This is a genomic window from Algoriphagus sp. AGSA1 (assembly GCF_021390545.1).
Classification (GTDB): Bacteria; Bacteroidota; Bacteroidia; order Cytophagales; family Cyclobacteriaceae; genus Algoriphagus.
The window spans coordinates 1-115,343 of record NZ_JAJUWR010000006.1; the positions used below are offsets into that span (position 1 = coordinate 1).

Annotated in this window: 96 protein-coding genes (1 of these 96 running past the window's edge); 68 read left to right on the forward strand and 28 right to left on the reverse strand. The window is 41.4% G+C overall.

What is annotated here, in order from left to right:
* Positions 1-240: 240 nt before the first annotated feature.
* The 17 genes from LZF95_RS05485 to LZF95_RS05565 all read left to right on the forward strand — a co-directional run bounded on the left by LZF95_RS05485 (position 241) and on the right by LZF95_RS05565 (position 19,218).
* Positions 241-747 (forward strand): ArsR family transcriptional regulator, encoded by a 507-nt coding sequence (locus LZF95_RS05485; protein ID WP_233753972.1) that lies wholly within the window; start codon positions 241-243, stop codon positions 745-747.
* Between the two features lie 244 nt (positions 748-991).
* A complete protein-coding gene (locus tag LZF95_RS05490) occupies positions 992-2,419 on the forward strand; it encodes a hypothetical protein (RefSeq protein ID WP_233753973.1) in 1,428 nt (475 codons plus the stop codon).
* Between the two features lie 566 nt (positions 2,420-2,985).
* The gene (locus LZF95_RS05495; protein ID WP_233753974.1) at positions 2,986-4,548 is read left to right on the forward strand and encodes an MBOAT family protein; all 1,563 of its coding nucleotides are present in this window, start codon (positions 2,986-2,988) and stop codon (positions 4,546-4,548) included.
* 2 nt (positions 4,549-4,550) lie between these two features.
* On the forward strand, positions 4,551-5,504 hold the full coding sequence (locus tag LZF95_RS05500; protein ID WP_233753975.1) for a hypothetical protein: 954 nt from the start codon (positions 4,551-4,553) through the stop codon (positions 5,502-5,504).
* Positions 5,501-7,282, forward strand: a complete 1,782-nt coding sequence (locus tag LZF95_RS05505) for an ABC transporter ATP-binding protein (RefSeq protein ID WP_233753976.1) — start codon at positions 5,501-5,503, stop codon at positions 7,280-7,282. The genes LZF95_RS05500 and LZF95_RS05505 overlap by 4 nt, the downstream gene beginning before the upstream one ends.
* A gap of 138 nt (positions 7,283-7,420) precedes the next feature.
* Entirely contained in the window at positions 7,421-8,287 is an 867-nt protein-coding gene (locus tag LZF95_RS05510) for a glycosyltransferase family 2 protein (protein ID WP_233753977.1), read from the forward strand.
* 9 nt (positions 8,288-8,296) lie between these two features.
* A complete protein-coding gene (locus LZF95_RS05515) occupies positions 8,297-9,016 on the forward strand; it encodes a bifunctional 2-polyprenyl-6-hydroxyphenol methylase/3-demethylubiquinol 3-O-methyltransferase UbiG (RefSeq protein WP_233753978.1) in 720 nt (239 codons plus the stop codon).
* Positions 9,013-9,900: an FkbM family methyltransferase gene (locus LZF95_RS05520; RefSeq protein WP_233753979.1), complete on the forward strand. Its 888-nt coding sequence runs from the start codon at positions 9,013-9,015 to the stop codon at positions 9,898-9,900. The genes LZF95_RS05515 and LZF95_RS05520 overlap by 4 nt, the downstream gene beginning before the upstream one ends.
* Positions 9,901-9,944: 44 nt before the next feature.
* Positions 9,945-10,799, forward strand: coding sequence for an ATP-grasp fold amidoligase family protein (locus LZF95_RS05525; protein ID WP_233753980.1), 855 nt, complete (start codon positions 9,945-9,947; stop codon positions 10,797-10,799).
* A 302-nt stretch (positions 10,800-11,101) separates the two neighbouring features.
* The gene (locus LZF95_RS05530) at positions 11,102-11,977 is read left to right on the forward strand and encodes a glycosyltransferase family 4 protein (protein WP_368670764.1); all 876 of its coding nucleotides are present in this window, start codon (positions 11,102-11,104) and stop codon (positions 11,975-11,977) included.
* Between the two features lie 2 nt (positions 11,978-11,979).
* Positions 11,980-12,900, forward strand: a complete 921-nt coding sequence (locus LZF95_RS05535) for a glycosyltransferase family 2 protein (protein WP_233753982.1) — start codon at positions 11,980-11,982, stop codon at positions 12,898-12,900.
* Positions 12,900-13,769 carry a glycosyltransferase family 2 protein gene (locus LZF95_RS05540; protein ID WP_233753983.1) on the forward strand — a complete coding sequence of 290 codons (870 nt, stop codon included), beginning with the start codon at positions 12,900-12,902 and terminating at the stop codon, positions 13,767-13,769. The genes LZF95_RS05535 and LZF95_RS05540 overlap by 1 nt, the downstream gene beginning before the upstream one ends.
* Positions 13,770-14,741 (forward strand): glycosyltransferase family A protein, encoded by a 972-nt coding sequence (locus LZF95_RS05545; protein WP_233753984.1) that lies wholly within the window; start codon positions 13,770-13,772, stop codon positions 14,739-14,741.
* Between the two features lie 33 nt (positions 14,742-14,774).
* Positions 14,775-15,719 (forward strand): glycosyltransferase family A protein, encoded by a 945-nt coding sequence (locus LZF95_RS05550; protein WP_233753985.1) that lies wholly within the window; start codon positions 14,775-14,777, stop codon positions 15,717-15,719.
* Complete coding sequence (locus LZF95_RS05555; protein WP_233753986.1) at positions 15,716-16,825, forward strand: glycosyltransferase; 1,110 nt, start codon at positions 15,716-15,718, stop codon at positions 16,823-16,825. The genes LZF95_RS05550 and LZF95_RS05555 overlap by 4 nt, the downstream gene beginning before the upstream one ends.
* On the forward strand, positions 16,822-17,973 hold the full coding sequence (locus LZF95_RS05560; protein WP_233753987.1) for a glycosyltransferase: 1,152 nt from the start codon (positions 16,822-16,824) through the stop codon (positions 17,971-17,973). Before LZF95_RS05555 ends, LZF95_RS05560 begins: the two co-directional genes overlap by 4 nt.
* Positions 17,974-17,976: 3 nt before the next feature.
* Positions 17,977-19,218: a hypothetical protein gene (locus LZF95_RS05565; protein WP_233753988.1), complete on the forward strand. Its 1,242-nt coding sequence runs from the start codon at positions 17,977-17,979 to the stop codon at positions 19,216-19,218.
* A gap of 229 nt (positions 19,219-19,447) precedes the next feature.
* Here LZF95_RS05565 and LZF95_RS05570 read toward each other — a convergent pair whose 3' ends face one another.
* Positions 19,448-19,630, reverse strand: a complete 183-nt coding sequence (locus LZF95_RS05570) for a hypothetical protein (protein ID WP_233753989.1) — start codon at positions 19,628-19,630, stop codon at positions 19,448-19,450.
* Between the two features lie 1,355 nt (positions 19,631-20,985).
* On the opposite strand from LZF95_RS05570, the gene LZF95_RS05575 reads away from it, so the two are divergent.
* The 5 genes from LZF95_RS05575 (at position 20,986) to LZF95_RS05595 (ending at position 25,942) form a co-directional block, all read left to right on the forward strand.
* On the forward strand, positions 20,986-21,366 hold the full coding sequence (locus tag LZF95_RS05575; RefSeq protein ID WP_233753990.1) for a hypothetical protein: 381 nt from the start codon (positions 20,986-20,988) through the stop codon (positions 21,364-21,366).
* Between the two features lie 1,247 nt (positions 21,367-22,613).
* Positions 22,614-23,516: a hypothetical protein gene (locus LZF95_RS05580; protein WP_233753991.1), complete on the forward strand. Its 903-nt coding sequence runs from the start codon at positions 22,614-22,616 to the stop codon at positions 23,514-23,516.
* Positions 23,517-23,534: 18 nt separating this feature from the next.
* A complete protein-coding gene (locus tag LZF95_RS05585; protein WP_233753992.1) occupies positions 23,535-23,744 on the forward strand; it encodes a hypothetical protein in 210 nt (69 codons plus the stop codon).
* Positions 23,745-24,653: 909 nt separating this feature from the next.
* The gene (locus LZF95_RS05590) at positions 24,654-25,217 is read left to right on the forward strand and encodes a DUF305 domain-containing protein (protein ID WP_233753993.1); all 564 of its coding nucleotides are present in this window, start codon (positions 24,654-24,656) and stop codon (positions 25,215-25,217) included.
* Between the two features lie 617 nt (positions 25,218-25,834).
* Positions 25,835-25,942: a tyrosine-type recombinase/integrase gene (locus tag LZF95_RS05595; protein ID WP_306422283.1), complete on the forward strand. Its 108-nt coding sequence runs from the start codon at positions 25,835-25,837 to the stop codon at positions 25,940-25,942.
* Positions 25,943-26,425: 483 nt separating this feature from the next.
* Here LZF95_RS05595 and LZF95_RS05600 read toward each other — a convergent pair whose 3' ends face one another.
* The 5 genes from LZF95_RS05600 to LZF95_RS05620 form a co-directional block, all read right to left on the reverse strand.
* Entirely contained in the window at positions 26,426-26,713 is a 288-nt protein-coding gene (locus LZF95_RS05600; RefSeq protein WP_233753994.1) for a hypothetical protein, read from the reverse strand.
* A complete protein-coding gene (locus tag LZF95_RS05605; RefSeq protein ID WP_233753995.1) occupies positions 26,700-26,945 on the reverse strand; it encodes an Ada metal-binding domain-containing protein in 246 nt (81 codons plus the stop codon). Before LZF95_RS05605 ends, LZF95_RS05600 begins: the two co-directional genes overlap by 14 nt.
* 2 nt (positions 26,946-26,947) lie before the next feature.
* Positions 26,948-27,652 carry a 2OG-Fe(II) oxygenase gene (locus tag LZF95_RS05610; protein ID WP_233753996.1) on the reverse strand — a complete coding sequence of 235 codons (705 nt, stop codon included), beginning with the start codon at positions 27,650-27,652 and terminating at the stop codon, positions 26,948-26,950.
* Positions 27,652-28,404, reverse strand: coding sequence for an SDR family oxidoreductase (locus tag LZF95_RS05615; protein ID WP_233753997.1), 753 nt, complete (start codon positions 28,402-28,404; stop codon positions 27,652-27,654). The genes LZF95_RS05610 and LZF95_RS05615 overlap by 1 nt, the downstream gene beginning before the upstream one ends.
* 159 nt (positions 28,405-28,563) lie before the next feature.
* Entirely contained in the window at positions 28,564-29,052 is a 489-nt protein-coding gene (locus tag LZF95_RS05620; RefSeq protein ID WP_233753998.1) for a dihydrofolate reductase family protein, read from the reverse strand.
* Between the two features lie 29 nt (positions 29,053-29,081).
* Between LZF95_RS05620 and LZF95_RS05625 the strand changes: the two genes are divergently transcribed.
* The 4 genes from LZF95_RS05625 to LZF95_RS05640 all read left to right on the forward strand — a co-directional run bounded on the left by LZF95_RS05625 (position 29,082) and on the right by LZF95_RS05640 (position 32,852).
* Positions 29,082-29,531, forward strand: coding sequence for a helix-turn-helix domain-containing protein (locus LZF95_RS05625; RefSeq protein WP_233753999.1), 450 nt, complete (start codon positions 29,082-29,084; stop codon positions 29,529-29,531).
* Positions 29,532-29,570: 39 nt separating this feature from the next.
* Positions 29,571-30,233 (forward strand): class I SAM-dependent methyltransferase, encoded by a 663-nt coding sequence (locus LZF95_RS05630; RefSeq protein ID WP_233754000.1) that lies wholly within the window; start codon positions 29,571-29,573, stop codon positions 30,231-30,233.
* A 188-nt stretch (positions 30,234-30,421) separates the two neighbouring features.
* Positions 30,422-32,569, forward strand: a complete 2,148-nt coding sequence (locus tag LZF95_RS05635) for a cation:proton antiporter (RefSeq protein WP_233754001.1) — start codon at positions 30,422-30,424, stop codon at positions 32,567-32,569.
* 85 nt (positions 32,570-32,654) lie between these two features.
* Positions 32,655-32,852 carry a hypothetical protein gene (locus LZF95_RS05640; protein ID WP_233754002.1) on the forward strand — a complete coding sequence of 66 codons (198 nt, stop codon included), beginning with the start codon at positions 32,655-32,657 and terminating at the stop codon, positions 32,850-32,852.
* 322 nt (positions 32,853-33,174) lie between these two features.
* Here the strand turns inward: LZF95_RS05640 and LZF95_RS05645 are convergent, their stop codons facing one another.
* Together LZF95_RS05645 and LZF95_RS05650 are read right to left on the reverse strand one after the other, a co-directional pair.
* Positions 33,175-34,092: an AraC family transcriptional regulator gene (locus tag LZF95_RS05645; protein WP_233754003.1), complete on the reverse strand. Its 918-nt coding sequence runs from the start codon at positions 34,090-34,092 to the stop codon at positions 33,175-33,177.
* A 533-nt stretch (positions 34,093-34,625) separates the two neighbouring features.
* Positions 34,626-35,384, reverse strand: coding sequence for an SDR family NAD(P)-dependent oxidoreductase (locus LZF95_RS05650; RefSeq protein ID WP_233754004.1), 759 nt, complete (start codon positions 35,382-35,384; stop codon positions 34,626-34,628).
* 621 nt (positions 35,385-36,005) lie between these two features.
* Here LZF95_RS05650 and LZF95_RS05655 point away from each other — a divergent pair.
* Positions 36,006-37,067, forward strand: a complete 1,062-nt coding sequence (locus tag LZF95_RS05655; protein WP_233754005.1) for a glycosyltransferase family 4 protein — start codon at positions 36,006-36,008, stop codon at positions 37,065-37,067.
* A gap of 8 nt (positions 37,068-37,075) precedes the next feature.
* Here LZF95_RS05655 and LZF95_RS05660 read toward each other — a convergent pair whose 3' ends face one another.
* Together LZF95_RS05660 and LZF95_RS05665 are read right to left on the reverse strand one after the other, a co-directional pair.
* Positions 37,076-37,669, reverse strand: a complete 594-nt coding sequence (locus LZF95_RS05660; protein ID WP_233754006.1) for a hypothetical protein — start codon at positions 37,667-37,669, stop codon at positions 37,076-37,078.
* The gene (locus tag LZF95_RS05665; RefSeq protein WP_233754007.1) at positions 37,666-38,229 is read right to left on the reverse strand and encodes a hypothetical protein; all 564 of its coding nucleotides are present in this window, start codon (positions 38,227-38,229) and stop codon (positions 37,666-37,668) included. The genes LZF95_RS05660 and LZF95_RS05665 overlap by 4 nt, the downstream gene beginning before the upstream one ends.
* 637 nt (positions 38,230-38,866) lie before the next feature.
* On the opposite strand from LZF95_RS05665, the gene LZF95_RS05670 reads away from it, so the two are divergent.
* The 4 genes from LZF95_RS05670 (at position 38,867) to LZF95_RS05685 (ending at position 43,959) form a co-directional block, all read left to right on the forward strand.
* On the forward strand, positions 38,867-39,217 hold the full coding sequence (locus tag LZF95_RS05670; protein WP_233754008.1) for a PadR family transcriptional regulator: 351 nt from the start codon (positions 38,867-38,869) through the stop codon (positions 39,215-39,217).
* Positions 39,214-41,838 carry an ABC transporter permease gene (locus LZF95_RS05675; RefSeq protein ID WP_233754009.1) on the forward strand — a complete coding sequence of 875 codons (2,625 nt, stop codon included), beginning with the start codon at positions 39,214-39,216 and terminating at the stop codon, positions 41,836-41,838. The genes LZF95_RS05670 and LZF95_RS05675 overlap by 4 nt, the downstream gene beginning before the upstream one ends.
* Before the next feature lie 489 nt (positions 41,839-42,327).
* Positions 42,328-43,221, forward strand: a complete 894-nt coding sequence (locus tag LZF95_RS05680) for a tetratricopeptide repeat protein (protein ID WP_233754010.1) — start codon at positions 42,328-42,330, stop codon at positions 43,219-43,221.
* A gap of 87 nt (positions 43,222-43,308) precedes the next feature.
* On the forward strand, positions 43,309-43,959 hold the full coding sequence (locus tag LZF95_RS05685; RefSeq protein ID WP_233754011.1) for a hypothetical protein: 651 nt from the start codon (positions 43,309-43,311) through the stop codon (positions 43,957-43,959).
* An 828-nt stretch (positions 43,960-44,787) separates the two neighbouring features.
* On the opposite strand, the gene LZF95_RS05690 is transcribed toward LZF95_RS05685, so the two are convergent.
* Positions 44,788-45,000, reverse strand: a complete 213-nt coding sequence (locus tag LZF95_RS05690) for a hypothetical protein (RefSeq protein ID WP_233754012.1) — start codon at positions 44,998-45,000, stop codon at positions 44,788-44,790.
* 85 nt (positions 45,001-45,085) lie between these two features.
* Here LZF95_RS05690 and LZF95_RS27555 point away from each other — a divergent pair, with 85 nt between their 5' ends.
* The gene (locus LZF95_RS27555) at positions 45,086-45,214 is read left to right on the forward strand and encodes a hypothetical protein (RefSeq protein WP_262912220.1); all 129 of its coding nucleotides are present in this window, start codon (positions 45,086-45,088) and stop codon (positions 45,212-45,214) included.
* A gap of 71 nt (positions 45,215-45,285) precedes the next feature.
* Here the strand turns inward: LZF95_RS27555 and LZF95_RS05695 are convergent, their stop codons facing one another.
* The 5 genes from LZF95_RS05695 to LZF95_RS05715 all read right to left on the reverse strand — a co-directional run bounded on the left by LZF95_RS05695 (position 45,286) and on the right by LZF95_RS05715 (position 51,353).
* Positions 45,286-45,972 (reverse strand): LytTR family DNA-binding domain-containing protein, encoded by a 687-nt coding sequence (locus tag LZF95_RS05695; protein WP_233754013.1) that lies wholly within the window; start codon positions 45,970-45,972, stop codon positions 45,286-45,288.
* Entirely contained in the window at positions 45,965-47,008 is a 1,044-nt protein-coding gene (locus LZF95_RS05700) for a sensor histidine kinase (RefSeq protein WP_233754014.1), read from the reverse strand. The genes LZF95_RS05695 and LZF95_RS05700 overlap by 8 nt, the downstream gene beginning before the upstream one ends.
* 19 nt (positions 47,009-47,027) lie before the next feature.
* Positions 47,028-47,699, reverse strand: a complete 672-nt coding sequence (locus tag LZF95_RS05705) for a hypothetical protein (protein ID WP_233754015.1) — start codon at positions 47,697-47,699, stop codon at positions 47,028-47,030.
* A gap of 5 nt (positions 47,700-47,704) precedes the next feature.
* On the reverse strand, positions 47,705-48,433 hold the full coding sequence (locus LZF95_RS05710; RefSeq protein WP_233754016.1) for an intradiol ring-cleavage dioxygenase: 729 nt from the start codon (positions 48,431-48,433) through the stop codon (positions 47,705-47,707).
* Positions 48,434-48,992: 559 nt separating this feature from the next.
* Positions 48,993-51,353: an ABC transporter permease gene (locus tag LZF95_RS05715; RefSeq protein WP_233754017.1), complete on the reverse strand. Its 2,361-nt coding sequence runs from the start codon at positions 51,351-51,353 to the stop codon at positions 48,993-48,995.
* A 550-nt stretch (positions 51,354-51,903) separates the two neighbouring features.
* Between LZF95_RS05715 and LZF95_RS05720 the strand changes: the two genes are divergently transcribed.
* On the forward strand, positions 51,904-52,317 hold the full coding sequence (locus LZF95_RS05720) for a hypothetical protein (RefSeq protein WP_233754018.1): 414 nt from the start codon (positions 51,904-51,906) through the stop codon (positions 52,315-52,317).
* Between the two features lie 415 nt (positions 52,318-52,732).
* On the opposite strand, the gene LZF95_RS05725 is transcribed toward LZF95_RS05720, so the two are convergent.
* The 4 genes from LZF95_RS05725 to LZF95_RS05740 all read right to left on the reverse strand — a co-directional run bounded on the left by LZF95_RS05725 (position 52,733) and on the right by LZF95_RS05740 (position 58,332).
* On the reverse strand, positions 52,733-54,622 hold the full coding sequence (locus tag LZF95_RS05725) for a PQQ-binding-like beta-propeller repeat protein (RefSeq protein ID WP_233754019.1): 1,890 nt from the start codon (positions 54,620-54,622) through the stop codon (positions 52,733-52,735).
* 214 nt (positions 54,623-54,836) lie between these two features.
* Positions 54,837-55,349 carry a DUF6252 family protein gene (locus LZF95_RS05730; protein WP_233754020.1) on the reverse strand — a complete coding sequence of 171 codons (513 nt, stop codon included), beginning with the start codon at positions 55,347-55,349 and terminating at the stop codon, positions 54,837-54,839.
* Between the two features lie 441 nt (positions 55,350-55,790).
* Entirely contained in the window at positions 55,791-56,435 is a 645-nt protein-coding gene (locus LZF95_RS05735; protein ID WP_233754021.1) for a response regulator transcription factor, read from the reverse strand.
* A gap of 118 nt (positions 56,436-56,553) precedes the next feature.
* Positions 56,554-58,332 (reverse strand): sensor histidine kinase, encoded by a 1,779-nt coding sequence (locus LZF95_RS05740; protein WP_233754022.1) that lies wholly within the window; start codon positions 58,330-58,332, stop codon positions 56,554-56,556.
* A gap of 308 nt (positions 58,333-58,640) precedes the next feature.
* Between LZF95_RS05740 and LZF95_RS05745 the strand changes: the two genes are divergently transcribed.
* Entirely contained in the window at positions 58,641-64,196 is a 5,556-nt protein-coding gene (locus LZF95_RS05745; RefSeq protein WP_233754023.1) for an alpha-2-macroglobulin, read from the forward strand.
* The gene (gene pbpC / locus LZF95_RS05750; RefSeq protein WP_233754024.1) at positions 64,197-66,566 is read left to right on the forward strand and encodes a penicillin-binding protein 1C; all 2,370 of its coding nucleotides are present in this window, start codon (positions 64,197-64,199) and stop codon (positions 66,564-66,566) included. It abuts the gene before it with no gap.
* A gap of 155 nt (positions 66,567-66,721) precedes the next feature.
* Here the strand turns inward: pbpC and LZF95_RS05755 are convergent, their stop codons facing one another.
* Entirely contained in the window at positions 66,722-67,111 is a 390-nt protein-coding gene (locus LZF95_RS05755; protein ID WP_233754025.1) for a RidA family protein, read from the reverse strand.
* 227 nt (positions 67,112-67,338) lie between these two features.
* The gene (locus LZF95_RS05760; RefSeq protein WP_233754026.1) at positions 67,339-67,899 is read right to left on the reverse strand and encodes a Crp/Fnr family transcriptional regulator; all 561 of its coding nucleotides are present in this window, start codon (positions 67,897-67,899) and stop codon (positions 67,339-67,341) included.
* Between the two features lie 315 nt (positions 67,900-68,214).
* Here LZF95_RS05760 and LZF95_RS05765 point away from each other — a divergent pair, with 315 nt between their 5' ends.
* From LZF95_RS05765 to LZF95_RS05775, 3 genes are all read left to right on the forward strand, one after another.
* A complete protein-coding gene (locus LZF95_RS05765; RefSeq protein WP_233754027.1) occupies positions 68,215-68,970 on the forward strand; it encodes an SDR family oxidoreductase in 756 nt (251 codons plus the stop codon).
* Positions 68,971-69,053: 83 nt separating this feature from the next.
* Positions 69,054-69,638: a TetR/AcrR family transcriptional regulator gene (locus LZF95_RS05770; RefSeq protein WP_233754028.1), complete on the forward strand. Its 585-nt coding sequence runs from the start codon at positions 69,054-69,056 to the stop codon at positions 69,636-69,638.
* A gap of 383 nt (positions 69,639-70,021) precedes the next feature.
* Positions 70,022-70,603: a Crp/Fnr family transcriptional regulator gene (locus tag LZF95_RS05775; RefSeq protein ID WP_233754029.1), complete on the forward strand. Its 582-nt coding sequence runs from the start codon at positions 70,022-70,024 to the stop codon at positions 70,601-70,603.
* Positions 70,604-71,013: 410 nt separating this feature from the next.
* Here the strand turns inward: LZF95_RS05775 and LZF95_RS05780 are convergent, their stop codons facing one another.
* The gene (locus tag LZF95_RS05780; protein WP_233754030.1) at positions 71,014-71,883 is read right to left on the reverse strand and encodes a LysR family transcriptional regulator; all 870 of its coding nucleotides are present in this window, start codon (positions 71,881-71,883) and stop codon (positions 71,014-71,016) included.
* Between the two features lie 149 nt (positions 71,884-72,032).
* Between LZF95_RS05780 and LZF95_RS05785 the strand changes: the two genes are divergently transcribed.
* Positions 72,033-72,941 (forward strand): alpha/beta fold hydrolase, encoded by a 909-nt coding sequence (locus LZF95_RS05785; protein ID WP_233754031.1) that lies wholly within the window; start codon positions 72,033-72,035, stop codon positions 72,939-72,941.
* Between the two features lie 120 nt (positions 72,942-73,061).
* The gene (locus LZF95_RS05790; RefSeq protein ID WP_233754032.1) at positions 73,062-73,643 is read left to right on the forward strand and encodes a Crp/Fnr family transcriptional regulator; all 582 of its coding nucleotides are present in this window, start codon (positions 73,062-73,064) and stop codon (positions 73,641-73,643) included.
* Between the two features lie 704 nt (positions 73,644-74,347).
* Here LZF95_RS05790 and LZF95_RS05795 read toward each other — a convergent pair.
* Positions 74,348-74,524, reverse strand: coding sequence for a hypothetical protein (locus tag LZF95_RS05795; RefSeq protein ID WP_233754033.1), 177 nt, complete (start codon positions 74,522-74,524; stop codon positions 74,348-74,350).
* 75 nt (positions 74,525-74,599) lie between these two features.
* Between LZF95_RS05795 and LZF95_RS05800 the strand changes: the two genes are divergently transcribed.
* On the forward strand, positions 74,600-76,738 hold the full coding sequence (locus tag LZF95_RS05800) for a sigma 54-interacting transcriptional regulator (RefSeq protein ID WP_233754034.1): 2,139 nt from the start codon (positions 74,600-74,602) through the stop codon (positions 76,736-76,738).
* A gap of 165 nt (positions 76,739-76,903) precedes the next feature.
* On the opposite strand, the gene LZF95_RS05805 is transcribed toward LZF95_RS05800, so the two are convergent.
* The 4 genes from LZF95_RS05805 to LZF95_RS05820 all read right to left on the reverse strand — a co-directional run bounded on the left by LZF95_RS05805 (position 76,904) and on the right by LZF95_RS05820 (position 85,130).
* Entirely contained in the window at positions 76,904-78,892 is a 1,989-nt protein-coding gene (locus tag LZF95_RS05805) for a sigma 54-interacting transcriptional regulator (RefSeq protein ID WP_233754035.1), read from the reverse strand.
* Positions 78,882-81,317, reverse strand: coding sequence for a histidine kinase dimerization/phosphoacceptor domain -containing protein (locus LZF95_RS05810; protein WP_233754036.1), 2,436 nt, complete (start codon positions 81,315-81,317; stop codon positions 78,882-78,884). The genes LZF95_RS05805 and LZF95_RS05810 overlap by 11 nt, the downstream gene beginning before the upstream one ends.
* A 544-nt stretch (positions 81,318-81,861) precedes the next feature.
* Positions 81,862-82,500 carry a sensor histidine kinase gene (locus LZF95_RS05815; RefSeq protein ID WP_233754037.1) on the reverse strand — a complete coding sequence of 213 codons (639 nt, stop codon included), beginning with the start codon at positions 82,498-82,500 and terminating at the stop codon, positions 81,862-81,864.
* Between the two features lie 56 nt (positions 82,501-82,556).
* Entirely contained in the window at positions 82,557-85,130 is a 2,574-nt protein-coding gene (locus LZF95_RS05820; RefSeq protein WP_233754038.1) for a histidine kinase dimerization/phosphoacceptor domain -containing protein, read from the reverse strand.
* Positions 85,131-86,100: 970 nt separating this feature from the next.
* Between LZF95_RS05820 and LZF95_RS05825 the strand changes: the two genes are divergently transcribed.
* From LZF95_RS05825 to LZF95_RS05955, 27 genes are all read left to right on the forward strand, one after another.
* Positions 86,101-86,550 carry a cupin domain-containing protein gene (locus tag LZF95_RS05825; RefSeq protein ID WP_233754039.1) on the forward strand — a complete coding sequence of 150 codons (450 nt, stop codon included), beginning with the start codon at positions 86,101-86,103 and terminating at the stop codon, positions 86,548-86,550.
* 872 nt (positions 86,551-87,422) lie between these two features.
* On the forward strand, positions 87,423-89,552 hold the full coding sequence (locus LZF95_RS05830; protein ID WP_233754040.1) for a sigma 54-interacting transcriptional regulator: 2,130 nt from the start codon (positions 87,423-87,425) through the stop codon (positions 89,550-89,552).
* 1,055 nt (positions 89,553-90,607) lie between these two features.
* The gene (locus LZF95_RS05835) at positions 90,608-91,288 is read left to right on the forward strand and encodes a hypothetical protein (protein ID WP_233754041.1); all 681 of its coding nucleotides are present in this window, start codon (positions 90,608-90,610) and stop codon (positions 91,286-91,288) included.
* Positions 91,289-91,534: 246 nt separating this feature from the next.
* Positions 91,535-92,479, forward strand: a complete 945-nt coding sequence (locus LZF95_RS05840) for a bestrophin family protein (RefSeq protein ID WP_233754042.1) — start codon at positions 91,535-91,537, stop codon at positions 92,477-92,479.
* Positions 92,480-93,201: 722 nt separating this feature from the next.
* Positions 93,202-94,143 carry an NADP-dependent oxidoreductase gene (locus LZF95_RS05845; RefSeq protein WP_233754043.1) on the forward strand — a complete coding sequence of 314 codons (942 nt, stop codon included), beginning with the start codon at positions 93,202-93,204 and terminating at the stop codon, positions 94,141-94,143.
* A gap of 19 nt (positions 94,144-94,162) precedes the next feature.
* On the forward strand, positions 94,163-94,456 hold the full coding sequence (locus LZF95_RS05850; RefSeq protein ID WP_233754044.1) for a putative quinol monooxygenase: 294 nt from the start codon (positions 94,163-94,165) through the stop codon (positions 94,454-94,456).
* 237 nt (positions 94,457-94,693) lie between these two features.
* A complete protein-coding gene (locus tag LZF95_RS05855; protein ID WP_233754045.1) occupies positions 94,694-95,155 on the forward strand; it encodes an RpiB/LacA/LacB family sugar-phosphate isomerase in 462 nt (153 codons plus the stop codon).
* 864 nt (positions 95,156-96,019) lie between these two features.
* A complete protein-coding gene (locus LZF95_RS05860) occupies positions 96,020-96,673 on the forward strand; it encodes a hydrolase (protein WP_233754046.1) in 654 nt (217 codons plus the stop codon).
* Positions 96,674-96,788: 115 nt separating this feature from the next.
* Positions 96,789-97,289 carry a hypothetical protein gene (locus LZF95_RS05865; RefSeq protein WP_233754047.1) on the forward strand — a complete coding sequence of 167 codons (501 nt, stop codon included), beginning with the start codon at positions 96,789-96,791 and terminating at the stop codon, positions 97,287-97,289.
* Between the two features lie 99 nt (positions 97,290-97,388).
* The gene (locus LZF95_RS05870; RefSeq protein WP_233754048.1) at positions 97,389-99,194 is read left to right on the forward strand and encodes an amidohydrolase; all 1,806 of its coding nucleotides are present in this window, start codon (positions 97,389-97,391) and stop codon (positions 99,192-99,194) included.
* Positions 99,195-99,298: 104 nt separating this feature from the next.
* Positions 99,299-100,165: a pirin family protein gene (locus LZF95_RS05875; protein WP_233754049.1), complete on the forward strand. Its 867-nt coding sequence runs from the start codon at positions 99,299-99,301 to the stop codon at positions 100,163-100,165.
* Positions 100,166-100,412: 247 nt separating this feature from the next.
* Positions 100,413-101,393: a hypothetical protein gene (locus LZF95_RS05880; protein WP_233754050.1), complete on the forward strand. Its 981-nt coding sequence runs from the start codon at positions 100,413-100,415 to the stop codon at positions 101,391-101,393.
* A gap of 45 nt (positions 101,394-101,438) precedes the next feature.
* The gene (locus tag LZF95_RS05885; RefSeq protein WP_233754051.1) at positions 101,439-102,398 is read left to right on the forward strand and encodes a hypothetical protein; all 960 of its coding nucleotides are present in this window, start codon (positions 101,439-101,441) and stop codon (positions 102,396-102,398) included.
* 147 nt (positions 102,399-102,545) lie between these two features.
* The gene (locus tag LZF95_RS05890) at positions 102,546-102,956 is read left to right on the forward strand and encodes an OsmC family protein (protein WP_233754052.1); all 411 of its coding nucleotides are present in this window, start codon (positions 102,546-102,548) and stop codon (positions 102,954-102,956) included.
* 13 nt (positions 102,957-102,969) lie between these two features.
* Complete coding sequence (locus LZF95_RS05895) at positions 102,970-103,158, forward strand: hypothetical protein (RefSeq protein WP_233754053.1); 189 nt, start codon at positions 102,970-102,972, stop codon at positions 103,156-103,158.
* 70 nt (positions 103,159-103,228) lie between these two features.
* Positions 103,229-103,597 (forward strand): nuclear transport factor 2 family protein, encoded by a 369-nt coding sequence (locus tag LZF95_RS05900; RefSeq protein WP_233754054.1) that lies wholly within the window; start codon positions 103,229-103,231, stop codon positions 103,595-103,597.
* A gap of 457 nt (positions 103,598-104,054) precedes the next feature.
* Positions 104,055-104,456, forward strand: coding sequence for a nuclear transport factor 2 family protein (locus tag LZF95_RS05905; protein WP_233754055.1), 402 nt, complete (start codon positions 104,055-104,057; stop codon positions 104,454-104,456).
* A gap of 56 nt (positions 104,457-104,512) precedes the next feature.
* Positions 104,513-106,006, forward strand: a complete 1,494-nt coding sequence (locus LZF95_RS05910; protein ID WP_233754056.1) for a hypothetical protein — start codon at positions 104,513-104,515, stop codon at positions 106,004-106,006.
* A gap of 86 nt (positions 106,007-106,092) precedes the next feature.
* Positions 106,093-106,407 carry a hypothetical protein gene (locus LZF95_RS05915; protein ID WP_233754057.1) on the forward strand — a complete coding sequence of 105 codons (315 nt, stop codon included), beginning with the start codon at positions 106,093-106,095 and terminating at the stop codon, positions 106,405-106,407.
* A gap of 17 nt (positions 106,408-106,424) precedes the next feature.
* Positions 106,425-107,054, forward strand: a complete 630-nt coding sequence (locus tag LZF95_RS05920) for a nitroreductase family protein (protein WP_233754058.1) — start codon at positions 106,425-106,427, stop codon at positions 107,052-107,054.
* 211 nt (positions 107,055-107,265) lie between these two features.
* Positions 107,266-108,024 (forward strand): SDR family NAD(P)-dependent oxidoreductase, encoded by a 759-nt coding sequence (locus LZF95_RS05925; protein ID WP_233754059.1) that lies wholly within the window; start codon positions 107,266-107,268, stop codon positions 108,022-108,024.
* Between the two features lie 22 nt (positions 108,025-108,046).
* On the forward strand, positions 108,047-108,886 hold the full coding sequence (locus tag LZF95_RS05930) for a pirin family protein (protein WP_233754060.1): 840 nt from the start codon (positions 108,047-108,049) through the stop codon (positions 108,884-108,886).
* 142 nt (positions 108,887-109,028) lie between these two features.
* Positions 109,029-109,943 (forward strand): pirin family protein, encoded by a 915-nt coding sequence (locus tag LZF95_RS05935; protein ID WP_233754061.1) that lies wholly within the window; start codon positions 109,029-109,031, stop codon positions 109,941-109,943.
* Between the two features lie 283 nt (positions 109,944-110,226).
* The gene (locus LZF95_RS05940; protein WP_233754062.1) at positions 110,227-111,249 is read left to right on the forward strand and encodes an LLM class flavin-dependent oxidoreductase; all 1,023 of its coding nucleotides are present in this window, start codon (positions 110,227-110,229) and stop codon (positions 111,247-111,249) included.
* Positions 111,250-111,263: 14 nt separating this feature from the next.
* On the forward strand, positions 111,264-112,619 hold the full coding sequence (locus tag LZF95_RS05945; RefSeq protein ID WP_233754063.1) for an alginate export family protein: 1,356 nt from the start codon (positions 111,264-111,266) through the stop codon (positions 112,617-112,619).
* An 884-nt stretch (positions 112,620-113,503) separates the two neighbouring features.
* Complete coding sequence (locus LZF95_RS05950) at positions 113,504-114,190, forward strand: hydrolase (protein WP_233754064.1); 687 nt, start codon at positions 113,504-113,506, stop codon at positions 114,188-114,190.
* Positions 114,190-115,343, forward strand: partial view of an amidohydrolase gene (locus LZF95_RS05955; protein ID WP_233754065.1) — the 5' portion only. Its footprint extends 697 nt past the window's final position; only the first 1,154 of its 1,851 coding nucleotides appear in the window; it begins with the start codon at positions 114,190-114,192; the stop codon falls past the right edge of the window. Before LZF95_RS05950 ends, LZF95_RS05955 begins: the two co-directional genes overlap by 1 nt.

The window sequence follows — 115,343 nt, forward strand, 5'->3', positions numbered from 1 at the left end:
TCTTTGCGCTCGATTTGACCCACAATCTGTTTGCGTAACCCTTCACTAAAGGAACGCTTTTGCTTAATTTGATAATCATTTTTCATCCTCATTGGAGTTGTGAACAACAACAAATTGTGACAACTTTATTCAGGTACTATCACTTTAACTTTTAACCACTAACCGCTTCCAACCTCCGACACCCGACACCCGACACCGGACACCGGACATCAAACACCCAACACCCCACTCCCCCCTCCCTTGCTCGATTCCCTAGTCACTTCCAAAACACGCATCAAACTTCTCCTGAAGTTCTTCTCCCATACCAACACCGGGTACCTGAGATCACTGGCCAAGGAATTTGATGAGTCCACCAACTCGGTAAGGGTGGAACTGAACCGACTCACCGAAGCAGGCCTGCTGGTCTCGGAAGACGAGGGCAAGACCAAGATGTACAAGGCAAATACCGGGCACCCCTTCTTTGGCGAGATCAAGGGCATGGTGTCCAAATTTCTGGGGCTGGATGACCTGATGGAGCGCATCGTCAACAGGATGGGAGAGGTGCAGATGGCCTATATAGTGGGGGATTATGCCAGGGGCATAGACTCTGGAACTATTCAGATGATCCTTATCGGCAAAGAACTGGACAAGGAATACCTGGAATTCCTCAAGGAAAAAACCTACGAGAAAGTACAGCGGAAAGTGGAAGTATCCATCCTCGAAGAAGATCCCGGCGATATCCAGGGAATTCTGGTCTTTGGGAGTTGAGAAGACTGAAAAGCGATTGTTAAGCAATGAGCAGTCGCGGATATCAGTATCAAGTATCAAGTAGCTAGAATCAAGATGTTAGAGCCAAGACCTTAGAGCCAAGATAGTAGGAGGTGAAAAAAGTAAGAAGTATCCCAGTTGAAGTTATCAGCACTGTATTTAACCTTTAACATTTAACCTTTAACCACTTTAACTTTTAACCACTAACCACTAACCACTAACCACTGAACCCTGAACTCCAGACTTGAGAAAAACCCTCCTCATATCCCTCATCGCACTGATCGCCTTAGTCCAGATCAACGGAGAAAAAGTACCCGTAAATGAAGGTGCCTTCGGTGATGGGGTCTTCTACAGGGAAGTGGGCAGGTTCTTTCTCGATAACATAGAAAACGCCAGCTATAACCTGGTCCAGCTTACCCGGATCCTGCCTTTTGCCTTGCTCAACCTGTCCTTCTCGGCATTCCACATCGTCAAAAACGACGAGGCCCTGAGAAACGGCATGATCATCTGGCAGGTGATCTACCTGACCCTGGCGATCTACTGGTACTTTAGAACCAGCAAAAAACTACGCCTGAACACCGCCCAGATGAGCATAGGCTTTATCCTGATGTTCTTCAACTTTGCCTGGCTGAAAGCGGCTTGGTACCAGCCATTCACCCCGGATCTGATGGCCTTCGCCCTAGGCATGGGACAGATGAATTACTTCCTGCGCTATGAGAAATTCAAACTGGGAATGGTCTCTCTCCTCGGCATGTTCGTGTCACCCTTGCTGCTGATCTCCGGTATGCTGATGCTCTTTTTGCCGGGCGATAAACTCCAATACTACGAAGGGGAAAGACCAAAATCCCTTATTCCCGCCTTACTTTGTCTGGTGATTCCCTTGGTAACCGCACTATTGGGCTGGGGACTCTGGGGCTGGGGAGGGCAGCCCTGGGACGCACAACTCTTTCATGGCATGGCCCTGATCGCTATTCCTGTCCTGATAGTACTAGGGGCCAGGCAGAACCCGGTCAACTGGGACTTGGCCATTGCCCAACTGAAAAAAAGGACCAAAACCGACAGACTGAGCAAGGGGATAATGGGACTTGCGGGGATACTGCTGCTGCTGGTCTTACTCTCCGGGGAAAATGAAGGCCTGGGCATAGCGCGTTTTCTTCGGGAAAGTGGAAACGGTTCCCTGCGTTTCCCCTGGGATTTTGTGATCAGCACCGGACTGCACTGGGGGCTCCCGGCCATACTCACGCTGGTATTTCTGCACAGGTTTTACCGGGAACTCGCAGGTTTAGGCTGGGCCATTGTCATCATCCTGGTTCTGGGGCTGATATTCGCGGTTTTCTTCAAAATCTCCGCTTTGGCACCCTGGATCCCGATCTGGGCGGTGGTTCTGATCAAGGCACTGAAGAAATACAGTTGGACTACTAAGGAACTGGTGCTGCTCGGCTTTTTTGCCTTGCTGGTGTCCTTGGCCTGGCTGCCCATCAATTCCCCGGGCCTGCAGGATTTCCTGGAAAACAGGGGCAGTGCTGCAGCCAATTCCTTTTCCATACAGAAGTGGGCCATCCATTACCCCGAATACATTTCCCTAACTGCCTATGCGGTGCTGGCTGTGGTATGGGGAGCTATAGCTTTCTTCTTCTATGGCAGAAGGAAAAAGTACTTGAGGGAGTATTGAGAGTCAAGCTTGAGGCTATCTCAAAAAGTAAGTTTTCTTGTCAGGCTGAGCAGCCAGTCTGCCGAAGGCATGAAAGTCGAAGCCTTTTATGCGCTAATTAAGCCCATTTCGACTTCTTGCCATGCGGGAGGCGGCACCTTGCAATAAGAACCAAGAGTCAAGCTTGCCTACCGGAGGTAGGGAAGTAAAAGGTGAAAAGTAAGAAGTATATCAGTAGCCGTGATCAGTACAGTACCGCACCTTTAACCTTTAACCTTTAACCTTTAACTTACAGCACCGGGCACCCGGCACCGGACATCCAACACCTAACATTGGACATCGGACATCGAACATCAAACACTCCGCCCCCGTTCGTGTCTCACGAACGGTTAAGTGCCATCCTATTGATCCTGGGTCATAATCTTTCCGCCGCGGCGGAGGAGAAATCTCAACCTTTAACCTTACAAATTCCAACAGCTAAACCCCATCAAGTGCCTGTTTTTGAGTTTGTGGTGGAGACAGATTGAGAATTACATTCTTGTCTAACGATACTTTACTTATTCTGATAAAAAGTAGATAAAGGAGCAATGCTGTTTAACTCCTACGAATACCTGATCTTCTTACCCGTAGTATTTCTACTCTACTGGTCTGTTTTTCAAAAAAATCTTAAAGCCCAAAACGCCTTTATCCTCCTTGCCAGTTATATCTTCTATGGCTGGTGGGATTGGCGGTTTTTAGGATTGATTGCGTTCAGTTCGCTGGTGGATTATTGGTGTGGGCTTCGTTTGGGAGCCACGTCATCGCGAACGGACGAAGGGAGTGCGGCGATCTCATCAGTTGATAAGGAGAGTATTTATAAGACTGCTTCGGCTGCTTATAAATCAGAAAAGGAAAGTAGTGGACCTGGAAGCAGCCTCGCAGTGACGAAAAACCCCAAGTTCTATCTTGGACTTAGCCTAACCGTCAACCTGGGCCTACTCGGTTTCTTCAAATACTTCAACTTTTTTATAGACTCTACGGTGCAAATGATCAATACCATGGGTTTTCAAGCCAATTCTTACTCCCTGCAATTGATCCTTCCAGTGGGTATCAGCTTCTATACGTTTCAGACGATGAGCTATACCATCGATATCTACCGAGGAAAAATAAAGCCAACTAGTGATCCGGTGGCCTTCTTTGCTTATGTAAGCTTCTTCCCCCAATTGGTAGCGGGCCCTATAGAAAGGGCTGCGAACCTTTTGCCACAGTTCTTCAAGAAAAGAGTTTTTGATTATAGTCTTGCCATGGATGGCATGCGTCAAATTCTATGGGGATTGTTTATGAAGGTGGTCATTGCGGACAACTGTGCGGTATTTGTCAATCAGGCTTTTATTCATCCTGAGAATCAACCTGCTTCCAATATTCTGATCGGGGCGGTGTTTTTCAGTTTTCAGATTTATGGTGATTTTGGGGGGTATTCCAATATTGCCATTGGAACAGGGAAATTGATGGGGTTTAATCTGATGCAAAACTTTGCCTTTCCTTACTTCTCCAGAGACATTGCGGAGTTTTGGCGCAGGTGGCATATTTCACTTTCTACCTGGTTTAGAGATTACCTTTATATCCCACTCGGAGGTTCCAAGGGAAGTAAATACCAAAGCCTCAGGAATATCTTTATCATCTTCTTAGTTTCAGGCTTCTGGCACGGAGCCAACTGGACTTTTATCATCTGGGGTGGGATTCATGCGGCTTTGTTTATTCCGCTTTATTTGTTTGGGAAGAATAGGATAAATATTGGAATAGTAGCTCAAAATAAAACCTTACCAAGCTTATATGAATTGGGACAAATACTGGTGACTTTTACCTTGGTAACCTTAGGTTGGATATTCTTTAGATCACCTGACATCAATTCGGCTGTTGAATATCTACATAACTTATTTGACGCAAGTATTATCCAGAAGCCGCAAATGGATATACGGGTATATCTCTTTATGATCTGGGTTTTGATCTTTATGTTGTTAGAGTGGGTTGGAAGACGGGAGGAGTTTGCCATTCAGAAAATGGCTTTCAGCAAGCATGCTTTGATTAGGTATGGCTTGTACTATGGTTTGGTGATGGCTGTATTTCTATTTGCCAGAAAGGAACAGGAGTTTATATATTTTCAGTTTTAGGGATGGATCGATTTATAATTAAATTTTTATTTTTTTCTATTTTCCCAGTATCGACACTTTATGGAGTATTTTTATTAGAAAATGGTACCGCAGATCCTTTCTACCAGCGGTTTACAACCCCGAAACAAGAGGCTTTAATCTTGGGTAATTCAAAGGCGGCACAAGGAATTATACCTTCTATTTTGAATGAAGAATTGAAAGGTATCTATGATGGAAAACTTTATAATTATTCGTTTACTGTTTATAACTCACCATTTGGTCCTGCATACTTAGAAAGTGTAAAAAGAAAGCTGATAGATTATGAAGGGAAAAAGTGCTTTATCATCACAGTAGACCCGTGGAGTATATCAAGTGATATCAATGATCCTAATAATCCAGAGAAGTTTGAGGAAAACAAAAGGTTTATTTCGGATATTAACAATGTATCTACAAAGCCTAACCTTAAGTATATGTTAAAATGGTTTTTAAAATCGTATTATGAAATCATTTTAATGAGGCTAAAAAACCATCTTTCTTTTTTAAACAAAGATGGTTGGTTCAAAACAGGTGAACAAGCATCATTTGAAGTGAGAAACAAGCAAAGAAATATCATGATAGATTTTTATAATGGTTATTTAAACAGATATAGTCACTCATCGAAAAGGTTTAAATATTTAGATAATACTATTGAGTATTTAAATAGGAATGGAACTGTTTTTTTGATTAGAATGCCTTTACATGAAGATATTCTAAAAATTGAAGAAAAAGTTGATCCCAATTTTGGTTTTCGAATGCAATTTTTATCACAAAAACACAATGTTATTTTTATTGATTTTAACCAAATAGAGAAAGAATATACTTTTAAAGATGGACTACATTTTGATGTCGAATCAGCAGTAAATTTCACTCTTGAATTGTCTTGTTTAATAACTAATTATCAGAAAAATAGCCGTGAATATGCAAATTCAAAGAAATGAAAAAACACATTAATTCATTTAGATTTTTTTATGACTATTTGAAGTCTAAGATATTTATCAATATGGGATTGAATGTCTCAGTTGGATTATTGGATGGTTTTGGATTGGTGATGTTTTTACCTCTTCTTCAATTGGTAGATGACAGTACAAAAGTAGAGAATCCGGTTGATATAGGTAGCTTGGGCTTTCTTGTAAAGGGTATTGAAAATGTTGGTTTGGCATTAAATCTCAAAACAGTTTTAGTCATTATGCTTGTCTTTTTTATTCTCAAAGGATTTGCCAGGTTTTTTGAGGCTTACTACCGAAATATGGTTCAGCAATTCTTCATTAAAAAATTGAGACTTAAAAGTATTGGTCTATTGAGCGAGTTTCAATATAAGGCATTTGTTAAATCAGATTCGGGTATGATTCAGAATACATTGTCCGGTGAGGTAGGAAGGGTTGCAGCGGCTTCAAATTCTTATTTTATGGCTTTGCAGAGTGCTATTATGGTTTTGGTATATTCTGTATTGGCATTTATGGCAAATCCGCAATTTGCAGTAATGGTAATTTTTGGAGGCCTGCTCTCGAACGGCATATTCAATTTGATCAATAAAAAAACTATTGAGGCTTCCAGAAAAATAACAAAAGATGGTCATGATTTTCAGGGGCTTTTGATTCAGAAAGTGGCTTTATTCAAATACCTCAAAGCCACAGGGCTTATTGGAGTATATAGGAAAAAACTAGAAGAGATTGTAATTAAAATACATGATACAAATATTAAAATTGGTTATTATAGTGCTATTCTTTTTGCTAGTAAAGAACCCTTAGTAATGGTTGTAGTTGTGGTTGTGATTCTTGTTCAAGCATTACTTTTATCCCAAAGTTTAGGCGTGATTATATTGAGCCTTTTGTTTTTTTATAGAGGATTAACATTTTTATTGAGTTTACAATCTTTTTATAATGGTTTTTTGGTTAATTCCGGAGCTTTGGAAAATATTACTGATTTCTTTATTGAATTGGATTCAGAGAAGGATGTTATTCAAAAAGAGGAAAAAATTAGAAGTTTTAATAATGAAATAAAATTTGAAAATGTTTCATTTTCTTACAATGATACACCAATTATAAATCAGGTAAATCTGACAATTAAAAAAAATGAGTCCATAGCATTTGTTGGGGAAAGTGGTAGCGGAAAAACAACATTAGTGAATTTGATTTCAGGGTTAATCCTTGTTGACAATGGAGAAATATTGGTAGATGGAGTATCATTAAGCCAAATAGATGTTCAATCCTACCAAAGAAGGATTGGATATATTACACAAGAACCAGTTGTTTTTTCAGATACAGTTTTTAATAACGTCACTTTTTGGTCAGAACCTAATTTTGAAAATATCAAGCGTTTTTGGGAGGTGATGGAAAAGGCTCATATTGCTGATTTTATTATGCAATTACCTGAAAAAGAAAATTCATTTTTGGGAACTAATGGTATTTTGGTAAGTGGTGGACAAAAACAAAGAATCTCTATTGCGAGGGAATTATACAAGGATATTGATATTTTGATAATGGATGAGGCAACATCTTCGTTAGACTCAGAGTCCGAAAAAATCATTCAAGACAATATAGATAGTTTAAAAGGAGAAGTTACATTAATTATTGTAGCCCATAGACTTGCCACTATTAAAAGTGTTGATAGGGTAGTGCTTTTATCAAATCAGAGTATTTTGGCCATTGATGATTTTGAAAGTTTAGCAAAAAGAATACCTGAGTTTAAACGAATGGTTGAGCTCCAAACTTTCTAATTGCCCAGATAATTGGAGAAAAATTGATTGTCATTTGGTAATATCATCAATTAGCAAGATTTAAATATTTCAAAATTGTAGTTGAATGTAATTTAAAAGTTATTGACTTTTTATTAAACTAGATTGTAAAGAATAGAATTGCAGACAGTATCTATAATTATTCCTGTTTATAATGGTGAAGTTTTCTTGGAGCGTGCTGTTCAATCTGCATTGGTTCAAGTTAATGTTAAAGAAATCATAATTGTTGATGATGGATCTACAGACAACTCTTTATTGATTGGACAACAATTGGCTCAGCTTTCCCCTAAAATCCAAGTTTATACTCATCCTGAAAAAATTAACAAGGGCTTGGCTGCAACAAGGAATCGGGCATTGGAATTTTGTACAGGCGCTTGGATACAATTGCTTGATGCAGATGATGAGTTGATGCTAGGGAAAATATCTTCTCAATTGGAATACGCAAAACCCGATACTCCTTTTATTGTAGGAAATGCAATTGATCAATTTTCTGATGGCAGGACTTACCAGAGAAAGTTTAAAAAATCTGCGTGGATAGCATTGATGAGCGGGAAATTAGGTATTAGTTCAGCAAATTTATTTAACAGAAAATATATTGATTTAGTAGGAGGGTTTGATTCAAGTTTAAGAACAAGCGAGGAATATGATTTAATGTTTCGGATAATGAAGAATGGTTGGCTACCAGTTTATGATTCTAAATTTTTGACAAGAATTCACGTGGTAAATAGTTCACTCAGTAGGGGAAAAAGAAACAATCATTTAATGGTCAAAAATTGGATTGACTTAAGGAAAAAGATTAGGGGATTTCTAATTTCAAAAGGTGAATTTGGTTTACTTCATTCCTATCATTATTCAGGAGCAGTGGGTAGTTTTATGGATAGGTATAAGCTTCCTTTCGACGGCACAATTAATCCAACATTATTTAAGGTTTATTCTTTAGAAAAGAATATTAAATCTAAGATCTTTAAAAGATTATACTTCAAATAATTAGCTAGCATGGCCTATAATCATAAATCTTTTCATCATCAATTAGACCAACCATCCATAATTGTCCCATTTATTTTTGATTTAGTTGATCCAAAATCAGTACTAGACGTTGGCTGTGGTTATGGCCAATGGTTGAAAGTTTTCAAAAATCATGGTGTAAAACAGGTTTTTGGAGTTGATGGGGAGTGGGTGGATATGAGCGAAAGGAATAAATTTTTGGGAAATAATGAGTTTCTTTCTTTTGACCTTACCAAAGAACTAAATTTAAATCGAAAATTTGATTTAGTAATTTCTCTCGAAGTAGCTGAGCATCTCCCCGAATCTTCTACGGATCAATTTGTAAAATCACTAGTCAATCACGGTGACTTGATTATTTTTTCCGCAGCAATTCCATTTCAGGGTGGGCAAAATCATATTAATGAAAAACCACTTTCCTATTGGATTGAAAAGTTTCAACAACACGGGTTTCATTTTTATGATCCGTTCAGAAAAAAAATATGGCACATCGAGAAGCTGTTTTTTTGGTATAAGCAAAATATGGTTCTTTTTTCAAAGGATAAATTAAGCTTGCCAGATTCCCAAGATTTAATTGATGTTGCTCACCCTGATTTAGTTAGAGAGAAACATACTTTTAATGTGGCATATAAAGAACTGGTTTCTGGAAATGCAGGTTTAACGAAGTCATTTAAAGTGTTTATTAAATCTTTACTGAAAACTTTTCGACTATGAATTCTTTTATGAGATATTTTCGCTATCACTTAGCGAGACCAATTTATCAATTTATCAGGCCTCTACAACCAATTTTCAATCTGAAAAAAAGAACCTTCTTTGATAAGTTCAGGGTAAAAACAAAAGATGGGGTAAGTTTTTGGCTATATAACAATGCCTTTTATTGGGAGACAGAAATGTTTTGGGCGGGATTTGAGAACTTTAATTATGAAGGAAAGACGAGGTCGTTATGGTGTGAATTGGCGAAGAAATCACAAGTAATTTTAGATATTGGTGCAAATTCGGGTTGGTTTTCTGTTATGGCAAAAGCATATAATCCATCGGCGACAGTTCACGCATTTGAACCTCAACCTAATATTTTTAATGTTTTGAAAAAGAATAACGAAATCAATTCCTTTGATATCCATTGTCATCAATTAGCACTTTCAAATCAAAAAGATGAACTTCCATTTTATAACACTGGTGAATCAACATTTGAAAGCATAAATACAACTCACGGAAGTTTAAACAAAGAATGGAGGACTGAGAAACAATTTTCTATAAAAGTTAATGTCGAGAGATTAGATGATTTTATAAAATCACACCAAATAAAAAATATTGATTTGATAAAAATTGATGTCGAAACTTTAGAACCAGAAGTTTTGGAAGGGTATGGAAGTTTTCTTCAAGTTCATAAACCAATAATTATCCTAGAAGTTCAAAATGAATTAATAGGAGAAAAAGTTAAAAAACTAACTAGGGAATCAGATTATAATTTCTATTTCATTGAAGAGGTCAGGGGAATACAAAAGGTTTCAAATTTAGGGTTAAATAATAAAAGAGATTCTAGAAATTATTTGCTTATTCCTAAAAGTAATAACCAAAGAATTATATTAAATATTTAAGTATGAACTTTCAAATCTTTTTTAAATCATATTTAATTAGAACTATGTTTTTTGATATTTGTCAAAGGATTTTTAATTACCCTTATGAAAAGAAAATTTTTTTTAAAGAAAATGGATATGATTTAGATTTATCTGCTCCAAGAACTATCAATCAAATCATTGTAAAAAAGAAATTATTTGATAGGAATAAATTAATTCCAATAACTGCCGATAAAATTGAAGTTAAGAATTATTTGCTCAACAAATATGGTAAATCATTTGAAAAATATATAATCCCAACAATTGCAGAGATAAATTCAACTTCGGTCAAGAAGATTCCATATCATAAACTACCATCGAGTTTTATTGTTAAGGGAGCTCATTTATGTGGTTTAAATCTAATCATAAGAGATTTTAAAGCTAATGAACATCAGGAGTTATTTGAAAATCACTGCTATAAAATTTTAAACAGCAAAATTCCAAATTATAAAAATGAATGGGGATATTCCAAAATTAAACCTAGAGTTTTAATCGAACCTCTTCTTTTAGATAAAAATAAATCGATACCAAAGGATTATAAATTTTATTGTTTTAATGGTGTGTGTGAATATTTTTACATTGACTTTGAAAGATTTGGCAATCATTCAAGATCAATATTTGATCGAGAAGGGAATTATCTTAGTGCAGAAATATTATATCCATCAATACAACAAAAACATGATTTAGATAATTTAAAGGATTTAATTGCATTAGTTGATTCTCTGTCAAAAGGGTTTGATTTCATTAGGATTGATTTATACCTATTTGATGGAAATGTATTTATAGGAGAGTTTACTCATTATCCTGGTTCAGGACACGTTAAGATTGAACCCTATGAGTTTGATAAGAAATTAGGGGATCTATATTATATTCATAATTGAAAAGGAAAGTCTTAATATTACCCTCTTGGTACCCTACATTGAAAAAGAAAAATTTAGGAAACTATTTTCAAGAGCAGGCAAAGTTTCTTCAAGGCAAAGAGGGGTTGGAATTCAAAGTGCTATATGGTGATAAAAAATCCTATCCATTGATTCGCTGGTTTTGGGTGTTTTTTCAATTATGGTTGAAGCAAACCTGGACTTTATCAATGGATAAGGTTCAACAAGACCCGCCTGCATACGGATTTGACATTCCGGCCAACAGGAGAATTCCTGACAATTTGCAAATTCAACTGGAACAGCGGATGTATTTAAAAGCATACCGTGAATTGATCCTTTCGGATTGGATACCTGATTTGATACATGCCCAAAGTGGAATGGATACAGGAATATATGCCCACCATATCAGTAATAAAACAAAAGTGCCTTTTGTAATCAATGAACATCAGGTTTTTGTATTTCATAATTATTCCAGGTTGCGTTCAAAGCTTATTTTGGAGGCTTTCCAAGTGGCTAAAAAGACTGGGGCAGTAAGTTATGATGAACGTAGGCAGGTATTGATGAATCAGCCGAATTGTAATCCGATAATTATTCCAAATTTGGTGGATGAGTCCAAATTGGAATTGAAAAAAAGAAGTCAGGGTAAAAATTTACGACTTGTTACGTTTATGTATGCCAATCAAATTAAAGGATACGATACTTTTTTTCAGGCGATTTATGAGTTACAAAAATTGACAGATGACTTTAATTTTACGGTGGTTGGTAATGGGATAGTTAAAGGAAGAAATATTTTTCAGGAAAGATGTCAAGATTTAGGGATACTGGAAAAGGCTAATTTAGTACCAAGGTTAGAAAGAGCGGAAATATCAGATTTTTTTCAAGACTTTGATTTATATGTTTGTTCCTCAGATTTTGAAACTTTTGGAATTGCCCCAAGAGAGGCGATGATGTGTGGATTGCCAGTGGTTACCACAGCCAATGGAGGGGTAGAAGGTAGCATCACTCCAGATACTGGACTTACCGTACCAGTGAAAAATCCTGTTGCCCTAGCCGAAGCTATCCTTAGAATCAAGGAAAACCGACATACATATGCCCCATCAAAAATAAGGGAATTGGCCATTCAGCAATGTGGGAGGGACGTGTTTCTGAAAAGGATGATAGATTTTTATCAGTTAGATTGATTTTGTTTCAGATTTCTGTCATTATACCAGTATACAATGCCGCTGATTTTGTAAAGGTAGCGGTTGATTCTGCCTTAAGTCAACCTCAGGTAGAAGAAGTAATTTTAATTGAAGATGGCTCTATGGACGATTCATTTAACGAATGTAAAAGGGTTGCTGCTTCTAATCCAAAAGTCAGGCTATTTTGTCATGACAATCACCACAATAGAGGAGTATCAGCTAGTAGGAATTTAGGAATTTCCAAGGCTTCTTTTGAATTTATTGCATTTCTGGATGCGGATGATTGGTATAATGAAGGCAGGTTCAAAAAAGATGAGCAAATGTTTCAAGATGCAAATGTGATGGCGTCTTATAGTATGTCCTCTATTTCCTTAAACACTAGGGAGGTAATGTTTGGATATCGAAGCGATATTTTACAAGAAACTCAAGTCAGGGAGCAAAGTAAATTTTATCATTATGTCATATCCAATAACATCATCTTAGGTCATACGAATTGCAACACTTTCCGAAAAGTTGTTTTTCATAAAGCAGGCTTCTTTGATGAAAGATTAAACCTACACCAAGATACAGAAATGTGGAATCGAATAGCCCGTCATTACTTATGGGATGCAGGGGAATTATCAAGGTCAATATCAGTGGCCAGAAGGCATAGTGGTAACAGAATAGCTAACAGGTCTAAAAGATCTGAAATTATCCACCAATTAGTATGGATGGACAATATCGGGATTAAGAACTTGCATGGATTTGAAAAGAAAGCCGTAATTTATCATTTGGCCAGAGCGCTATCAAATCCAATAAAAAACCATTTTTTGAGAAAATCTGTCCTTCATGGTTTTCAGTGTTTGGCCAATGCCACAAGGCCTGTTTTTATTTTGGTTTTTTACCGTTGGGGGATGCGGAAATATAACTTGTACAAGACCTGATGTATTTTTCAGTAATTGTCCCAACATATCAGGATGGGGATAAATTATATACTCTTTTGGAGGCAATCTCAAGGCAATCTTTCAAGACTTCTCCTTGGGAAGTGATCATTGTCAATAATGATCCTGAACCTGACCTGAGCATTTCCCGGAAATTTTCTTTTCCATTCAGAATTCTACACGAGTTGAAACCAGGTTCTTATGCGGCCAGAAACAATGGGCTGGAACATGCAAAAGGTAAAATAATTGCCTTTACCGATGCTGATATGTTACCTGATCGGAATTGGCTTGAAATTGCCTATCATAATTTCGATAAAGACTTAAATAACGAAATAGGAATTCTGACAGGTCCTGTTCCTTTGTTCTATAAAAAACCGGCTCAATTGACCGATGCTGAAATCTATGAAAAGTACACGGGATTTGACTTTGAAGGATACACCAAAGAAGGTGCCTGTGGAGCAGGGAATTGGTTTTCCTATAAATCGGTGTTGGAAGAATTTGGAGGTTTTAGGGAAGACTTGAAGTCAAACGGGGATACAGAACTTTCTCTGAGAATATCCCAAAAATACAAAGTGGTCTATGTTTCCGAATTGGTCAATCAACATCCTGCCAGATATCATACGGCAGAGTTGGTATCCAGATACCAAAGGATTTTGGGAGGGACTTTCCAGAGAAAATACCAAGACAATAAATCAGGTTTTCTTGGCCATACTTTGAGTTTTATTTTCAGAAGATACAGGTTTTCTTTGAAGAAGTTTTTTACGGTTCCAATCCATGAATCCTGGGCTATTTTTAAAGTTTGTAATGCCATCAATTGGGGGGCGGTTCAGGAGTATTTAAGCTTGGTAAGGGGAGGAGAAACGAAGAGATAGATGCAAGAGACAAGAGCTAAGAATCAAGACTCTCTGGTTTCCATTATCATACCTGTTTACAATAAAGCTTCCTTTATTAAAGAAACTTTAGAATCGGCTTTAGGTCAGACTTATCCCAATACAGAAATCATTTTGGTAGATGATGGATCTACGGATGGCTCTTTTGATATTCTGAAGGATTATTATAAAAATTATCCCGACAAAATCATTCTGATCGATCAGGAAAGCCAAGGTGTATCAGTTGCTACAAATAAAGGAATTCAAGCTGCTAAAGGAGAATATATTCAATTTCTAGATGCAGATGATCTCTTGTCTTCCAATAAGATAGTCAATCAGTTAGCCTTACTGGAAGGTCAATCTGAATCAGTGATAGCAACTTGTGAATGGAGAATGTTTCAAGATGACTCGAATCAATTCTATTCCATTCCTTATGATGTATTTCAGGGCTTTGAGTCAGGCATGGATTTGTTATTAAGATTTTGGAACCATCAGGAAATGATGGCAATATCTTCCTATTTGACTCATAGATCCCTGATAGAGAAGGCAGGCCCATGGAATGAGTTCTTGACCATCAATCAGGATGGAGAGTTTTTCGCCAGAGTCTTAATGCATGCAGGCCAGGTGCTTTACGAACCAAAAGGTAAAGTCTTTTACAGAACTCCCGGTGAAAGCAATGTTAGTCAGCAAAAGTCTGAAAAGGCCATGTATTCCCTACTGCATTCCTATCGATGCTATGAGCGGGAAGTGTTGAAGGTCGAAGATTCTGAAAGAGTAAGGATTGGATTGAAAAAGGTTTACCAGAAGTTTATTTATGATGTTTTTCCCCAATATCCTCATCTGATTAAGGAAGCTGAAGACCAGATAAAGAATTTAGGCATTACCCCAAAGACTTATATCATGGGTCCCAAATTTCAGCAGCTTTCTCGTCTGTTTGGATTTAAAAATGCATTGCGCTTAAAACGTCTTATTTAAACTTTCTGATTTTAGATTTTATAATTTAGTTCCTTGTTTTCAGTAATCATCCCTCTCTATAACAAAGCTCCTTACATCCAAAGAGCTCTGGATTCAGTCTTGAACCAAAGCTTCAAGGATTATGAAATCATTGTGGTCAACGATGGCTCTACAGATGGGGGAGAGGAGATTGTTTCCAAAGTATATGGGGATAAGGTCAAACTGATTCATCAAAATAACCAAGGTGTTTCTGCTGCAAGAAATACAGGAATCACCGTGGCGCATTTTGACTATATCGCATTTTTGGACGCAGATGATTCTTGGCACCCGGATTATCTTCTTTTTGTGTCAACTGTCATCAAACGAAACAGGGATGTAGGAATAATAGGCTGCCATTATGATCCCTATCAGCTAGAAATCAACCCGGTGTTGAATTACTTTAGTTTGGATCAGTATTTCAAAAGAGCAAAAAGGAATGTGGGGTTCTTTACCTCTGCTACAGTTATCAAGAAGGTCTTTTTTGATACAAATCCCGGATTTGATCCCCAACTCAAACTAGGGGAGGATATTGATGTCTGGCTACGGGCATCTTTGTTTTTTGGTGATGGGATTTACATCCAAAACACATTGGTATTCTACGGACAGGAAGATGATTACCGAGCTACCCAGAAAAATCATCACATCGAAAACTCCCTGATTTTCAAAATAATAAATCCAGATTATTATAGTTCTGCTATAAAAGATTCTGATTGTACTGAAAGTGAATTTATAAACTTCAGGGATGCTTGGGTTTACATGAGCTTGTATCAATATTATCCTTTGGATAGCAATCTGGATTCTATTCAGGATATGTTAAAGCAAATGCAATCGAGGTATATGCTGGTCAGAGCGTGCTATCAACTACCATTTTTTACATTACAATGGTTTTTCAGAAATAAGAATTTTTCCAACCTATTTAGAAACTATATGAAATTCTGCTTCAGGTACATCTACAGATGAGGATTGCCAGAATTGTTTCAGAGTTGGATTTTGGAGGAGTGGAGCAGGTTATGGCCAATTCTCTTCCCGAATTGAATAAGAAAGGGCAGATTGAGCTGACAGTACTCGTTTTAGGCAGAGGGGGGAGGGTTTCGGAGCAATTGAAATCTCAGGGGATTAAAGTAGTGATATGGAACAAAAATCCCCGGATTCCGAATTTTCAACTCCTTTTTCAGCTTCGGAAATACTTGAAAAAATTGAATCCTGATGTGGTACATACCCAAGGTGCTGAAGCCAATTTTCATGGGATTTTGGCGGGGGAATGGGCAGGTGTTTCTAACATTATCGGAGAGGAAATTGGATTGCCAAACCATCATTCTTTTTGGAGGTATATTTTTAAATATGTCTATGCAAAAGCCAATCATGTTATTGCTATTTCCAAGGCGGTAGAGAAGGCGATTGTTGGGTTGGGCGAGGTGGATCCAAATAAGGTTAAGGTTTTATATAATCCAGTTAAGACTAGGCAGTGTTCAGTGATCAGTTCTCAGGTATCAGAGAAAAATAGATTTGTTTTCGTTACCACCTGTCGATTGGTTCGGATCAAGAATCTGGAGCGGTTGATTCAGGCATTTGAGGGTTTGGTCAAAGAAAATCAGGAGAGGGGTCTTTTCCTTAGGATTGTTGGAGATGGCCCTGAAAGAGAAAAGTTGGAAGTTCAAAGCAAAAAGTTAGGGCTTAGTAGTAAAGTCAGGTTTTTAGGTTTTCAGCAGGACGTATGGCCTTTTTTACAAGAAGCTAATGCTTTTATTCTTCCTTCTCTTAGGGAAGGTTCATCGGTTTCTCTGGCTGAGGCTATGGCCGCAAGACTGCCTAGTATTATCACCCAAGTAGGAGGGGCTTCTGAAGTCCTGGGAGACTCCAAGTCGGGTTATTTGATCGATCCATTGAGTTCTGATAGTATTCAATACGCTATGAAGCAATTGATTGATCTTTCTCATGAAGAACGCCATGCCATGGGTGAAAGGGCAAGGAAAGAAGCAAAGCGTTTTACCGTAGAGAATTACATACAATCTTTGATGTCAATTTATACTCTTTCAGATTTCATACCTAAGCCTTCAGCCTTTTGATCAGGGTTCTCCATTGCATAGAAACGATCGCTACTGGCGGAGTGGAGCAAGTACGGTTGACCTTGGTTCGAGGACTTCCTAAGTCCCATTTCGAACATAAGATTATCTGTACCTGGGAAGGGGGAGAAGTTGCTGATGCACTGAAAGCAGAGGGTGTAGAGCTGATTCCAATAGGTGGATTTAAAAACCCTCTGGAATGGGGAAAGCACAACAAAGTGTTGCAGGTAATCAGGGAATTCAAACCACATATTATCCATGGGGCTATTTTCGAAGGGATGGCCATGGCAGCGATAGGTGGTACACTTGGTAAGGTGCCAGTAGTGATTTTGGAAGAGACATCCCATCCAATAAGCAGGTCAAAAAAAGCAATCTACTTGCAAAGATTTTTTGCCAAGGCAGCTGATGCGGTAGTTGGTATAGCTCCTACAGTCGTCACTTACCTCAAGCAAACGGTCAGATTGCCTGAATTACAAGTCAAATTGATTAACAATGGCGTGAATCTTCCCAGAGAAGTTCCTGCGGTAGAAAAGTCTCAGTTGAAAACAGCTCTTGGGATTCAAGAAGGAGATCTGATCATAGGTTCAGCAGGAAGATTTTACAATGATGTCAAACGTTTTGCTGACATTTTGGAAGCTATCAAAATTCTAAAAAATCCCAAGATCAAATTCCTTTTGCTGGGAGAGGGACAAGATCGGGAGCTAATACTCCATAAAGCCAATGAACTGGGCTTGGAAGGTCAATTGATTCTTGCCGGGTTTCAGATGGATACGGCTCCTTTCTATCAGGTTATGGACATTTTTTGCATAGCCTCAGCTCATGAAGGATTCGGACTGGTAGCAGCAGAGGCTATGCTACACAGATTACCAGTTATTGCAACAAAGGTAGGAGGTTTGAAGGATATCGTAGTGGAAGGGGAAACCGGTTTTTTGGTACCTCCATTCTCTCCAGAGGCTATTGCGGAAAAAATCAAAGCCCTACTCCAAAACCCCGATCTTAGAAGTGCAATGGGACACAGAGGATATCTGCGGGCAAAAGAAAACTATACAGCTGCCCGCTATTGCAAAGAAATAGAAAACCTTTATTGGGATCTTTTGAAGAAAAAGAAAGTACTCCTTTCAGACTTTACAAGTAAGAGTTCTGACTTATAAGTAATGCTTGATCTACTAGTCATACTTGTGGTAATCCTTGTCCTTGTTAATTCCAATTCGAGTATGGCGAAGCGTTTTGGTTTGCCTCATAAATATGAGCTACATCTTCACTATTTATTGGCTTACCATATCTTTTTCAGCTTTTTCTTTACCTGGTATATTATGAATTACGGTGGGGATTCTCAAGGGTACTGGAGACTTGGAATGGAACAGGCATTAGTAAGAGGAGAAGTGACCTGGATGTCGTATTTTGGGGATTCTACCTGGTTTATTTTATGGCTATGCTATATTCCCAGCAAGGTTTTTGGGTTGAGTTATATTACAGGAAATATCCTCTTTGGAGCTCTGGGCTTTGTTGGGATCAGATACATTTTTATCCTTACAGCTGAGCATTTTCCCCGCAACTATGAGGTTTTTGGTGTTCCTCTCTTTCCCACGGTCTTTTATTTTCTCAACCTACATTTTTGGACAGCCGGAGTAGGTAAGGATGCGATATGCTTCTGGGGAATAGCCTGGTTTCTTTTTGCATTGCAAAAGTACAAGAGCAGGTGGTGGCAAGGGTTAATTGCGTTGTTTTTTGTCTATATGGCCAGGCCCCACATGGGGCAGGCACTCCTCGGAGGTGCGGCAATGGCAATTATGATGGGCAGTGAACTGAAAATACATTTTAAGATAGCCATGGGCTTGGCTGCAGGTGTAGGTACTTATTTTCTTTTAGGATCCACCGCCGAATTCCTAAAAGTGGAAGAGTTGAATTTAGAGTCCTTAACTCAGTTATCCGAAACTACCGCCGGTAACCTGAGTAGGGGCAACGTCGGCTCCGCAGTGGATATCTCTTCCTATTCCTTACCCATGCGGCTTTTTACCTACATGTTCCGGCCTTTGTTTTTTGATGCCCATAATTTCGTGGCGCTCTTTAGCTCAGTCGAAAACCTGGTCTATTTATACCTGAGCTTTTTTATCTATCGCAACTGGACACCAGAGGCGATCCGGGATATGCCCTTGTTCCTAAAGGCAGGAATAATCACTTTTATACCGGTTACTTTGGCCTTTATGAATGCGCTTAGTAACCTAGGGGTAGTCATGCGTATGAAAAACATGACCATGATCTACTTCCTGTTGTTCTGTTTTTTCCTGATCTCCTACAATAAGCAGCTGCGAATCCAGAAAGTAGAGGAGAAAATGCGCTACTATAAGCAGCGGGAGGAGATTAAGGCCAGGAAGAGTAGGAGGAACGTGGGGTGATTTAGTAGTTGGCAGTGGGCAGTCGCAGTGTTCAGTATGTCATTTCGACGAGCGGAACGCATTATTTCAGGTAACAAAGTCATTAGTGCGAGGAGAAATCTCAGCCCTAGCACATAAACAGGATTTCTCAGTTCCCGAATAACCGGGACAGGCAGTCCCTCCTTCGAAATGACCAGGATACCATCGAGCGATCAATATTAACCTGGACATGTTGGAAATCCCACACAACTTATTCTCTGTCCTCTTTCCCCTCAAAGTAATTTGTGGCGTAGATGGTCCTGCTATGGGTTCCCATATTATAGTTGATGCTTTCCGCAAGCTCCAGTAGATGCCTGAGGTTGATATCATATAGATCTCCCAGCTTGGCAGCCTGTAGTATATCCAATCTCCTGATACCGTTCTCCAAATCCATGTACTCAGTTGGGGAAACACCAGCTGTGCGACATTTGTAATGTCGGACAAAAAACCGTAGGATTTTTAATCCGACCAACCGCCAATCGCCAAACTGTGCCCTCCAATCCCAGTTCTATTTCATTAATTATTAGCGCAAGCCTTCCTTTGCCCCCGTGAGGGTCTCACTAACGGCCTCTCTGGTCGGGTTTATGTTGTTCAGGATTTCTAATCCGATAATTGATTCACAAACGCTGTACATCTCCTCGGGACAATATTTTGTCTTATCACAATGCATCATGTCCGAGGGCAATGGCCTTTGGTCTTTGTTGACCTAGGGTTACGCCCTTCGTCCCTCAGGTCTCCACCCTTGGCTACCGACCAGGCCTACCTACGGCAGGCTTTCCCTACGGAAAATGCAGTCTGCTTATTGCCCTGCCGACTGAGACTGAAAACTGCGACTTCACTCTACTCCAGTCTCCGTCTTGCTGGCACAAAGCTCCCGTCTCCGAATGATGTCCCTAGGCCAGTTGACGAAATTCTGTATCACTTGCCCAGGGTTGCGTCGTGCCTCCTTACCCTGGGCTACTATAAAGCCGCCCTTTCAGGGCAGGATTATCCATTTAACCGGAATTTGTAATCATAATCCGAAACTCATGGGATTTCAAATCCGGCTTAATTCTCAATTATTTACCAACTTGACGCAAAGTGCTCCCTGGCCTGACCGGGCGACAGGTCTATGGCATTGATTTGTTTCTACTGCGTATAGTGCTTAATTGAGCTTCGAATCTATTACCAACACAAAACAGCTCAGATTCAGTACCTTGGTCTATTGTATAGAGATGCCCTTGGAAGCAGCCGGTTTATTGGAGAAATAGGAAGGCGTTAAAAAAGCAAACTAGCTCGTGAGTGGGCGAACGAGATCCGTTTGTTTTTAGCCTGACTATGAGCCAATATATGAATTGTCCGAAGGCAATTCAAGGCTGATTTCGGGCAAAGAGTTTTGCCCGTCCGCCGGAGGAGGAGATACTTTTGCTCTTCAAAAGTATCGAAGAGAATTACCTTCACTTATCGATATGGGTCAATAGGGAGATTGAAGCTAGGTTTGCCAGTTTCAATTTCTCCGTTTGGACTTAGTGCTACTCCTCGGACCACACCCTCTTTTCCAAAAAATCCCCCTGCTCCGAGGACATTGACCTAGGGTTACGCCCTTCGTCCCTCAGGTCTCCACCCTAGGCTACCCGCCAGGCCTACCTACGGCAGGCACCGTCCTGATTAGCATCTCCCAGCTCACCGTAGATGGGCAGAAGCTGAACGGACAGCTGATGGCTGTAAAGTAACTACTATGATTCATAACCTTAAACCCGGGCAGTACTCTTGTCCGGTTTTTTTTTAACCTTTGAGGTTTACAAAACCTCAAAGGTTTATGCCCCAAGCCAAGAGAACGGAAGAAAATACCTGTCCTATACGGCTGCAGGTGAAATAGAGGAACTGACAAGGTTTCCCTTGCCAAGGGCAAGGCCTGTAAATGCCCAGAATGCAATTCTGGGTCAGCGAAGTCTATTATGTATCCAGAGTGCCAACGGCACGATCAGTGGGGAAAAGACCGGCTGGCAGGCCTGGGCAATATTAGTTTTAGTCCGGAGGCTTATCCGTTATAGAGGCCGGTTCAATTCAAGATATTGCGTGCCTGTGGCTTTGCCTGATCATATAGCCAGGTCCAGAAAAACCTGCCAGGTTCACCTCTTCGGGTCTTGATGAAACCGCTGTTTGTCTTCACTCCCAACAGGAAAACCTGGCAGGTTTGGAGCAGTGGTGGCAATTTAAAATTACGGGATAGGAACCTTCGGTAGAGACCATTTCCTTTTCAACTATTAAAGGGCTTTTACAAGCTCGGTTTCCTCGCTGATCTGGATTTGTAATCCCGATCCCCTATCCTAGGATTTGAAATCCGGGAAGAGGTGCGGAATACCGCGACTTCCCCAAATTCCTGCCTGTCCGACGTGGCGGGGTTCTTTTGCGTTAAGGCAAAAAAATACTTGTCCTTAGCTATTCGGTTAAATAGGGAGATTGAAGTTTAATTTTCTCTACATGGATTTTGGTGCTACTCCTCGGACTGCACCCTCTTTTCCAAAAAATAATCCTGCTCCGAGGACAATCGGAATGACCATTAGTTACCCCGGGTTTCGCCCGCTCACTTCGTATCACTCCCTTACCCGGGGCTATTAAGAGTTTTACCCTTTCAGGGTAACTTTCCATTCAAGCGTACTGTGCCAGTCGTCCCTGACGACACAGGCTTCGGCACAGTGCTTACTTGGCCTTTTGTTGCTCAATCGAACACCGGACATCCGACATTTCTTCCGTCTTCCGCCTGTCCGCCGTGGCGGATCTTCGGTCTCCATCATCTTTCTGACTTCAAAAGAGATTTCTCAGTCGTACCTTCTTCGCCTGCCAGCCCGTGGCTGGAAATGACTCGTGCTGCCAACCATGCCATCAACTAATTGAAACACTTCGAAACCTACAGCGTTATTTCGATCTGCAGCGGCGGAGCAGAAATCCCTTTCCTACCACTACCTACACCGGGCATCCGACACCGGACCCCCAACAATCTCCAGTTTTTCAGCTTTCTTACTTTGTGGATATTCCGGAACAAGCCCCCTCAGATCGACGGTGTTGGTTTTTTAGCGGACATTTTCGATAACCGCTAACTATAAACCAATGGCTGGAAAGCCTAGACTTATTTGTAAGATAAAGCAAATGAGCATACTTAACAGGCAGGGAAGTGGAGCCAAACCAAACACCCGCATTACAGATCTGGAACAGGATCATGGGACCCACTCTCGATTTATATCTGCAAAATGGCACAGAAAGATGCGGATAATTCTGTGAGCTACTCAAAAAACACCGCACTTCCTTCACTTTTCCTTCCATTTCCCCAAAAAATCCAATCATTTGGCAATGAATAAGATTCTAATTATAATTAGAGGGCTATTAGTTAAACGAATATGAAAAACGTTGAGTCTCTTCTTTTATTTCTTTTATCTATATGTACCGTTTCATGTAGCCGGTTTCCCGATCCCTCCCCGGGAAATTATGAACTGTTTGTCTCAGACAGGGATCAATATCCAAAATTCTCGCCTGATGGAGAACATATCGCCTATTTCCATCTGAATGGTGAATTGGCAGACGCTGAGGATTATCCTACCGGATTGTATATCATAGACAAAAATGGGGAGGACAGAAGGTTGGTGCTTCGGGGGATACATCTAAATCCAGCTTGGTCTCCCGACGGTCAGTGGTTGGTGTTCTCAACATCAGGAGAGCTACAGAAATGTAAAATCGGTGGTGATAGCCTTATGTCATTTAATGAGAATGGTTTATCGCAGTACTCTTCCTATTTCTTTCCAGACTGGGTCTCCAGTGGGACTGAAATTCTATTTGATAGGGCTGAAAATATAGAAGGTGAAAGTAATTTATTGTCGATTAAAGATGATTTTACAGGTTTAAGGCCAATATTCGGGAATGTTATAGTGGCAGGTAGAGATCCAGAACTAAGCCCTAATGGGAATAGATTTGTCTATACAAAAGCGTCGGGGGATTGGGATGGTTGGAGAATTTTTGCGATGGATACGACGGGCAATAATGATTTAATGTTGACAGAAAACAACAGTGATAACCGAAGCCCTACTTGGTCTCCTGATGGCCAAATGATAGCTTGGAGCAAGAATATCAGGATCCATGTTATGGACTCGGATGGAAACAATCAGACTCCTTTGTCGCATGGGGTTTACCCCAGCTGGTCAGTGCAGGGGAAGATTGTTTTTAGCCATGCTAATCAAGATTATTCTAAGGAAGTACTTTATTCAATAGATCCTGATGGAAGCAATAGGCGTCAACTAACCTTTTAACCATTTGTTCAAATTCTAATGAAAAATCCACTACATTTTTTAGCATTCTATGGTTGTTTAATTGGTTGCAGCATGAGCTGTACACAAAATGAAATTAAGCAGAACGTAAATGACAAATCTGGAGAAACGGTCCTTATTGAATTTAAGGATGGGATTTTATCTGATGCATTAATAAAAAATGACAAGACAATAAAACAAATTAGATTAATCAAAGAGAAGATATATTAAAACTCCGTGTAACGGACGTTTGGCTCAATGGCGGGTGAAGTGGTAATCCTCTTATCAATTTTTGAGGTGTATTTACAGCTTTGTGATCCGAAATCCGATCTAACGCAAAGCCCGAAGCCGTGTGTGACTTGGATCAACCTTGAAAAGTAGGTCGAATGCTTTGAAAGCGGTGGAGTACTATTGAGAAATCAATAGCTAGACCCTCTAAAGGAGAATTGCCGGAGCAGCCATCAAACCACCTTTCTCTGCATATAATAGGAACACTGATGTGCTTAGTGGCTAAAAAAAATGGGGACATCGATTCCTGTAGGTGAGCACTAATGGATCTGATCAGCCACCATCCGCCACCCTAACCCCAGCAATTTCCTCCTTATCCAATCTAATATGTAGATAACTTTCTGGCTTTCACCCCAAAAATACCCTAGGATCGACTGTAAAGAAAATGCCCGCCGCGGCGGATCATTTTAGCAAAGTAGCCCGCCTGCGTGATGGGATGGTATCATTTTTTTTCCTTTCTTGCCCAAACCTTATAATTATTGAGATCGAAGATCCCGATATTTTAATCCCGAGATTTCAATCCCGTGAGCAAAGCGATATCGGGAGGCCAGCTTGTAGGGCAGGCAAACTTCACCCAGTCACCCCGAAAGATGTGACTACACTGAGGGGGGAATTACGCCCAGTCGCATGCAAACACTGAAATTAGCCTTTAAAGTGAATTTTGATCCTTGGGGATACTCAAAAATCAACAAAGAAATACCCATAGCAAACCACGGCTTCGTTCAACACAGTTTTAACCGCAATCTGGGATATCGTCTTCCCAAATTCCCTCTTTTTTGGCCAGATTGCGTTTAAAACTCATTACGTCAGCTGCAAGCTGAAAAAATAAAAACCATAATCAAATTTAAAACAATGAAAGACAAACAAAACAACAATAAGAAATACGTGAAATTTTTTGCGATGATTGCAACCTCAATGATTGCAATGTTTCTATTAATGTACACGCATTCTTATCAAATAATCGACCACTTTTGGTTTAGTGAAACTCGTCTTTTCATGACCATAATAATGGGTGGTGCGATGATAATTATCATGCTCGCCTATATGCTTAATATGTATAAAAGTAAGGTGGCTAACATTGCAATATTTGGACTTGGGGCCATAATGATAATTGGAGCAATTTGGTTAGTTCGAAGTCAAGTAACAGTAACTGATACCGATTATATGGAAGGCATGATTCCGCATCATTCGATTGCTATATTGACAAGCGAAAGGGCTAAAATTAAAGACATTAGAGTTAGAAAGCTTGCAGAGGACATTATCAAAGCCCAACGCAAAGAAATCATGGAAATGGAATGGTTGATTAATGATATCAAAGAGAACGGAATTGTTGAAACAGAGAATGAAAGACAAGATAGACCTGTACCAAAATTTAAAGGCAAGTTGAATAAAGAGACAAAGAATATTGAAAATTAAAATAAAAGCCAGCAGCTAGTCGAGATGGCCCCGCCAGATCTCTCTGACGAGGTGCGCCTACGCCATGGCCAGGTCTCACACCACCGTATCCCGATTCTCGGGACAGGCAGTATACTTTTTATTACACCCATCCGCGCTTAAATCCGGAAACCATCAAACACCTTTTGACTCTGATATCTGGATGATAATACTAAACAAGCGCCCTCTCTCTTCAGGAGAGGGGTGGGGTGAGGTAGGAAAGCAAATTGATAAGGATATCAGGGTAGGAAAGGGCGCGAGGAAATCTTCCAGAGGAGGGCCTAGCGTTAAGAATCTTTCCATTGAAAGATTTAGCTAGGAGCCAGCCTGCAGGGAGGGGAACCTTGGGCTGTTTGCAGGAGGACTGAGCGTATAGGATTAGTCCGGTGGACTAATCTAGCGAAGGGCCAGCTTGTAGGGTAGACAAATCCCACCCCAGTCACCCCGAAAGATGTGACTACGCATAGAGGCGGGAATACAGGCCATCCTATTGGCTGTTTGAGGGACAGGACGGGGGCCAATATTCTGCTACCAGTATTCAGGCGGTGTTTCGTAGGGCAATCAAGAAAAGCAATTCCAACCCTTGAACTGTCCACACGCTGCGGCACAGCTTTGCCACACATTTGCTCCAACAGGGCACAGATCTTCGATATGTACAGGCATTGCTGGGTCATGGAAGCAGTACCCAGCTCGCACAAGTCTCCTGACTTGTGCGGTGGATAATGCAGTCTCCCGACTGCCTTTAGTTGATAGGTAAACTTTACAATTCAACATCTATTTGTTGCTCGACTTCCGATAATCGTTGTGATGTTATCCTAGGATTTCCAATCCGATAATTTACAAACGCTGCAGACCTCCTCGGGACAAGCCTTTGTCTTATCACTATGTCCCATGTCCGAGGGAAAAGGCCTTTGGTCTTTTTTACGCCGGGTTAAAACCCGGTGCTCCGCCACGGCGGACGAGATATAAAATCTGCCATGCCTACGGAATTGTCTTGTTTTTGCAGGATTTTGGCGATTGTTCAATCTAAATTCTTACCTCACTGTCCAGCTTAACCCTTAACTTTTAACCCTTACCCCCATTAACCTATCACCGGTCATTCTTAATTCATCTTTCTGACTTCATCTCTGCCCACTGCGACTGAAAACCGCGACTGCCTACTACGCAATCTTTTTAGACGCGAAACAGGATTATCGCCCATGAGGTACCGATTGAAATATCAAGATAGGAATCAGGGCTGGAAGCAGCCATCTTGAATTTATAAATGGCTTTTCACCATACCAAGCTACTTTGGGTTTGGTGATTATTTTCTTTCCAACAACGATAGCTTCGTCATTTCTCCATGCTATTGTATTCAATAGACAGTCAACGTAATGATCTGCTTCCTTAGCGGATAACAATTTCCCAAAGTAGTTTACTGGACCATACTTGGGTAAGAGATTCTTGGTTTTGTCAATTTGATGTTCAAATAAATCCATTTTTCCATTTTTGATAATGTCCTTTCATACAATGCCCACAAGGACGATAGCCCTTTTGCATTGCTTCCTTTTCTGAGTTGAAGAATACCCGGTTTTCCCTTTTTAGTTTTTTTCCTGGTTTACATGACAACGTTCCATATATTTTCAATCTCCGGTTTCCGCCCAAACAGATCTTTTGTTGTTTTATTTTGACCCATAATTCCCTATCGGTTATTTCCTTGTGTAGAATCATTTTTAACTCTTTGCATCGTGAAAGATGATTCCAAGTGTATGACGTTCACCACTGAAGACTTCACTCACACCGTGCCTCATACTTGCCCGGTAATATCCCTTGGTTCCCTTTTTTGGTCTGAAATTGGTGGTGAATATAAGCATATCGCCCTTTTTAGGTTTCAATACGATAGCTTTGGATTGAGCTCTTGGAATTTGTTCAGTCAGTACAAACTCACCTCCTGTGTAATCCTTATCCGGCTCGTTTAGAAACAATACCACCTGCATCGGAAAATAGATGTCGCCATATAAGTCCTGATGTAGTGTATTGAACCCACCTTTACCATATTTAAGAATCAATACGGTTGCTTTTTGCTGGTCGTTTTCCTTGCATTGTTTTAAAAGTTCTGCATGTTCCAATGGAAATTGCCTGTCCATTTTGAGAGCTTTGAACCATGCATTGGCAATGGGGGCAAGATGTGGGTACAATGTGGTCCTGATTTGCTGAATACGTTTCGGCAAGGGATAATCGAAATACTTATATTCCCCCAAACCAAAACGGTAGCGTTCCATCACAACCGTTTTTCTGAAAGAATCAGCCTTATAATAATCAGCTTTTAAATCTTCACAATCTTTGTCTGTTAACATATTGGGGAGGATTGCGTATCCATTTTGATGCATCTCATCCGTTATTAAGTTCCAATTTATTTCTTCCATGGCTGTATTCATCACCCTATGGTTGAAACCCCGGCGTCAACTTTTAATTCGGTTGCATGAATGTAAGCTGCTTCATCTGATGCCAGAAAAAGAACTGCATTTGCTATTTCCGATGGTTCACCAAAGCGTTTGAACGGTATCGTAGGGATAATACTTTGAATGGTACCATCAATCTGCTCCTGACTTAATCCCGTATTGTTAAAGCCATTGGTGCTTATATATCCCGGGCTGATTCCGTTAACCCTTATTCCTTTATCAGTACACTCAGCAGCAAAAGTTTTGATAAAGGATCGCACGGCCGATTTTGCCGCGGAATAGACTGAGAAACTTGCTATTGGCATCTCGGTAACTACTGAGGTGTTGAGAACAATAGCACTACCTTTTCTCATTAATGGCAACGCTTGTTGAACCGTAAAGAATGTGCCTTTTACCAACATATTGAAGAGTTCATCAAAATGGAATTCGTCAGCATCTTCCAGAGAGGCAAACTTTCCGTAACCCGCATTGACAAATAATAAATCTATAGATGGGGTTTGTTTTTTCACGAGTTCTTTTAACGCAAACACATCCTCCATTTTTCCAGCGTTGGAAACTATGCCCTTGGCATTTGACCCTAATTTTTCTACTGCTATCCTAACTGTTTCCTCAGTTCTCCCGGTAATTATAGTGCTACCACCTTCGGTAATGAATTGTTGTGCAGTGGCAAAACCAATCCCGTTAGTCCCCCCAGTTATCAGGGCGTTTTTGTTTTTAAATCTTTGCATTCCCATTTTTTAAATTATAATACAAAGATTGGGACTCAGCATCTGTAGGGAAACCCGAAACTTGCTGTATTGGGCAGATATCGCTTTTAATTGATTCCCTATTGATCAATTCCATTGTTGATATTCTAGACCATTGGCAATAAGATGTCGGGGAAAAGTTTAACCAACTTTATAATGTAACTGCACTATGCCGGAATTTTGAATTTCCTGATGACCCAGAAGTTCCAGGTTTAGAAATTTCCCGTCAGTAGGTTCCAACTTCAGACCTGTTTCTATGTACGGCACAATATTTATATAGAGCTCATCGATCAGATTTTCTGTTAGAAAAACATTGGCCAAAGTTACCCCTCCAATTATAAAGGCATTATTATATCCTTTTAATTTTAAATACTTCAAAGCCTCACCGGGAGACTCCACTACCTTGGCATCCTCAAAAGTCTTATTGGAAGATACCACGACTACGTCAAGTCCACTGAAAATCTCTCCATCATTGAAGATTTCATATGTTTTCCGGCCCATCACTATATTTCCGGCTTCTTTTGCGTGCTTATCTAAATTGTTTAATTCTTCTTGTTTTGGCAGTTGTCCGGTTTCGCTGTCTCCATAGTTGCCATTTGCCGTAAGTGCTGAATAAAGAATAGTTTTCATTGGAATTGTTTGTTTTTGAATTAAGATTTATGAGTTCAAAAATAATGACCCTACCTCATAATTGGTATATTAGCAACCAATTGTATGGTACTGACAAAAATGTAAGTATGGGGAAAATAAAAGAAACTTCAACAAATTTTGAAAACAGGCAACTTCTGCAAGACGAAAGTACAGGGATATATGCCGCCAATCTGATAGGAGGGCAATGGACTCTTTTTATCTGCTGCCGACTTTTGAATGGGAAATTACGGTTCAGCGAATTGAAAAGGAAAATCCCAAAAATAACGGAACGGATGCTCACCTTACAGCTAAGGAAATTGGAAGAAAACGGCATAGTGGTAAGGACCGTTTATGCAGAGGTACCGCCTAGAGTGGAATATGAACTTTCGGACATTGGCAAGGAATTGGAACCGCTGATGATACAACTAGAAACCTGGGGAGCCAAGCATCAGGAAGCAATGAAAAACACAAAATCCTAAATCAATCATTGCACAGGGTTTTTGAAGAAACTACAACTTATGGAAAACAAATTCAAAGCGGATATGCAAAGGATTGCCTCCCAACTTAGAAATCCCACGGGAGAGGCGGGATTGGAGATGGCTGATCAGATGCACCAAAGCAATATTTTGATGACCCGGCATACGATAGATTCCCTCAAATTGAGAGATTCAGACAGGGTTTTGGAGTTAGGCCATGGCAATGCTGCCCATCTGGCTTATCTGATGGGCCAAGCAGAAGAAATCACTTACACGGGTCTGGAGATATCAGAGACTATGCAAAAAGCCGCAAAGGTAAAAGCTGAAGAGTTTTTCCAAGGCAGGATCCATTTCGAGCTTTACGATGGATTGGCAATACCTTTTAAAGCGGGTTCGTTTGATCGTGTGTTTACGGTGAACACGATCTACTTCTGGTCTGATCCTAGTCAGATGGCCGCTGAACTCCACCGGGTCTTGGCTCCCAACGGCACGGCAGCCATCACCTTTGCCCTCCGGAGCTTTATGGAAAAGCTGCCTTTCACCGCCTTTGGGTTTACCCTTTATGAAAAGAGTGATGTGTTGGAATTAATGGAGGCAGCCGGATTTTCTATTGAAAAGACTGAAGACCATGTTGATCAGGTAAGGTCAAAAGCAGGGGAGGAGGTAAGCAGACCATTCAGCATTGTTTTGGTGAGGAAGAGATGAATGTGCAAAATTGATTGTAATGAATTGTTTTAGAGGGAAGCGGTGTTTTCCTTTTAAAGGTATTGGAGGAGGACATGTCCTAATAGTTTGATAGGTAGTAGCTTACTTTTTTGTTTAGAATACGTCATTATATCTGTATGTTTACCATAATGCCAACAGGCATGGACAACAGTTGAAAAATCGATAAAATGCTACTACTGAATATTTTTGAGACGACATTGCCTCTAACGAACCCCGTATTGAAATTCCTTTTGATATTGGTGATAATTCTGTTTGCCCCAATAATTCTTAATAAGATAAAGATCCCGCATCTGCTTGGGCTGATCATAGCGGGTGCGCTTATCGGGCCAAATGGGATTAATCTTATGGAAAGGGACAGTAGCATTATCCTTTCAGGTACGGCAGGGCTTCTATACATCATGTTTCTTGCAGGTTTGGAAATTGATTTGGCTGACTTTAAGAAAAACAGCAAGAAGAGTATGGTCTTTGGACTTTATACCTTCATTATTCCTATGACATTGGGAACACTGGCGGGTCTGTATATCCTGGGTTTTTCAGTTCCTTCCTCTGTATTATTGGCGAGTATGTTCGCATCCCATACGTTAATAGCCTATCCCTTAATCAGCAAACTTGGAGTGGCGAAGAATAAAGCCGTGAATATCACTGTGGGGGGGACGTTGATCACTGATACCTTAGCTCTTTTGGTTCTTGCAGTCATCGTAGGCATGACTACAGGAGAAGTGAATGCCGCGTTTTGGATCAGGATGACTGGTTCCATTATAGTTTTTGGGTTGATTGTCATGTTACTTTTTCCGATTATCGGACGATGGTTTCTCAAGCGGTTTGATGATAATGTTTCTCAATACATTTTTGTGTTGGTAATGGTGTTTTTGGGCGCAGTCCTGGCGGAGATGGCAGGTATAGAGGCAATTATAGGGGCATTTTTGGCAGGTTTGGCCCTCAACCGTTTGATTCCGCACACATCGCCTTTAATGAACCGGATTGAATTTGTCGGGAATGCTATTTTTATACCATTCTTTTTGATTGGTGTAGGAATGCTTATTGATTACCGGGCATTTTTCAAGGATTTTGAAACTATAAAGGTTGCGGGAGTAATGATTGTGGTGGCGACATCGGCTAAGTTTCTTGCGGCCTATATCACCCAAAAATCCTTTAAATTCTCGATCGATGAACGTAGATTGATTTTTGGGTTAAGTAATGCCCAAGCGGCTGCAACATTAGCGGCAGTATTAGTTGGGTACAATATCATTGTGGGAGAAACAGAATCGGGAGAACCGATTCGCCTGCTTAGTGAAAGCATCTTGAACGGAACTATCTTGATGATTCTTTTTACTTGCACCCATGCTACGTTTGTGGCCCAAAAAGGGGCTAAAAACATAGTCTTACTGGATAGCACTGATACATCAATAGATGAGGAGGAAAACCAAGAAAGAATCTTGATACCGATCAGCAACATCGAGACTACTGATGAACTCATAAACCTGGGAGTTACAATCAAGTCAAAGAAAAACAAGGAAGGTCTGTATGCCCTAAGTATTGTGGACAATAGTTCCCTGGACGATTCCAAGCATAAACAAGCCAAGAAAATTTTGAGCAAAGCGGCCGTTACTGCCTCAGCAACGGATACTATTCTTCATGAATTGCTTCGCTATGATCTCAATCTTGTTAACGGGATTACGAGCGTAGTGAAGGAGCATAAAATCACTGATTTAATTCTAGGCTTACACATCAGCAAAGGAATCTCTGACTCTTTCTTGGGGAATTTGACTGAGGGGATTTTGACAAAATGCAACTCAACAACATTGATTTACAAAGCTGCCCAACCTTTCGGAACAATAAAAAGGCACATAATTATTGTCCCCGAACATGCGGAAAAGGAAATCGGCTTCCCGTTCTGGATTATTAAAGTGTGGAACATAGCCCGGAACTCAGGAGCCAAACTTGTTTTCTATGCATCAGTAGAAACGCTGAAATTCATACGGGAAATCCAATCCAAGCACCCGATAGAATGTGAGTTTGAAGACTTTAATGATTGGGATGACTTTTTGATACTTGCAAGAAACTTTCATCAAGACGATAATCTGGTACTTGTTTTAAGTAGAAAGGACAAGCCTTCTTTTCATAACTCTATGACAAAAATACCTTCCTATTTGAATAAATATTTTAAGGCCACGAGTTACATTTTAATCTATCCCATGCAGGCAGGAGTCACGGACAATTCTCAAATTGATCTGAAGAATCCTGCAATCACAGAACCGCTGGAGAAGCTTGATGAAATTGGAAAAACAATAGCAAAGATATTCAAGAGGAAATAATGGCGATACATACTTCTTCGTAATATTGGTGTGAAAGCAGTTCAAGCCATTCCTCTAAGACCCTGGATTATCCCAATAAACATCCATGATAAGTGATACGGAATACTTCTCACATTTGTATGAAATAGTTAGCTGCCTGAACGAGGAGTTTTTTCTTTGGGCAGCCTTGAAAAAAGCACTCCAAAAAACCGTTCAACTCCCGGAACTGGAAACTGGGTGGATCTGGCTCATGCAAGGAGATAAGTCGGTGTATCTGGCATCTTCCTCTGGAGAAAATAATTGAAAACCTGGACAAATTCCTTCCCTCTGAAGCTTCTTCAATAAGATAGCCTAAGGGGATTTCTACAGGACTAGCTCAAAAAAACCTGCCAGGTTTACATCTTCGGGCTTTTTTGAATCATCTGTATATTTCCCACTCCCAACAGAAAAACCTGGCAGGTTTGGCGCACACGATGACTTTCTTGCCCACACCGGACACCGGACATTTCTTCCGTCTTCCGTCTTCGGTCTTCCATCTCAATCAGCTTTCTGACTTCATAAGAGATACCTACTCCCTTCAGCCTGAAACTGTCTAGGATAGACTGTTGAAAAAATTACCGGCCCAACTAATTAAAAAGCGCGCGGAATTCCAGAGGACTCTGTTTCGTTTTTTGCTTGAAAAGCTTATTGAATGATTGGGAATGTTCGAATCCTAGTTCATAAGCGATTTCACTGACTGATGATTCGGAAGTGGAGAGCCTCTCCTTGGCTTTTTCGATGAGTTTGTAATGGATGTATTGTTTGGCATTTTGCCCGATAAGCGAGCGCAGGGTGTCGCTTAAGTACCCTGCGGAAATATTGAGTTTCTCGGCCACATACTGGACGGTGGGAATGCCGCTGAGCAGGGTTTTCTGATCGTTGAAATAGTCATCTAAGATAGCCTCTGTCTTTTGAAGTATATCTTTGTTGACAACTTGCCGGGTGATGAATTGACGCTTATAGTAGCGGTTGGCATAATGTAGCAGGAGTTCCAGCTGCGCTATAACGACTTCCTGGCTAAATTCGTCAATGCGGCTGTTCAATTCCTCTTCAATAATTTTGAAAAGAGACAGTAATACCTCCCTTTCCTGATCGGACAGGTGCAACGCCTCATTTACAGAATATGAAAAATACTGGTACTGCTTTATTTTCTTTGACAAGGGAAATCCCAGCAAAAAATCAGGATGGAACAATAAGACACGCGCACTTGCCAGATGGTCGTCTCCGGTGGATCCCATTACCTGATTGGGAGCCAAAAACATCAGACTGCCCTCGTTGAAATCGTAATGGCTTTGGCCGTATTTCATTTTTCCCTGCCGGTCGGTAATCAATAAGATCTTATAAAAATCCAGCACATCATAGACCGGTCCCTGGCTGAGGTCAAAATTTGTGTTGCCCCCACAATGCGACATGCTGATGAGGGGATGTTTCGGCTTCGCAAGACCGCAGGCATCATGTATCTCTGAAATGCTGTGAAAGCGGATGAGTTTTTTTTCCTTTTTCATGTGCTAATAATTGTTTTTCAATGCTCAGATAGCCTGTTCCGATTTTCATCGGGAGAATACCCTGAATAACCATCTCCCTGTGCGATAAGTTTTTCTCATGAGCATTTCATCTGTTTATATTTTGATTTTTAATGGTCAGATGGAATCTCGCCAGGCGAATAATCATCCCTCTGTGTGTCGCTTGCGTCATGCTCGATTTCATGTGTTTATAATTTTGTCGGATGCCCGGTGTCGGATAGCTGTCCTTCTCTAAATTGCGTTGACCGTTTGGTTCAATGTTTATCTAATTCCATCGGGCAATTATGAGCCAGAGGTTCTTTTCTTGGGGAAACTCCGGGTTGGCTCGATACCCAGGGTCGTTGTAATCATATGTTATTCCTCTTATGAATCTTGATTCTAGTATCTTGGTTCTAGTATCTTGGTTCTAGTATCTTGATATGAATGTCTCCATACATACGTCTTCTCGATTGCATCGTATAAGATAAATAACTGCCTGCAAACCCCATGAGGATTTGCAGGCAAGAGGGTTGCCCTTACCAGGGGAGAGCCTCCTGATTCGGCCCGGTAAATTGTCCGCTGACCCCGCTTTCGTCAAGTACCACACGGATGGGTTCTTTCGAACCTTCTTCCACCGAATCGGTTCCCTGGAAATTATTGAGCGCCGTCGCTGTAAACCCCGGGCTTACGGCATTTACCTTGATATTTGTGCCTTCAAGTTCATTTGCCAGGGAAACCGTAATCGCGTTCATAGCCGCTTTGGAAGCACCATATACCACATCAAAACTTTTTCTAAACGGATTGGAGGGATCCTGGTTTAGTGTAAGGGAACCCAAAGCGCTTGACACATTTACAATTCTTGGGGCAGAGGCTTTGCGCAGCAAAGGAAGAAAAGCCTGGGTCACCGCTAAGGCGCCAAAGACATTGGTGTCCCAAACCTTTTTCATTTCTGAGATGGACGCCACACTCGGCATCTGGGCGGCTAGCATTTCCTCCATAGTGCTTTTACCGGTTCCTGCGTTGGATATGCCCGCATTGTTTACCAATAAATCCAGATGGCCATGTGCCTTCTCGATTTGCTCCGCCGCCGACTGGATTGTACCGCTCTTGGTGACGTCCAGCTCAATTGCCAGAGCATGTTCCCCAAGCTCCCGTACGGCATCATTTCCTTTTTTCGGATTCCGTGCCCCTACATAGACGGTATAGTTGTTTTCTACCAAAGCTTTGGCCAGTTGAAAACCCACTCCCGTATTTGCTCCCGTGACCAGGGCAATTCTTTTTTGTTCTGATTGCATAATCTTTTATTTAATTGATAATGCAAATTTCTGCCACATAGCATGCTGAGGTGTAGTAGAACCGGGTTCTTTTGTAGCCAAAATGAGGGTAATTGGAATTGGAGGATTACGGGGATCCCCGGCATACGATCAGTTGTAGTGATTTTGGGTTGGGATTCAGTTGCACACGTCTGTCTTCCGTCGACTGTTTTAGTGAGGGTCTGTCCCAGATGAGAAAAGGGAATCGGGACTGGTATGCATGGGGGGCTAGTGAGCAGCTAGACTGTAGGGTTGGCAAATTTGCTCTCAATTATTCCAGCCGTAGAAATGGCTGGCAAGGATCTGTCTTTGGGACTTATATTGGGTTATTTTAAGGCAACTAAATGTGTGTGGGTTTGGAGGATTATTCTTTTGCTATTTCTAGCGAGGTATCCAGAAGCAATTTCATCATCCAGTTGTATTCCTATGATAAGTGAATGCGCATCATTACTTCCATCCTCCAACGGATTATAATTTCATATCCAGCTTTCCAACTTTAAATTATCCATTCACCGGAATTCATGTAAATTTGTTTATAAACTCCTTCCGGCCAATTACTCTCTCCATTGACCATTGACCATTGACCATTGATAATTTTTACAGGTGCCAAAACAGAAAATCCTTTTCCTCCCAAAATACCCCAAACTCGGTGCTTCAAGCAGACTGAGGACCTTCCAGTTTCTGCCACTTTGGGAAAAGGAAGGATACCGGGTCAGGGTTTCCTCCTTTTTTAATGAAAAATACCTTAAACGCTTTTACAGAAAAAATAACCATAACCCACTGAATGTGCTGGTTTGCTATTTCCAGAGGTTGTGGGTACTGCTAGGCGCATACAGGTATGACCTGATCTGGATAGAAAAGGAACTCTTCCCTTTCCTGCCTTCCTATGGGGAATGGATTCTGGAGAAATCCGGGAAGGGCTATCTCGTGGATTACGATGATGCGGTCTTTCATAATTATGATCTTCATTCAAGTCGGCTGGTCCGATACTGGATGGGGGATAAGATAGATTGGGTCATGCGCCATAGTAGGCAGGTGCTGGTGGGAAACGCATACTTGCTCGCCAGGGCTAAGATGGCCGGCGCCAAAAACATCCACCTCCTTCCTACAGTAATCGATCCCAAGAAATACAGCCTGAAAGCGTATCGTCATCATCAATTAGTTAGGGTGGGATGGATAGGATCTCCTACCACAGAGAAATATTTGCTGTCCGTACTTCCTGTTTTGGAGAAATTGGCAGATCAGATCGAACTGGTCATTATCAACAGGGGCGATGGAATCGGATTCTCCGGATCCCAAGACCTCATGCTTTGGTCTGAGGAAACTGAAGTGACCTGTATTCAGAGTTTGGATATTGGGATCATGCCCTTGGCAAATGATAAATGGGAACGGGGAAAGTGTGCTTACAAACTTATTCAATACATGGCATGCGGAGTGCCCGTAGTGGCCTCACCCGTAGGGATGAATAATGAAGTGGTGAGGGACGGGGAGAATGGTTTTTTGGCAGCAGACCTCTCGGAATGGGAAGGAAAGTTGCTTCGTTTGATAGAAGCCCCGACTTTACGGGAAGAAATGGGACGAAAGGGCTTCAAACGGGTACATTCGGAATATACCTTGGACAAAAATTTTCAGATGATGCTGGGGATTTTGGGTCGCAGTGAGTAGTCCCCACTTTATTGTTCATTATTCCTGGGAACATGAAATTCACCCGCTGTGATTTGGACTTCCCCTTCAAGCACGTTTTGTCCCGAACTGGTGTCATACTGATATAATTTTCCCGAGAAAGTGCCTTTGATCCCACTTTCGTTGATTTCATCGAATTTCAAATAGACGTTTTCCCACAACGGTGTTGAGACCACGTTCATGGCGGCTGAAAATCCCTTCCCGTCCGCATCAAAATATCCCATAAGAAGGTAAAACGGGAGGCTTACATCAGCCGATTCTATGTTTGAATAAGTTAATCCGGTAGTGAATTCAGATGTGCTGTTTATATAAATGACCATCTGGTTTCGGCTAGGCTCATAGATGCTCTGGGTGCCGGAGAGCTGGATGACATGCAATTGGTTCTTTTCATCAAATAAATACCCGCCCGTCAGGTTAATCTGGGTCTCGGGGGTATAGGGGTAAGCTACCTGTTCTCCGTTTACCTTAAAGCGAAAGTAGTACTCGGTTTCTTTCTGAGCCGGCTTGTCATCATCACTCGAGCAAGAGACAGCAAGAAGAAGGAGTGTGGCCAGACTGAACAGCGTGAAAATTGGTTTTTTCATAGTTTTAATGCCACGCCCATGTTAAGATAGGCCACCCCGTAGCCTGCTTCTGCAAAGACTGCAATATTCTGGCTGAAATAATATCTGCCCCCTAGATAGATGCTTAGCCCTCCGGTATTATTGTAACTGTCACCGCCCGCGGAACTTCCGTTACTGTCTGAATAGGAATAGTTGAGCAGGTAGTAACCGAGCATCAGACCACAATACAGGTCTAACTTGTCCACGTTGTGGCCGTTCCAGTGGTATGCGCTCCGCACCCCAAAAAGGATATAATCCCATTTCTGCTCATAACTGTAGGAGGATGAAGAGTAATCATAAGTGAAGGCCTTGTATCCAAGATATCCTCCCAGGCTGATTACCCCTGGGCCTCCTGTCTCCCATACTCCCTGTTCGTATTGGGCGCTGAGGGCGGGGATTTGGCTGGAAGTATTAAAGCTTCCAATACTGCTTCCCAACCCGATGCCCAGGGAAATTACTTTGTCTCCTTTTTCAAATTCCTGCCCAAAAGCCAGTATGGGCGTTAGGCATATTAGTATCAGAGTAATGCTGCACTGTTTCATGTGTTTGTAATTGTTTTTCTTGTCAATAGACTATGGATTTTGTTAAAAATAGTAGGGGCAAAAGCAGGATAAAATCTGTAATTATTTTCTGTAGGGGATCACTTATTTATTGAATGAAATATCTTATTTCTTGTGTTTATTGATTAATTTTAATGTATATCCGCTTTTCTACCAGTAATCAGGATAAAGCATAATAGAATTTGGTTAACCTTAGCATTTAGGCCGCTTCGGTCACCTGTCTTCTGTCTGGCTGAGCAGAAATTATGGTTACTGGCATCATTCCCTATATCCATTTTAATTTTTATGGTAACATGCCCGTCTGTGGTCACACAGGAAATCTGGAAATGAAAATGCAATCCCTCTTGGTACAACAGTAGGCTGGCCCGGTTTCTTGTTCTAAAGTACCGACAGAAAATAGCCGTGATCCATCATTCTAAACGATGGCTTTTAATCTATTACTGTTGTTTTTCAGCATGCCTGGGTAATGAAATAAGTCTCCATAAAGAGTTCGGTGACGGGCGTTTTTGCCCGATGGCGCACAGGAGGACACATGTAAAAATGCCTTGATCTGATAATTTCCGCCATTAGTAAACTGGCACGAATATTATTCCTACATTTAGATAATATTTGTTTGGCTATGAAAGACTATCAGCTAGGGGAGTTTGAGGAAATCGTGATCCTTACCGTGGGGATATTAAATAACGCCGCCTACAGTGTGGCCATCAAGGATGAGATCCAGTCCCGGTTAAATAGAACGGTAAGCATGGGAGCCCTGCACACGGCATTGAACAGGATGGAGGACAAGGGATACCTGAAGTCTTTTTCCGGGGAAGCCACCGAAGAGAGAGCCGGGCGTCCCCGGAGATATTTTGAGATCACCGCACTGGGCAAGAAAGCCCTCCAATACTCGAAAGATACCCGGGACGGACTTTGGGCGGCTATCCCTCAAACCCTGTGGCAAGCAAATCTTGCGGGAATCAAACTATGAACAAGCTCAGACCCTCACCACCCAAATTATTCCTTAGGTTTTTTCAATGGTTCTGCCACCCCAGAATGCTGGACTATATTGAAGGAGACCTTATTGAAGTCTATGAAAGAAACTTCAAAGAGCTGGGAAAACGAAGCGCTGACCGGAAATTCATTCTTGATGTGCTCTTGCTTTTTCGGCCCGGAATCATCCGTCCCATTCAACCTGGACAAAACTTAACCCCTGTAGGCATGTATAAAAATTACTTTAAAATCGGTTGGAGAACCCTACTCCGCAACAAACAATATAGTCTGCTCAATATTGCCGGACTTGCTTTCAGCCTTACGGTGTGCATTCTGATTTTCGGGGTGATCAAACTCCACCTCTCATTTGATGATTTTCATCCCCGCCAAGACAGGATATATCGTATCGTCACGGAACTGCAAAGCAATACGACTTCGCATTCCCGCGGTGTACCCACACCATTGCCTGGACTTCTAAGGGCAAACGAATCGTTTGCCGAGCAAGTGACCCGCAGCTATGCTGCTTCCAATGTGCTCATCACTGTCACTGATGTTAACGGACAACAACATTACAAGGAACCTGAAGGGGTGGTTTTTGCTGAAGGGGATTTCTTCGATATTTTCAATTTCCCACTGAGATCAGGTGATGCGAATTCCGCATTGGCCCATCCAAATTCAGCCTTACTGACCGAAAAACTGGCACAAAAGTATTTTGGTGAAGGGGATCCCATCGGTAAATCATTTCTCTTGGATGGGAAATATGAGCTGACAGTTCGGGGAGTCCTTCAGGATATTCCCGGCAATACCGATTTCAATTCCGGTATCTATGTGTCCTTCAGCAGTTTCAAATCGTATATGCCTTGGTTGGCAGATGAGGGATTTTGGAACGGGATATCCTCCGGCATGCAGTGCTATGTGGTCTTGCAGCCCCATCTTTCTCCGGCCGAGGCTGAGGAAGCGCTTTCCCACTACTCTGAAAAGTATCCTATAGGGCCTGATACCAAGGCCTATTATAGCCTTCAGCCCCTTTCCGACATCCATTACAATGAAGTATATGGAGGAACTATGGACAAATCCCTCCTTTGGGTTTTGGCGGCGATTGGCTTCTTCCTGCTGGTCACGGCCTGTGTGAACTTTGTCAATTTGGCCACTGCCAGAGCTCTTCACCGAAGCAAGGAAGTCGGTGTGAGAAAAGTAATGGGCGGCCTGCGCAGCCAGTTGTTTTGGCAGTTTATTTTCGAGACTGCCCTGATCAGTTTTGGAGGTATTCTGATCGCGCTTATTTCCGCATACCTGTTGTTGCCGGTGGCCAATGAAAGGTTTGGGATGGAGATCGGTATGGAATTGTATTTGGGCAGTGGGTTTATGCTGTTTTTGATCGTAATGTTTATTGCGATCACGCTATTGGCGGGCTTCTATCCGGCCATCGTCATGGGGAGTTTTAAACCTATTTCAGCACTCAAAGGCAAATCTACACTGCAACGGTTTGGCGGTTTCAATACCAGAAGGAGTCTGATTGTCGTGCAGTTTGTAATAGCCCAGGTCATGGTCATCTCAGCAGTGGTGATCATGGGGCAAATGCGTTATGCCATGAATTCGGATTTGGGTTTTGATAAGGAGGCCATTGTCATGGTGAAAATGGGAAACGATTCCCTACAGCTTAAAAAGGCGCTCAAAAATGAACTGATGAGGATACCGGGAGTGGAGCAGGTGTCCCTGTGCAATGACGCCCCGGCAGCCCAAGGTGGCTGGTTGACCAATATTACACTGGGAGAGGATACCAATGAGTTTGATTTTCTCACGAATATGAAAATGGTGGATGAGGACTACCTTTCCACTTTTGGACTCAGGTTGGTTTCCGGAAGGAATCTCATCCAATCAGATACAGTAAGGGAAATACTGGTCAATGAAGCTTTGCTTTATAGATTAGGAATTGCATCACCTGATGAGGCATTAGGCACGGTGATCAAAGCAAATGGGGGAAACATGAAGGGAACCGTGGTGGGAATAGTCAGGGATTTCCATGGGAAGTCGTTTCATGAGCAGATCAATCCCACGATCCTGGCCTCGGCTTTGGACTATTATGAATCCTATGCGATCAAGATTAATCTCCAAGATTCCAAAAATATCCTGGAGCAGGTCGGGACTGTATGGAAAGAAAATTATTCAGGAAAACCGTTTGAATACGAATACCTGGATGATCGTATCGCCCGTTTTTACAAAAACGAGGCAACCATGTTGGCCGCCGTTCAGCTTTTTTCGGGAATAGCGATTTTCATAGGATCCATGGGGCTCTATGGGCTGATTTCATTTATGGTGGTGCAGAAGACCAAGGAGGTGGGGATCCGCAAGGTGATGGGAAGCAGTTCTTATCAGATTGTCTGGATCTTCGGTAAGGAGTTTGCCCGCCTGATCGTGCTGGCATTTCTTCTGGCCGCACCTCTCGGCTGGTACCTGATGAATAACTGGCTGCGGAATTTTGAATTCAAAATCCAACAGGGAATAGACATTTATTTACTTACCCTGGGCTTCTCATTCCTGGTCGCTGCACTCACGATTTCCTTCCAGACGGTCAGGGCTGCCAGGATGAATCCGGCGGTAAGCCTGAGGAGCGAATAGCTTGCGCCCATGGGGATGTATCACAATTGCTCTTGTCAGCCTTTACAATGACCGGTATGAGGGGAGGGGTTTTAGTTTCCATTCCTTAGGCATCTCTTCCCTATACGCTGCCATGGGTAGCAGGAGTGTAGTGCTAATCAAAGCCTGTCAGGTTTACATCGCCGATTTTGGATAAATAAGTTCTTGCTGTTCTAACAGCAAAACCTGACAGGGCTTATCAGGTTCTTTTTACACTCAACTTAACACCAGTGGTATTGTTGTTGGAAGATTAACTGATTAGTAATTGCAATAACAAAGGAAAAATCATTTCTACGAAGTGAAATGGGCACTTAGCCACTAATGGGAGTCCGATCCTATTGAGTTAAGGGCTCTTCCAATATTCAAATGGTGTACGCAGCTGTTCACGGACTGTACGCTTACGAACTGCAGAATAAGAATAATAGTATTGGGCTTGACGCCCTCATTTTAACCAATAAAAACTAGTGTAACATGAAGAAATTAGTATTGATCTTTTTGATGCTTGGTATCGGGGCAGAAATCTCCTTTGCCCAGCACAACAAGGAACTTCAGGAAATGGCAGACCAGGATCAGCAATCCAGGTTTTCAGGAAATATCGACTGGGCCGAACTAGCTAGGGAAGACAGCCTCAGAAGAGAGCGGGTGCTCGAACTGATGAGATCGGATTCCCTTGTTACGGGTAAGGACTACTTCAATGCCGGCATTATTTTCCAGCATGGCAATGATACCACTGCTTCCTCATTGGCTGTAAAATGCTTTGGAAAAGCGATAGAGATGGATCCTACGCTGCACAAATGGTGGTATGCGGCCGCTGTGGACAGGGACTTGATGAGAAGGGGGGAGCCTCAGATCTATGGCACCCAGTATATACAAGATGAATCAACAGGAGGGAAATTAAAGCAGTATCAGATTGACACTACACAGGTGACAGATGAAGACAGGATCTACTATGGGGTGGAAACACTGGCTCAGCAGCGGGAAAAAGAGCGGCTGATGAACCTCAAATCCCTGGGATCCTTTTATGCCTCATCAGGTTCTATAGAAAAAACACTAGAACTGATCACCCTTGAATTTGATAAAGGGAATGACGCTGAATATAATGTGAGGGAAGAGGCAATCAATTCATTTGGCTATCAGTTACTCAGCCAGCAAAAACTTCAGGAAGCCATACAGATCCTTGAACTGAATACCAGGCTTTACCCTTCAGGGGCGAATACCTTTGACAGCCTGGGTGAAGCACTTCGTCTGGATGGACGGATAGAAGAAAGTATCAGGGCATATAGTAAATCACTGGAGCTAAACCCTGAAAATGAGAATGCAAAAACCGCAATCAGAGAGATGGGAGCGTCCACCGATCCACAGTGAAAATATCGGAATGGATAGTATTTGGCCGGTGAAAAGCATCAGGTAGTTGAAAATAAGTAAGTTGTGGATATATAATTTAATTAGGCAGTGTTTAAAATAATAAGCTATGTAATTGGGGCAGGGGTCATAGGATATGTATCCTATCAGTACCCGCTCTTCTCATTTGTATTAGTGGCGGCCTTAGGTCTTGTATTGGTTTATCTTCTTATTGCTGCGGTAGTAAGGCTGTTTCGTAAGCGTTTCCGCGGCAAATGGTTTCATGTTCCGGTGGCCATCATCAGTATAATCCTGCTTGGGTTGCTTATTGGTCTGGCTCGTCCCCTGCAGGAGCCTGTCATAGAATCGGGAAATGTGGCTGAGGATCTGGAATATGCCTACACCATGGATCAGGGCGACCGCAAAAATCTAAAATTCTTTCTTGGGACATTTCGTCAACAGATGAAGGAGCGGGACAGCCTACGTCTCAATCAGGTGTTGGAGCTTAAACGTGCCGACAAGATTGCAGGAGGTATAGATAAGTTTCATGCGGCTTTTATCCTTCACCACAATCCTGGACGGGACAGTACCCTGTACCGACAAGCGTATAATCTGGCCAAAGAAGCAGCCTCAGACCCTGGCCTGGCGGATGATTTCCAGGTACAATGGCTGTCAAAGGCTACCTATGACCGCTGGATGCTCTCCATAGGCAAGGAGCAAAAATACAACACCCAGGGCGGGGTGAGTTTTGAAGTGAAGTAAGAGCTAAGGGAATGTGATGGGTTTTATTGCCATCGCAGTGCCCCGGTTCGTGTCACACGAACGGCTTCTGACGCTCCGCTGTAGATGTTTTGCAATCCTTGATTCCAGCTTGTAGGATTTCTAATCCGAAAAAAGTTTATCAGCTTGTAACAACACAAGATTTCCGGATTACTTGCCCCAGTTGGTTACTCAGCATTCTTTATTTTAAAAATATAATCCGTCCCCTGTGGGATTGTAAGTCACGAACAGCGGAGGATTCAGCTTCTGGAGAAGCAGCATAACGGAGAAATCTTATAGATCCAATGGAGTTAGAGGGCAACCAGCCCCAATTCCACAGTATCAATAAGTTCTCCATTTTTTAGCTTTCATACTTTATCTTTCTAATTTCATTTCTGCCTACTGCTCCTGCATACCGTGTCTCTCCCAATCTCTTCTTATTCCTCAACTCCGGATCTGAAACCCCTCAATCTTCCAATTCACTCGAACCTTCCAATTCCCCACACCGCAACTCCGTCTCTGGTCTTTCGTCTCCGTCTTGCTGGCACAAAACTTTCGAACCCCGATGATGCTCCCGGGCCAGCGCTGACAAAATACGGTACCTTTTGCCCAGGGTTGCGTCGTGCCTCCTTACCCTGGGCTACCCACAGGGCCTACCTACGGCAGGCTTCATCTCTAGAATCAGTAAGGATAGTAGGGGATGCTTGAAGGTCATCAAAATATTTAGACCAGTTAGCTTTTCTTTGTTTTAGGTATAAGAAATCCATGTACTTTATTACGACTCGATCCCCATTGGTCCAAGGCAAAAGAATGTAAAAAAAACAACTTCACTTAACGTACGGTCTCCAGATTTCTACCGTGGATACTGTAATCCCTTGATGGCTCTGCCCGCTGCGACTGAAAACTGACTTTTAGAAAAAAACCTTTCCGTCTTGCTGGCACAAAGCTTTCGAATCCCGATGATGCTCCCGGGCCAGCGCTGACAAAATACGGTGCCTTTTGCCCAGGGTTGCGCCGTACCTCCTTACCCTGACCTATCCACATGGCCTACCTACGGCAGGCTCTCTAGCTTTCAGCAGTTTTTGGTTAGGAAAGGCTATGGAGAGCTTTTTTAAGCAATGCCGTAGGCATGAACGATAACTTAGCCAGCCATTTCAATGGCTGGTACAAAGGCAATAGGATGATTTCTAAAAATGCCGTAGGCATGAACGATGTTGGTTTGTTTAAGCCGGATTATGCACTAGGTTTCGTCATGTGAGGGTATTGATTGCAAGAAAATCAGTCTGTTTGGGGAGTGAGTCCGCCGTGGCGAATATGGAGAACTCGAAATCAACCATTGCTTTTGAAGAGTTCTTGCACTTCTTTACTATAGGTCTTACCTATGGGTATTTCATTATCGCCGATTGTTAACCGTTTGTTTCCTCTCTGGTCTATCCTGTGAATGGATACTATGTATGATCGGTGTACCCTTATAAAATCTTCAGGCAGCATTTCCAAAATGCTGCTCATGGTCATCCGTGACACAATCATTTTTTTGTTGATGCGGTGGATTTTCAGATAGTCGGTGTATGCTTCTATGAACAGGATTTCTTGGGTAGGGATCTTTATGATGCTATAATCCGCTTTTACGAAAATATTGTTTTTGGTCTTTCCCGAAAGGAATTGGTGAAATTCCATTGCTTTGTGAACGGCTTGCTTGAATCGCTCCAGACTATAAGGCTTGAGCAAATAATCCACCGCATTGAGGTTGAATCCATCCACGGCATACTCCGAATGTGCAGTAGTGAATATAACCATACATGTATCTTCCAATGACTTAAAAAAGTCAAGCCCGGACTGAGCGGGCATATTGATATCGAGGAATAAAAGGTCAACTGGATTTTCGGACAGCCATTTTTTGGCTGCCCTGGTATTAGTGAACGTTTTGGCCAACGACAATCCCTCCATCTCTTGTGAGTATCTTGCCAGAATGTTCAATGGCATAGGTTCATCGTCAATAGCAATGGCTCTAATCATGCAATTCAAGTTTCAGGTTCACTGTATAATGGGTGGAGGTGTCTTCAACATTTAGCTCATGTTTACCCGGATAGAGCATCCTCAATCTATCCATGGTTATTTTCATGCCCGTGCCACTTATTTCGTGTGCCTGAAGACGGACATTTGTCTTCGTATTTTCCACTAAAAGGGTAAGTTCATTTCCATTTACCGAAATGTTTATTTTGATGAGGGATTCCTCGTCTGGATTAACGCCGTGTTTAAAGGCATTTTCAATGAATGGTATCAGAATGAGTGGTGCGATTTTCAATGATTCGGAAAAAAAGCCCTTGGTCAGGTAAGTGAGTTCCACGCTTTCCCCCAAACGCTGACGTTGCAATTGGATATAGTTTTCCATATATGCGAGTTCCTTGGTGATCGACACCCATTGGCATTGGGCATCATGTACCACATGTCTGAGCATTTCCGAAAGCTTCAGGATACTTGAAGCGGTCCGTTGGGAATTGTCTTCAATCGCCTGACCGTAAATATTGTTAAGGGTATTGAAAAGGAAATGTGGATTGATCTGTTCTTTGAGGGACAGGATTTCCATCTCGTTTTTTGTTTTTTCTACTTTGAACAGGCGTTCCTGTATCCTTAAATAAATCGAAAACGATACCACGGACAGGAACAAAAGAATATTATGGCTGATGGAGAGGATAAAATTGGAATTATCAGGTTTCATCAGATCAGGCCCGTTTGGTGGGGAGCGGGGGGACTCCCAGGGAATATGTCCTGTCAGCAAAGAAGGAAGTAGGGCAATGGTTGTGAATGATACGATGATCAGCAAACCGTAAATCAGGTATTTCCTATCAAGGAGCAGCTTGGGAGCCAATAGGTAATAGTTGGCGTAAAAGAAAACAATCATCAGGACACCGGACAATAAATCCCTGATGACCGGGCCGGTCATATTGAACATCGGAAGACCTCTGGGGGTGGGTGACAAAACTACCGGGATAAGGAGGAAAATAGCTATTCCGAGAACGTGCAGTAGAAATTTTCTTTTTGAAATTGCCATAGGATCTGTCCTGAGGGTCTTAAACCATCTCCACAAAAATAATTATTGCTTCGTTTGAAAGTGCTTCAAATTCAATTTTTTCCGACCCACGAACGGCGAGGCCATCGGCTTTTTGTAGCAGACAATTTGCAATCTCGAAAGCTCCCTGTACTACCCATGCAAAGGTGTTTGGCGTTGAAGGAATAAATTCGCCCTCGGACCGCCCTTTCCATTGTCCTATGGATACTTTCATCAAGCCCCGTAGGGAAACATCATCAAACAGGGTCAATAGCTTGTCCGGAACAAGCGAAAATCGGGCGATTCCGTCAGCGGGTTCATGACTTGCAAATCCTGCAGTCATATAATGAACTTCTGAATTTTCAAAGTCATTGAATATGGTACATTCTTCACCGGGTTCAATCGATATTAAAACGGCTTCTTCTACATCCGCAACGTGCTGTTTTGTGGCATTGTGAATCTGGATGCGACCGATGAGCGGTATGATCAGGAGTTGCATATCCACATCGAACGCCAATTGCTCTTTGCTCCGGGAGCCCAGAGTTGTTTCACTTAATAAGTGAAGCGAACCGAAGTGTCTGGTAGGATGTCCGCTTACAGCCTGATATACAATTGAATATCTAGACAGAATTTTTCCGTCCAGAAATTCCTGTTTTCGGTTTTCGGACAGTACAATCCGTTTATCTTGTTTCACGACCATCACCCAGACACCACAATATTGTGGGTTAATGAAAATCCATTGGAAAGACTTCCCGAAATGCTGGACATCTCGGTAGAGACCCCATCTCCAAATACATTGTCATTGGCATTATACGTATAGCCATTCATTCCTTTAGTGTAGCCATATTGAGAAGCTGCGTTTACCTGTACCACCGCACTGTTGCTTCCTTCGGGAAAGGCAATCTGGGTTACGAGCAGGGAATTCCCACTGCTGTTGTACACATGTACATGGATGTGTGTGGCACGGCCCTGGTACCAACCCGGAAAAATCGAGGTGAAGGCTACCTTGCCGTTGGAATCCGCCACCTGTCGGCCTCTCAGAAAGTGGTTGCTGGTATAGTTGACCTGCTGCATCTGGGTTCCACCATATTCGGAGTAATACCCGTCTTTATCACAATGCCATATATCCACTATGGCACCTTCCAAAGGTGTACAACTTTCGTTTATGTTGAGGATGGTGATCTCTATATCCAGATCAACTCCGGATCTGTCACCAATGATATTTACCCGAGTCAGGGAATCCGGGTCTTTAGTTGGGAATGGCCCTTGGGTTTCTGATGCGGTACGTACGCAATCCGTATTGGTTTCCCCCTCATTTATTTCTTCATCGTCTGTAATTGGTGCAATATCATTACCAACACACCTAACAAGCAAGGGAAACGACATCACCCCCATACCGAGTTTTTTGACAAATTCTTTTCGATCCATTTTCTTCTTCGTTTGAGTTTTTACTGACTTCAAATAAAAGGAATAGGATACAACTCGTAAAATAAAAGAGATGAAGGGCTAGCCATATGCGATGAACGTTTGTTTTGCACAATTCCTTGCACTTTACCTCCCTTAATCTCTGAAAATATCCCCTTAATTGCGTCAAATGACCAGCCCTTAGGATTTCTAATCCGAAAAAAGTTTATCAGCTTTTAACAACACAAGATTTCCGGATTACTTGCTCCACTTGGTTACTCAGCATTCTTCATTTTAAAAATATAATCCGCCCCCTGTGGGATCGTAAGTCACGAACAGCGGAGGATGCAGCTTCTGGAGAAGCAGCATAACGGAGAAATCTTATAGATCCAATGGAGTTAGAGGGCAACCAGCCCCAATTCCACAGTATCAATAAGTTCTCTATTTTTTAGCTTTCATACTTTATCTTTCTAATTTCATTTCTGCCTACTGCTCCTGCATACCGTGTCTCTCCCAATCTCTTCTTATCCCTCAACTCCGAATCTGAAACCCCTCAATCTTCCAATTCACCCATCTCCCAACTTCACTCGTCCCGCAAGGAATTCACTGGGTTGACGAATGCTGCTTTGAGGGATTGGAAAGTAACGGTGAGCAAGGCAATGCCGAGTAGTCCGATCACCGTATAAAGGTAAACCCCTATCCCAAGTGTGGTATGGTAGGCAAAACCTGAGAGATAGGTCTTTGCCATATACCAGGCTATAGGAAGCCCAATCAGTAACCCTACGGAGGTCAAGAGAGCGAAATCCCTGCTGAGAAGCGCCCATAATTGACCAGGGGACGCACCAAATACCTTCCTTATCCCCATCTCCTTGACCCTTTTGGCCGCGGCAAAAGAGGAAAGCCCAAATAGCCCCAAACATACAATCAGCAATGCCACGACGGTAAATCCAAGGGATAATTTACCCAGTACTTTTTCCATCTGGTATTCCCGCTCAAACGCCTCATCTAAAAAACTATACTCAAATGGCTGGTCTGGACTGAGCTTTTTCAGCGTTTTTTCTATGTGGGCCAAACATTCATCCATGGTATATCCAGCCCTCGTTTTGATATAATAATGAAAGCCCACATCAGTGGAATACATATAGACCATAGGCTCAATGTCCTCTCTGAGGCTGTTGTTGTGGAAATCCTCTGTCACTCCAATCACCTGCCCCTTTCCGTTCCATACATCCAGTTCCATTCCTATGGCCTCTTCAGCGTTGATCCCCATCATATCAATGGCCCTTTTATTGAGTAGATAGCTTGGGGTTTGGGACTGTTCTGAAGAGAAATTCCTTCCGGCCACCATAGGGATGCCCAACGTAGGAAGGAAATCCTGGTCACACCGTAAGAGTTTGAAGAATGTGGTACTGCCTTCCGGTTTTCCTGCCCATGAGACCTCATCTGTGGTGATAGGAATGGTCAGGATGTCGCTGCCGACAAAGCCGGCACGCTGAATACCCTGGAAATCCAGCAATTCCTGTTTAAAAACTTCCGGGCTTCTCAATACTTCCTGCTTAGGATCGATGATGATCACGTTTTCTTTCTCATAGCCAAGGTCTTTTTTGGTGATGTAGTCCAGCTGACTGTACACGGCCAAGCTCCCGATTATCAAGGTGACCGATGCCGCCAACTGAATTACGACCAGGGACTTTCTCAACCTTGCCCCTGTGAGCACTGGTGCGTTGCCTCCTTTCAGGATTGAAATAGGCTTAAAAGAGGACAGAAAAAAGGCGGGATAGACACCTGCCAGAAGACCACAGGCTAAGGTCAGCAAGCCTGCCCCGGCCAGAAACAGGTAATCCAGGTCTCTCCAAGTGATATCCTTGTCTGTGACCTCACTGAAGAAGGGTAAAAGAAAATTGACGAGTAGAAGTGAAATGGCCAATGCCATAAATGAAAGAATGACCGATTCCGATAAAAACTGAACTATCAGTCCGGACCTTTGGGAGCCAATTACCTTTCTTACCCCTACCTCTCTGCCTCTGGTAGAAGCTCTTGCCGTGGCAAGATTGGTGAAGTTGATACAGGCCATGGTCAAAATGATCAGCCCTATAAAACAGAATAAGGCGACTTTCTCTATTCTTCCTCCGGCCTCTTGGCCATTTTCAAAATTGGAATATAATCTGGTCCGGGAGTACTGGAATAGAAACGGACTACTGTTACAGGCTGAACAGTTTTTGGATACCAGCGTGGAAAACTTCAGGTTTGCTTCCGCTACGTCACTGTCAGGATGCAAGGCTACATAAGTACGTGTGCCCCCGCTCTGCCAGTGGTGCGACCAGGGATTCTCTACGAGAAAAACTTCAAACGGAAGGACAAAATCAAACTGAATGCTGGATTGTGCAGGGATATCGGCAAAGACACTGCTTACCTGAAATTGGTGCCCTTGGTTGGTTTCCAGGGCCATTCCAATAGGATCCTTATCCCCAAATAGCTTCTTAGCCAGTTTTTCAGAGATGGCGATGGTATTCCGGTTTCCTTTGAGGGATTCCATAGCTCCTTTGAGAATGGGGAAGCTGAATATTTCGAAAAGTTCTGGATCGGCATATATTCCGTTTTCAAGAAATGAAGTTTCGCCATGTTTGAGGAGTAGCTTTTCGTTCATGCTTGTCCGTGAGACCATCTCCACCTCAGGGACTTCCTGTTCTATGGCTTCTGCCAATATAGAAGGGGTGGCGCCATGGGTCTTGATCTCTCCGTCAGGGTAGGTATTGTTGATCAAAACAGAATAGATGCGGTCGGACTTATCATGAAATCCATCATATTTCCACTCGTCAATAGCCCAAAGCAGGATCAGCATGCAGGTGGCAAGCCCTATCCCAAGCCCCAGGATATTGATCAGGGTATAGCCTTTGTGGCGATAGAGGTTGCGAAAGGAAGTCTTCAGGTAGTTCTTTATCATATTGATAAGGTAAGTGCGCACATGCGGCAGAGGCAAAATATAGCGTGAATATAAGGCTCGGCTTTTCAAACACTTTGCCAATCACAATTCATTGATAATCAATTGGAATTGCTATCGTCTCCCATCTGATTCGTTCGCTTGCGGGCCCAGCTATTCAAAATCGGACATTTCTGAAGAAATCCCGGTGTTTGATGTTGTGCGCCCCCTGGTCTGCGCCACAGAGAACACGTCCACACTATTCTGCTTCCGTGATCTATATTCCATAGACTATTCCCATGCTATTCTTGGCGGAATCTGTACGGACTTTGCCGATAAAATATACCGAGCGTGTTCGTTGTCATTTCCGCTGTTGGGAATTTGTGATCCTGATCCCAGTCATTGGCCTTGCCCACCGAAAAATTTGGATAAGTAGCTGTAGAAGTACGGCAAGATGGTGGATTTCAGTTGTTTTTTTAAAAAGTTAGTGGCGATAAATGCTATTTATTTAGCAAAATAGATGATAACTTTGGCGTAAAGGTATAATCGTAAAGCTGTAATTCTTCAAACTCCTATGATCGTAGATTCTTTGGCAAGACAATTTTTGATAATGCACAGGCATTTTTTACGTATTTCAGTGATTGAGGATGAGGTGGGAATCAGTGGTAAATCCATCTATAAGTGGATGGTCGGAAAACGACCCTTGCCGGATAAATGGGAGCAGCCCATATACGACTACCTGTACCCTATGTTGGATCCTAAAAATACAATCCACCAGGAGCGTTTTCAAACTGATAAGGTTGTGGTCTTGGAGCGGGAACATTTACTGCCTGAGTACCGAGATGTGAAGAAGGAGCTGCTTCGGAGATTACACTTCCCGGATAAGTACACTGCCGGTGCGGATGTGGTTTACTTTAGGTTTTTTAACCGGGGACTCAGAGAGAGCTATATTTCCATTTATTCCGCGTACAAAAAGAATTCCTGGTAAAGCAGGAATTTGGAAGAGTTGGAATGCTTAAAATGGAAAACCTACTCTCACCTTTTTTTTCAGTTCGGTAGTCATGCTGTCAGGATTTAGTATAACTGTTTTCGGTTTTCAGGTTGAGGGACTTGAAGATCAGGCAGATGAATTGGCACTAAATACAGATGGTCTGTAATATGCTGCCAAAAAATGATGGAGGAGGAAGGCTTGTTTTCTCTAGCGGTCAATTCAGAGTGGCAAGAGGGGATGATAAGAAAAAGTGGAATACGCCTTGGGCAAAGGGTAAAAGCTTTTACAGATTTCGTTTTTAAAAACCTTTTGTGGGCTGATTTCTCTGTCCCGAAAGATGGAATCATATTGAATTTTGCCATCTCTTTGGAAGAAGTGCCATTCCGCTTTAAGCGGAACGGCACTCCTTGTCTTACAGTTTGTAAGCGCTGATTTCTCCGCTGCTAGAGAGGTAGTACAGATAGCCTTCCATATCATCGACCTCATATAGGGGCTTTTTGTCCTTTAGAACAATTGCCTTTTCGGTTATTCCGGTGTCTTTGTTCACCTTTACCAGTCCCACACCGGCGTCGAGCACAGTGAGTATAAAACGGTCGTTTTCGGTTGCCATGGTGGCCTTAAACCGCTTGGTCATTTCCTGATAGGAACTGGAAGCTATGTTTTCAAAGTTCCTGGCGGCGATCGCGTTTTGGTTGGCCCGCTGCGCCCCGGCACTGCTGTAGTTGCCCAGGGAATAGTGATAGGTGGATTGTGAGGCCGCCGCGGCCGCAACAGTGGCCGAAGCCACGGTCATCACACCCATGGCTACCTTCACAATCCCGCTTTGCCCAGGAGCTTTGTGAAAGGTGTGGTAGCTTTCTTTGCCTTCAGTGTCCAGGAGCATCATGTTTTGGTCCGAGGCCAAAAATATCCCGGAGTTGCGCACATCGATCTCGCTAGCGCTCTCCTTTCCCTCAAATTTGAATTTGGACAAGGTGCTTACATCTCCTGTTTTTTCGTTGATTGCCAGCAATTCATCCCCGGTGTTGATCAGATAGCGCCCGTTTGCCTGATCATAAGAGCTGGACACGGAAGAGGCTTTTTTGTATTCAATGGGTTTCTTCCAAACCGGCTCACCTGTAGAGAGATTCACGATATTGGCATCAGTTTCAGAAATGTAAATGAGTCCCAGAGGAGTATTGGCCATGGTATGTATGTTCTCACCAGTTTTCAGCGGTTTTTTGAACAGGGGAGTTCCACTAAATGATATTTTGTTGATTCCGCCTTCTTTTAAGCCAAACAAAATCCCATCATCCATGACATAAAAATGGCTTACATACCCCTTGGTTTTAGGGGTCTTTTCCCACAGATCTTCACCCGAAGCGGCATTGAGAAAGGCTATTTCGGATTGTCCTCCTGCAGTCAGTTGGCCCAAAGTACTGCTGCCACCGCCTTTGAATACATCGCTTACTACTGCCAGACCATCAGGCAGGATTTTAAAGCGGGTAATGCTTCCTTTTATTTTACGTTCCTTGTCCCAGAGCGGGTTTCCGTCTTTTCCAAACTTGTAGATACGGGTATCACCATTGGAGCGTTCTTCAAAACCGTAGATTTCATTTCCTAAAGGGTCAACGGTCATTTGGGAGATGTTTTTGATGTCTGTTTCCCACAAAATTGTCCCATCTTCCACATTGGCGCATACCACGTTTTTGGTCGTGGGGACAAATACCCTGTCGCCTAGGAGAAAAGGAGTTCCTGAACTCATCGGGATGCTGGCCGCACTGCGGGTCTTGCCGGCTTTCGGATCCAGGTTCGCAAAGCCTTCCTGTTTGCCCGTTGCCAGATCATAGATACCCACTGCCAATACCTCACCTTCGTCCTTGTTGCGGTTACCCACTACGACCAATTTGTTCTCGGGTAGGAAAATTTTGAGTTGGGCGATCTGCTTCCATCCCTTTTCCTCGGTCACAAACATTTTTTTGCCCTGCACCACATCGATCACCGTGCGCTTGGAGTTGGCGAAAAGGGTTCCGGGAATCTGAGATTTGCCGCCTTGGGTCACTATAACATAAGGGGACAGGGGAACTATCTCTATTTCGTCTTCCTTGATTTTTCCATACTCTTCGAACACAAAATGTGGGTCTGATGCTCCGGGTCTGATACCTGCCAGACCGCTACTGCCATTGACCAGCAGTACCCCTGCATCGGTAAGTTGCATTTTCTCAATTTTTCCTCCTATATCATAAATGAATTGTGGGCTGGTTTGTCCCATAGCTCCCAAAGCGATCAGAGGAGCAATCAATAGTAAAATATATTTTTTCATGTGTATATAATTGATTTTTAATGGTCACATGCCCGCGTGGCGTCGGACAGGGAATCCCTGCCTGCTGGCAGGCTCGATTTCATAGTCAACTGGATTTTATGCTAGAGATTGGCTATTACTAGTTCGTGCGGTCAGTCCCGCTTCTCCGGGTAGTTTTGGATTGCATGAAATGGATCAGGTTTTCAATTGTACCGGAGGTGGAACGCTGATGCTTTTACAGGTTGAAGGCTCCTTCAGTTATTTGTTTCGTACTATTGTTGCCGGAGTTTTTACAGGTAAACTCAAAAGATCCGGTAATCTTGGTTTCCGTAAACTCGTCTATAGTGACTTCGCCTGCAACAGAAGAGTCAAATGGAGCCTGCCAAGTCTGTGTTGCCTGCGGGTTGGAAGTGTTTACCTCTATGTAGCTGGCACTTATTGATATATTGGCACCTCCTCCAATTTGGTATATTCCCGGGCCTGTCACCCCGTTCAAAACAATTACGATCCCTTTGCCGGAACTGTCATTTCCCTGAAGGGTCACAGTGGTAGTTGAACCCACACTGATTCGGTTAGCCGCACTGAACTGAGGGTTTGAGGTGAATGTTGCTCCATCCACTTTGGCCTTAATTGTCCCGGAGTCAGCGTTTCCGGGATCCCGCTCATCATCGTTACTGCATGAGGATCCTGCAAGCAACAAAGTCAAAGCTATCAGCATTCCGTACATTTTGTTTTTAGTCGTTTTCATGGTTATCTGTTTTTTGTTATCTGTTTAGTTCAATTTCTGGTCGTCATTATTGGCACTTTGGTAAAAAGATAGTCTGTAAAGCATGGTTTTTATTGAGTCAAAAATTGGATCTGATTATATAGTTGTAAAGTAAGGTGCTTACTAAGAGTGAATCCATACGCAATTCTTCGTATTTTGAAAGCTATCCTGTATAAATAGGGCATGCTGAAAAAAATTTCAGGTGTACCTGACCTGCTTACCGACAAGGCAGGTCCAAGGCTGTTGAATGAAGATTTATGCTTGTTTACGAAATCTTATGTCGCTTTTGCCTCCTTACTGGTGGAAAAGTGGATATCATATAAAGTGTAAATGAAAAAGAATAGTGGAAACTTGCCTGAATGATCCCTATATGCGAAAAGAATCAGCCTGAAGAAGCGGGAAACAGGTGTTTGCGTATTTGCTTTAGGTCAACCTGTTTTCAGACGCTTTCCTTACGGCTTCGACTTTATTGTTCACCTGTAGCTTGCGGTAAATGTTTTCGATGTGCTTGCGGACTGTATGGTAACTGATGTGAAGGTTGGCTGCTATTTGCTCGTAAGTAAGACCGTTTTTAAGCTGGGTGAGCAACTCTATTTCACGGGTGGTGAGCCCAAAGTCTTCTTGTTTTTGATCTTTGGAGAGGGGTTGGCGTATAAGCTGCAACGTTTTTAGGGCTATTACCGGACTCATAGCGGCTCCCCCGGAGAGGGTGTCCATGATAGCCTGAAAAATTTCGGTGCCGTTGTCCTCTTTTAACAGATAGCCCGACGCTCCCGACAGGATTGCGTTGAACAGGGTTTCCTCATCATCGAAAGTGGTGAGAATAAGCACTTTGATTTGCGGGTATTTGTTTTTTACTTCCAAGGTTGCGGTAATGCCGTCCATTTCGGGCATTTGCAAATCCATTAAGACAATGTCAATGTTGTGGTCTTTTTGCAGGTGGGATAATAATTCCTTTCCGTTTTTGGCGGTGCATTTGATGATGGCTTCTCGGTATTTTGCCAGACGTCTCTTTAGGCCCTGCAGGGCAAAGCTGTTGTCTTCCGCTATCGCTATATGAATGGGCATCTCTTGTCTGTTATACTCATCATAAAGTTAACTGCTTAGGGTTAGATGGCTATACGCAGTTGTTCGTATTTTCTAGGCTGGTTTGAAAATCCAGGTTTTGGGATTATAGCTGTTTATTCTAGAATCGGCCCTCCACGGTGGTCCCGTTACCGGGGGTGCTGTTGACATGGATCTCACCTTTCAATTCGGTCATTCTGGATTTCATATTCTGCAATCCGTTACCGCTCCGGGCAGAAGAAATCTCAAAGCCGACCCCGTTATCACTAATGGAAAAGCATATTTTCTCGCGGGCATCTAAAAGGATGCGGATATGCTGGGCTTTGGCATATTTGTATGCATTGCTTACAGCCTCCTGTATGACACGGAAAAGATGTGTGGCCTGGATATCAGTGAGGGTTTTTTCGGTGTTACCATCGGAGCGTACGGTGATTTTAGTGCCATTTTGGTTGAGCGGTTTAAAGAAGTCACGCAGACGGAGAGCAATAGCATCCATGGTGATTTCCTGATTGTTCAGTAACCAAACGGTCTTGCGCAATTCACGCATGCTTAGTGCCAGTGTTTTTTGCAGTTCCGGCAGATTATCAGTGATCTGATCGGGAGACATCTCCGGTATCTGCTCTACGGAGGCGTTGATGAGTGTAAGATAAGAGCCGATGTTGTCGTGAAGTTCTCTGGAGATACGGAGACGCTCTTCCTGAATATTGGCGCGTTCTCTTTCTTCGGCAAGTTTCAGTTCCAGGGCAGCCTGTTTCGCGACAAGTTCTTTCCGCTTGAAAAGGTAGTACAGCATGCCTGCGATCAGCAACAACAATCCTGCGGAAGTAATGAGCCATATCGTCCGTTTCCTCAGATCAAGCTCCTTCTGCTGAATGGTTTGCTTCTGTTCCAACAGGGCTTTGTCTTTTTGGGCAGCCTCGTATTTGGCTTCCATTTCTATAAGTGACTTGGCCCTGTTGATGCTGTACAAGGTGTCCATCATCCGAATTTCTTGCTTTTTCAGCCCGTAGGCCAGATCGAAGCGATTACTGTTTTCATAGACATCGGACAACAAAGAAGCGGTGTGTATGGCCAGGTCTTGATAAAGTTTTGAGGAAGAAAGCTGAAAGGAAGAGTCCAGGTAGGCTTTCGCGTTGTTGTAGTCCTTTTCACGAAGGTAAAATTCCCCGACGTTGTTCAGATTGATAGCATAAGGAAAGGTGTCTTTCAGGGCTTTCCTGACCTCTAGAGCTTCAAGCAACATCATTTTTGCTTTGCTTTTTTGACCCATTTCGTCCAGCAAGCCTCCCATGTAATCCAGCGTATAACCTAGGCCAATGGAATCATCAGCCGCACGAGAATAGTCTTCCGATTTTTGAAATGATTTCAGGGCACTGTCCAGTTCTCCCAAACGCCACAGACAAACCCCGGAATGGTTGTGCCCTGTGGAAGCCAATACAGGAAAGCCGTGCGCTTCGGCCAGTGTTATTGCTTTTTGATGGTATTCTATAGCTGTGCGCAATTTCTCCTCATCAACGATTTTGTTGGCTCTTCTGGCACTACGCGAATAGTGCAGGCCGATGGCATAAAGGATGTCTATTTCATCTTCAATGAAACTGTTTTCCTGACTGATGGTAAGTGCTTCCACCAAATGGTCGAAACCCTTTTCGCGTTCATTGCGGTAATAATACAGTTCGTCTAATAGCTTATGCGATTTTACCAGCCATTGCGTTTGCTTGTTAGCTTTGGCCCAGTCTAATATTTGATGGATATAGATAAGACTGGAATCGGGGTTTGAGCTGCGTATGTCAAGTGCTCGTTGGTACTTTTTGTTTGTTTTGTTTTCAGAAGGTAGCTGTTGTGCCCACGATTGGGTGACCGCACATATATGGAAAATGAATACAACAACGAACAATTTCATGTGTTTATAATTGTTTTTCAGTGGCCATACCTGCCCGGAGGTAGGCAGGCTCGATTTCATCATATTGAACTTACTTATTGAGTTCAATATAGTTTTTTCTGAGAGGTAATTTTGCAGGGGGCAGCATTGAAATAGCTGCTTGCTAAAATTGATTTGTCAAAAACCTATATTCTGATTGTTTTTAGTTTTAATTTAGTTGCTTTTAGATCCCGTGGGCAAGCCTACTTTAAAAGAAGGGCTTCTGATCAAGCCTGGGGAGAAAATGAAGTTGAGATCTAAAAATTTCAACAGGTCGGAACGTTTAAAATATGAATAGAATAATTGCTTTTTTGGTTTTTGCGGCTGTTTTAACCGGATTATATTCTTGCAGATCGGGTGATTCAAGCGGTGAAGTAGATAGTCTCTATCGCTTCAGAGAGTACATTCGGCACCATACTTCGGGCAGGCAATCTGTGGTAGATCCGATTGTGATTGAATTGATTAAACCGCTGGATCAATTTGATTTAGCGCAAGAGCTGCCTGCCGATTACCTGAAGATCTCTCCCAGGACATCGGGGAAACTGGTGATAGAGAATGGCACCAATCTGATGTTTGTGCCAGATGAAAAACTGAAGGCAGACACAGAATATACTGTCACCCTGAAGCTGGACAAGCTCTACGACGATCTTAGCAAGGATTTTAGATCCTTTTCATTCAGTTTTAAGACGCTTACGCCAAATTTCAAAATCAACACAGAGGATCTGCAGTCCTACTCACAGGATTGGCAATATATCAACGGATCATTAGAGTCCAACGAAATCCTCACCAAAGATGAAGCTGCCGGGATTATAAGGGCAAGTCAAAACAAACAAAACCTAAAAGTCAGCTTTACTGAACCTCTTCCTGCTGCAAGGCACTTCAGCTTTGTTATTGACAGCATCAGACGTTTCGAAGAAGACTCTGAACTTCTTATCTCTTGGGATGGGAAGTCCATCAAATCCAAAAACAATGGAGAAGCTGTTTTTCCTATTCCTGGCAAAAGCAACTTCTCTATTTTATCTATAAATGCGGCTATGGTACAAGGGTCTTTTCTGAAGATCAACTTTTCGGATCCTTTGGTGGAAAACCAAAACTTCAATGGACTGGTCAGCATACAGGATAGGAATAACCTGAGGTTTGAAGTGAATGGGAATGTGCTCAGTGTCTATCCGGAAGATAGGATCACAGGAGCAGTGCTCGTGGAGATTTTTGAAGGGATTTCCAGTGTCTATGGCTATAAACTGAAAAAAAACTTTTCTGAGCTGATCGCTTTCGAGCAATTGAAGCCGGCATTGAGGGCTGTTTCCAAAGGGGCAATCCTTCCAGGTTCGGCTTCCACTCCCTTTTATTTTGAAGCGGTCAATCTCAACGCAGTGGAAGTACGGATTATTAAAATCTTCCAAGACAACATACTGCAGTATCTGCAGACCTCCAATCTCGGTGATCAATCCACCTATAATCTGAATACGGTAGGGAGAAGAATTGCCAAGAAAACGATTCAACTTGAAAGCACCGGGCTGGAAAATGATGGTGTTTGGAAAGCTTATGGATTGAATCTGTCAGAGTATTTCAAGGCAGATCCGGGAGCAATTTACCGCGTGGAGTTGAGCTTTAAAAAAGAGCATACCGCATACAATTGTGAACCGGCATTGGACAGTACTGTTTCTGATGAGTTCGAGGACGATTATTATTACGATGAATATGATAGTCCCTCTCAGGATTTGGATGAAGAAGAACGTGAAGAACAGTACTGGAACAATAAAATTTACCGCTGGAGGACTTATTCATATAACTGGGAACAGCGGGATAATCCTTGCCATGCGGCCTATTACAATGAAGAAAGAGTGTTGTCCACCAACGTGCTCGGTTCGGATCTGGGGTTCATCGCCAAGAGTGGCGGCAATAAAACCTATCGTTTTATCACTACAAATCTCCTGACAACCAACCCTGAGGGAGGTGTAAAGATTTCCTTGTACAACTTTCAGAAGCAGCTCATCGGTGAACTGACCACGGAAGCTGATGGTATGGTCACCCATGAGGAGAAACAGCATATTGCATTTGCGGTGGCTCAAAAGAACAACAACTATGCGTATTTGAAATTGGAAGATGGGAATATGTTGTCCCTTAGTAATTTTGATATCTCCGGAAAAGAGCTCCAAAAAGGTCTCAAGGGATATATCTATAAAGATCGCGGTGTCCATAGACCGGGAGATACCATCCACTTGACATTTGCGCTGAATGACTTGGGGAATCCTTTGCCCGCAGGACATCCCGTGACACTGGAGGTCTCGGATGCTCAGGGTAAAATCGTGCAGAAAACCGTGGCGCAGGGCATTGAATCTAACCTCTATTACTTTCCCATCAGCACTGAGGCGGATTCGCCCACTGGTAACTGGAGGGCAACGGTTCATGTAGGCGGAGCCAAATTCTCAGAGGTGCTCCGAGTGGCAACCGTCAAGCCTAACCGGTTGAAAATCAACTTGGATTTTGATGAAGAAGTGCTCTCAGCTGCTAAGCCTATCAGAGGAACTGCCACGGTAAACTGGCTGCATGGCGCCATAGCCAAAAATCTGGATATAGAAATGGAGGCAACGATCAGAAGCACATCCACGGCCTTCAAGGATTTTCCAGAGTATGTATTTACAGATCCGATCAGGACATTTGAAGAAACAGAAGTGTCCATCTTAAAAGGAAAAGTTGACGCTGCCGGTAAGATTTCCATTTTCAAGGAGTTGGAACTTAACAAAAATGCCCCGGGAATGCTCCGGGCCAGTATCCTTACCAAAGTATTTGAGGGTGGAGGTGATTTTTCGTTGGATGTGTTTACCAAGGACATCGCTCCATTTAGCCATTTTGTGGGACTTAAATCGCCAAAAGCGCAAGGTTATGGATCGTATTTCACAGATGAAAATACCCGTTTTGAAGTAGTCTCGGTGGATGAAAATGGTAAACCTGTGGGTAATCGAGATTTGCAGGTAAAAGTTTACCGTATTGAGTGGCGCTGGTGGTGGAGCCGTGGAGGTGATAACCTCTCAACGTATGAAAATGCCAGTTTACACAGACCATTCAAAGACATCAATGTCAGTACCGACGCAACAGGCAAAGCAAATTTTGAATTAGCTATTCCGGAGGAAGAGAGTGGACGATACCTCATTAGGGTCATAGATCCTAAGAGTGGGCATGCCACTGGGCGGGTGACGTATTTCTATAGAAACTGGTGGGCAAGTGCAGGTACTGCTGATGCGGAAAGTGCAAAGATGCTGATATTCTCAGCTGACAAAGAAAAATACAACGTTGGGGATAAAGCAGTCATTAAATTTCCATCTGGAACTGCAGGACGGGCATTGCTGAGCATTGAAAACGGCACTAAAGTTCTTGCCACCAAATGGGTAGAAACCCAAAAGGGAGAAACGCAGACGACGCTGGAAATCACCAAAGAAATGGCACCGAATATCTTTGTGAATATTTCATTGCTCCAGCCCCATGAGCAAACAGCCAATGATCTGCCAATACGTCTTTACGGGGTCATCCCCATTCTGGTAGAGGATCCTTCCACGGTACTGTCTCCGGTGCTTGAGCTGCCGCAGGTACTGAAGCCCGAGGAGAATTATGTGGTTAAAGTTTCGGAGCAAAACCGAAAGCCAATGAGCTACACTATAGCTGTTGTAGATGAAGGACTGTTGGACTTGACACGCTTCCGTACCCCGGAGATCCACAGTGCATTTTACACCAAAGAAGCTCTCGGGGTGAAAACCTTTGATATGTATGATGATGTGATCGGAGCCTATTCTGGAAGTGTGGAAAATATCTATGCCATAGGGGGAAGTGACGATGCCGCCGGAGCCAAGAATCGGAAAGCTGACCGGTTTAAGCCGGTAGTCACTTTTTTGGGTCCCTTTACGCTGAAGGCTGGAGAGAAGGTTTCACATACGTTGAAGATGCCGAACTACGTCGGTTCAGTACGGGCTATGGTAGTGGCGGCTGACAATTCCATAGCGGCTTATGGGTCGGCGGACAAAACTGTACCTGTAAGAAAACCGCTCATGGTTTTGGCTTCCTTGCCCCGAAAGCTTTCACCTGGGGAAAAGGTAACCTTGCCGGTGACTGTTTTTGCGATGGAGAATAAGGTGAAAAAGGCGAAAGTAACGGTCAAAACCTCAAAAGGTCTGAAAGCTATTGGGGGAAACAGCAAGACGGTAAGCTTCTCTGCTCCGGGTGAGCAGATCGTGAATTTTGACTATGAAGTCAACGATATCGGGATCCAGACGATTGAGATAAGTGCTTCCGGATCTGGTGAAGAGGCTACCTATCAGATAGAAATAGATGTAGAGAATCCAAACCCGGTAACCCATTCCGTAAAAGATCTGAATCTGGAGCCCAATGCGACTCAGACTTTCTCATTCAGCACGTTTGGAGAGGAAGGCAGCAATGCCGCTTTCCTCGAATTTTCCACACTTCCCCCGATGGATTTCACCAGAAGGATGCAGTATCTGATCCAGTACCCGCATGGATGCGTGGAGCAGACCACTTCTGCTGCGTTTCCACAGTTGTTTCTGGCAGATATATTTGATGTGACGCTAGACAGGAAGCAGCAGATCCATAAAAATGTGGAAGCAGCCATCCGTAAGATAAGTACGTATCAAAACCCTGATGGGGGACTAGGGTATTGGCCAGGAGCCCGGGATGCGGATGAATGGAGTACCAACTATGTGGGGCATTTCATGCTGGAAGCAAAGCGTAAAGGGTATGCTTTACCGTTGACTTTCTTAAGCAGCTGGCTGCGTTTTCAGCAGAGTGCTGCAAGGCAATGGCGGACAACTAGCAAGCCTTACAATACCTCCCTCATTCAGGCATACCGACTTTATACGCTGGCTTTGGCAGGTGAGCCGGAGCTTGCGGCGATGAACCGGTTGCGGGAAACTGATAAATTGGGCAATGATGCTAAATGGCGGCTGGCGGCCGCATACTCACTGGCTGGTCAGGAGCGCGTGGCCAAAGAACTGATCGCTACTGCTGTGCTTGATTTCCAACCGTCCACCTATGATTACTATACCTATGGTTCTCCTTTCAGAAACCGTGCGTTGGCATTGGAAACCATGGTGCTGATAGGTGAAGCAAAACAGCGGGATTTGGCTACCTCCCTAGCAAAAGATCTTTCCTCTTCCAGATGGTTCAGCACTCAGGAGACTTCCTATGCGCTGATTGCACTGTCCAAGATGGTAGAGAAAAATGGCGGAAAGCAGCTTGAAGTCAGTTTCACGCAAAACGGTAAAACGGCTACGGTAAAGACACATCAGGCTATCTCGCAGCGGGAGCTGACAACTTCCATGGGGGAAAATACAGTCACGGTCAAAAACGCCAAGGATAATCTTGTCTATGTACGGCTGATCCAATCCGGAAAACTTCCGGTGGGAGAGGAGCTGGATGAGCGCCGTAACTTACAGGTTGTAGCCGCCTATCTCGATGGAGAAGGGAAGAAGTTGGATCCATCTTCTGTCAGACAGGGATCTCAGATCACCGCACAAATCCGGGTAGAAAACACATCGGCTGATTTTATAGCTAATGTGGCCTTATCGCAGTTATTCCCAAGTGGTTGGGAGATCGTCAATACCAGCTTCACTGAGATGGGTGGAGGAGCTAAGGGCAATGCCAGTTATACCGATATCCGTGACGATAGGGTTTATTTCTATTTTGATCTCAACAGCAAGGAGAGCAGAACATTCACTGTCAAATTGAACGCTTCTTATTTGGGGAGCTATTATTTGCCGGGTTCCCAGGCAGAAGGAATGTATGACAATACGTATTTTGCCAGAACCAAAGGCCAATGGGTCGTTGTGGAAAAGTAAATGACCCGGAAAAAGGAACAGATAAAAGCCGTTCTGGTAAAACACAAAGTAAAAGTTTTACTGGGTCTGCTGATTTTTCTGGGGTGGTTTTTTTCCCTGCCCAAACCGGTCTTTGATGACCCGATGTCCACCGTGGTGGAAAGCCGTGAGGGTGAGCTTCTCGGTGCGCGTATCGCAATGGACGGGCAATGGCGTTTTCCTGCTCAGGATTCTGTCCCACGACGATTTGAGTATGCTATCCGGTATTTTGAAGACGAGTATTTCTTTCGCCATCCCGGTTTCAATCCGGTGGCTATGGGGAAAGCAATTCTTGCTAACCTGACCCGAGGCCAACGCAGGGGGGCAAGTACCCTGACACAACAGGTAATCAGACTCTCCCGGAAAAATAAAAAGCGGACTTATTTCGAAAAACTACTGGAGCTTATCCAGGCCACTAGGCTTGAAGCAGGGTATAGCAAAAGAGAGATTCTTAACCTGTATGCTTCACACGCGCCTTTTGGGGGAAATGTGGTTGGGCTGGAGGCTGCCGCATGGAGGTATTTTGGGACGTCTTCGGAAGATCTGAGCTGGGGGCAAAGTGCTGCCTTGGCTGTCCTTCCAAATGCCCCGGCACTGATATACCCCGGGAAAAACGAGGTTTTGCTCAGGGAAAAACGGGACAGACTACTGTTCAAGCTCCATCAAAAGGGAGTGATCGATGAGATGACGTATGAGCTGGCACTGTTGGAATCCCTACCGGGTAAACCTTTGGCTTTGCCCGATGTGGCACTGCACTTTACTGAAAAAATAAGACAAAAGCATGAGGGGAGGCGGGTAAAATCCACGTTGAACTTACAGCTTCAATCCAAGCTAAACCAGATTACCCAAGACCATCATTACCAGCTGAAGCAAAACCAGATCCACAACCTTTCCATCGTGGTCCTTGACGTACATACCCGGCAGATCATTGGGTATGTGGGCAATAGCCCAACAGAAACGGAGCATGGGAAATATGTAGATGTAATCGATAAGCCGAGAAGTACGGGAAGCCTTCTGAAGCCCCTGCTTTTTGCCTCAGCGATGCATGCGGGAGAACTGCTACCGCAGACATTACTTGCAGATGTGCCTACCACGATCAATGGATACAGCCCACAAAACTTCGACAAGAAATTCAATGGTGCGGTCAGTGCGGGGAGTGCTTTAAGCCGATCCTTGAATGTACCTGCCGTGAGACTATTACAGAACTATGGACTGCAGCGATTTTATAATCAGCTGAAAAAAATGAAACTGGGCCATGTGACTAAACCAGCTGACCATTACGGGCTTACCCTTATATTGGGAGGTGCTGAGAGCAGTCTGCTGGATGTGACGAAGGTCTATGCAGGATTGGCTTCCACGCTGAATGAATATACCGTTAATTCCAGTCAATATAGAACTGAAGAATTTATGGCTCCTATCTATGAGCTGGGGCAGGAGGTGGAGTTCGGTAAATTACAGTCTGATCCGCCGGTACTTGGAGCAGGTGCAATTTATAAAGCATTTGAAAGTCTGCGGGAGACCAACCGTCCCAATGCGGATGAATCCTGGGGATTTTACCAAGATGCCAGGCCTATTGCCTGGAAGACGGGAACAAGCTATGGGTTCAAAGATGCCTGGGCTGTGGGAACCACTCCTGATTACGCAATAGGTGTTTGGGCAGGCAATGCGGACGGGGAGGGACGTCCCGGGTTGACTGGGGTTCTGGCAGCCGCTCCGGTCTTATTTGATGTATTAAAGGAATTGCCTGTGAAAAAACTGTGGTTCGACATGCCCTATGATGATTTGGTTCAGGCTGAAATATGCTCCCTCAGTGGGCATCGGGCGGGATTATACTGTGATGGCACTACTACGGAATGGCTCCCTGCCCAGGGTATCAAAACAGCTACCTGTCCCTTCCATAAGCCGGTGTTTTTGAATGCCTCAGGAACTTACCGGGTTAATTCTTCCTGCTATCCTATGGATGATATGCAGGCCGTCAATTGGTTTGATTTACCCCCGGTGATGGCTTATTATTACGCTTCTCTCAACCCACAGTACAAACTATTGCCGCCTCTGGCTCCTGACTGTGTCGCAGAGGAAGATCCGTTGATGGCATTTATCTATCCTCGTAGAAATGAACAGGTGATCTTGCCGAAGAATTTTGAGGAAACCGTGAATGATGTCGTATTCAGGCTTGCTCACCGCAACCCCGATACCAACGTTTATTGGTACTTAGACGAGACTTTTATAGGAGAAACAAAAATCTTTCATGAGCTGGCTGTTGTGATAGCTCCCGGAACTTATTCGTTGACTGTGATGGATCAGGAAGGACATTCCATCAGTGAGAGAATCGAGGTGATGAAAACACAATGAGTAAGAGGCTTAATTTGCCGTAAAGCTTGAATTTATTTTTCACCCTGTGGTCTAAGTTAAAAATGGTGCTCCAGTTTTAATCGGATATGAGGTTAGGGCGGATACTTGGTTGTGGATCCGCGATCCGCCCTTTAAACCTATGTCTGTTTTATCCTTTATTTTACTACTGTTGCTTCAAGCTCCACACTAAGTGTTTCAAACAGACTGACGACTTCCAACAATGTCAGAGCCTGTTTCATTCCGTGCTTGGCAACCCAGTCTTGTAGAATATTAAAATGAGGCCAAAGCTCTTTTGTTGAGGTCGTGTAAATGTTCAGACGAACAATGTTTTTGCATTCGTAGCCGGCTTCACTGACCACCTGTTCGAGATTTTTAATCGCCAGTTCCAGCTGGGTTTTCATGTCCGCAGTGCTCGATACCCCATTATCATCAATGGCAGTTTGGCCGGAAACATATAGTGTTCCTTCCGCATTTTTCACTTCGACTGCTTGGACATAGCTGCGCGCGTCCTGCCAATTCCAGGGATTGATTGCTTTCTTTTCCATCTCAATAGTTTTTGTTTTGTATTGTTCAGCAAATTTAAAGCTGCCGCAACACTGGCACCCGTGACATAGGTCACTTTCTTAATTCGGGCTTGCTGAAAAAGTCTCAGCTATGCCAGGCAGGTTCAAGGCGGTCGAGTGATGGTGTATGCTTATACTTCCAATGAGGCCAACGTAGAAGATGGTATAGTAGCGTTTTTCAACATGCCCTAATTCGGGATTAGAAGTGACTAAGTGGTAAGTCTGCTCAAGGTTTCCCTGGAAACACCGAGATAAGACGCTAACAGTGATTTAGGGACGCGCTGAACCAAAGCTGGATATCTCTTCAGTAAACCTTCATACCTTTCTTTTGCATCTGAACTTAACAGTGACAAAATCCGCTGTTGCGAAGCTATATGACCAGAGGTAGCCTTTTGAAGGAAAAAATGCTCGATTTTAGGATAGGCCAAGCACAGGTTTTTGTAATCAAGCAGACTGATGCAAAGTATGTCAGAATCTTCCAGACATTGGAGGGACATCCGAGCCCTGGTATTTGTGGTAAATGCCAAGTAGTCGGTTTCCCACCAATCTTCCATGGCAAAGGACAGAATGTGCTCTTTGCCGGATTCATCTGTGTGGATAAGCTTTAACAGCCCTGAAAGAACGAAATAGGTGTAAGGAACGCGTTCACCCTGCCTTATCAAAAACGCCCCTTTTTTGAATTTTTGGAGGAAAAAGTAGGAGCTGACCGATGCAAATTCATCATCGGTCAAGGCGATAACCTCCTCTATGTGCCTTCTTAGCCCATGCATGATCTTGCTAATATTTTCAAAATGTAGGATCGATCAAAATTTTATATGTGTATCCGCTTATCCGCATGAATATCCTTTGAATTGATGCTGGAGGTTCAAATTTAGTGATTCTCTCCGCCGCCGCGGAGGGCTAGGGGGATTTTTTCCAAGGCTTGAGGCATATATTAATTGTTCCAGTCATGCATTGTAGTAGTTATTGGGATCGAGCAACGATAAACTTTCGATAATTTAAAAACTTTTATTTGGAACATTCGTTCCGTTATGTATATATTTGCGGAACATTCGTTCCATTATAAAGTTTAACTAAAAAAGAAAATGAGTAAACTAAAAAACAAAGTTGCGGTAATTACAGGTGGCAGTGCCGGTATTGGGTATGCCACTGCCAGAGAATTTATTGCAGAGGGTGCTAAAGTGGTGATCACGGGCCGTAACCAACAGCTAATCGACGAAGCAGTGTCAAAATTGGGAAGTAACGCAATCGGTTTACGTGCCGATGCATCGAAGATTTCCGACACCGACGATTTGGTTGCACAGGTCAAATCACTGTACGGTAAAATCGATCTATTGATTGTCAATGCAGGAGTGGCATTGCAAGAGCAGATCGGGGAGGTAACAGAGGAAGTTTTTGATTCCCTGATGGATATCAATTTTAAAGGGGCGGTTTTCACTACCGAGAAATTTATACCCATTCTGAATGACGGAGCCTCCATCATCCACGTGACATCAGTGAGCGCCTATAGCTATGCCACAGGCACCAGTATTTATTCGGCAAGCAAGGCTGCACTGACTGCCTATAGTAAATCTGCATCGGTAGAATTGTCAGGAAGAAAAATAAGGGTAAATACGGTGGCCCCTGCTATGACCGACACAGCTATGATCTACAAAGGTGATCTGGGAAGCGAGGAAGTCCACAACTTCCTGAAAGAGAAAATTATGCCTTTCAAACGATTTGGAAAGCCTGAAGAAGTTGCCAAGCTTATTACATTCTTGTCTTCGGATGATGCTTCGTTTATTTCAGGTGCGGAATACACCATTGACAGCGGCGCTTCAGTCAATGCTATTAGGATATAAAAAATTTGCCTAAAAACGGAACATTCGTTCCTGAATTTAGTATCTTTGTAGGGAAGTACGCTTCTCTACAAAGATTTTATTTTATGGCCAGGACAAAAGTATTTGATGAGCAGGAGGTATTGGACAGAGCAATGAAGTTGTTCTGGGAAAAAGGCTATAACGCCACTTCAGCGCAGGATCTGGTGGACAGTTTGGGTATTAGCCGTTCCAGTTTGTACGACACTTTTGGAGATAAACATTCTCTTTTTGTAAAGGCTTTGCGGCAATATCGTAAAGAGAGGGTGGATCCTGTCATTGATTCACATAACATTGTAGAAGATGTGGAGGCCTATATCAGGTTGTTTTTTGAATCGGTCAAAGATGAAGCAATCGGGGATCACAGCTCTAAGGGTTGTTTTGTGGTAAATTCGGCTGTTGAATTGGCACCCGTTGATTCAGAGATTGCCGCCATCTCCAATTCCATTATGCGCGACACAGAGGAGGCGTTGTGTACCGTCATTAAAAATGGTCAGGATAAAGGCATTTTTACGACTAAATATCCTGCCCGTTCGCTGGCAAGGTTTGTTTTTAATTCATTGAACGGACTCCGGGTCACGGTAAAGTTTGATGCGGATAAAGATATGTTTGAGGATATTGTCAAAGTTTGTATGTCAACATTGCGGGTTTAACTCTTGAAGGACAGTTCTGTATTATATCTGATCTATGATAATGGTATTTGCCGTCATGGTAAAGATGTACTGTAGAAGAAAGCCGCGTGTCCCTTCAACAAAAGCCCTTAATCAAAAAAAAAAATAGAGTTGCATGGTTAAATTCATAGGTTTTTCCATTCAAAACGGGATAAATGGAGATTTTTGCTGAGAGGATGTTATCGGGTTCTCTAATATTCATCCGAGTAACTCAAGCCGCAAGAAAAGTCTTAATGGATTGAAGTGGCCCTCGCACCATACCTACAGGAACCATTCAGATCACCACAACTGTATTCTCAGGACTGTTTTAGGGTGTGCAATTAGTACAGAGATAATGAGTCTCCTTAAGATCAAATTACAAATAGATGAAATCGCTACATAATTATTTCAACAGATATACTTCGGTTTTAATTTCTGATCAGGAATTTGAATACATATTCAGTCATTTCACTTTCAAGAAAATAAAAAGAAAGCAATTTTTATTGTCACAGGGAGAGGTGTTTAGCCACTTTTCATTTTTACTAAAAGGAGCTATGCGCAAATATTTTGTTGATGACAAAGGCAAGGAACACGTGGTGAATCTTTACATTGAGAATTGGTGGCCAGGTGACCGGGAGAGTTTTGTTTTAGGTACACCTAGTGCCTATAACATAGTGGCTTTGGAGGACTGCGAATTGCTTATGATTTCAAAAGAGAATACAACTAAATTGTGTAGAGAATGTCCGGTTTTTGCTAAGGTATTATTAAAGCTTGACGAGAAAAGCAACATTGCTTCACAAAAGAGGATAGTTTCCAATATTAGTTCTTCTGCCAAGGATCGTTATGAGGAACTGCTGGAAAATTATCCTGAATTTTTGCAGCGTTTTCCCCAACATCACATAGCTTCTTACCTAGGGATTACAAAAGATACGCTAAGTAGAATACGTAAACAATTACTTAAAGAATAGAATTAGATTAAATCCGGTATTGATCTCATGAGGTAGGATTGATATAAAGATTGGTGAATATGGATAGTCAGGGCATGCTGAAAAACGCTGCTAATTAATCAAAAACTATAATTCTGAATGACTAAAATTCTTTTTACGAGAAGAGTTTCCCAGCTAGCCTCAGCTGTACAATCTTCTACGTTGGCCTCATTCGAAGTATAAGCATACATCATCACTCGGCCGCCTTGAACCTGCCTGTCCGGTAGTCCCGTCTCCCGGAGGGCAGGCAGGCGGGCAGGACTGGCATAGCTGAGACTTTTTCAGCAAGCCCTAGTCAAGCAATGAAAGATGATTTGTTGGATTACAGAAAAACGGTAATTTGACCAATATGATGGGTGGTTTTGTTCCCTCCTATACGAGCTTAAAATATCCTAAGGGTTTTTGATCCCACATATACTGATAAATGCTTTCAGTACAGGAGAGGATAAATTTTCTTTTTTGTAGATTAAAACAGTTTTCATTTTGCTTACTTCTTTGGGTAGATTGAAGGTTTTTATTTTTCTGCCACTATAAAAAGTTGATATGATTTCACTGGGCAAAAAACCAAACCCTATTCCGCATTCAATGAAATTTATCACTCCTTCGAGCGAATTGATCACCGTCTTATGATAATTTAAAATATTGTTGCTGACCAACCACGCTTCTAGGCGGGTCCGGAAAAAACAACCTTGATCATATACAATCGTTTTGACGAGGCTTTGATTAAGTAGTTCATCCAAACTATTAAAAGACATGGGAGTAACTGCTACTATGTTTTCATCCATAATGTGAATCTCCTCTAATCCGGCGATAGAGTGGGGGGCGGGGATAAATGCCGCATCGAGCCTTTGATTCAAGACATCATTGATCAATCTATCGGGCATGGCAGAAGTGAAATCAAGATCAATATGTGGGAATTTATCCGCCAGTTCTTTTACCAGCTCCGGTCCTTTAAGAGCCATCGTAGTTTCTATAAAACCAATTTTGATCTGGCCTTTAACAACGCCGCCCTCCCCAATCTCCAATTTGGCTGCTTCTACTAAATTGTCGATCTGTTTTGCGTATTGAAGCAAAGTTCTTCCAGCGGGTGTCAATTCAACTTTTCTTGAAGTCCTCAAAAATAGCCTTGCTCCAAATTCCTTTTCAAGAATTTTGATTCTTGCCGTTACGTTAGACTGTACCGTAAACATGGATTCTGCGGCTTTTGTGAAGTTTCCTTGAAGTGCGACTGCCTCGAATAATTTTAAATCGTTAAGATTCATAAATCATAAATTATGATAGTACCCATCTTTTTAAATTATTTCTAATAATAAAACTTTGCGAATAGATTTGAACTTATAGAAGCAATATAAATAAAATAGCGAAGGTCTTAGCCGCATTTGTGCTGACCTTTCCAACAAAATCCTGTTGTATGACATCCTCAAAAAAACCAGCGGAAAATTCAGTAGGAAGCATTCATAACAAAATTTATTATCGTAATATAGTGCTTGGAGTGCAAAATATTCTTTATCGTGAATCGGGCTTTTTAAGCGCACCAGCCATTTTGCTCCTCCATGGGTATCTGACCTCCTCCCATATGTTCCGGAATCTTATGCCGTTACTGAATCAAAAGTATCATTTAATTGCTCCTGATCTCCTTGGTTTCGGCTATTCAGATGCTCCTGATAGATCCAAATTTGCTTATACATTTGACAGCCTTACAAAGTCTTTGCAGGCATTCATTGATCAACTTAAGCTTACAGGATTTGCAGTGTATGTATTTGATTATGATGCTCCGATAGGGTTTCGCCCGATGATGAGAAATCCTGAGAAAATTACAGGGTTTATCTCAAAAAATGGTAATGCCTATACGGAAGGCCTCGGATCTGCTTGGGATCCAGTAAAGAAGTATTGGCAAAGTGATTCGCAAGAAGATAGGGATGAATTAAGAGGATTTGTCAAAGAAAAGGAGCTTGAATTTCAATATTTTACTGGAGTTTCAGATCCTGAATTGACTGCGCCGAAAGTGTACACTTTGGACCAGTATTTTCTAGATCGGGCAGGTTCGAACGAAAATCAGTTAGATCTTATCGGAGATTATAAGAATAATGTAGAATTGTATCCAAAGTTCCATGAATACTTTAGAAAGCACCAACCAAAAGCCCTGATAGCATGGGGATGTAAAGATCCGTATTTTTTGCCTGAAGGAGCTCAGGCTTATGAGAGGGATATTCCAGATGCAACTGTAAAATTCTATGATACGGGGCATTTTGCGCTGGAAACACATGTAGGGGAAATCGGGAATGATATCCTGGATTTTATGGCTACACTTCCAGAATAAGCGGAATCAAGCAGATTGTCCATGAGGTGGGATAAATGGAATTATTCTACTTTAACAATTGCTAATAAAAAATGTGTGAAAATTGAGTGGTCATTTTGAGCTATCGCAGCATACGTAATCATGTATCAAAGCCTATTAAACTATATTTCCAAATACTCAGGTTCATCTATTTCACTGGATGAAGAAGAAATGATTAAAAGGGTATTTCAGCCAAAGAAGTTAAAGAAGAGACAGTTCTTTTTGCAGGAGGGCGAACTTTCCAGATATACAGGTTTTATTACGAAAGGTGCCATGCGCCAATATTTGATTGACGAGAAGAAAGGAGAGCAAATTGTTAACCTATTCGTTGAAAATTATTGGGCAACTGATCGCGAAAGCTTTTTTAATCTGACACCTTCCAAGTATTACATAGATGCTTGGGAGGAAACGGAATTACTGGTAGTAAACAGTACGGATTTTGCAGGATTAATGGCTAAAATACCTGCCATTGTCGAAATGCTTCGCGTCATGGATGACAGAAATGCGATTGCCATGCAAAAAAGATTAGATGCCACCATCTTCAATACAGCAGAAGAGCGATATAATGACTTTTTGAACCATTATCCCCAATTTAGCCAACGATTTCCTCAGCATCAAATAGCCTCTTTTATAGGGATTACCCAAGAAACCTTAAGTCGGGTGAGAAGAAAATCAACCAAGTAATCGGATGTGCTTGTTGCCGGATTTTTAAATGGGACTGTTGACAAATGCCTAGGGTGTTTATTGCCATATATCGCATATATCATTGTTCAGGGCCATTCCGTTGCCTGATTTTATTTTACAAAGTAAAATGTCATTTTCTTTGTTTCATGTGTTTATTGATGTTCGCAGCTATGGACAAGGGTTGGAACCTACCCTCAATTTATAAGTGAGTTGATTTTGTGTCTTTGGTTTTATCGACATTTGTCAATGCCCTTTGCTTTTATTTGAAATAAATTTGGATAGAAATCAGAGAAAATTATTTCGCATGCTCATATAGAGGACGAAAGTGGCAGTGTTCTTAGCGCAATGCTATTATAGATTGATCCTAATTAACTGGTAAACAGGGGAGTGTATTGATAAGTGGTCCGGGATTTAATCAGGTCATTGAAAAGAGTATTATAGATATCGTAGTTGATGTTTATATGCCTCCACAGTGGGACTTATTCGCTGGATACTTAACTATTATAGTTTCAATTTGCGCTATAGCTGGACAAGGCTACATATTATGGACTCGATTAATTTTATTGAGTCATTTGTTTTTGTAAGAAATTGGTTTGCAAGTATTTAGGTGTAATCGTAAATATGTTTGAAAGTAGTGATATGTCATTCATATCGTCTAGTGGTCAATATTCTGCTTATAAATATGATTTGCATATGGTGATAATTTATTTATTCTGTTTAGAATGACTACTATAATTTGGTAATATGTATATCCGCTTTTCTGCCAGTAAAACAATAAAAGCATCATAGGATTCGGAAAACACCAGCGTCAAGGCCACTTCGGTCACCCGTCTTCGGTCTTCCGTCCAGTAGAGCAAAGAGAATATGGTTACTGGCATCATTGCGGATAATCACATTTGGTAATTATAGATATGCCATTTTCAAAAAATTATTTATTTTAAATTTACTTTGTTGTTATGATATTATCAGGTATCGGATTAAATATTAAGGGATTAGTATTGGATAGGTTGCCTTATGAAGTTATATGGTTGGATTATAATGGAAATGTTGTTTATGCCAATGAAATGTTTTGCACTATATTGGGTTATAGCAATGAAGAAGCTGTACAGTTGTCCATATCAGATATTAACGTTACGGTGACTCCCGATAACTGGAAAAGCCATTGGCAGGAAGTTTCTGAAAAAGGAGTCATTACTTTTCCGGCAATACACAAAACAAAAGGAGGGAGGTTTTATAACGTGAGCGTGTTTGCCCAACATTTTTCATACAACGGAACAGAATTTATATGTGGGATTTGTCATGAAATCACCGAATCCAATTTTTATAAAAACCTGATTGATCACACAAAGGTGATAGGAAGTGTGGGGGGGTGGGAACTAAGCTTGCAGAATGGATCCTTACTGGCTACTACCTGTGCTTTAGAGATTTTCAATACCGAAGATTCGAAGGATTTAGCTCCTTCTAAAATCATACATAAATTTAAAGATAGTAGTAGGCTAGATTCGCTATTTGGACAATTAATTAAGAATGCGATCGCTTTTGATGAAGTATTTGAGACGAAGGATTTTCCACCGAGGTATATCAGGGCTATTGCAAAACCTATCCTGAAAGGGCATGAGGTTTTTAAAATCTCAGGAGTTTATCAGGATATCACGGAGATTAAGCAAAAAGAAAATGATCTGGCACTCTATAAAACCATCATTGACAATGCACAGGATCTGATTTATGTCTATAACGATAAAGCGGACTTGTTGCATTACAGCGAATCATTGGTTGAAAAACTGGGGTTTACCAAACAGGAACTGGATCGGCTTAATATGTTTGAGATAGACCCCTCTCTTACACCGGGATTTTGGAAAGGGCATTTTAAGGAACTAAGGGAAAAAGGATCACACCGTTTGGAATGGATAATTACCAGGAAAGACGGAACGAAGTTCCCGGCGGATATCACGGCAAGCCATTTAAAGTATTATGGTGAGGATTTTAGCTGCGCCGTTGTAAGGGATATTACGGCAAGAAAGAAGAGGGATCTGGAATTATATGAAGCCTTGGAGGAAATCAAGTCGCTAAAAGAGCGTCTTGAAAATGAGAATGAATACCTGCAGCAAGAGATAAGCAAAAATTTTAATTATGCCAATATTTTGTACAGCAGTGCTTCCTATAAAAAAGTGCTGACACAGGTTGACCAGGTGGCCGCTACGGATACCACGGTGCTGATCACAGGTGAATCCGGGACAGGGAAGGAATTGCTTGCAAGTGCCATACATAGCAATAGTAGAAGGAAAAACCGTCCTCTGATTAAAATCAATTGTGCGACACTACCCAAGGAGCTGATGGAAAGTGAGTTGTTTGGCCATAAAAAAGGCGCGTTTACAGGTGCGATGGCCAATAAGATGGGGAAGTTTTCCCTAGCGGATGGGGGGACGATCTTTCTTGATGAGATAGGGGAGTTGCCAGTGGATCTTCAGCCCAAGCTACTCCGGGTTTTGCAGGAAGGAGAATTTGATGAACTGGGCGGCACGAAGACCATCAAGGTTGATGTGCGGATTATTGCGGCAACCAACCGCGATTTAAAGGAAATGATGCGTGAGGGTCTTTTTAGAGAGGACCTTTATTATCGCTTGAATGTTTTTCCCATCTACAATATTCCCTTACGTGCCAGAAAAGACGATATACCTTTGTTGGCCCAATATTTTTTGGAGAAATATTCGGCGAAAGCGGGCAAATCTTTTAAGCGTTTGGCGACAAAAACAATTGAGTGTCTGATGAATTATAATTTCCCGGGGAACATCAGGGAACTGGAAAATTTGATCGAGCGTGCCGTTATCGTGGAGAATGGCTCAACGCTGGGCCCGGGGAACTGGATCCCTAAAAATGAGATTTCAGCGTTTAAAACTGATTTTCAGCCCTTTGAGGAGAAGCAGAGGGAATACATCATTGAAGTGCTCGAACATACCAATTGGCGGATCAGCGGTCCTAACGGGGCCGCCGCGATTTTGGAGATGAAAGACAAGACCTTGTTTGCTAAAATGAAGCGATTGGGTATAGAGAAAAAGATTAGTTTGAAGTCTTTAGGAAATCTTAAAAGCAATTAATGATTTGATCAGTCAAAATGATAGTTTTTAATCTATTATTGCGTTTTTCAGCATGCCCTAGATGATTTCGACACATGGGTAAAGAAGGCTACTGCGGTGATGGTAGATAAACTTACGGCTTAGCTAGGACTAAAGCCAGACACCTGATCAAACGCTGTTATAAGGTCAGCGATCTCGGAATATACCCAACCTTGCCATTTTAGCCTCTAATGTAGTTGGCTTTATATCCAGCAATTCAGCTGCTCCCCCTTTTCCACGGATTCGGAAATTTGCTATGTGCAAGGCCTTCAGAATATTGTCTTTTTCTGCTTTAATTTGGGGCTTTACAATTGGCTTAGAAGAGTTCTCACTTGTAGTCAATTCTTGATCAGACGAAGGTTCGGATAGCAATGGTTCTACCAATGAAATTACTGGGGAGGTAGCCATAATTGCCGCGCGCTCAAGTAAGTGTTCCAATTCGCGTATGTTCCCAGGCCAGTGATAGTTATGCATCTGTATCTTCGTGGTTTCAGAGATTCCTGTTAGGCTTTTACCTAGTTTCTTTGAGATTTTTTGAAGGAAATACATAGCTAGCGGCATAAGGTCTTCATTGCGTTCCCTTAATGGAGGTAATTTAATAGGGAATACATTCAGCCGATAGTACAAATCAGAGCGGAACCGGCCTGCGGCAATCTCATCTTGCAGGTTTCGATTAGTAGCGGCGATAATCCGCACATCCACAGGAATCGGGCCTTTGCCCCCAACGCGCTCAATTTCTCTTTCTTGTAGTACCCTGAGCAGTTTAGGCTGAAGTTCAATAGGCAACTCACCAATTTCGTCCAAAAAGATGGTGCCCCCATGAGCCAGTTCAAACTTGCCTATACGTTTTTCTGTGGCACCGGTAAAACTGCCTTTCTCATGCCCGAATAATTCGCTCTCGATAAGCTGAGGTGGCAAGGCCGCGCAGTTTACTTTGATCAACGCTTTGCCTTTACGGGATGAGCGGTTGTGCACTGCTCTGGCAATAAGTTCTTTCCCAGTTCCTGTTTCTCCCAGGATCAGCACAGTATAATCTGTAGGGGCTACTTGGCTGATACTTTTAAACACATTCACCAATGCAGAACTTTCTCCGATCATTTCTTCAAAATTGGCACCTGTTTTCACTTCCTCTATCAGATATTTATTCTCCTGATCTAGTTGCTCACTCAGTCGCTGGATTTGGTCAAAAGCCATCAAGCGATCTACTGTTAAGGCCAGAGAAGGCCTTAAACGTTCCAGTATAGAGAGGTGTTCTTTCAGGTAGGTAGAAGGTTGGCGGCTGAAAAAGGAAAGGAAAAAAGTACCGTTTGTGGCTGTTTTAAGGGGTATAATCAAGTTAGACTGCATATTAAAAGTCTTGGAGATCAAGTGTTTGATTGGGTTCCTCCGACAGAGTTCTTCAAACGCTGCCCCATTATAGATAGCTTCTGTCATATCAGGTATCTGTTGCTGTATAGCCTGATACTTTTTTACCGTAAGCCCAGTCATCTGAAGGAAGTTTTCTATCCAGATAGTCTGGTACTCCTCTTTTCCTATACGAAAGAAACTACAAGAACGGTAGGAATCAACTAAGTGGTTTTTTTCAAAACCTATAATGAAATAATCAAATGGAATATGCTCTTGGAAAAGACTGGTTACTTTCAGTAAGCGATCCTCCCAAGAACCATTTCCAGAGAATGCATCAGTCAAAGCAATCTGCAGCGCTTGCTCTTGCCTTACACGTACTTCAATACGATGCGCATGGCGATAATGGGCAATTTCCAGTGCAATGAGTACGTCTTTTTCACGGAAAGGCTTTACGATAAATCCATACGGTTGGGTGGTTTTTACCTCTTCAAGAATACTTGAATTGGTGTTAGCCGACACATAGATAAACGGAGTATTTTCTTCTGCCAGTAATCTGGCAAGGTCAATGCCTGTTTGTTCTCCCTTGAGGATGATATCAAGCAACACCAGGTCCGGCTTTTGCTGATTTTTGAGTTCAATGGCCTTGGCTACCGTAAAGGCAATGCCACTAACCCTATAACCGGCTTTCTCAAGAATCTGCCGTAGATCATTGGCAACAGCGAATTCGTCTTCCACTATCAAGATGGTCTGCTGGGATGGCATTATCTGGTTGGTGGTATTAATTGGCATAATCTACTTTATTATGAATGGGACTTATTTTCTCATCTGCAAAGAGTAGGGATATTTTTACCCCTTGACTGCTTTCTATGTGTAACTCAGCCCCTAGTTGTGCACTAAAACCATGAATCAGAGTCATACCTAGAGAACGGATTTGTGAAGGGTCAAACTCCTTGGGTAAACCTACCCCGTCATCTTCAATGATCAACTCATAGCTTGTGTCAGCTTTTTGCTGCAGACTTATAAGTACTAATCCGGCGCGTCCTTCTGGAAATGCATACTTGAACGCATTCGTAATTGCTTCATTTATAATTAACCCTAAAGGCACGGCCAAATTCACATCAAGTTCTATAGGCTCGATGACTAGTTTGAAGCCAACCTGTCGGGATAGCGCAAAGGTGTCTTGTAGGTAAGTTACTACTTCTTCCACATAACCTTTCATGGGGATACGTGCTAAGCCTTCATTCTGATAAAGTTTCTGGTGAATCAGGGCCATAGCCTGTACCCGGTTCTGGCTATCCTGGATGGCAGAGAGAGCTGCTTTATCTTTCAGTGAAGCTACCTGGGAATTGAGTAGGCTCATGACGATTTGTAAATTGTTTTTCACCCGATGATGAATTTCTTTGAGCAGTCGTTCTTTCTCTTCCAACAACTGCTCTAATGCATGGTTCTTCTCTTGAATCTGTTGTTGTTGCTCCTGTAATTTAACTTGCTGGGATTGTAGCTGCCTATTGCTTTGTTGTTTTAACCGGTAACGGTTGTAAATCACTCCCAGCAGCATAAGAAGCATGGCCGCCCCACCGGTAATTCCATTGCGCAATAGTTTAGCCTGCTTTATTTCCTGTTGTTGAAGTTGCCTTTCCTGTGTTAACGTTGTAATGTTTTGCTCTTTAAGTTGTAACTCCTGCTCTTTCTTTTCGGTTTCATACTGCACCTGAAAGGCAATAAGTTGGTTGCTCTTACGCTCATTGAATACTGAATCCTGCAGGGCTTTGTACTGCTGATAGTGCCCAATAGCAGAAGATAAATTACCCCTCAGTGAATCCAACTGAAAGGCATACAGATGCAGATTGCTTATTTGAAGTAACCTAGGATAATTTTCAGTGAGTGCAAAAGCTTGTTCTAAGTGATACTGGGCTTTTTGGTATTGGCCGGTCTTAGAGTAGAGTTTAGCTAACAATGTTGCCTTTGCTATACAATAATCTATGGGGCCACTCGCTCCATTACAATCAAGGGAAGCTTTCAGAAGGTGCTTTTCGGCATTAGGATAGTCTTTCATGGCCATGTAAATTTCTCCCAACACTATATTAATATATATTGTTGTAACCGGATTTTCTAGCTGGTATTTAGGAGAAATTTTCCCCATTATAGATAATGCCTCCCTGGGTTGGTTTAAGGCAACCATAGCTCTGCCTGCATGTATATGAGCTTGGTTGAAAATCCAATTATGAGGAGAATCTTTATGCATTCGGATCAGTTCCTGGGACAATTGAAGTGCCTGTTGAGGTTGGCCCATATCTTCGTAAATCTGTAAAACAAGAAAATAAAATGAATTAATATTTACTGTATCTCCAGATGCCCTTGCTTCCTTGATAGACTCCAAGGCGTAAGGCAAGGCTTGCTCAAAGTTTCCCACCACCTTATGAACATGCCCGAGTTTTTCATAGGTGTATTGCAGCTCCTGTGAGCCGATTGATTTCTGAATTTGTAATACTTCCAGCAATACTCTTAAAGATTGGGCGAAGTCTCCTTGAGACCTACGCATATCAGCTATAGTTCTTAGCGTACTTGCCTCTTTCTCTTTATTGCCAAGCTCTCTGTATAGGGCGACGGCCTTTTCGTAACAGCGTATCCTATGCGGCATAGATTCTTCGGATCTTGTGTAACTATTTCCTAAACGAACCCATAACGCTGCTTGTAGGGAAAGATCTGTCACCTTTTCAATAAGCAGTATGGATTTTTGTTGATATTTCGTTGCCATAGGTAAAACACCCCGTTCCTTGTTAATATGTGCCAACAGGGCTAAACTTCTTGCTTGGCCAGCGACATCTTGTCGCTGAATCTGCAGGTTAAGAGCGCTTTGTGCAAAATAGGTTGCAGAGTCCAGATCCACAGGCAATTCCAAGGGTTTGAAGAGGTAATATTCCCCAATACTGTATAGCAGGTCTGTTTTCTTCTCATCAGGTTTCATCTTTTCAAGCAATATCCTGAGCTGATTTATTCGTTTGGTTTTAAGGTATATCTGAGCCAATAGCAATTGGCTACTTTCCTTACCTTGAGAAAAGGAAAGAGAACGGCTCAAGTCTTGCGCTTTGGTAGCATAGGCAAAAGCAGAGTCCATATCTGCTTGCAATTCCCCCGGTTTATATAAATGATATTTTCCTAACTGCAGATAGAGCTTTACCTGATTGGTATCAGGCTTACTTTTTGAGAGCATCCGTAAGAGGCTATCCGCTTCAATTCGCGGGATTTGTTGTGAATGCAAGAGATAGGGAGGTAGCAAAAAAAATAGATATAGAAGTATGGCTGGGGAGTGTCTCATGCCAAAATAGTTTAGCAATCAAAAGACCAAAAGTTCAACCTATAAGCAAAGCGCTTCAAAGTTAAATCAAGACAGAGAATCCAAAATGGTAATTTGAGTTCCCTATTACCACTTCTGGTGAATTAAGGACTTGAAATCCAAGTGGATTATTATATATTTTTATAATGCTGGTTTCGTGTTTTTTGGGAATTAAAAGTTGAGTTGTTCAATAATTCAGATCAGCTCCCATTTCATTGCACCAACGTCTCCAACCTAATGGAGAAAATTGTATAAAATCTCCAATATAATGGAGTTGTTTTAAAAAACTCTAAAGGAATGGCTAAAGAAGTTCAGTCTATCCTCCCTTAATTGATCCACAAATCTGAATAGATTCATCTAATTTGATATTGCCTTAGGTTAATTCTCAACAATATGCCGGTAGTTCGTGGTATTAATTGACCTAATCTGTTTTATTAGGAATGAGGCTTAATTTCTCTTCAGTAAACAAGAGTGATATTTTTACCCCCTGCCTCCATTCAATGTTTAATTCGCCTCCCAATTGTGCACTAAAACCATGAATCAAAGTCCTGCCCAAAGAACGACTTCGTGAAGGATCAAACCCCATGGGCAAACCTACCCCGTCGTCTTCAATGGTTAACTCATAGGTTAAGTCAGCTTTATGCAGCAGACATATTTTTACGGTACCTGAACGTTCTTCCGGAAAAGCATACTTAAATGAATTAGTAATGGCTTCATTAATAATTAACCCTAAAGGAACAGCCACATTCATATCCAGGTCGATGGCTTCGATAAACAGTTTGAAACTAAGCCGCCGGGAAAGAGAATAGGTGTCCTGCAGGTAAGCCACTACTTCTTCTACATAGGGTTGGATGGGGATACGTGCTAATCCTTCTGTCTGATACAGTTTCTGATGTATGAGTGCAATGGCCTGCACCCGGTTCTGACTATCTTTAATCGCAGACAGGGCAGCTTTATCTTTGAGGGTAGCTATCTGAGAATTCAGCAGGCTCATCACAATCTGCAAATTGTTTTTAACCCGGTGGTGGATTTCTTTCAGTAATCGTTCTTTCTCGTCCAATAACTTTTCTAATGCCTGATTATTCTCTTGAATCTGTTGCTGTTGCTCTTTTAGAATTAAAAGACATATACTTCATTTTTATGAATTGAACTTATTTTCTCATCAGAAAATACCAAGGATATTTTTACTCCTTGGTTACTTTCTATTAATAATTCCCCGCCAAGTTGTGCACTGAATCCATGAATCAGGGTCATACCCAATGAACGGCTATGTGCAGGATTAAACCCATCAGGTAAACCTACGCCATCATCTTCAATCGTTAACTCATAGATTGTATCAGATTTTTGCAATAGACTTATAAAGATAGTACCAGAGTTTTTTCCCGAAAAGGCATACTTGAATGCATTGGTAATCGCTTCATTGATAATTAAACCTAATGGGACCGCCCTATTCACATCCAGTTCTATCTGTCCGATAAAAAGTTTGAAATCATCTTTAAAAGAAAGATGATACGAGTCTTGAAGGTAAACTACTAATTCTTCTACGTAGGCTTTCATTGGAATTCTGGCTACCCCATCTGCCTGATATAGCTTCTGATGAATGAGAGCCATAGCCTGAACCCGGTTCTGGCTATCTTGGATGGCAGACATCGCGACTTTATCCTTCAGGGAAGCTACCTGGGAATTAAGCAGACTCATAACAATTTGTAAGTTGTTTTTCACCCGATGGTGAATTTCTTTGAGCAATCGCTCCTTCTCATCTAAGTGCAGTACCAGTTCCTCGTTCTTCTCTTGTATTTGTCGCTGTTGTTTCTTAAGAGATTCCTGTTGGGATTTAAGTTCTTTGTGTTGCTCTTGTAGTTTTCGTTGTTGCTCTTTTAAAAGGCTATTGTTTTGTTGCTTTAGCCGGTACCTGTTGTAAATTACGCCCAGCAATAACAGGAGTAGAGTAGCCCCGCCGATGATTCCATTTCGAATGAGCAATGCTTTGTTTATTTTCTCTTCCTGAAGTTGCTTTTCCTGTGTTAAGGTTAAAATGTTTTGCTCTTTAAATTTTAAATCCTGCTCGATCTTTTCGGTCTCATACTGTACCTGATAGGCAATGATCTGGTTGCTTTTGCGCTCATTGAACACCGAATCCTGCAGGATTTTATATTTCTGATAATTCGAAATAGCCGAAGAGAGATTGCCTTGCAGGGAATCCAGCTTAAAGGCTTGGAGATGCAGATTACTTAATTTAATAAGATCAGGCTGCTTGTTAAGCATTTGGAAGTGTTCATTCAAGTGTGAGGATGCTTTCTTGAGCTGCCCGGTTGCTAAATATAAGGTGGTTAGGTTAGCATGAAATAGCATAATTTCATCATTAATATTATAGAAATTAGTCCATCCTGCTTTACCTTTTACACTACTTGCTTTCGCTAATCCCTTTTTTAAATGCTTTTCTGCCTGTGCGTAATCCTGTAAGCCCATAAACGCCTTTCCTAAGCACAGAGCCGCTACTATTTCTTCAAGCAATACATTGGGAGGATTGTTTTCCAAAAAATTTTTAATGAGCGTTAAAGCTTCCTGCGGTCTCTTTAATGCAATCAAAGACTGGCTCATTTTTCTAATATTGATTAACCGAAATTGGAACCTTTCATTATCGGGTTCTCTTGACAGCTTGGTTAATACGGTTCTGTGCACTTCTAATGCCTCAGCATGCTGATTCAGATCCAGGTATATTTGACCGATAAGGCTGTAGAACTTGTCCAGATTTAATGTATCGGCAGTTGCCCGGGCATTTCGGATAGCATCGAGCCCATAAGGCAGGGCCAGCTCGTAATTCCCCATACGGGCATATACCTGGCCTAACAGTTCATAGGTGTAATGCAGGTCCTGTGATCCGATTGATTTCTGAATGCGTAGGACTTCCAGCAGTTCTCTTAATGATTGGGCATAGTCTCCCTGGTACTGGTGCATATTGGCAATCCATCGTAGTATAAATGCTTCTCTTTCTTTATTGCCTAGCTGCCTGTATAGGGCGAGTGCCTTTCTGTAATGGGTTATCCTATCCGTTACAGGTTCTTCAGACCTAGTGTAGCTACTCCCCAAAACAAACCATAGTCCTGCTTGTATGCTAAGGTCTTTTACCTTTTCAATAGCTACTATGGCTTTTTTTTGATAGTGCTTCTTCATGAGAAAATCACCCCGCTCATTGTTGATGTGAGCCATCATGATTAAACTTCTCGCATGGCCAAGGCTGTCTTTAAGCTGTATCTGCAGGCTAAGAGCACTTTGTGCATAATATTCCGCCGAGTCCAGATCTTCCGGGAATTCATAGGGTTTTTGAAGGTAGTAGCGCCCAGTCCACTGCAGTACATCCGCTTTATTTTTATCAGGCTTCATCTTTTCAAGCAATGCCTGTAACTGCCCTATTTTTTGGCTTTGGAGATATACCCGTGCAAACATCTTCTGACTTCCTTCAAATCCCTGGCTATATGCAAGTGTCCGGCTTAAATCTTCAGCTTTGGTAGCATAGTCAAAAGCAGATTCCAAATTCTCTTTATATTTTCCAGGCTTATTTAAAAGATGATTTCCCAACTTCAGGTAGAGTTTTACCCGGTTGCTATCCGGCTTGCTTTGCGAGAGTAGCCAATACAGATCTTCAGCTTCGCTTCGAGGGATTTGTTTTGATTGCAGGATAAAGGGCATTAGCAACAAACATAGGTATAAAAGCAAGCACTGACGGTAACTCATAACAAGATAGTTTAGCAATCAGAAGACCAAAAGGTCAATCAAGAAGAAACCGAATGAACGTTATCTGAAGACAGAAAAACCAAAAGTGTAATCTCTGTGGCTTTTTACACTCCGGCTTAATCATTGGCTTGGAAATAAAATCAATTGGTAAATGTTCAATATAGTATATGGCCATACTGTCAGTGAATTATTGGATTAGTTGTTTGTTGATTCAGGCCAGCTTTCAAACTACATCTCCCGCATCGCCACTTTTTTGGAGAACATTGCTTGGTTCTTCAAGAGTAATAGATTGAGGAATGCGCAATGCTCGGGAAGTGAAGAAGGAATGACAATGGCCGTTAAGTCCTTTGATGACCCATAATCAATCTGCAGAGGGGAAAAGATTCAAGTAATTTCTAATCCCGTTAAGCAATTTAGCAATAATCCAGCTTGAGTCTAAAAAAAGCAGCCCTGATTTAAAGAATATTCCATGGGAAATGTATGCGAAATGGAAATAATAGTTTCAGCAAATCCATGGCTGTACATTAGCACTTCACTTTGATTATACCTTGCTTCCATTAGTGTTCGACTAGTAAATATAGAAGCCAACAATATTTTTTCCTAGGTAAAATCACCTTGTTTTCAAGAGCAAATATTAGAGCTATATACACGAGAAGTCCATTAATATGGAGTTTCCTCCAAAAAAAACTCTATCATATTGGAGCCAAAGGCTAGTGAAAGTTGAAAATGATAAATAATGAGCATCTCACAAAGTATTAGTTTTTAGTTAGTTGAAGGTGTCTTTCTCAGCTGCGGCAACAACCTTATTGTCTGGCACTTTTTTTATTCCATAAACCAGAAATACATAATGTTGGCTTCAGTAATCTAATCCTGTTCTGGAAGGATTAGCCTGCAGTATGCCGTTAATCCATACAAAGAAAAATATATGTCTCAAGCGTTTTGGTTATTTGGCACCCACTTAAGTATTCTAGCAGATGAGCACCAGACAAATTCAGCATACGATCTGATCGAAGGGCAGTTTCCGGCAAACATGGAAACTCCTTTGCATATGCATACGAAATATGCGGAACAGATTTATGTGCTGGAAGGTGAATTTACCGTCTATATGAACAAAGAGAAAATCACCCTCACACCAGGCGAACATCTTTTTATTCTTCCCAATACGCCTCATGTGGTAGCGGCTTCCAGTAGTAAAGTAAACCGTGCCCTTACCGTTGCCTCTCCCAGTGGATTTGCAAAGTTGATCCGAAGTGTGGGGATTTCCGGTGAAGATGCCACCCAACCACCAGACACACCTAACGATATGGGATTGTTTATAGAGCTTTCTAAAGAAACCGGTGATGTGATTTTGGGTTCGCCGGGCGCCAGACCTTAGCTTCGCAAATCAAGTCATAGCTCTGCTTAATGTACCGAAAATCCTATTCATAATGACTTAGTCGGATTTTTCTGACTAAAAGTTCTGTCGAAACAGCTTTATATCTAATACAAGCATGCATAACTCCCATTTTATCACCAATATTGAAGAAGGTTTTTGAATATACATTATAATTAATATCCGGAATCCAGGTTGTATAGTTTTTTTCTACTTTCAAACAAGAAGTGGCACCGCCTGATAAATGGCTTTCAACATTATTCAAATTAACTCCCACTTTTACTCAATTAAACTTTATAAGGCCTAATTCCTTAATTATGACAGTAGTGCACCATGTAGTAAAACCTCCAACATTGTAGAGGACAATAGCATTAATCTCCATTTCCTTGGAGTCTAAGTGTGGCCTTAGTAATCTATACTTTAGATTTTTAAAAAAAAAGCCGCTCTTATAGTATTTAAAGGCCGTTTCGTGTCTTTTTAATTCCTTTTACACTTAATGGTACAGCACTTGAAACGGATTGTCTGACAGTCTGTCTCAAAAATATAGCACGACACTTAAATTCTAAATTCTGAAGATTAAGAACGAACTAAACACTGAATTAATCCTACAGGAAATCATTTTATCTGTGAAAGGCTATTATTAAAAAAATAATGATCGGAAAAGCACTTTAGTATGGTGGGAAAATGAAGTTTTGTGAACAATTAATAGGAGCCACTTGAGTGATTTTTTCTACTGATTTACTGGCAATTGAACCTTGTTTTAAAAAAAAGAGGGGTAAATGCTGAATAATTATAAAAGTAGATATTTTAGTTGTTGTTTTATAAAATTTAAAATATAAAGAGAATCAAAGGGGTTTTATAATAAGTTTTATACGATGGAAAGTTTTAGATATGTTAAGGAGTTGGTATTGGAAAAATTGCCATATGAAGTTATCTGGTTAAACTCATCGGGTAATTTGGTCTATGCCAATGAGAAGTTTTGTAGAGTAATGGGATATAGTAAAGCTGAAGTAACAACACTTTCTATTAGAGATATTAACATTACTGTGACTTCTGAAAGTTGGGATAGTCACTGGGATGAAGTAGTTCGAAATGGATGCGTTAATTTTCCCGTAATTCACAAAACAAAATCCGGTAAATTTTATAATTTAGAAATTTTTGCTCAACTAATTTCGTATAACAACGAGGAATTTATTTGCGGTGTGGGTAGTGAAATAACTGAAGCTAGTTTTTATAAAAATGTAATTGATAATACAAAGGATATCGGAAGTGTTGGAGGTTGGGAGCTTAATTTGCAAGATGGCTCAATTATAGTCACCTCTTGTGCATTAAATATTTTTCATACGTTGGATTCCAATGATTTTTTACCTTCTAATATCAAACATCAATTCGACGATAGGCAAAAAGTTGATGATCTTTTTACACAGTTGATTGAAAATGGGATTGCTTTCGATGAAATATTTGAAACTAAGGAATCGCCCCCCAGGTATATCAGGGCTATTGCAAAACCTATCCTGAAAGGGCATGAGGTTTTTAAAATCTCAGGAGTTTATCAGGATATCACGGAGATTAAGCAAAAAGAAAATGATCTGACGCTCTATAAAACCATCATTGACAATGCACAGGATCTGATTTATGTCTATAACGATAAAGCGGACTTGTTGCATTACAGCGAATCATTGGTTGAAAAACTGGGGTTTACCAAACAGGAACTGGATCGGCTTAATATGTTTGAGATAGACCCCTCTCTTACACCGGGATTTTGGAAAGGACATTTTAAGGAACTAAGGGAAAAAGGATCACACCGTTTGGAATGGATAATTACCAGGAAAGACGGAACGAAGTTCCCGGCGGATATCACGGCAAGCCATTTAAAGTATTATGGTGAGGATTTTAGCTGCGCCGTTGTAAGGGATATTACGGCAAGAAAGAAACATGATCTGGAATTATATGAAGCCTTGGAGGAAATCAAGTCGCTAAAAGAGCGCCTTGAAAATGAGAATGAATATTTACAGGAGGAGATCAGTAAGAATTTTAACTATAATAATATTTTATACAGCAGTGCTTCCTATAAAAAAGTGCTGACACAGGTTGACCAGGTGGCCGCTACGGATACCACGGTGCTGATCACAGGTGAATCCGGGACAGGGAAGGAATTGCTTGCAAGTGCCATACATAGCAATAGTAGAAGGAAAAACCGTCCTCTGATTAAAATCAATTGTGCGACACTACCCAAGGAGCTGATGGAAAGTGAGTTGTTTGGCCATAAAAAGGGCGCGTTTACAGGTGCGATGGCCAATAAGATGGGGAAGTTTTCCCTAGCGGATGGGGGGACGATCTTTCTTGATGAGATAGGGGAGTTGCCAGTGGATCTTCAGCCCAAGCTACTCCGGGTTTTGCAGGAAGGAGAATTTGATGAACTGGGCGGCACGAAGACCATCAAGGTTGATGTGCGGATTATTGCGGCAACCAACCGCGATTTAAAGGAAATGATGCGTGAGGGTCTTTTTAGAGAGGACCTTTATTATCGCTTGAATGTTTTTCCCATCTACAATATTCCCTTACGTGCCAGAAAAGACGATATACCTTTGTTGGCCCAATATTTTTTGGAGAAATATTCGGCGAAAGCGGGCAAATCTTTTAAGCGTTTGGCGACAAAAACAATTGAGTGTCTGATGAATTATAATTTCCCGGGGAACATCAGGGAACTGGAAAATTTGATCGAGCGTGCCGTTATCGTGGAGAATGGCTCAACGCTGGGCCCGGGGAACTGGATCCCTAAAAATGAGATTTCAGCGTTTAAAACTGATTTTCAGCCCTTTGAGGAGAAGCAGAGGGAATACATCATTGAAGTGCTCGAACATACCAATTGGCGGATCAGCGGGCCTAACGGGGCCGCTGCGATTTTGGAGATGAAAGACAAGACCTTGTTTGCTAAAATGAAGCGATTGGGTATAGAGAAGCAAGTTGGTCTGAAATCTTTAAGCAATCATAGAAATAACTAGGAGATGGTAATTAAACCAATGGATCTCCCCTTAATTATTTAGCGGATAACATAAATTGTAGTTAGTTTGAACTTAATAAAACTGTCCAACTAAGGGCATTCAATTTGAGATCTTGACTTATTTTTCGCTCTTATTTGGGTATATTACCACTAATTTTGTGATAGTATCTGTTTTTAATGCAAGCGGTTTTTCATCAGGTGCAAGCTTTTTGACGACAATAGGTCTTTATCCATGTACCAGAAAATTCCAAAACCGGGAATTTCTAAGCAGCCTCAGCCATGCCATCTTCTACGTTGGCCACATTCGAGGTATAAGCATTCATCTTCTTGGCCGTCTTGAACCTGCCGGTAGGGCCTGCCTCCCGGAGGGCAGGCAGGCCTGGCTTACCTGAGACTTTTTCAGCAAGCCCTAAATCACTACGCCTATTACAGTGTTTGTGATTTTCTTGTTTTTCAATTTTTCAACAAGAGTGTTTCTCTTTGTTTTAAGGTTAATAGCTATATCTAGTAATAAATCAATTATAACTTTTAAAGGAATTTCCTAAATAATGGAAAACTCCTAAATGGTAGAATTTATTAAATAATTAATAAGTATTTAAAATGCTGATAATCAGATAGTAATGATTGTGGCATAACGATTGTAAATTATTTATTCAATAGACTAAAATAAATATATTTTCATTGAAAATTGATTGCTGCCTGTCTCTTTTAGAAAATGTTACAGGAAATGTAACAACTACTTGATTTATACATGTTCTGGTTTGATTAGAAGATCTCTGCATATTTCCAGGGTATGGTTATGAGTGAATAAATATCTGAATCAGATGTTTGTTTATCATAAGTGTTTAAATAAAATAACTAGGGGTATTCAGCTATTTATAGAAATATATTAGCACTCTTGAACTCCCATATTTTGATTGCCACAAGAGGTAGTGGATATATCATAAAAGGCACAAACAATTAATCCAAAATTCAACAAATATTATAAAAGAAAAGGTAAAATTCATTAACCAATTAACCTGCATTTATAGGTTTATAACTAAAAATAATATCGATATGCTTAATAAACTATTTTCAATCCGCCCTTCCGTGAGATGGCTGTTATTTGCCTTTAAATCTATAACGCTGCTTTGGATGTATTCCCCAGTGATTGCACAGCAACGCGATATTCCTGTGGAAGTGTTTGCGGGAAATCGTGCCTTTGCCCACCAGATGTATATGACAAAGTACATGGATTCAACCAGCCGATTTGGTTATTTCGGATATCTTAGATATGAAACTCCATACTCTGATCGGCAGAAAAGCAGTTTCCTCGGCCAGTCATTATTCTTTTATGATGTAGCAGAAGGAGTTAGCGCTGGAGGGGGTGGTTATATTACAAACGCTGGATTTGTGCCCCAGCTCGCATTGGCATATGGCCGTGATATTGGAGATCTTTACTTTTTGGTTTTTGGCTCCTTTGAGCCTATTAAATCGCCCAATAGCGAAATCTGGATGCTCATCACTTACAGCCCCCCATTGAATGAGAGTGGAAGCTGGAGATTATTTACCCAATTCATGGGGTCTTATAATTTTAACTATAAAAATAATCTTCGTTACAATTTCGCAAATCAATACCTACGGCTGGGGCTAGATTATAATGATTGGCAATTCGGTTTGGCTACTGATTTGATCCAGGAAAATCCCGGCGGATTGCTGCCCACAAACACAGGTTTGTTTTTAAGGCGATTGCTGTGATTAGAATTCAATATCCACATTGTGGAATGACGTTACCGGACTACCGTTGCCTAAAAGCCATTATCCATAGACTTGGCTTATTTGTTCCGCTGTGTTTTATAGCAAAGCGTAAAACTGATCGCTCTGTCTGATTATTCAATAGAAAAGTATGATTTTAGTATATTCACTCACCGTCAATCCTGCAAGTAACTTATGTATGTAAAACGATATTTGTCCCCCCTCATAGTTTACTATTACTCATGGCGAATGGTCTTATTTTCGCTTATTACGAGTCTTATAGCTATTTTTGCCTATTCATATTTAAGTTGGAGATGGGTGGCAATTCCTTGGTTGCCAGTGTCTTTGGTCGGAACGGCAACAGCTTTTTTTGTTGGTTTTAAAAATAATCAATCCTATGATCGGAGTTGGGAAGCACGTAAGATATGGGGTAGTATAACCAACCATAGCAGATCATTTGGCGCAGCACTGAAGGCTTATTACTTTGAGAACGATCTCGTAGGCAATGATTTGGATGAAAACATCCGGGTTATCATTTACAGGCATATTGCCTGGCTGTATGCTTTGAAAAATGCCATGTGGCAGCGCACAAGCTGGGAACATAAAGATCGCGCAAGTAAGAGGCAGCGCAACACCCTGCAAAGTTCACAACCCCCATGCCAGGTTGATATCGAAAAGTATCTGCTAGATAACGAGCTTATTGCGCTGAGAGGCAAGAAAAATCTATCTACACAAATTTTAGATAAACAGTCGCAGCATCTTGCCAGATTGCGGCAGGCGGGTAGGCTGGATACTTTTCAGCACATAGCCTTACAAAACTTAATCAGCAACCTATATGACGAACAAGGAAAGAGCGAGCGGATTAAAAACACACCCTTTCCGCGTCAGTATGCTACAACTTCAAACCTATTTATATTCGTCTTCATGACATTACTTCCTTTTGGATTGCTGCCACAGTTTGTCGAGCTTGGAGAGCAGTACATGCTGCTGATGATTCCTTTGAATATGATCGTTTCTTGGGTTTTTATGTTCATGGAGTATGTAGGTGACATAAGTGAAAATCCATTTGAAGGACTGCTAAACGATATACCCGTTGGAACCATAGTGCGCAACATCGAAATTGATTTAATCGAAATGCTAGATGATGAGCAGGTTCCGGAAAAAATCCAGCCAATTTTTGGTGCGCTGTTCTGAAAGTTAATTCCACCCCTCCCCAATTTTCTCTTCAACTTTTATCGTGGTAAGTTCGATGAAGTGCAGTGTGTCCCAGGTCTCATAGCAAACAAAATCCACATCAAGATCAATGTTTGATTGACGGAGGATATTCTGTACAATGTATAGAGAGGAAATAAAACTTCTTAAATATGAGAAATTTATTATATAATAGAAGATGTTTATTGTAGAACATAATTTATTCTATTGATTATCAGCAGATTATAAACTTGGCACTATTCTCGTAAGAATGCTTGTAAATAATAGGGCATAAATACGCTATTAAGACAAAAAGAATGTACAGTTTGAATTTTCTTATTAAATCAATCGTATTAATAGCTTGTGGTTTATTTCAATTCGAGCATATGGTTTTGTGAATATGTACACAGATGATTTGTTTTCTTTATTTTACAAATTTATATCGAATTTCTTTTAATAATTATTGTATAATTACCGCCTGTATTCAAGCAAGTAATTGTTCAAAATTGGAAAATTATGAAGCGTAATCCGTAGTTTATACTTGATGGGCTAGTTATTATTTCATGCTATTAAATAATCAATTATGAAATAATCAAATATTATCATAGAAGCTGTTTTCCTTAATGTGGGAAAATCGATTATAAACAATAGGTCTCTGCATCTACAGAGGTGTGGTTATATATTGTACTAGATCAATCTGACCTATAAAAATCAAAAATAAACACATGAAAACAATTATTGTAGCACAACCTGGAGATGTGAATCAACTGATTTACACTGAACTTGAAAAGCCGACAGCTTCTGCCGATGAAGTATTGATCAAAGTGAAATCGGTTAGTATTAATCCGGTAGATATAAAAACCCGTAGGGGTAATGGCGTATATGGCCGGATAAAAGCAGAAAGTCCACTGATCCTTGGATGGGACATTGCAGGTGTGGTAGAAAATGTGGGCGCGGCGGTTTCCAAATTTAAAATAGGCGACGAAGTTTTCGGGATGGTGAATTTTCCCGGTCACGGTAAAGCGTATGCTGAATATGTCGTGGCATCAGAAAACCAATTGGCCCTTAAACCGGAGAATGTCTCATTTGAAGAAGCAGCTGCAAGTACATTAGCAGCCTTAACCGCTTGGCAAGCACTGGTTAAAAACGCAAAGGTAAAAGCTGGACAGAAAGTATTGGTACATGCAGCTGCTGGAGGGGTAGGCCATTTTGCTGTCCAGATTGGAAAATACCTAGGAGCTGAAGTTACTGGAACTTCGTCTGCCAAGAACAGAGATTTTGTTTTGAGTTTGGGGGCAGATACACATTTAGATTACCATAATTATGATTGGGAAAACCATCCGGAAGAGTTCGACTTTGTATTGGATACTATTGGAGGGGATAACATCGATCACTCTATTTTAGTTACTAAAAAAGGAGGAAGCGTAATCAGTATCCCAACCGGCTTAAACGAGACGGTTAGCGAAAAAGCGAAGGCGAAAGGTGTAAATGGGTATTTCTTTTTGGTGCAATCTGATGGTGAAGATATGAAACAAATTGCCTCACTATTGGAAAAAGGGCAATTAAAAGTTTCATTACAGCAGGTATTCCCATTCTCGGAGATGAAGCAGGCTCATCTACAGCTAGAAACAGGCAGAACAGTTGGTAAAATAACAGTGAATATTTAGTTTGTTAAATCCAAGTAATATGATAACTATAACGGCATTCATTCGGGCAAAAAATGATAGTGCAGATCTTGAAATATTAAATAATCTTTTTACCCGGCTTATAGATGAAACCCGAAAAGAGCCAGGTTGTCAAAAGTATGAGCTACATGAAGTTAAGGATCAGCCAGGACTCTATATTATGATGGAAGAATGGGTGTCAGAAGTAGCGCTTGAAAGCCATAATACTTCTGGACATTTTACGGATTTTGTAACTTCGGCCGAATCTTACTTTACTGCTCCCATTCAGGAATTCCTCTCCACGAAATTAATCTAAGAGTGATCTTCTTTACATCCGATTTTATCTGCTCGAAGTGAGGAAAAAGTGCTCTCATCAACTTATCTTTAGTGAAGGCTTTAATTTGGAGATCATTCGATAAAACAAGAGCCAGATAATATGAAATGGGGCCAGATGTGTTTGATAGTAGGCTCCGAGTATTGAAAACCGTCTTATTATCAAGTGTTTGTATGATTTCAACAAAAAGCAAGGTGTCGGGTTAAAATGACTATAACTATGCTGAAAATAGGTATTGCTGCGGATCACGCAGGATATTCACAGAAGGAGTTGCTTAAGAAAAAGCTAGAAGGGGAACAATACCAACTTATTGATTATGGAGCCTATGGAGTGGATCCTGATGATGATTATCCTGATGTTGTATCCCCATTGGCAAAAGCGCTTTCCAAGGGTGAAATCCAAAAAGGGATTGCTATATGTGGAAGTGGGGTTGGAGTCTCTATTGCCGCTAACAAGTTTAATGGGGTTCGTGCCGCTTTAATAACGGAAACCTATTCTGCCCATCAGGGAGTTGAACATGATGATATGAACATGCTATGCTTGGGAGCCCGCGTGATTGGCAGCGAACTGATTTTCGAAATTACCAAGACATTTTTGAAAGCTCAATTTGAAGACGAAGAGCGCTTTCGAAGAAGATTGAATAAGACATTAGCTTTAGAAAATAAGCACAAGAAACTGTAATTAGAAAAAGCATTGTTTTGTTAAAACGGTTTTACTAGTTTCTTAAGGTTTTTTTATTTTATTCTTGACGACGTACCTTGCTAAGGGACGTCTTTTTTTTCAAGGAAAGCACCTATATACAGGGGGTAACTTTTTTATCTAAGTAAGTATTCATTCACCTAGGCAACTTCTATAGCTTTTGAATAAATATATGCTTGTTCTATTTCTTTGCAGGATAGATTGATTCCTTTAAGATTCAAACGTCTTTTGGTTTATCAAAGCTTTTACTTAATTATTTTATTAAGTATGACAATGTGGTACTATTATATCAGGGAAATGGCCACTGACTTCTTTTCCGGTACCAAGACGTGAAACAGTGGAACCAAATTTCCAAGTCAAGTTGGTAATAAAACATTCAGAGTCTCAGTGAAAAGTAGCTATGATAATTGAATTGATAAAAGCTGTGGCACAGGAAATCCTATTTTAGCTTCCAACTCTAAGAAAATAGAATTTCTTAAATATGAGAAATTTATTATAAATTAGAATTTTTACCATCACTAAGAATGAGTTATTTTCTTGATTATCAGGCATTTAAAAACATGGCACGAAAATCGTTTTATAAGGTAGAAGATAATTAAATATAAATAGATTTATTATTATAGAACAGATTCAGTAGTCAGTATTTAATTTGGTTTTTCGCCATGCTGTTCAATCGTATTGAGGAACTGAAAGCTCTTGTAATTCCAGTGAATTTGTCTCTATGAATATTTAAATTGAGATAGGTAGAGAGAGTCATTTTATTAATATGTATATAGAACACACTTCAATATTTATTGTATAATTAATCCTGAATTAAATTTAATAATTAATCAAAGTTAAAAAACTATGAAGCACACTCCAAAGATCGGACTTGAAGGTTTACTTCGTCCTGAAGACAGTATTGTCGTACTAATTGATCACCAACCTTTTCAAGTTGCGAATTTGCATAGCCATGAGCCTACCATGATTATTAACAATACTGTGGGGCTTGCTAAAGCTACAAAAGTTTTTGATGTACCAACTATTCTTACTACCGTCACTGAAGAACGAGGAGGCTATATCCTTAAAGGGATTCAAGATGTATTCCCTGAGCAAAAGCCAATTAACAGAACCTTCATAAATACTTGGGAGGATCCAGCAGTTACAGATATAGTAAAGGAAACGGGTCGTAAGCAATTGATTTTAGCTGGGTTATGGACAGAGGTTTGTATTGCAATGCCAGCAATCCAAGCTTTAGCCGAAGGGTATGATGTGTTTGTAGTTACAGATGCATGTGGCTCTGTTTCGGCAGAAGCACATGATATGGCAGTGCGTCGAATGGTTCAGGTGGGTGTCGTGCCGATCAATTGGTTGGCTGTGGTTTCTGAATGGCAACGTGATTGGGCTCGTCTGGAGACGGCATCTCAATTGGGGCCGATTCTGTTTGATCACGGTGGCGGAAGCGGTGTTGCTCTATCTTGGGAACTACAGTTGCTTGCAACAACACCTCCAAAACAATAATAGTCAGTTTTGGAATTGGCAGTATATGATGCCAAAAGCTGTTTTGTGATTTTTTGCAGCTTTTGGTTATCCTTTAAAGACCTTTATAAAATAGTTAATATAATAATTAGCGTATATGAAATCGAGCCTGCCTGAGGCAGACAGGCATGTCGGAGACAACTCGCACTGGGGTGAATATAATGCATGTGACCCGTCGGTAGGCAGGGATTCCCTGTCCGACGGCAGGCAGATACGACAGCTAAAAAACAATAATAAACATATGAATAATGACCTATCCCTTCTCATGGAAGAAAATCTGGCTCAGGTTTGGAGCCAAAGAGATCCTTTAGCCAGAATGCAATCCATCCAAACTATCTATACTGTTGATAGCACTTTATATCATGTAGGGCATAAAACAACAGGGCATGAGTCAATCAATGGAAGTGTGAATAGCGTGCTGGACAATATGCCTTCGGAGTTTTCCTTTTTTAAACTTAAACCAGTTGTTATTAATAATGACATGGGCAGGCTGATCTGGGGCGTGGGATCAAGCAAAGAATCGATTGTGGCAACAGGAATGGACATCGCTGTGTTTAAAGATGGTAAAATAGAATCATTATATGTGTTTCTTGATTAAAGCATCAAATTATTAATAGACGTCTTTTAAAAGTAACATATACTGCATAAGCCTTTCATAACAAACCTTATGTGATTAGAGATGAGACTAAATGAAATCATGAAAAAACTAATCGTTATTATAACAGCTATTTTATTTGCTATAAATGTTCACGCACAATCTGGTGACCAATTAATAGGTGCCGATTTGATTGTATTCAATGCAAATATTAGCACCGGAAGTCTGACCAAGCCCGAAGCTTCAGCATTGGCTGTAAAAAGAGGTAGAATTTATGCCGTAGGCGCTGATGCCGAGATACTAGAGTTGAAAGACAACAATACCAAACTCATCGATGCAGATGGCCGACGCCTGATACCCGGTATTAATGATGCCCATACACATATTCTAAATGAAAGGAGCTATAACTACAACGTCAGATGGGAAGGTGTGCCAACATTGGCCCGTGCATTGGAAATGTTGAGTGAGCAGGCAAAGCGCACTCCTGAAGGACATTGGGTGAAAGTGATTGGAGGCTGGTCGCCGTACCAGTTTGAAGAAAACAGATTGCCCACCATCGAGGAAATCAAGAAAGCAGTTCCAGACAGACCTGTAATTGTACAGTATGCTTATAACCGTGCCTATTTAAATGAATTGGCCATGGAAGCTTTTGGAGTGGGGACTGATCGCTTTCCGGCTTCACCGGATACGGTATTCGAAAAGGACGAAAATGGCAATTACACGGGGTTGGTGCATGCCTATACATTTACATTCGCTTCACTTGAACTGATGGTGCCACAACCTTCAGAAGAAGAGCAGCTTAGTTCAATTGCCAATGCTATAAATGACATGAACCGTTTCGGAGTTACCACGGCCGTTGATGCAGCCAGTATTTATGGTTACCCGCATGGACATGTGCAAATACAGCAGCTGGCAAAGGAAAACCGCCTGAATATTCGTATGCCGTTTATTGACCTTCAGTTTGGTGACACCAACAGTGCCAGTTTGGTGGATGCGGAAATTAACACCGTAACAAGAACATCTCCCATCAGCCCAGGAGAAAACCTACATCCAACTATGGCACATGGCCATGAATATGAAGGTACAGGTGAAATACTCAGGTTAGAAATACATGACCACGAAAATTTTGACAGACCAGCAGTAATTATCGATGAGGAAATTATGCACAGGTATATCCGTCAGGATATTACCAAGCTTATTGAGAATGGAATTCCCTTTCGATTGCATATTAGTTACAATGAAAACATCACAACTTTTCTAGACGCTTTAGAAGCTATAAATGATAAGACACCATTAGACGGCTTGCGCTGGAGCATTGAACATGCTGAAACGATTTCCCCTGAGAATATTGCCAGAGTAAAAGAACTGGGGGGAGGAATTGCTTTGGATATGAAAATGGCGATGCATGGTGACGGATTTATAAAGACTTATAGTGTGGAGAAGGCACTTGAAACCCCAAGATTACGACAGTTGGTTGACAGTGGGATTCCTCTTGCTATCACTACAGACGCATTTAGAGCTTCATCCTATAACCCATGGATTGGCATTAGTTGGATGATTACCGGAAAGTCAGTGTCAGGTTCTGAAATACTTGCAAAAAATAACCGCCTAACAAGAGAGGAAGCGCTGAAATTAGTTACAGTCGGACCTACTTGGTTTGAGAACCAAGAAGGTGAAATGGGCAAAATCATTCCGGGGCATTTTGCGGATTTCACATTGCTTAATAAAGATTACTTTACCATCCCTGATGAAGAGATAAAAACCATCTCATCCGTATTAACTGTAGTTAATGGAAGGGTGGTTTATGGTGCTGAAGAATACAGTGAGCTGTCTCCCAAATTGCCTGAAACACTTCCTGAATGGTCAGCAGTAAAACATTTCGGAGGTTATTACAATATGAAATACTAAACGATATAAACTAGATAGTATTTAAGAAATTCAAATACTACTAATAAAAACATGAAATCGAGCCTGCCGGCAGGTGTGGTCATTGAAAAACAAATTATAATTACATGAAAAAGCAAACCAGTTTCTCAACCAAAGGACAAAGAGCTGACATAGGTGACTTAACCATTAATCGATTGTTAGCGAATAGATATACAGATGCAGTTGGTCCGTTTGTGTTTTTAGACCATATCGTTCCGAAATTTCACTCATCTTCCATAAGTAGTGGGACTGGTGGACATCCCCATCGAGGGATAGCTACATTAAGCTATATTATAGATGGAGAAGATGAGCATTTTGATAGTGCCGGGAATTACGCGAAAGTATATTCAGGAGGAATTCAATGGATGAAAGCCGGAAATGGTATTATCCATGATGAAACATTAAATGTAGATTCCCGCACAGGCACCAATCGCACGCATGCTTTCCAGTTTTGGATTAATCTTCCTGCAAAAAACAAAGCCGAAAAACCAGAATATCTAGCAATTCAAAGCGAGGATGTACCTGGAAAATCACTATCAAACGATAGTGGTTGGATAAAAGTAATCGCGGGAGATTATGAGGAACTACACTCCAAAATCCCAAATTACTCAGAACAGTTTTTATATCATATCCATCTAGAAGCGGATAGAAACTTCTCAATTTCAATAAATGAAAATGTGGAAGTAGCGGCATTCCTTCCAAGTAATAATACAACACTTAACGATATTGAATTTCAAGCAGGAGAATTTATTGAATTCGACAGAATTGCTGGTGAGATAACCATTGAAAATAAATTACAGGTAGCTACTGATATTATTTTATTTGGTGGTGAGCCCTATACAGAGCCAATTATTGCAGAAGGTCCATTTGTAATGAATAATTTAACTGAAATAGGGGATGCTTATAGCGACTTCTATTCGGGGAAATATGGCCAAATAGTTCAAAAAAGATAGTTAAGAGAATGGTTATTAATAAATCTGATCAGATTAAATTAGCTGTTTTGCTAGTATTGGCCATTCTGATAATTATTAGTATATGGTGTGGTGTAAGAGATGAATTTACTCATAGAATGTAGGTTGATCGCATTGGTTAGGGTAGGGTGTAATTCAAAACTTTGGAAAAGTAGAAACTAATGCTAAATTCTTTATAAACTCCTTGGGAAATAGATCTGAAAGTTATCAATAAATTTGTGTCTTATATATGAAAAAGAAAATAGACAATACTGTAATACAAGTGAAAACAATTTTTACCCTGGTAATTTTAATGGTTTCCACCATATTATCGGCTCAAAATATAGAAGAATCTACCATTCAAAATGAGTTCCGATTAACGGGCGACAGCATTTCTTTTCCTCTGACGATTGTAAATGCTTTTCCTTTTATTTCCGGAGAAGTTAACGGAGTCAAAGGCAAATTTATGTTTGATACAGGGCACCAAGGCGCATTAGATATCAATAATAATATTGTTCCGCTATCTTCCGAAAGAGCAACAGGTAGGGGCTTTGTAGCGAGTGGTCAGAAATTTGAAAAGTTTACGAATGATACTATTAAAGAATTACGTTTGGTAAATGGCTTACATTTTCAAAATCTTAAACAAATCCCTAGTGCCAATTACGACTTTTTACAAAATAATATAACTCCTGATTGTATAGGTTATATAGGTTATGATTTTTTCAAGGGATATATGTTCAAATTGGATTATACTAAAAGGAAACTTACTTTCTATAAAAGTACTCCGGAAAGAGAAACTTCAAAGGATTTTTTAAGCGGAGAAAAAGTATTGGGTATATTAAACTTCGAAATTAGAAATCTACCCAATATTCCTATGATAAAAGTAAATATAGATGATGTTGAAATGTTAGGATTATTTGATACAGGAGGTTCTTATGGGCTTCTCGAATTTACTGAGAAAGATACTGAAAATCTTACAACCAAAAATTATCTTAAAGACTATGGGAAGGATGGTTATGATGAAGATTTATTTGTTCTGAGCAATGTAACCGTAAGTAAGCAATTAACTACCGATTTTATAGGCATTCATAAAATTGAGGAATCCAGTCAATTTAAAAAGGCTATAGGAGTAACTGAGGATAATCTTTTAATCTTGGCTTACCGATTTCTGTCAAAATATAAGACTGTATGGGATTATGACCATAAAAAAATCTATGTTTTAGAATATTAAAAAGACCTAATACTAGTGGTGTGTAAATTAATAAATAATATAAAAATGAAAATAAATATGCTCCTGTTGTTAGTAGTCTTGATAAGTATTAGCTGTAGTTCAAAAATCAAGACTACAGATAGAATGCATAGAGATCGTATTGGGTTTTTCGATGAGAACAATATGAATCTTTGTGTATTAAACGAAAACGATGGTAGTATTGAAGTCTTAGTTCATATAGAGGATTCATCAAGTGGTCTATACCGGCGAACTGTGTGGAGCCCAGACGGTAAACAATTTGCTTTCACCGGAACAGTAGATGGTGTTAGAGGAACTTATATAGTCGATGCTGATGGCAGTAATAGAGAATTAGTACTCAAGCCAAAAGGAAAATCAGATGAAGGTGTTTTGGATTGGCATAGGGATTTAAAGCTCATTTTTGTCTTGAAGAACATAGATGGTAACGCAGAGATATATAGTGTAAAAGATAGTTTGCAGCTTACGAATCTTACCAAATCACCTAGTTGGGAGTTTTTTCCAACAGTGTTTCCTGATGGCCGTATAGCTTTTGTCTCGAACATAGATGAAAAGGAGGGTGTTGAAAATTCTACGTTCAAGAATGTATATGTGTTAGATCCATACAGTGCAGGCTTTAAATTTTTATTATCAATTGAGGGGATGAGTATGGAGAGCGTATCGACCACAGGAATATTTCCAGATATTTCACCGGATGGGAAATCAATGTGCTTTACATTAAAAGGGGATATTTACATCATAGACACTGATGGTAAAAACAGAAGGAACATTACCAACACCCCCAATCTAACAGAATTGACCCCTTCATTTTCTTTAGACGGTAAATCAATAGTGTATAGTGGGGCAAGTCAACCCGAAACTGATTTCCTCTCTATTAATAAACCAACTATGAATTTATTTAAGATCGATATCAAAACGCTGGAAAAAGAGCAAATCACATTTGGTGAGCATAATTATTTCACACATCCTCTATATCAACCATATAAATAGCAGTATGCATATAAGTTATAAAGTCCGTGATAGATTTTGGTTGAAAGTTGAAATGAAAACTGAAGAGAGAAGAAGAAATCACATGATGTATCATATATAAATCAGAGATCCAGTACCAATTTATTAGACACCTAAACATTTACAATCATGCAAAGAAAAGCAACCGCCGTTTGGAACGGCACAATTAAAGAAGGCAAAGGAAACCTGACTTCCCAAAGTGGGATTTTAAAACAGACTCCTTACACTTTTGTCTCCCGTTTTGAAAACGGAACAGGCACCAATCCCGAAGAACTGATGGCAGCGGCGCATGCCGGGTGTTTCACTATGAAATTGAGTGCTGACCTCACCACTGCCGGCTACCAGCCGGAGGAACTGACCACTACCTCAACGATCACACTGGATAATGGTGTTATCACAAAATCTGACTTGGTCTTGACTGCGAAAATAGCTGGGATTACCGATGAGGAATTCCAGAAAATAGCAAAATCCGCTGAAGAAACCTGTCCTGTAAGTAATGCATACAATCTGGAAATAACCTTAGAGGCAACTTTAATATAGTGTTAAGATTAAAATGAAGACATTAAAAAAAATACATATGCTTTCGGTGTTCTCGCTTTCGGCGGGTAATGCTGTTGCTCATAAAAATGATGAGGCATCTAGTGGAAGGAAGGAATACACCACGGAAGGAAAAAATGTCAAATTAATCGTCACTGATTTGGGAAAGGGTAAACCTCTTGTGTTGATCCACGATGGACATTGAGCGATGACTTGTATGAGTACCAGTGTCAATTTTAATAAAAGGAAATCAACAACTAAAACGTTAAAATAAAATGGGAAATAAAGAAATCGTATTAAGGGCAATGAATGAACTGTTTCACGAAAAGGACAGTACAGCAATAGAACGCTATTGGCATAAATCCTATCAGGAGCACAACCCATCCATGATCAATGGTCATGAAGGGCTTAGAATGCTTTTAAGTGTTTTGGATTCAGGTTTTAAATGGAATCCCGGTATAATCGTGGAAGAAAATGATATTGTTATTGCGCAAAGTCTTGTAAATAAGTGGGGACCTGTGCCGGTAATATTGGTCGATATTTTCCGATTAAAAGATGGTAAAATAGCTGAACATTGGGATGTAATACAAGAAGAGGTTCTTGCCTTAAAATCTGCTTATGGGAATGTAATGACTTCCTTCTAGTGTAAGGGAAGAAAACTTGCCTTGTTCGGGTACAGCGATTCCTAATTGGGCCAATTGCTTACTATCCTGCAAAAGCTGTTGATATGAGAACTCTGTATTGCACATCTGGGGTTGTCTTTTTCCTGTCACTCTGTTTCAGGAAAATATATATCTTTTTTTTAAGTATTTATTATCAACATACCATCACTTTCGCTAGCGAGAAAAATTATACAAGCTTCTTTCTAAAGATATAAACATACCTCATCGACAAATACAAGCATGTGCAGATTACTTCCACATTATCTGGAGTAGTTAGAAAAGGAAAATGCAGATTATTGTGAGGAGCAATGTATGGCAGAAATGACGAATGAAGCGCTTGAAATAGAACTAATGGGAACAGAAGTTTTAGACCAGGACGACAGCGCCAGCTAACGCTGCTCACTTAGACCTAACTCGTTAAACTATAACAAACAAAAAAATGGGAAATAAAGAAATCGTATTAAAAGCAATGAATGAATTGTTTCACGAAAAAGACGGTACAGCGATCGATCGCTATTGGCATGAATCATACCAGCAGCACAACCCATCGATGATCAATGGTCACGAAGGACTTAGAAGGCTTTTGCCTTTTTTGGATGCAGGGTTTAAGTGGTACCCAGGTATAATCCTGGAAGAGAATGATGTGGTTATTACGCATAGTCTTGTAAATGGTTGGGGACCTGTGCCGGTAATAGTGGTCGATATTTTCCGATTAGAAGATGGGAAAATAGCAGAACACTGGGATGTCGTACAAGATGAGATCCCTGCCTTAAAATCTGCTAACGGAAATGCGATGACTTCTTTCTACAGTACTCTATTAATAAATGTGAGGGGAAAATGATTCTCAATATAGAAGATCCCAAACCAAATATCTATTGAATTATAAAACTGATAAAAATGGCAAGAAGCATCCTCACTTTAATTCTTCTTCTTTCTTTCAACATTTATTCCTCTGCGCAACAGAAGTCCTTCATGGACTATGTGCTTAGCTGGGATGGTGAATCTTCTATATTAAAGGTTGAACTCACCTATTCCGCCGCTCAAAAAGACAGCACCGTATTTATATTCGGAGATCCTAGTTTTGGCGGACAGAAAGATATATTTAATGTGATCAAAAATATCCGTTGCGCAGAACCTGAAGTGCTTAAGATAGAAGAAGCGGACAGACGGATCACCGTATATCACAATGGGGCAAAAAAACACAAATTGACTTATGAAATAGACGGTTCACTCCCCGCTGACAAACCAACTATGGTGTCTCAGCGGGAACTGTTCCGACCTGTTATCACCAAAGGGGTGTTGACGCTGGTAAATAAGCAGTTTGCCCTGGCCATAACCGATAAAAGTAATCCGCTGGTATCATTCAGCTGGCATAGTTATCCTGAAGATGCCAGCTATTTCAATTCTGTCCAGCCCTCTCAAAAAGATCCATCAGAAAAACTTTCCGCCCATTACGACGAGATTTCGAATTTGGTGTGCTTTGTTATGGGGGACAACATTGAGGTAAGGGAATACAGCATTATGGATGTCCCTTACTATTGCGTGACCACGAAAGAAGATACCTATGGAAATGATTTGCAGGGGAGTCTCAGTCCGTTTTTTGAAAGCTATTTCCAGAGCATCCACAGATTTTGGAATGATACCGATTTCCCTTTCTATTTTTTATCCGTTACGGCACTGCAAAACAACCAAAAAGAAATAGGTGGGGGTGGATTTGGGATAAAAAACGGATTTGTCATGAAGTTGGGAAGAGTATTCGGCCTGCGGGAACAGTACGTAACGGCACATGAAACTGCCCACACATGGGCAGGAATCAAAATCATGCTAGGTGAGGATAGTTTTGACCATCAATGGTTTGGTGAAGGGTTTAACGATTACACCGCAATAATTAATCTGGTAAACAGCAAAATTTACGGGAGGGAGGAGTTTCTGAATTACCTTAATGACGATAATTTCAAACAGCATTACGAAAGCGAGATCAAAGGTGCGCACAATGATTCCATTGCCGCAAATTACTGGACGGATTATGCCAATTATGGAAAACTTCCCTACAGGCGGGGGTTTATCTACGCATTTTACCTCGACAACCAGATCAGGTTAGCGTCGAACGGAAAGTTTACGCTGAGGAATACGTTGCTCGACCTCTACGCGCTTAGAAAGACAAAAAAGAAGGATGAGATTTTAACGGTTGAAGATTTTATAAACGTAGGTGCGGCCTATCTAGATAAAAAGGAGCTGGCAGCGCAGATATCACGCTATATGATATCAGGTCAGCCCATTGATTTTAACACGGTAAAACTTATTGGGGAATTTGAAGTCGAAATCGACGAAACCATACCGAAGGTAAGCTTAACTGAGCGTGCCGATCTATTAAAAATATATCAGTGGTAATGACAACAATTCACCAAATTAACTACTGACCTATGGTGTTTTCACCGCTTAATATCAACTGGCAATTGTCTTAAATAAATTTAAAAATGAAAAACAAGCTAACAGGGAACAGATATATCATGGATGTAGGCGTTTTGAAAACCGAACTCTACTTCGAGACTGATGAATCCATGGTTTTTACTGTAATAGAAGGAGGAGGATTGACCAAGAATGGCTATTCTGAAAGAGTGGAAACCACAATCGCCGAGATTCGGCCGCAGGTATATATGGTGGCATGGAAAGAAATTTCAGGTGCTACTGTGACGCATGTCGAGGATCATAAGAATGGTATTATTTATAGCAATGCGACCTTGCCTGATGGTAGTTTTTATACCATGAAAGGTACAATACGGCTTATATAGAACTAAAGTCAGAAAAAATGGAATTAATAGAAACATTACAATGGCGGTATGCCACCAAGAAATATAGTAGTAAAAAAGTAGCTGATGATAAATTGGAAAGGATAATAACAGCGATCAACCTTTCCGCATCTTCATTTGGAATGCAGCCTTATAAAATATTGATAATTGAAAACCCGGAGGTAAGGAAGAAATTGAGTGCTTATTCATCTAATCCACAAATTACGGAAGCCTCTCATTTACTGGTGTTTGCTGTATTCGATTCAATTAAACAGGACACAATAAAAAGGTACATTGAGTTGATTGCCAAGGAGCGTGAATTGCCTACAGAAAGCTTGAAAGTCTTCAAAGAAAGAGCTCTAAATGGACTATTGTTAAAATCAGAGGATGAAAATCTTATTTGGACTACAAAGCAGGCATATATCGCTTTAGGTACAGGACTGATAGCAGCGGCAGCAGAGAAAGTTGATGCAACACCTATGGAAGGATTTGATGCCGGGCATTTTGATGAATTGCTAGGGTTAAAAGAAAAGGGATTGAAAAGTGTTGTGTTGTTGGCATTAGGCTATCGTGATGAGGTAAATGATTCCAATGCCCGGCTGAAAAAAGTTAGGTGGCCAAAGGAAGATTTTGTTATAACCATAAAATAAAAAGTAAACAAAGTAAACGAAGCAGGGGCTAGGCAATAAGGTAGAATTGCTTTGTTACAATGAAAACGGAGCTCCTTTATAAGTGTACAGAGTCTATAAAAAGCTTATGAAGGTAGATAATGTAGATTTGGTGATTGATAAAAACAATCGCATCTCAATATAATAGATGACACAGAAAGTAATTTTAGAAAAATAAACATTAACAAGAGTTATGAAGAGATTGGAAAACAAAGTAGCAATCATTACAGGTGGAGCAGGAGGACTGGGGGCAGCAGAAGCAGTCCTGTTTGCAGGTGAAGGTGCAAAAGTGTTGATAACTGATATCAAGGAAGATGGTCTAAGGGACGTATCGAATCAAATAACAGCTAGTGGCGGTACCGTCCATTATATGAAACACGATGTCACCTCTGAGCAGGATTGGAATGAGGTTGTAAAAAAAGCCATTGAGCTCTATGGTTCGATTCATATTCTGGTGAATAATGCCGGGATTACTGGAAATATATTGAACAGCTTGGAAGAAACATCCCTCGACGAGTTTAAAAAGGTTGTGGATATAAACCTGATAAGTCAATTTATAGGAATCAAGGCTGTGGTGCCCCATATGAAAAAAAACAAGGGAGGATCAATCATCAACATATCCTCTATTGCAGGATTAGTCGGATCGGCTAAGGCCACAGCCTACACCGCCTCTAAAGGTGCCGTAAGAAGTTTTACAAAAGGAGCCGCCGCCGAATTTGCCGGTGATAACATACGGGTTAATTCTGTCCATCCGGGATATGTTGATACCCCAATGACGAAAGGTCTGCAAAATTCAGAAGAATTCAAAAAAATGGCTATTGGCATAACTCCTCTGGGGCGCGAAGCAGTTCCAGAGGAAGTAGCCTATGGGGTACTTTACCTGGCTTCAGATGAATCCTCTTATACTACTGGCTCAGAAATGGTCATAGATGGTGGAAACACAGCTGTTTAAAATAACACTTTAAAATAAGCTTATGGTTCAAAGAGAAATCCAAAACAAGTGGTCAGTGATCCCACAGCGGAATAGCCTTATCCACAAACAGAGTCTCGTTTTGCCAGCCGAAAAATGGGAGGAGTTTGACCCTTTTTTGGTGATGGCTGAAGACAATATGAAAAAGGGAGCATTTGATTATCACCCCCACAGAGGAATCGAGACGGTTACGTATATGATAGATGGCGTGCTTCAGCATAAGGATAATCAGGGAAACAAAGGGGAATTGAAAAAAGGGGATGTGCAATGGATGACCGCTGGCAAAGGTATCCTGCATATAGAAGAGGCCCCGGAAGATGGCTTTGCACATTTGCTTCAATTATGGGTAAACTTGCCTGCAGAGAATAAGATGGCCGAACCCCGGTATCAGGAAATTTCCCATACAGAGGCGCCCGTACGCAAGGAAACTGGAGCTGAAATAAAAGTGATTTCCGGATCTTCAGGAGGTGTTGTTTCTCACACAAAAAACTATGCATCTGTAACAATGGTTGAAATCACTTTACAGGAGTCGCATACCGTTGTGCAGGATTTATCTGCGGATTTCAATGGCTTTATTTATGTCATAGCCGGTGCCGGTATTTTTGGTGCAAATAAAGTGGCAGGTAAAAAGAACGATGTTCTTTGGCTGAAACCGTCCGTTGAAGAAGCCAGTGAAGTTGAATTATATGCTACTGAACCATTGTTGTGTGTAGTGATAGCGGGAAAACCTTTAAGAGAGCCAGTTGCGGCAAAAGGTCCTTTTGTGATGAATACCGAGGAGCAGATAAAACAGGCCTTTAAGGATTTCAGGGAAGGAAGGTTTGGGGAGTGGCCTCAAAACTAAGTTGGATTTGCTGCTCGCAATTCGGTGTTGTTAGAATAGTGGCCGTTCTTCTGATTTAAAAAACATCCAGAGGTTACAAATGAAGCTTAAATATGCAATTACAGGAGATGGTTCTAATGAGTTAAATAGTTAAATATTAATTATGCTTGATATAGTTATAGAAGCCAGAAAGGCTGAACTTTCCCCAGGGTTTGCAGTGAAACGCATCCTGCCCTATCAACTTCGCAGAATGGTTGGGCCGTTTATTTTTATGGATCACGGTGGTCCACTGAATATCCCTACTGATTCTGTAAGTAGTCTTGATGTATTGCCACATCCCCATATTGGGTTGTCCACAGTCAGTTACTTGTTCAGTGGGAATGTGACCCATAGGGATAGCCTGGGTGTGGAGCAGGTGATAAAACCGGGTGAGGTAAACTGGATGACCGCCGGGAAAGGAATTACGCATAGCGAACGCTTTGAAGATCCGGCGATGTTGGCTGGAGGAGAACTGGAAATGATACAAACCTGGGTAGCGCTTCCCGAAAAGTATGAAGAAAGTGATCCCACGTTTGAGAACTATCAACCGGAACAATTACCTGTTTTTACGGATAGAGGTGTTTGGATGCGCTTGATTGCAGGAGATGCATATGGCTTGAAAAGTAATGTCAAAACGCACTCCCCCCTGTTCTATGTGCATGTGGTGTTGGAGCCGGGCATACATTTCGGATTGCCTATGGGGCACAGCGAAAGAGGGGCATACATGGTCCGGGGCAGCGTGGAAGTAAATGGGATCACTTATAGGGCAGGAAAACTGTTGGTGTTCACAAAGGGGGTTGACCCATTGATAGTAGCCAAAGAACAAACCACATTATTAATACTCGGAGGCGAACACCTGGGGGATCGGTATATCTGGTGGAATTTTGTGTCCAGTAGAAAAGACAGGATTGAACAAGCCAAAGAGGATTGGAAACAAGGACGTATGGATTTACCGCCTATGGATAACGAAGAGTATGTGCCCCTGCCCGAAAGCAAAAGCAAACCTGCCGGGGGGCCTCCTCCCAATGCGCTTTCATAAATAAGCTCTTAGCCTGAGTTCGTCCTTAATTTATTGATCAACTTTTCCAATGTTGATGTTTAGTTGACATTTCTTAATATCTGCCAGAGTTTATGGTAGCATTGGACTCTTAAAATTAATTGAAACTTTGGAAAAGGTTTGTTTAAACTAAGTCAGAACATATACCATGCGGTATAATTATCGATTAATTAATCGAACTCAGGTTCTTAGTATAAAGGGAGGAGTTGAAGATCATTAGAAATAAAATATGAATCTATATTAATTGTATTAAAAAGAAGATAAAATGGAAATAGGAATAGATAGTTTTGCCTCGGCAATGTATGGCAGCAACTCCCTCAGCAACGTAGATGCGATGGAACAGTTGTTGGACCGAATCTCAATAGCCGATGAAGCCGGTCTTGATGTTTTTGGCATCGGTGAACATCATAAAAAGGAGTTTCTGGATTCTGCCCCGGAAGTGATTCTTGCTGCAGCGGCTGCAAGGACCAAACGGATTATTCTTGGCAGTGCTGTTAAAGTGTTAAGCACGGATGATCCCGTAAGAGTTTACCAAAGTTTCGCAACCCTCGACCTCATCTCCAAAGGTCGGGCAGAATTGGTCGTAGGCAGGGGTTCTGCGATAGAAGCCTACCCGCTGTTTGGTTACAATCTAAAGGATTATGATGCCCTTTTTAAAGAAAAACTGGGATTATTGCTGGAAATACGAGAAAAAGAATTCATTACGTGGAAAGGCAAATTCAGACCCGCCCTTGATAACCTGCCTGTATATCCTAGGGCAATGCAGAAAAAATTGCCTATTTGGCTGGGAGTGGGTGGTACTCCTGAATCATTTGTGAGGGCGGGATCATTGGGATTGCCCTTAATGGTGGCCGTAATAGGTGGTGAAACAGAACGGTTCCGGCCTCTGGTCGATCTGTATCGGGAAGCCGGTCAAAAAGCCGGGTTTTCACCAGAGCAGCTCAAAGTCGGACTTCATTCTCCCGGATATGTGGCTGAAACCACTGAACAGGCGATTTCAGATTATTACCCGGGGTATGCCGAGTTGTGGACCAAATTAGGAAGAGAGCGTGGATGGCCACCGGTAACCCGGACACAATTCAATTCATTGGTCGCTCCTAAAGGAGTATTGGTAGTTGGCGGACCAGAAGAGGTTGCTGAAAAATTGGAAAGGCATAGTAAGGCCCTTGGTGGCATTGACCGGTTTACGTTCCAAATGGATAATGCGGGATTGTCTCACCAGCAATTGTTACACTCCATTGAATTGATCGGTGCAAAGGTTATCCCGCTTATTAAGCAATCCGTATAAAGGCTTTTTTATCCGTGCGCATAGTCTTTCTTTTAATTGTGTTTTTTTGCTTTTCGGCGTATGGGCAGCAGCTTGTTCCTTTTCAGCAACTGCGGTTTGACGAGGATTACTCTGTGTTAGAGAGCGATACCGTAAGCGACTGGTACTCTAGGTTAAAATATGCAAAGATCAATAAGAGATCATACGTCAGTTTTGGTGGCAGTTTTAGAGTACAGTACCTGATTATGGATAATGAGGGCTGGAATCCCGCTTTGAGGGATAGGGATGGGTTTATGCTCACGAGATGGATGGTTCATGCGGATCTGCACCTTTCAGAGAGGTTACGCATTTTTGCAGAAGTACAGAGTGCCCTGGCAAATAGCAGGGAAATTCTCGTGCCTGTAGAAGAGAATCCACTGAAGGCCCATCAGCTGTTTATAGATTATAAACCCTTTAATCACGTGCCACTGACGCTTAGAGCTGGTAGGCAAGAACTCAGTTATGGGTCAGAGCGTTTGATTTCTGTCAGGGATGCTCCTAACAGCCGCCGTTCTTTTGATGGGATAAAGGCCTTCATAAGGCAGCAAAAGGTCGATACAGATGTGTTTTATATGCATGCCGTGGAAGATAAGATCGGGATTTTTGACGACAGCTCTTCTCCCGACTTAAAACTTTGGGGTGCCTTTTCCGATATTTCAACAGCCAAGAAAAACCTTAAGCTTAATTTTTATTATTTGGGATTTTACAATAGCAAAGCGTTGTTTAATGACGGTGGGGGAGTTGAAACAAGGCATACCCTGGCTGCCCGAATAGTCAAAAAAGGTGTAAGGTGGGGCTATGATTTAGAGGGGGGGTACCAATTTGGGTCAATAGGAGACAGAAAAATAGCTGCATGGAGTACTGCTTTTGCCTCCTCATATCGTTTTAATGGGATGTTGTACTATCCAGAGATTGGGCTTAAGGCTGATATAATCAGTGGAGATAAGAGCAGTACTGATCAGAAGCACCAAACATTGAATCCTTTGTTTGCACCCGGGGCCTATTTTGGCATGGCAGCACCATTAGGGCCAAGTAACCTTATCGATGTCCACCCAAGTATGCGTTTGAAATTAGGCAATTCCACATCCTTTGCCTGTGATTATTCCTTTCTATGGAGATACAGCATAGGCGATGGAATTTATAGACCAAATATGATCCCATATTTCGAATTCGAAAATACCTCTACCCGCTATATAGGCAGCCAGATCTCAGGTGTATTTATTTTTCAGCCTACTAGGCATATTTCCTTGGCTACAGGGATGAGTTGGTTTAATTCTGGGGGATACCTTAAGAAAGTTACAGTAGGTGATGACATATTATTTGGATTTGCCACGGCCCAAGTAAAATTCTAAGCAGAGGGATAACTGACTGATGGCTCTGTTTAAGGGTAGATTTTTTGATATCTCTGATTAATCCCCAGACCAATTCTTTTCCAACAGATTAAGCATGATTGTTAGAATTAAATAAATGTGCTAACAACTTCTTATGAAATCCCTCTGTCAAAAAAAATAGAACTCTAATTAATTTCCTGTAAGTCGCTAATGTTCAATCCGTATTGTTGTGCGTGAAGTGAGGTTTGTTTTATTGGTTGGATGCTTTTTAACCTAAATTTGAAACAGTCGGATTACTTTTATGATTTTATTTTTTTACTACTTTTCAAATTATATCCTCTCAGAAGGTAACCAATTAAATAGTTGTTGTTTTTCGGCCTGTCTTTTTACTGTTTTAATTTCTGATGTGATTGTAATAGTTATAAAAATTCTAATATATCAGAAAAATGAAATATTTAAGAAAAAAAATTATAGAAAAAATAGTATAACTATCTGCAAATCAGACTTTTACAAGTCTGGCACGTGATTAGTATAATTTGTCATATATCACAATTGTGATTTCAGTCATATCATTAGAAAAAATATAAGAGATCGTGATCTACTATGAAATTTGATTTAAGATTTGTATCTGTTATTCAATTTTATAGTTCAAAGTATTAGAAGGAATTCATTTGATATGTTGAGTGGATTTTCTCAATTATTAGATGCCTGTGATATTTCTGAATAGCTAATGGAAAGGAAATAAATATACTTACAATAAAAAGGGACTATCTATTTAAACCATATTAAAAAAAACACATTATTTATTTTATATGGAATCGAGCATGGCTACAAAGTCACACACAAAGGGGTGATTATTCCCCGGGCGAGATTCCATGTGACCATTGAAAAACAATTATAAACACATGAAAACAATTATTTTATTTATCGCAGTTGGATTTTTATCCCTATTAGGTTTTGCCCAAAAGCCAAGCCCAGAATTGTTAAGTCCATCCAATCATGCATTGGTGATGATTGATCACGAAGGACAAATGGCCTTTGCCACAAATAGTATATCAATGGAGGTATTAAGAAACAATGTTGCATTGGTGGTGGGTGCTTCCAAAATATTCAATATACCTACTGTAATCACAACCGTGGCTGAAGAATCTTTTAGTGGGCCAGTGTTCCCTGAAATTTTAGAGGCATACCCAGATAAGACCACCTATATAGACCGTACCACAATGAATACTTGGGAAGACGATAACGCACATAAGGCCATAACTGGTAAAGGCAAAAAGAAATTGGTAATGGGTGGGCTTTGGACAAGTGTATGTATCGTAGGACCGGTATTGTCTGCCATTAGCGAAGGATATGATGTTTATGTGATCACAGATGCATCGGGGGATATTTCAAAAGAAGCTCACGACCAGTCAGTCACTCGTATGGTTCAGGCAGGTGCGAAACCAATTACTTCATTGCAATATCTTCTGGAGTTACAACGGGACTGGGCAAGACAAGAAACCTATAAGCCTGTAAATGATCTGGTAGTAAAATATGGTGGCGCATACGGTATAGGTGTACAATATGCCAGAGAAATGCTTAACCATTAATGTTCACTTCCTCTGCTTCGATAAAAGGAGAGGATATAATCGCTTCCGTGATGAGACAATTTATATTGACTTTAACCATCTACATGGCCATTATATCGTGTTCCGTAAAGGAAAACAATGACTTCACGTTCGCTGACCTGATCGTTTATAATGCTAAAGTTGCTGTTATGGATCCTGAAGGTAAAATTACTGAGGCCATAGCTGTAAAAGACGGGATAGTTTTGGAAACAGGGTCTAATGCGGAGATTTTCAAGTTTGAAAATGAAAATACCAAAACCATTGATGCCAAAGGAAGAACTTTGATTCCAGGGCTCAATGATTCGCATCTGCATCTGACAAGAGGGGGGCGCTTCTATAATGCGGAACTACGTTGGGATGGCGTGAAGTCACTGAAGAGGGCCTTACAAATGTTAAAAGAACAGGCCGAAAGGACTCCTGAAGGACAATGGGTTCGCGTAATAGGTGGCTGGAGCCCATTTCAGTTTGAAGAAAGGCGGTTTCCCACGCCTGAGGAAATCAATGAAGCTACTGGAGATGTACCAACCTATGTACTATTCCTATACAGTAGGGCATGGCTTAATCAAGCGGGACTTGACCTATTGGATATAGACGAAAACACTGAAGCGCCGGAGGGCAGTAGCTTTAAAAAAGGACCGGATGGGAAATTGACAGGAGTCCTTTTGGCAGAACCAAACCCTACAATTCTATATGCCCGAATAGCTGCCTTACCATCTTTGTCTGAAGAAGAGATGGTAAATTCTACCAGACAGTTCTATAGGGAGCTTAACAGCTTTGGTATTACAAGCGGTATTGATGCAGGAGGTGGTGGTCACAAATTCCCCCAAGATTATTCAGGAACCCAGCTTTTAGCTGAAGCAGGTGAAATGCCCATCCGTCTTTCCTATTATCTATTCCCCCAAAACAAAGGGGAAGAGTATGGGGAATTTCAAGAATGGATGGACAATAATAAGGTTGGCCATAATGGGGAAATACATTTGGATCATGGGTATGAGCTCGAAGGAGGCGGTGAGTTTATGGCGTGGAGTGCGGGCGATTTTGAAAATTTTTTGGCACCTCAGCCCATGCTGGAAGAAAGACCTGGCTGGCGTGAGGATTTTAAGAGAATTATAAGGCTTCATGTGGACAACGGTTG

Bases quoted from the DNA above. Each gene is read 5' to 3' on its own strand.
- LZF95_RS05495 (WP_233753974.1), top strand. From the start codon at position 2,986: ATGCTGTTTAACTCCTACGAATACCTGATCTTCTTACCCGTAGTATTT.
- LZF95_RS05500 (WP_233753975.1), top strand. From the start codon at position 4,551: ATGGATCGATTTATAATTAAATTTTTATTTTTTTCTATTTTCCCAGTA.
- LZF95_RS05505 (WP_233753976.1), top strand. From the start codon at position 5,501: ATGAAAAAACACATTAATTCATTTAGATTTTTTTATGACTATTTGAAG.
- LZF95_RS05515 (WP_233753978.1), top strand. From the start codon at position 8,297: ATGGCCTATAATCATAAATCTTTTCATCATCAATTAGACCAACCATCC.
- LZF95_RS05520 (WP_233753979.1), top strand. From the start codon at position 9,013: ATGAATTCTTTTATGAGATATTTTCGCTATCACTTAGCGAGACCAATT.
- LZF95_RS05525 (WP_233753980.1), top strand. From the start codon at position 9,945: ATGTTTTTTGATATTTGTCAAAGGATTTTTAATTACCCTTATGAAAAG.
- LZF95_RS05530 (WP_368670764.1), top strand. From the start codon at position 11,102: ATGTATTTAAAAGCATACCGTGAATTGATCCTTTCGGATTGGATACCT.
- LZF95_RS05540 (WP_233753983.1), top strand. From the start codon at position 12,900: ATGTATTTTTCAGTAATTGTCCCAACATATCAGGATGGGGATAAATTA.
- LZF95_RS05545 (WP_233753984.1), top strand. From the start codon at position 13,770: ATGCAAGAGACAAGAGCTAAGAATCAAGACTCTCTGGTTTCCATTATC.
- LZF95_RS05555 (WP_233753986.1), top strand. From the start codon at position 15,716: ATGAGGATTGCCAGAATTGTTTCAGAGTTGGATTTTGGAGGAGTGGAG.
- LZF95_RS05565 (WP_233753988.1), top strand. From the start codon at position 17,977: ATGCTTGATCTACTAGTCATACTTGTGGTAATCCTTGTCCTTGTTAAT.
- LZF95_RS05570 (WP_233753989.1), bottom strand. From the start codon at position 19,630: ATGGATTTGGAGAACGGTATCAGGAGATTGGATATACTACAGGCTGCC.
- LZF95_RS05580 (WP_233753991.1), top strand. From the start codon at position 22,614: ATGAAAAACGTTGAGTCTCTTCTTTTATTTCTTTTATCTATATGTACC.
- LZF95_RS05585 (WP_233753992.1), top strand. From the start codon at position 23,535: ATGAAAAATCCACTACATTTTTTAGCATTCTATGGTTGTTTAATTGGT.
- LZF95_RS05590 (WP_233753993.1), top strand. From the start codon at position 24,654: ATGAAAGACAAACAAAACAACAATAAGAAATACGTGAAATTTTTTGCG.
- LZF95_RS05600 (WP_233753994.1), bottom strand. From the start codon at position 26,713: ATGGATTTATTTGAACATCAAATTGACAAAACCAAGAATCTCTTACCC.
- LZF95_RS05605 (WP_233753995.1), bottom strand. From the start codon at position 26,945: ATGATTCTACACAAGGAAATAACCGATAGGGAATTATGGGTCAAAATA.
- LZF95_RS05610 (WP_233753996.1), bottom strand. From the start codon at position 27,652: ATGAATACAGCCATGGAAGAAATAAATTGGAACTTAATAACGGATGAG.
- LZF95_RS05615 (WP_233753997.1), bottom strand. From the start codon at position 28,404: ATGCAAAGATTTAAAAACAAAAACGCCCTGATAACTGGGGGGACTAAC.
- LZF95_RS05620 (WP_233753998.1), bottom strand. From the start codon at position 29,052: ATGAAAACTATTCTTTATTCAGCACTTACGGCAAATGGCAACTATGGA.
- LZF95_RS05625 (WP_233753999.1), top strand. From the start codon at position 29,082: ATGAGTTCAAAAATAATGACCCTACCTCATAATTGGTATATTAGCAAC.
- LZF95_RS05630 (WP_233754000.1), top strand. From the start codon at position 29,571: ATGGAAAACAAATTCAAAGCGGATATGCAAAGGATTGCCTCCCAACTT.
- LZF95_RS05635 (WP_233754001.1), top strand. From the start codon at position 30,422: ATGCTACTACTGAATATTTTTGAGACGACATTGCCTCTAACGAACCCC.
- LZF95_RS05640 (WP_233754002.1), top strand. From the start codon at position 32,655: ATGATAAGTGATACGGAATACTTCTCACATTTGTATGAAATAGTTAGC.
- LZF95_RS05645 (WP_233754003.1), bottom strand. From the start codon at position 34,092: ATGAAAAAGGAAAAAAAACTCATCCGCTTTCACAGCATTTCAGAGATA.
- LZF95_RS05650 (WP_233754004.1), bottom strand. From the start codon at position 35,384: ATGCAATCAGAACAAAAAAGAATTGCCCTGGTCACGGGAGCAAATACG.
- LZF95_RS05660 (WP_233754006.1), bottom strand. From the start codon at position 37,669: ATGAAAAAACCAATTTTCACGCTGTTCAGTCTGGCCACACTCCTTCTT.
- LZF95_RS05665 (WP_233754007.1), bottom strand. From the start codon at position 38,229: ATGAAACAGTGCAGCATTACTCTGATACTAATATGCCTAACGCCCATA.
- LZF95_RS05670 (WP_233754008.1), top strand. From the start codon at position 38,867: ATGAAAGACTATCAGCTAGGGGAGTTTGAGGAAATCGTGATCCTTACC.
- LZF95_RS05675 (WP_233754009.1), top strand. From the start codon at position 39,214: ATGAACAAGCTCAGACCCTCACCACCCAAATTATTCCTTAGGTTTTTT.
- LZF95_RS05680 (WP_233754010.1), top strand. From the start codon at position 42,328: ATGAAGAAATTAGTATTGATCTTTTTGATGCTTGGTATCGGGGCAGAA.
- LZF95_RS05690 (WP_233754012.1), bottom strand. From the start codon at position 45,000: ATGTGGATAGGTCAGGGTAAGGAGGTACGGCGCAACCCTGGGCAAAAG.
- LZF95_RS27555 (WP_262912220.1), top strand. From the start codon at position 45,086: ATGAACGATAACTTAGCCAGCCATTTCAATGGCTGGTACAAAGGCAAT.
- LZF95_RS05695 (WP_233754013.1), bottom strand. From the start codon at position 45,972: ATGATTAGAGCCATTGCTATTGACGATGAACCTATGCCATTGAACATT.
- LZF95_RS05700 (WP_233754014.1), bottom strand. From the start codon at position 47,008: ATGGCAATTTCAAAAAGAAAATTTCTACTGCACGTTCTCGGAATAGCT.
- LZF95_RS05710 (WP_233754016.1), bottom strand. From the start codon at position 48,433: ATGGATCGAAAAGAATTTGTCAAAAAACTCGGTATGGGGGTGATGTCG.
- LZF95_RS05715 (WP_233754017.1), bottom strand. From the start codon at position 51,353: ATGATAAAGAACTACCTGAAGACTTCCTTTCGCAACCTCTATCGCCAC.
- LZF95_RS05720 (WP_233754018.1), top strand. From the start codon at position 51,904: ATGATCGTAGATTCTTTGGCAAGACAATTTTTGATAATGCACAGGCAT.
- LZF95_RS05725 (WP_233754019.1), bottom strand. From the start codon at position 54,622: ATGAAAAAATATATTTTACTATTGATTGCTCCTCTGATCGCTTTGGGA.
- LZF95_RS05730 (WP_233754020.1), bottom strand. From the start codon at position 55,349: ATGAAAACGACTAAAAACAAAATGTACGGAATGCTGATAGCTTTGACT.
- LZF95_RS05735 (WP_233754021.1), bottom strand. From the start codon at position 56,435: ATGCCCATTCATATAGCGATAGCGGAAGACAACAGCTTTGCCCTGCAG.
- LZF95_RS05740 (WP_233754022.1), bottom strand. From the start codon at position 58,332: ATGAAATTGTTCGTTGTTGTATTCATTTTCCATATATGTGCGGTCACC.
- LZF95_RS05745 (WP_233754023.1), top strand. From the start codon at position 58,641: ATGAATAGAATAATTGCTTTTTTGGTTTTTGCGGCTGTTTTAACCGGA.
- pbpC (WP_233754024.1), top strand. From the start codon at position 64,197: ATGACCCGGAAAAAGGAACAGATAAAAGCCGTTCTGGTAAAACACAAA.
- LZF95_RS05755 (WP_233754025.1), bottom strand. From the start codon at position 67,111: ATGGAAAAGAAAGCAATCAATCCCTGGAATTGGCAGGACGCGCGCAGC.
- LZF95_RS05760 (WP_233754026.1), bottom strand. From the start codon at position 67,899: ATGCATGGGCTAAGAAGGCACATAGAGGAGGTTATCGCCTTGACCGAT.
- LZF95_RS05765 (WP_233754027.1), top strand. From the start codon at position 68,215: ATGAGTAAACTAAAAAACAAAGTTGCGGTAATTACAGGTGGCAGTGCC.
- LZF95_RS05770 (WP_233754028.1), top strand. From the start codon at position 69,054: ATGGCCAGGACAAAAGTATTTGATGAGCAGGAGGTATTGGACAGAGCA.
- LZF95_RS05775 (WP_233754029.1), top strand. From the start codon at position 70,022: ATGAAATCGCTACATAATTATTTCAACAGATATACTTCGGTTTTAATT.
- LZF95_RS05780 (WP_233754030.1), bottom strand. From the start codon at position 71,883: ATGAATCTTAACGATTTAAAATTATTCGAGGCAGTCGCACTTCAAGGA.
- LZF95_RS05785 (WP_233754031.1), top strand. From the start codon at position 72,033: ATGACATCCTCAAAAAAACCAGCGGAAAATTCAGTAGGAAGCATTCAT.
- LZF95_RS05790 (WP_233754032.1), top strand. From the start codon at position 73,062: ATGTATCAAAGCCTATTAAACTATATTTCCAAATACTCAGGTTCATCT.
- LZF95_RS05795 (WP_233754033.1), bottom strand. From the start codon at position 74,524: ATGATGCCAGTAACCATATTCTCTTTGCTCTACTGGACGGAAGACCGA.
- LZF95_RS05800 (WP_233754034.1), top strand. From the start codon at position 74,600: ATGATATTATCAGGTATCGGATTAAATATTAAGGGATTAGTATTGGAT.
- LZF95_RS05805 (WP_233754035.1), bottom strand. From the start codon at position 78,892: ATGCCAATTAATACCACCAACCAGATAATGCCATCCCAGCAGACCATC.
- LZF95_RS05810 (WP_233754036.1), bottom strand. From the start codon at position 81,317: ATGCTCTCAAAAAGTAAGCCTGATACCAATCAGGTAAAGCTCTATCTG.
- LZF95_RS05820 (WP_233754038.1), bottom strand. From the start codon at position 85,130: ATGCCCTTTATCCTGCAATCAAAACAAATCCCTCGAAGCGAAGCTGAA.
- LZF95_RS05825 (WP_233754039.1), top strand. From the start codon at position 86,101: ATGTCTCAAGCGTTTTGGTTATTTGGCACCCACTTAAGTATTCTAGCA.
- LZF95_RS05830 (WP_233754040.1), top strand. From the start codon at position 87,423: ATGGAAAGTTTTAGATATGTTAAGGAGTTGGTATTGGAAAAATTGCCA.
- LZF95_RS05835 (WP_233754041.1), top strand. From the start codon at position 90,608: ATGCTTAATAAACTATTTTCAATCCGCCCTTCCGTGAGATGGCTGTTA.
- LZF95_RS05840 (WP_233754042.1), top strand. From the start codon at position 91,535: ATGGTCTTATTTTCGCTTATTACGAGTCTTATAGCTATTTTTGCCTAT.
- LZF95_RS05845 (WP_233754043.1), top strand. From the start codon at position 93,202: ATGAAAACAATTATTGTAGCACAACCTGGAGATGTGAATCAACTGATT.
- LZF95_RS05850 (WP_233754044.1), top strand. From the start codon at position 94,163: ATGATAACTATAACGGCATTCATTCGGGCAAAAAATGATAGTGCAGAT.
- LZF95_RS05855 (WP_233754045.1), top strand. From the start codon at position 94,694: ATGCTGAAAATAGGTATTGCTGCGGATCACGCAGGATATTCACAGAAG.
- LZF95_RS05860 (WP_233754046.1), top strand. From the start codon at position 96,020: ATGAAGCACACTCCAAAGATCGGACTTGAAGGTTTACTTCGTCCTGAA.
- LZF95_RS05865 (WP_233754047.1), top strand. From the start codon at position 96,789: ATGAAATCGAGCCTGCCTGAGGCAGACAGGCATGTCGGAGACAACTCG.
- LZF95_RS05870 (WP_233754048.1), top strand. From the start codon at position 97,389: ATGAAAAAACTAATCGTTATTATAACAGCTATTTTATTTGCTATAAAT.
- LZF95_RS05875 (WP_233754049.1), top strand. From the start codon at position 99,299: ATGAAAAAGCAAACCAGTTTCTCAACCAAAGGACAAAGAGCTGACATA.
- LZF95_RS05880 (WP_233754050.1), top strand. From the start codon at position 100,413: ATGAAAAAGAAAATAGACAATACTGTAATACAAGTGAAAACAATTTTT.
- LZF95_RS05885 (WP_233754051.1), top strand. From the start codon at position 101,439: ATGAAAATAAATATGCTCCTGTTGTTAGTAGTCTTGATAAGTATTAGC.
- LZF95_RS05890 (WP_233754052.1), top strand. From the start codon at position 102,546: ATGCAAAGAAAAGCAACCGCCGTTTGGAACGGCACAATTAAAGAAGGC.
- LZF95_RS05895 (WP_233754053.1), top strand. From the start codon at position 102,970: ATGAAGACATTAAAAAAAATACATATGCTTTCGGTGTTCTCGCTTTCG.
- LZF95_RS05900 (WP_233754054.1), top strand. From the start codon at position 103,229: ATGGGAAATAAAGAAATCGTATTAAGGGCAATGAATGAACTGTTTCAC.
- LZF95_RS05905 (WP_233754055.1), top strand. From the start codon at position 104,055: ATGGGAAATAAAGAAATCGTATTAAAAGCAATGAATGAATTGTTTCAC.
- LZF95_RS05910 (WP_233754056.1), top strand. From the start codon at position 104,513: ATGGCAAGAAGCATCCTCACTTTAATTCTTCTTCTTTCTTTCAACATT.
- LZF95_RS05915 (WP_233754057.1), top strand. From the start codon at position 106,093: ATGAAAAACAAGCTAACAGGGAACAGATATATCATGGATGTAGGCGTT.
- LZF95_RS05920 (WP_233754058.1), top strand. From the start codon at position 106,425: ATGGAATTAATAGAAACATTACAATGGCGGTATGCCACCAAGAAATAT.
- LZF95_RS05925 (WP_233754059.1), top strand. From the start codon at position 107,266: ATGAAGAGATTGGAAAACAAAGTAGCAATCATTACAGGTGGAGCAGGA.
- LZF95_RS05930 (WP_233754060.1), top strand. From the start codon at position 108,047: ATGGTTCAAAGAGAAATCCAAAACAAGTGGTCAGTGATCCCACAGCGG.
- LZF95_RS05935 (WP_233754061.1), top strand. From the start codon at position 109,029: ATGCTTGATATAGTTATAGAAGCCAGAAAGGCTGAACTTTCCCCAGGG.
- LZF95_RS05940 (WP_233754062.1), top strand. From the start codon at position 110,227: ATGGAAATAGGAATAGATAGTTTTGCCTCGGCAATGTATGGCAGCAAC.
- LZF95_RS05950 (WP_233754064.1), top strand. From the start codon at position 113,504: ATGAAAACAATTATTTTATTTATCGCAGTTGGATTTTTATCCCTATTA.